Origin of the sequence: Stenotrophomonas sp. AG209 (assembly GCF_003550055.1) — a bacterium.
Classification (GTDB): domain Bacteria; phylum Pseudomonadota; class Gammaproteobacteria; order Xanthomonadales; family Xanthomonadaceae; genus Stenotrophomonas.
Window position 1 is genome coordinate 1 of sequence record NZ_QXDB01000003.1, and the last position, 110,183, is coordinate 110,183.

The window sequence follows — 110,183 nt, forward strand, 5'->3', positions numbered from 1 at the left end:
TAGTTGCTTGATCAAACGTCTGCAAGATGGACAATCATCCTTCCTGCAGGCGCCTTCACAAGATACCTGCGCATACTTTCAAAGATCCGGGGAAGCGGCCTCAGCGCCGTTCCCGTATGCTGCGAAGTTTCCTTCGTAGCGAGCCGCCCATTATGCCAGACTTTTTCAGTCCGTCAACACCTTCGTTCGATCATCTCGTTCGGCGGTGGTGGGCGCCCTGTTGTCGCTGAAGCCCCTTGGTGGCGACCCCTGCGACGGGGGAGGAGAAGTATGTCCCCATTTGCATCATTTGTGAAGGGGGTGTGGCGATTTTTTTCAACGGATGTTGCATCCGTTCATCCATCGCGCTGCGGTAGGAACCCGCGAAGCGCAGCCAAGCGTGGGCTTGGCTCTACAAGAGCATTAAGGAAGGGCCGGCTGCGCCGGCCCTTCCTTTGTCTCAGGCAGCGACCAGGCGCACGCGGGCGAAAGTTCGCTTGCCGACCTGCAGCAGGCCCTCGAAGCCCGGCTGCAGCACCTGTTGGCCATCTTCGACCACTTCACCGTCGACCTTGACCGCGCGCTCCTTGAGCTTGCGGTTGGCTTCGGAATTGCTCGGGGTCAGGCCGGCCGCCGTCAGCAACGCGGCGATACGCAGGCCCTCGGCCGGGATCGCCACGTCCTGCAACGGCAGCTGGGTGATGTCGCCCTGCCCGGTCACCGCCGCTTCCCAGCCGGCAATCGCCTGCTCGGCCGCCGCAGCGTCGTGGAAACGGGTCGCCAGTTCACGCGCCAGGCGCAGCTTGACCACGCGCGGGTTCAGGCCGCCATTGGCCACCTGCTCGCGCAGCTGCATGGCTTCGGCCTGGCTGATGTCGAAGGACAGCAGCTCGATCCAGCGCCACATCAGGGTGTCGTCCACCTTCATTGTCTTGGTGACGATGTCGATGGCCGGCTCGCTGATACCAATGTAGTTGCCCAGCGACTTGGACATCTTGTTGACGCCGTCCAGGCCCTCCAGCAGCGGCATGGTCAGCACCACCTGCGGCTTCTGGCCGTGGTGTTCCTGCAGGCCACGGCCCATCAGCAGGTTGAACTTCTGGTCGGTACCGCCCAGTTCGACGTCGGCCTCCAGGGCCACCGAGTCGTAGCCCTGCACCAGCGGGTACAGGAACTCATGGATGGCGATGGACTGCTGGGCGGCATAGCGCTTGGCGAAGTCGTCGCGCTCGAGCATGCGCGCCACGGTGTGCTGGCCAGCCAGGCGGATCATGTCGGCCGCGCCCATCTTGCCGAACCACTCCGAGTTGAAGCGGACTTCGGTACGGCTGCGGTCCAGCACCTTGAACACCTGTTCCTCATAGGTACGGGCGTTGGCCAGCACGTCGTCGCGGCTGAGTGGCTTGCGGGTCAGGCTCTTGCCGGACGGGTCGCCGATCATGCCGGTGAAGTCGCCGATCAGGAAAATGACCTGGTGGCCGAGGTCCTGGAACTGGCGCATCTTGTTCAGCAGCACCGTATGGCCCAGGTGCAGGTCGGGCGCGGTGGGGTCGAAGCCGGCCTTGATCCGCAACGGGCGGCCTTCCTGCAGGCGCGCACGCAGATCCTCGAGCTTGAGGATCTCGTCGGCACCACGGCCGATCAGGGCAAGGGCTTCTTCAATCGAGGACACGTGACTACTCCCGGCAACGCCGATTCTTGTGTGGGGTGTTAAAGCAAAGTTAACCCGATTGGCTTCACAAAAGCCAATGGGCACAAGGGTTTGACGCGGTTTTCTCAGGTGTCTATGGTAACCGGCGATCAGGCCCGCGCTCCCGGGCCGCCAGGAAAAAACCGCCGATGCACAATTCCGAACAAGGGCGCGCACGCAAGCAGCGCTTCCAGGAACGCCTCCACGTCCTGCACGACAACGCCCTGCATCGGAAGCTCAGGCAACACCTTCCCGCCGCCTTCAATGAGCGCTGGACGCGCCGCCATTGGATGCACGCCAGCCTGTTCGCGACCATCGGCGCCCTGGTGGCGACGATCGTCCCCGGTTTCTCGCACACCATCGATGCGCCTTACGCCGACAGCCACACCAGCCTGGCGCTGCCGTTGCCGCCGCTGACCATGGCCCGCCAGCAGCAGGTGCCTGGCGATAGCTGGCAGGTGCTGCGCGTGCAGCGTGGCCAGACCCTGAGCGACCTGTTCGACAAGGCCGGCATTCCGGCCACCACCCTGCACCGGGTACTGGACCATCCCGGCGCACGCGAGGCGCTGACCAAGCTGCGCCCCGGCGCCGAGATCGCCTTCGACATGCCGCTGTCCGGCGACCTGCGCAGCATCCGCTTCGACCGGGATGCCGACAACCGGGTGGAACTGAGCCTGGCCGGCGACGACATCAAGGAAAAGGTGACCAGGCGCGAGACCTCCACGCGCACCGTGGTCACCAGCGGCGAGATCACCAGTTCGCTGTATGCCGCCGCCCGACGGGCCGGGCTGTCGCCGTCGGCGATCGCGACGATGACCGACGACATCTTCAAGTACGACATCGACTTCTCCAAGGACCTGCAGCCGGGCGACCGCTTCAGCGTGGTGATGGATGAAACCTGGCGCGAAGGCGAGAAGGTGGACACCAGCAAGATCCTGGCGGCGACCTTCACCACCGGCGGCAAGACCTACTCCGGCTTCCGCTTCGATCGCAACGGCAAGTCCGAGTACTACGACATCAACGGCCGCTCGCTGAAGAAGAGCTTCATCCGCATGCCGATCCCGTTCGCGCGGCTGAGCTCGACCTTCGGCGCGCGCAAGCACCCGGTGCTTGGCAAGATGCGCATGCACAAGGGCGTGGACTACGCCGCGCGCACCGGTACCCCGATCATGGCCGCCGGCGACGCCCGCGTGCAGTTCGCCGGCGTGCAGAACGGCTACGGCAATGTGGTGATCCTCGACCATGGCCGCGGCCACACCACCCTGTACGGCCACATGTCGCGCTTTGCGAACATCAGGACCGGCCAGCGCGTGGCCCAGGGCACGGTGATCGGCTATGTCGGCTCGACCGGCCTGGCAACCGGCCCGCACCTGCACTACGAATTCCGCGTCAACGGCGAGCACCGCAACCCGCTGACCGTGACCATGCCGCCGCCGGAACCGCTGAAGGGTGCCGAGCTGGTCGCCTTCCGCGCGCAGACCGCACCGGCCATGGCGCGCATCCAGGGCATGGAGAAGCTGATCTACGCCGATGCCAGCCCGGCACCTACCAGCCGCGACGAGGCCGCCCCCGAAGTGGCCAGCGCCAAGGACAAGCAGGCGACCGGCCGCAAGCGCGGCTGAGCCCCTGCGTTGACGAGGAAGGACGCGGCAGCCCAAGCTTGCCGCGTCCTTTTTTTATGCCTGCCATGAACACGACTGCCGACGCTGACGCCCCCCTGTACCTTGGCCTGATGTCGGGCACCAGCGCCGACGGCATCGACGCCGCGCTGGTGCAGTTCCCCGCCGGCGGTGGCTGCCGCTTCGTGCACGGCCTGACCGCCCGCTGGGAGCCGGTGCTGCGCGCGCGGCTGGTGGCGCTGGGCGAAGGTGGCCCGCTGGATTCGCTGGAGGAGCTGGGCGAGCTGGACGCGCGGATCGCGATCAACTTTGCCGGGGCCGCCAACCAGCTGCTGGCCGAGGCCGGCGTGGATCGCAGCCAGGTGCGCGCGATCGGCTCGCACGGCCAGACCGTGCGCCACCGCCCGCTGGCCAATCCCGCCTTCACCGTGCAGCTGGGCGACGGCAACCGCATCGCCGAACTGACCGGGATCACCACGGTGTCCGACTTCCGCCGCCGCGACGTGGCAGCCGGTGGCCATGGCGCGCCGCTGATGCCAGCCTTCCACCTGGGCATGCTGGGCACCGCCGATGAAGACCGCGCGGTGCTCAATCTGGGCGGCATCGCCAACCTGACCCTGATCCCGCGCGAAGGCGCGGTGCGGGGCTTCGATACCGGCCCGGCCAATGCGCTGATGGATGCCTGGTGCCAGCGCCACACCGGCCGCACCTTCGATGCCGATGGCGCGTATGCCGCCAGTGGTGCGGTGGACGAGGGGCTGTTGGCGGGCTGGCGTTCGGACCCGTGGTTCGCGCTGCCGCCGCCGAAGAGCACCGGGCGCGAGCAGTTCCACCTGGCTTGGGCCGAGGCACACATGGGGGAAGGCGAGTACGCCGCTGCCGATGTGCAGGCCACCCTGCTGGAGCTGACCGTGGCGACCGTGGCCGATGCACTGCTGGCGCAGCAGCCGCAGACCCGGCGCCTGCTGGTCTGTGGCGGCGGGGTGCGCAACCGGCAGCTGATGAAGCGACTGGCGGCGCGGCTGCCGGAGGTGCAGGTGGAGTCCAGCGCGGTGCATGGGCTGGACCCGGAGTACGTGGAGGCGATGGGCTTCGCCTGGCTGGCGCAGCGGACGATGGACGGGCTGGCGGGCAACCTGCCGAGCGTGACCGGGGCGAAGGGGCCGCGGATACTGGGTGCGATCCACCTGGCGTGAGGTGGTCATCCACGCATGGCGTGGATCTACCGGGAACGGCAGTCGAGCATGGCTCGACGCTACAAAGGCGCTAATCGAAGCCCTGCCCTGCGGGCAGGGCCTGCAGGGCGGCGATGGCGTCGGAGAGCGCGTCCACTTCGGGATCACCGAAGCCGGAGCGAACCTCCAGTTCACTGCTGAACAGGCCCTGCTCCAGCAAGGCGGCGCAGGTCTGTTCGTGGGTCCAGCCGCGGGCGACCGCGACTCGTCGGATACGTTCCAGCAGCAGCGGGTCCAGGTCCCGCAGCACAACGTCGGCCATGCTCACTTCCCCGTTCGCAAGGCACCGCCCCCTCGGCGCGTCGGGGGCGATGATCCCGCAGTCCGGGCGGGCAGGCAATCAGGCGACCGGCGGCGGCCCGCGGTCGGCGATCCGCGGCCACAGCCAGGCCAGCAGCAGCAGGGTCGGCACCACGGTGACCGAGCTGAGGATGAAGAACGTGCTGTAGGACGTGGCTTCGACGATGTAGCCGGAGACACCGCCGACGAACTTGCCGGGCAGGTTGGCCAGCGACACCAGCAGCGCGTACTGGGTTGCGGTGAAGTTGCGGTCGGTCAGCGACGACATGAAGGCGACCAGCACGGTGCCCGCAAAACCCTGGAACAGGTTGTCGGCACTGAGTGCGGCATAGAACGCCCACAGCTTGCCCGGGTTGTGCGCCATCAGCAGGAAGGCCAGGTTGGACAGCGCCACGCCCAGTGCGGCCACCAGCAGCATGCGGCGGAAGCCGAATGCGGCCACCGCGATGCCGCCCAGGAACGCACCACCGATCCCCATCCACACGCCGAACAGCTTGGAGACAGTAGCGATGTCGGCCTTGTCGAACCCCGAATCGAGATAGAACGGCCCGGCCATCACACCGATCACCTGATCGGGAAACTTGAACAGGCCGACGAAGGCCAGCAGCACCAGTGCCAGCGCCACGCCATTGCGGCTGAAGAAGCTGGAAATGGGCTGGATGAAGGCTTCGGCGATATCGATGCGGCGCTGCACGGCGGTGGCCGGGCGCTCCGGTTCTGCGCACAGCAGGGTGGTGACGATCGGCAGCAGCATCAGCGCGGCCATCGCCAGGTAGGCGACGATCCAGCCTTCGAACTGGGCCAGGTAGAGCGCGCCTGCACCGGCCAGGATCAGGCCGATCCGGTAGCCCAGCGTATAGGTGGCCGCCAGCGCCGCCTGGGCGGCCTGCGGTGCGATCTCGATGCGATAGGCATCGACGGCGGAGTCCTGGGTGGCGCCGGCGAACGACGCCACCAGCACCCACATCACCAGCGGCCAGACACCCTGTTCGGGCCGCACGAAGGCCAGTGCGACCAGGCCGACCAGTACCAGCGCCTGCGACACCAGCAGCCACGAACGGCGGCGGCCGAGCCCGCCCAGCAGCGGGAAGGCATAGCGGTCCAGCAGCGGCGCCCACAGGAACTTGAGCAGGTAGAAGAAGCTGGCCAGGCTGATCAGACCGATGCTGCCCAGGTCCAGGCCGACGTCGCGCAGGCGCGTGGACAGCGTCTGCGAAGCGATCAGCAGGAACGGCAGGCCACTGCCGAAGCCAAGCATGGCCATGGTCAGCGCCGACGGGGTACCGAAAGCGCGCTTGATTCCGGCCCAGCCCTTGTAGCTGACCGGCGTGGCAGCCTCGGTCACAGGTCGTAGTCCACGATGAACGGGGCGTGGTCGGAGAAGCGCTCGTCGCGGTAGATCGAGCAGCTGCGCAGTCGGTCACGCAGGCCCGGGGTGATGAACTGGTAGTCGATGCGCCAACCGACATTGTTGGCGCGGGCTGCGCCGCGGTTGCTCCACCAGGTGTAGTCCTCGCCGGTGGGGTTGAGCAGGCGGTAGGCATCGGCCCAGCCACGGCCGGCGCCGACATCGGTGGCCTGGCCATGGTCGGCGCACAGGGCGTTGAGCCAGTCGCGCTCTTCCGGCAGGCAGCCGGAGTTCTTCTGGTTGGACTTCCAGTTCTTGATGTCCAGCGCCGAACGCACGATGTTCCAGTCGCCGCACAGTACGTAGTCGCGGCCGCTGCGCGCCCACTCCTCGAGGATCGGCCGCAGCCATTCCATCACTTCGAACTTGAAGCCCTGGCGCAGGTCGCCCGAGCTGCCCGACGGGATATAGAAGGAGACCACGCTGAGGTTGCCGTAGCGCGCCTCGATGTAGCGGCCTTCGTCGTCGAACGGAGCCCAGCCCAGCGAGGTGATGACCTGGTCCGGCTCGCGCTTGCTGTAGATCGCCACGCCGCTGTAGCCCTTCTTGGTGATGGCGTCGCGGTAGAAGCAGTGGTGGCCGTCCGGACGGAACATCGGGTCGGTCAGCTGGTCTTCCTGGGCCTTGGTTTCCTGGATGCACAGGACGTCGGCGTCCTGGGCACGGAACCAGTCGAGGAAGCCCTTGGTCGCGGCGGAACGGATGCCATTGGCGTTGAAACTGATGATGCGCATGCGGGGGACCTGCGGCGGGAAACCGGGCAAGCATACCGGTTGCCCGCAGGGCTGCGCAGTCCGCCGGGCCGGGCCCGGACGCCTTTCACATGGCGCTGGACGAGCGCGAAACGCCCAGCTGGATTAGGATTTGTGCTCCAAATGAAGATGAATCGAGTTTTGATGAGCGACCACCGCCACCGTTTCCTGCAGCTGGCCCTGACCGCCGATGCCCTGCGCTTCGGCCAGTTCACCCTCAAGTCCGGCCGGCTGAGCCCCTATTTCTTCAACGCCGGTCGTTTCGACTCCGGTTCGCTGCTGTCGCAGCTCGGCGCGTGCTACGCCGATGCCATCGATGCCACCGGGATCAAGTACGACGTGGTGTTCGGCCCGGCCTACAAGGGCATTCCGCTGGCGACCGCGATGGCCTGCGAGCTGGCCCAGCGTGGCCGCGACCTGCCGCTGTCGTTCAACCGCAAGGAAGCCAAGGACCATGGCGAGGGCGGCCAGCTGATCGGCGCCGACATGAACAGCAAGCGCGTGCTGATCGTCGATGACGTGATCACTGCCGGTACTGCGATCCGCGAAGCGCTGGGCATCATCCGCGCCGCCGGCGGCACTCCGGCCGGCATCGTGGTGGCCCTGGATCGCCAGGAGATCGCCTCGGAAACCGACCGCCGTTCGGCGGCGCAGTCGGTGGCCGAAGAGGCCGGCATTCCGGTGATCGCCGTGGCATCGCTGGCCGATCTGCTTGATTTCGCCTCCGGCAACCCGGAACTTGTCGGTTACCGGCAGCCGCTGGAAGCCTACCGGGCCCAGTACGGCGTCCGTTCGATCCGCTGACCGACCAGGGGAAAGGTCATGTCCCGAGTTCCTGCTGTTCTCTTTGCCGGCCTGCTGCTGGCCGTGCCGTTCACCGTGCCGGCGCAGTCGCGCGACGGCGGCAAGGTGGAAAAGAAGCTGTACTGCTGGAACGAGGGCAAGGAGCGGATCTGCAGTGATTCGCTGCCGGCCGATGCGGTCAATCATGCCCGCGAGGAATTCAACGCGAAGAGTGGCCTGCGCAATGCGCAGGTCCAGCGCGCGTTGACCGACGAGGAGCGCGCCGCGGCCAGCACCGTGGCGCAGCAGCAGCAGCTGGACCTGATGGCCGAGCAGACCCGCCAGCGTACCGAGCAGGCGATGCTGTCCACCTATGGCAGCGAGGACGACCTGCGCCGGGTGTTCGCCGAACGCCAGGAAGTGCTGGACAACAACCTGAAGACCGCCGAGTACAACGTCACCAGCCTGCGCGAATCGCTGGTGGCGCTGCTGTCGGCGGCCGGTGACCGTGAACTGGCCGGTGGCAAGGTGGCCGACAAGCAGGCCGAGGCGATCCGCCAGCGGCACGTGCAGCTGCAGGCGCAACAGCGACTGCAGGCCGGGTTCCTGCAGCAGCAGCAGGCGCTGAAGGCCGAGATCGACAGCACCCTGCAGCGCTATCGCGAGCTGAAGGGCGTGGCGCAGGCGGCGGTCCCGGCGGGCTGACCCCGCTTCCGTCGCCGGGCATGGCCCGGCGCTACCCGGGGCCTGGTTACGGGTTGGCCCACGGAATTTATGCACTCTTTACGCGTCGGCCCGGTCCGGCGCGTAGTGCGTTTATGGGCGGCAGGACGACGATGACGGCCTGAGGTGGAGGGGTTCCACCAGGACGCTATTGCAATGTCCCCCTGGCTGTCGTTGTTGTGTGGCGTGCTGGTGCTGGTCGCCGCCGCCTATCTTCTTTATGTCGTGCTGCGGCCCGAGTCGTTCTGAGCGGAGCCGGCCATGACTGAGATGCTTGTGATTATTGCCGCCAGCCTCCTGCTGGCGTGGCCGCTGGGCCTGTACCTGGCCCGCGTGATGCGTGGCACGCCGATGAAGGTCGACGTGCTGTTCCACTGGATCGAGAAGCCGCTGTACAGGGTGTTCGGCGTCGATCCGTCGCGCTCGATGTCCTGGCGCGGCTACGTGCTGGCCTTCGTGCTGAGCAACGTGGTGGTCGCTGTGTTGACCCAGGCGGTGTTCATGACCCAGGCCTGGTTGCCGCTGAATCCGGACCAGATCCCGAACATGCGCTGGGACACCGCGCTGCACACGATGATCTCGTTCCTGACCAATACCAACCAGCAGCACTATTCGGGCCAGGCGCAGCTGTCCTACCTCTCGCAGATGACCGGTATCACCGGCCTGCAGGTGGTGACGCCGATGATGGGCCTGGCGCTGGCGGTGGCGACGCTGCGCGCGTTGTTCTCGCGTGCGCCGCAGGCTACGGCGGCCACCGGTACCGGCGATGACCGCCAGGTGGCGGTGGGCAACTACTACGTGGACGTGGTGCGCCTGTGCGTGCGCTTCCTGCTGCCGCTGTGCCTGGTATGGACCCTGTTGCTGACCAGCCAGGGCGTGCCTTCGACGATGGCCGGTGGCCCTCAGGCCACGCCGATCGACGCCAGCGCCGGCATGGCCGAACAGAAGCTGCCGCTGGGCCCGGTGGCGGCGATGGTCGCGGCCAAGCAGCTGGGTGCCAACGGTGGCGGCTGGTACGGCCCGAACAGCAGCTTCCCGCTGGAGAACCCGACCCCGCTGTCGAACGCGCTGGAAATCGTTGGCATCCTGCTGGTGCCGATGGCGGTGATCTTCATGATCGGCGCGTTCACCGGCCGGCGTCGTTTCGGCGCCCTGGTGTTCTGCTGCATGCTGGGCATGTCGCTGCTGTCCACCGGCGCGATGATGTGGAGCGAAGGGCATAGCGCCAGCGCCGCCACCCCGCTGCTGATGGAAGGCAAGGAAGTGCGCTTCGGCGCCGACGGCACGGCGCTGTGGGCGGCGGTGACCACCCAGGTCTCCAACGGCTCGGTCAACGGCATGCATGACTCGCTGGCGCCGCTGAGTGGCGGCATCGCGATGGTCAACATGCTGGTCAGCGCGATCTGGGGCGGCATCGGCTGCGGCCTGCAGCAGTTCATCGTGTACCTGCTGCTGGGCGTGTTCCTGGCCGGGTTGATGACCGGGCGTACGCCGGAACTGTTCGGCCGCAAGCTGGAGACGCCACAGGTGCGCCTGCTGGCCCTGCTGGTGCTGCTGCAGCCGATCACCCTGCTGGTGTTCACTGCGATCACCCTGGCCGTGCCCGGCCTGGCCGGCACCTCCAACCCCGGCTTCCATGGCATCAGCCAGGTGTTCTACGAGTATGTTTCGGCCTACGCCAACAACGGTTCGGGCTTCGAAGGGCTGGGTGACGCCACGCTGTGGTGGAACCTGAGCTGCTCGCTGGTACTGCTGCTGGGCCGTTTCCCGCTGCTGATCATTCCGCTGGTGGTGGCCGCACAGCTGGCTGCCAAGCGCCAGGCCCCGGAGTCTGCCGGCAGCCTGCAGATCGAAACCCCGACCTTCGCCCTGACCCTGGTCTCGGTGATCGTCATCCTGACCGTGCTGCAGTTCATGCCGGCGCTGGTGCTCGGCCCGATCGCCGACCACCTGAGCCTGGGACTGCACTAAGGACACCCTGATGAGTACCCAAGCAAGTTCAACCCGTAGTACCCATGCAGCGCGCCCTGCCCTGCTCGATGGCGCCGGCCTGCGCCGTGCGCTGGTCGAAGCGGTGCGCAAGCTGTCGCCGATGCATCTGGTGCGCAGCCCGGTGATGGCGGTGGTGATGGCCGGCACGATCGTCGCCGCGATCGTCACCCTGACCGGCAATGCGCCGCTGGGCTTCGGCCTGGCAGTGACCGCGATCCTGCTGGTGACCGTGCTGTTCGGCAACTTCGCCGAGGCGGTGGCCGAAGCGCGTGGCCGTGGCCAGGCCGCTTCGCTGCGCCGTGCCCGCCAGGACCTGGTGGCACGCCGGCTGGCGGCGCCGCAGCCAGGCGCGGCAGAAGCCCAGGTGCCGGCCGCCGAGCTGCGCCCGGGCGACCATGTGATCGTCAGTGCCGGTGAGCTGGTGCCGGCCGATGGCGAGATCGTGCAGGGCCTGGCCACCATCAACGAAGCGGCGGTGACCGGCGAATCGGCACCGGTGCTGCGCGAGGCCGGTACCGACCGTTCCGGCGTGATCGGCGGCACCAAGGTGCTGTCCGACCAGATCATCGTGCGGGTGACCGCCGAGCCGGGCCACAGCTTCCTGGACCGGATGATCGCGCTGGTGGAGGGTGCCAACCGCCAGAAGACCCCCAACGAGATCGCGCTGACCCTGCTGCTGGCGGCGATGACGCTGACCTTCCTGGTGGTGGTGGCCACGTTGCCGGCCATTGGTGCCGCGGTCGGCGTCAAGGTCGATCCACTGCTGCTGATCGCGCTGCTGGTGTGCCTGATCCCGACCACCATCGGCGGCCTGCTGCCGGCGATTGGTATTGCCGGCATGAACCGTGCGCTGGCCGCCAACGTGCTGGCCAAGTCGGGCAAGGCGGTGGAAGTGGCCGGCGACGTCGACGTGCTGCTGCTGGACAAGACCGGCACCATCACCTACGGCGACCGCCAGGCCAGCCACTTCCATCCGCTGGCCGGCATCGACGCCAGCCAGCTGCGCGAGGCCGCACTGCTCTCTTCGCTGGCCGACCCGACCCCGGAAGGCAAGTCGATCGTGCGCCTGGCGCGCGAACAGGGCTGCGCCACCGCCGAGCCGGACCATGCCGACTACCTGGCCTTCAGTGCGCAGACCCGCATGTCTGGCGTCGATCTGGAACATGGCCGGCAGATCCGCAAGGGCGCCGCCGATGCGATCCGTGCCCACGTCCAGGCGCTGGGCGGCAACGTGCCGGCGGAACTGGCCGGTCGCGTCGAGCAGGTCGCGCGCAATGGTGCCACCCCGCTGGTGGTGGCCGAGGGCCGCCATGTGCTGGGCGTGATCGAGCTGTCGGACGTGGTCAAGCACGGCATGCGCGAGAAGTTCGCACAGCTGCGGGCGATGGGTATCCGCACGGTGATGATCACCGGCGACAACCCGCTGACCGCCGCCGCCATCGCGGCCGAAGCCGGCGTTGATGACTACATCGCCGAGGCTCGCCCCGAAGACAAGCTGGCACGCATCCGCCAGGAGCAGGCCGGCGGCCGCCTGGTGGCGATGGTCGGCGACGGCACCAACGACGCCCCTGCGCTGGCGCAGGCCGACATCGGCCTGGCGATGAACTCCGGCACGCAGGCGGCGAAGGAGGCCGGCAACATGGTCGACCTCGATTCGGACCCGGCCAAGCTGCTGGCGGTGGTGGAAGTGGGCAAGCAGCAGCTGATCACCCGCGGCGCGCTGACCACCTTCTCGCTGGCCAACGACGTCTCCAAGTACTTCGCGATCCTGCCGGCGCTGTTCGCCGCTGCCGTTCCGACCATGGCCGCACTGAACGTGATGCAGCTGTCGAGCCCGCGCAACGCGGTGCTTGCAGCGCTGATCTTCAACGCCCTGGTGATTCCCGCCCTGATCCCGCTCGCCCTGCGTGGCGTGCGCTTCCGCCCGGCCACCGCCACCGCGCTGCTGCGCCGGAACATGCTGGCGTACGGCCTCGGCGGCGTTCTGCTGCCGTTCGCGGCAATCAAGCTGATCGACCTCCTTCTTGTCCTGGTATTCGGCGCATGAACCGTTCTGTGTCCACCTCATCTTCCCTTCCGCGCGACGCCAAGGCCGAGGCCCGCGTGGCCAGCCTGCAGGATGGCGCCAGCTGGCGCCCGGCGATCGGCCTGGGCCTGGCTACCCTGCTGCTGGCCGGCGCGGTCTACGCCGGCATCGCCACCGGCTTTGCCGGCCTGGCCTACCCGACCCAGGCCGAAGGCAGCCTGCTGCGCGATGACAGTGGCCAGGTGCGCGGCTCGGCATGGCTGTCGCAGCCGTTCACCGGTGACGGCTACTTCCAGGCACGACCGTCGGCCGCCAACTACGACCCGATGGCCGCGGCCGGTTCCAACCTGGCGCGCAGCAACCCGGCGCTGGCCGAACGTGTTGCCGCCAGCACGGCTGCAGTGGCCGCGCGCGAAGGTGTCGCTCCGGCGCAGGTGCCTGCGGACCTGGTCACGCAGTCCGCCGGTGGACTGGATCCGCAGCTGTCGCCGGCGGCGGCGCAGCTGCAGGTGGCACGCGTGGCGCGTGCCCGCGGCCTGCCGGTGGAGCGCGTGCAGGCCTTGGTGCAGGCGAATACCGAAGGGCGCCAATGGGGCCTGTTCGGCCAGCCGCGGGTGAACGTGGTGACGCTGAACTTCGCGCTGGACCATGCGGCCAAGGCGCCGTGATGCCGGCCTGCATCGGCTGCGCGCACAATGGCGGCCATGACAGCGGCCCCCATGACTGATGCACGAACCCGCCAGGCCGACGCCCTGGTCGAAGGCCTGCAACGCGAAGCCGGCGGCAAGCTGACCGTGTTCCTTGGCGCGGCGCCGGGCGTTGGCAAGACCTACACCATGCTGACCCGCGCGCAGGAACAGCTGCGCCGCGGCGTTGACCTGGTGGTCGGGCTGGTGGAAACCCATGGCCGTGCCGATACCCAGGCGCTGCTGGAGGGCCTGCCGCAGCTGTCGTTGAAGGAAGTGGCCTACCACGGCCACACCCTGCAGGAGATGGACCTGGATGCCGTGCTGGCACGGCATCCGGCGCTGGTGCTGGTGGATGAACTGGCCCATCGCAATGCGCCCGGCAGCCGTCATGAGCGGCGCTGGCAGGATGTGATGGAGCTGCTGGACGCCGGCATCGACGTCTGGACCACGGTCAACATCCAGCATCTGGAAAGCCTCAACGACGTGGTGATGCGGATCACCGGCGTGCGCGTCAGCGAGACCGTGCCGGACGGTGTGCTCGACCGCCTGCACGACATCGTGCTGGTCGACCTGCCGCCGCGCGAACTGATCGCGCGCCTGCAGCAGGGCAAGGTCTATGTGCCGGAACAGGCCGCACAGGCCCTGCAGGCGTTCTTCTCGCCGGCCAACCTGACCGCGCTGCGCGAACTGGCGATGCAGGAAGCCGCCGACCGCGTCGACAGCAGCCTGCGCGAGACCCGCGCCGCGCGTGGCGAAGGCAATCTGCCGTTGCGTCGCGGCGTGCTGGTGGCGATCGATGGCGGCGGTCAGAGCGAATACCTGGTGCGCGTGGCGCGTCGCATCGCCGAGCGCCGCGACGCACCGTGGACGGTAGTGACCGTTCAGGGCCGCCGTCAGGATGACGCGACCCGGCGCGAGATCGATGCCGCGTTCGCACTGGCACGGCGGCTGGGCGGCGACGCCGAACTGCTGCACGGATCGAGCATCGCCGATGCTCTGCTCGACCACGCCGCACACAACGGCGTGTCGACCCTGGTACTGGGCCGGACCCGTGAACGGCCGCTGGCGCGGATGTTCAACCGCACCCTGACCCAGCAGCTGATCCAGCGCGGCGCGCATTACGAGATCACCATCATCAGCACGCCGCAGGCACGTGCGCGCTCGCGCCGCGAGGGCCTGCTGCCGCCGGTGCGCGGCATCAGCTACGAACCGGCGCAGGCACTGATCGCTACCGCGCTGGCCTGTGCGGTGGCCTGGCTGGCCGAACGCTGGGTGGGCATGGCCGACCTGTCGATGGTGTTCATCGTCGCGGTGGTGCTGGTGGCTGCGCGCACGCGCGCCAGCGTGGCGGTGATGGCGGCGATCCTGTGTTTCCTCGCCTACAACTTCCTGTTCATCGCACCCCGCTTCACCTTCGCCATCGGTGCACGCCAGGGCGTGATCACCGTGTTCCTGTTCCTGGCCGCTGCACTGGTGGCCGGGCGCCTGGCCTCGCGCCTGCGCATGCAGGTGATTGCGCTGCGTGCGGCCAACCGCCATGCACGTGCGCGCCAGCAGCTGGGCCGTCAGCTGGCCAGTGCCGCTGGCAATGGCGAGGTGGCACAGGCGGGTCGACATGCGCTGGAACAGGCGATGGACGTGCCGGCGTGGCTGCGGATCGGCGCGGATACCGCAACCGGTGGCCGCAGCCAGCCCGGTGACACCGACCTGGCCGCCGCCGATTGGGCGCTGCGCCACGGCCAGCCCAGTGGCCGCTTCACCGACACCCTGGCCGGTGCGCAGTGGTGGTTCCTGCCACTGCTGGATGGCGAAGACCGCGCGATCGGCGTGGCCGGCCTGTACCTGCCCGGCGCACAGGCGCGCCTGCTGCCCGAACAGCGGCAGCTGGCCGAAGCAATGGTCGACGACATCGCCCAGGCCGCGCTGCGCACGCGGCTGGTGGCCGAACTGGAGCAGGCGCACGTCAGCAACGAGACCGAGCGACTGCGCTCGGCGCTGCTCTCCTCGGTGTCGCACGACCTGCGCTCGCCACTGGCGGCGATGATCGGTTCGGCCGACAGCCTGGCCAGCTACGGTGCGGCGATGGACACGGCTGATCGCCGCGCCCTGCTGGACACCATACTGGTCGAGGGCGAACGGCTGGACCGCTACATCCAGAACCTGCTGGACATGACCCGCCTCGGCCATGAAGGGCTGAAGATCAACCGCGACTGGATCGGCGTGGACGAGCTGATCGGCTCGGCCGCGCGGCGTCTGCAGCGCTACCAGCCCAAGGTGCGGCTGGAACTGGACATTCCGTCCACGCTGGCGCCGATCTGGGTACACCCGGCACTGGTCGAACAGGCCGTGTTCAACGTGATGGAGAACGCGGCCAAGTTCTCACCGCCCGACGCCGCCGTGCAGGTACAGGCGCGCGAACTGGACGGCCAGCTGCGCATCGACGTGATCGATGCCGGCCCCGGCATTCCCGACGACGAGCGTGCGCGCATCTTCGACATGTTCTACAGCGTCGAGCGTGGCGACCGCGGCCGCCACGGCACGGGCCTGGGCCTGACCATCTGCCAGGGCATGATCGGCGCGCATGGCGGCAGCGTGCAGGCGCTGCCTGGACGCGACGGTCGCGGTACCCTGATCCGCATCACCCTGCCCCTGCTCAAGCCAGCCTCCCACGATGAGCCCGACCCCGATTGACGCCAGCGTGCCGGCCGCGCGCGTGCTGGTGATCGATGATGAAACCCAGATCCGCCGGTTCCTGGACATCAGCCTGCGCGCGCAGGGCTACCAGGTGCGGCAGGCGGCGACCGGCCAGGAAGGCCTGGAACTGGCCGCCAGCGAAGACATGGACCTGGTGATCCTGGATATCGGCCTGCCGGATATGGAAGGCCACGAGGTGCTGGAACAGCTGCGGCAGTGGAGCCAGGTACCGGTGATCATGCTGACCGTGCGTGCGGGCGAAGCCGAGAAGGTGCGCGCACTGGATACCGGCGCCAACGACTACGTGACCAAGCCGTTCGGCACGCAGGAGCTGATGGCGCGCGTGCGGGCGCTGCTGCGCACGCGCAGCGTGCCGACCGATGGCACACCGCCGGTGTTCGACGATGGCCACCTGCACGTGGACCTGGTGCGTCGCGAAGTCGCCCTCGAGGGTGAACCGGTGGCGTTGACCCGCAAGGAATACGCGTTGCTGTCGCTGCTGCTGCGCAATGCCGGGCGGGTGGTGACCCAGCCGCAGATCCTGCAGGAGATCTGGGGGCCGACCCATCAGCACGACACCCACTACCTGCGCATACTGGTCGGCAAGCTGCGGCACAAGCTGGGTGATTCAGCGCTGGATTCGCGCTACCTGTTCACCGAGCCGGGCGTGGGACTGCGGTTCAAGGGGTGAGGGTGTGCCGACCCACGGTCGGCACCCACCATGCGTGGATGAATATCCATCGAAGAGCATCCACGCATGGCGTGGATCTACTGTGTCGACCAAGGTCGACACCTACCAACAGCACCAGGAAACTGTCAGACGTGGGGCGGTGTCGGAGTGCGGGGTGTCAGCCGCATGGATGCGGCTGCCAAGCCTACAGGGACGTACTTGCGGCGTCCCCGCACTCCGACACCGCCCCACCATCCCGCGGATAGCCCGCTTTTGATGTTGATGTTGCTGTTGCCGTTGCTTCGGCGGGTGCCGGGCGCAGCCCGGCCCCACCTCAGAACCCCAGCGGGGTGTCGCCCAGCACCGGCTGCAGCTGGCTGCGGAACAAGGCCTTGATGCGCTCCAGTGCGGCCTCGTCGTTGCCTTCGAACCGCAGCACCAGCACCGGTGTGGTGTTGGAGGCGCGTACCAGGCCCCAGCCATCGGCGAAGTCCACGCGCAGGCCATCGATGGTCGACAGGCGGCCCCCCACATACGGGTTGTCCGGCGACTGCGCCGCCGCCACCAGCATCGCCACCAGCGCATGCGGCGTCCCGTCGGCCACCGGCACCTTCAGCTCTGGCGTGGCGACCATCTCCGGCAGTTCGCCCAGCACTTCGTCCGGGGTTTCCTCGCGCTGGGCCAGGATCTCCAGCAGGCGCGCAGCGGCGTACAGGCCGTCGTCGAAACCGAACCAGCGTTCCTTGAAGAAGAAGTGGCCGCTCATCTCACCGGCCAGCTCGGCATCGGTCTCGCGCATCTTCGCCTTCATCAGCGAATGCCCGGTCTTCCACATCAGCGGGCTGCCGCCATTGCGCAGCACGTGGTCGGACAGCTTGCCGGTGCACTTCACGTCGTAGATCACCATCGCGCCCGGATTGCGCATCAGCACATCGGCAGCGAACAGCATCAGCAGGCGATCGGCGTAGATGATCTTGCCTTCGCCGGTGACCACGCCCAGCCGGTCGCCGTCGCCATCGAAGGCCACGCCGAGGTCGGCGCCGAAGCGCTTGACCGTCTGCACGAGGTCTTCCAGGTTGGCCGGCTCGCTCGGGTCGGGATGATGATTCGGGAAGGTGCCGTCGACGTCGCAGTACAGCGGGATGACGTCGGCGCCGATCGCTTCCAGCAGCTGCGGTGCCAATGCGCCGGCCACGCCATTGCCGGCATCGGCCACGACCTTCAGCGGACGGTCCAGCTGCACGTCATCGGCGATGCGCTGGATGTAGTCGGCACTGACATCGCGCTGCTGGTAGTCCCCCGGCTCGGCGGCCTGCACCAGGCGCCCTTCGACGATGCGCTGGTAGAGATCGGTGATGGCATCGCCGGACAGCGTTTCGCCGCCGATCACCACCTTGAAGCCGTTGTACTCGGGCGGGTTGTGACTGCCGGTGACCGCCACGCAGGTACCGGTACGCAGGTGGAAGGCGGCGTAGTACACGAGCGGGGTCGGCGCCAGGCCGATGTCGATCACCGCGCAGCCGGCACGGCGCAGGCCCTCGGCCAGTCCGGCCGCCAGCTCGGGTCCGGACAGGCGGCCATCGCGACCAATCACCACCTCGCGCAGGCCCTGCTCCAACGCCACGGTGCCGATGGCCTGGCCGATCAGCGCCGCGGTCTTCGGTGTCAGTTCGCTGCCCACCACGCCGCGGATGTCGTAGGCGCGGAAGATACCGGCAGCCAGTTCTTCGGCCGGCACCGGGGGCGGTGGCGGCGGCGTGGCATCACCACTGCTGGCTACGGCGGCCACCGGTGGCGGCGCCTGCTGCAGGCTCTCGCTCAGGGTCGGGCCATGGTCGGCCTCGGACGCGGCGGCGCGGCGCGGCAACGGCAGCGACTTCGGCAAGCGGCCGCGACCGACCACCAGCAACACGGCAATGAACGCCAGCAGCAACGCCACAATGGCGCTGGCCAGTGCGCCCAGGCCGAGCGGACCGGCTTCGACATTCGGTACCGACGCGACCAGCCGCAGCGGCGTGCCTGCAACCGGGCGCGCCAGGGCTTCCGCACTTTCGGCCAGGCCCGCGTCGCCCTGGGTGACCAGATCGAACCCACCCTGGCGCAGGCCAAGGAAGCCGGCGGACGGCGCGCGCACCTGGTCCAGCGGCGAGGTCAGCCGCAGCAGCGGTTGGCGGACATAGACGACGGCCGGCCCCAGGCTGCCCAGCTGCACCGGCGCGGCCAGGCCCAGGCGGTTGCCGCCGCCGTCGCGGACCACGCGCAGGCTTGGCCGGGCCTCGGCCAGCGCGGCTTCCAGCAGCGCCAGGCGGGAATACCCGAAGGTGGCCGGATCGGCATAGGCGTTGGTCAGATCGGCCGCCAGCACCTCGACCTGCTCGACCCCGGTCCAGCTCTCGCGCACGGCCAGCGCCGCCGCAGCGGCATCGCCGGCCTGCAGCGCCTGCTGCACGCGATCATTCTTCAACTGCTGCTGCAGCTGCTGCAGCTGGCCCGCAGCGGCCTGCTGCAGGCCCTGCACGGCCTGGTCACGCGCCTCTTCCAGCGCCTGCCCGTTGGCCTCCTGCCGCCATTGCTGCACCGCGCTCCATCCGAACCAGCCGGCCAACAGGATCAACAACACCCCCAGTAGAGGTGCACTGCGACCCAACGACCGTCCCCGCTGTCCTTCCCCGATGCCGCTCATCGATGTCCCCTGTCAACGCACCCCGGTATGGCCGAATCCACCCGCGCCCCGCACGCTGTCGGTGAAAGTATCCACCACCTGCAGGCTCACGCGGGCGATCGGAACCACCACCAGCTGCGCGATGCGATCGCCCGGCTCGATGGTGAAGGCTTCGCGGCCACGGTTCCAGACGCTGATCAGCAGCGGCCCCTGGTAGTCGGCATCGATCAGGCCGGTGCCGTTGCCCAGCACGATGCCATGCCGATGGCCCAGCCCGGAGCGCGGCAGGATCACCGCGCACAGGTTCGGGTCGGCAATGTGGATGGCCAGGCCGCTGGGCACCAGCGCGGTGTCGCCCGGCTGCAGGGTCAGCGCGGTATCCAGCGCCGCGCGCAGGTCCATGCCAGCGCTGGCCTCGGTGGCGTACGCCGGCAGCGGCCAGCTGTCGCCGAAGCGCGGATCGAGCAGCTTGACCTGCAGCGGGTGGGAAGTGGATGCCTGGGTCATGCCTGGAGTCTCCGCGCGATCAGCGCCAGCAGTTGTTCGGCCAGCTCGCGCTTGGAGGTGGCCGGGAATACCTGTTCACCGTCCTGCCAGAAGGCAGTGGCGGCATTGTTGTCGCTCTCGAAACCACCGCCACTGATGCCGACCTGGTTGGCGATCACCAGGTCCAGGCGCTTGTCGACCAGCTTGCCGCGTGCGTACTTCTCCACGTCGTGGGTCTCGGCGGCGAAGCCGACCACCAGCTTCAGCGACTGCGTCTGTGCGGCGACTTCGGCAAGGATGTCCGGGGTACGCACCAGCTCGATCACCAGCGACTGGCTGTCGGCGGTCTTCTTCAGCTTCTGCGCGGCGACCTGGCGCGGCGTGTAGTCGGACACCGCTGCGGCACCGATATAGATGTCGGCAGGCAGCGATTTCAGCACGGCATCGCGCATCTGCGCGGCCGAGCGCACGTCGATGCGCTGCACGCCCGGCGGCGTCGGCAGCTGTACCGGGCCGCTGACCAGCACCACCTGCGCCCCCAGCGTGGCGGCGGCAGCGGCCAGGGCGAAGCCCATCTTGCCGCTGCTGCGGTTGCCGACGTAGCGCACCGGATCAATGTCTTCGTAGGTCGGTCCGGCACTGATCAGCAGGCGCAGCCCCTGCAGGGCACGGGTTTCCGGCGCGGCAACCGTCGCAGCGGCGCCGCCATTGGCCACCAGCGCGGCCACGATATCGCCGGGTTCGGCCAGTCGGCCGGGACCGGATTCACCCTCGGCCAGCGGGCCATCGACCGGGCCGATCACCTGCGCGCCACGCTGGCGCAGCAGGGCGATGTTGGCCTGGGTGGCCGGATGCAGCCACATGCGGTGGTTCATCGCCGGGCAGATCGTCAGCGGTGCGGTACTGGCCAGGCACAGCGTGCTGACCAGGTCATCGGCATGGCCCTGGGCCAGCCGGGCCAACAGATCGGCCGTTCCCGGCGCGACCACGATGCGGTCGGCCCAGCGGGCCAGCTCGATGTGGCCCATGGCCTGTTCGGCCGCGCTGTCCCACAGCGTGGTGCGGGTCGGCTGCCCGGACAGGGCCTGGAAGCTGAGGGGGGTGACGAACTGCTGGGCGCCGGCGGTCATCGCCACCTGCACCTGGGCGCCCGCGTCGCGCAGGCGTCGCACCAGTTCCAGGGCCTTGTAGGCCGCGATCCCGCCTCCGACGCACAACAGCAGTTTCTGGCCTTCCAGCGCGCGGCTGGGCGCGGGGGAAGCGTTGGGGGAGTCAGCCACCTGGAATTCCTGTGCAAACGAGGGCATTAGCTTACCCGATGGTCGGTAATGTCCCGGTGCACAACGCACATAGCGGGCGGCTATCAGCAGATGGGACTTGCACCACGGCGCTTCCGGGGTTCAAGTCACTGCGATTCGGAACTTTCCTATACCTGTAGGCCGATCACGTTTGCAGAATCGTCAGTGGCCACCGCAGGTGTGCCGCTTCGCTTTTCGAGGATTCCGCGTGCACCCGCGCATCATCATCGCCGACGACCATCCCGTCGTCCTGCACGGCATCCGCATCGTGCTGCAGACCCACCTGATGGAGGTCGTCGGCAGCGCGCGCGACGGCTCCCAGCTGCTGCAGCTGGTCGAGCACCACGGTTGCGACGCGGTACTGACCGACCTCTCCATGCCGGGCACCGGCCCGGATGGCCCGGAACTGATCGCTGAACTGCGCGCACGCCACCCGGGCATGCCCGTAGTGGTGCTTACCGGCGCCCGCCATCCCGGCCTGCTCGATGGCCTGCTGCGCGAGGGAGTCAGCGGTCTGGTCGACAAGTGCGCCGATTTCGGCGAGCTGCCGCAGGCCTTGAACGCGGCCATGGCCGGGCAGGTGTTCGTCTCGCAGCAGCTGCGCCACCACCTGCAGGCGCGCGACCTGATGTTCGCGCGTGAACCGGCGGCGCTGTCGGCCCGCGAGCAGGAAGTGCTGGACCTGTTGGCCGCCGGGCTGAAGGTGAACGCCATCGCCGTCCACTGCGGCCGCAGCCCGAAGACAATCAGCCGGCAGAAGGCCGAGGCCAAGCGCAAGCTGGGCCTGCAGAACAACCAGGAGCTGTTCGCTTATCTGCAGTCACGGCGCGACTGAGGCAACAGCCTACCCCGCCGCGCGCCCTGCCCTGATGGGACGCACTACCCGCGCTGGCGATGATGCAGGCATGCCCATCCATGACTGGCCCGAACAGGAACGTCCCCGCGAGAAGCTGATCGCACGCGGCCCCGCCACGCTGTCCGACGCAGAGCTGCTGGCGCTGTTCCTCGGCTCGGGTTTCGGTGGACGCGACGCGGTGCAGACCGCGCGCGACCTGCTGCAGGCGCATGGTCCCCTGCGCGTGCTGCTGGACCGCCCGGCCCGCGAGCTGGCCCGGTTGCCGGGGCTGGGCCCGGCGCGAAGCTGTGCACTGGCCGCCGGGCTGGAGCTGGCCCATCGCTACCTGGCCGCCGAACTGCAGCAGGGCGAGGCAGTCGGCAACAACCCGGCCGCGGTCGGCCGCTACCTGCAGCACCGCCTGCGCGGCCAGGCCCGCGAGATCTTCATGGCGCTGTTCCTGGACAACCGCCACCGCCTGATCGCCTGCGAGGAGCTGTTCCAGGGCACCATCAATGCCGCCCCGGTCTATCCCCGCGAGGTGGTGCGGCGGGCCCTGCTGCACAATGCGGCAGCGGTGATCCTCAGCCACAATCACCCTTCCGGCGACCCTGAGCCCTCCGGCGCCGACACCCGCATCACCGATGAACTGCAGCAGGCGCTGGCCCTGGTGGACGTGCGCCTGCTGGACCACTTCGTGGTCGGCGAGGGCCGTCCCGTTTCGTTTGCTGAACGGGGCCTGCTGTCCCCGCCCCAGCCGCGCCTGTTCGGCTGAACAGCCTTGGCCAAGGGCGGGCGGGCGCCCCCGCAGGCATGTTCTGGTCAGCGTGGGCGCGGGTATCTGCGCTAAAATGGGCGATTCCGCCGCTCATTCTCACAGCAGGCCTCGTGAAAAATCTCCTCCGCGCCCTGATCAGCCAAGGCATCGAAGCCTTGCGCGCCAATGGCACCCTGCCCGCCGACTCCCTGCCGCCGGACTTCGTGGTCGAGCGCCCGAAGACCCGTGACCACGGCGACTTCGCCACCAACGCCGCGATGCTGCTGGCCAAGGCCGCGCGCAGCAATCCGCGCGCACTGGCGCAGGCGCTGGTCGAGGCGCTGCCGCGCAGCGAGGACGTCAGCAAGGTCGAGATCGCCGGCCCCGGCTTCATCAACTTCCATCTGGCCCCGGCCGCGTACCAGCGCGAAACCGCCTCGGTCATCAAGGAAGCCCACGACTACGGCCGCAACCTGTCCGGCAATGGCCGCACGGTGGGCGTGGAATACGTGTCGGCCAACCCGACCGGCCCGCTGCATGTCGGCCATGGCCGCGCGGCGGCGATCGGCGACTGCGTGGCCCGCGTGCTCGATGCCAACGGCTGGAACGCCAAGCGCGAGTTCTACTACAACGACGCCGGCGTGCAGATCGAGAACCTGGCGCTGTCCACCCAGGCGCGGATCAAGGGCATCGCACCCGACCAGGACGGCTGGCCGGAAGGCGGCTACCGCGGTGAATACATCGCCGATGTCGCCCGCGCCTACATGGCCGGCGCCAGCGTCGATCTTGAAGGCAGCATCGTGGTCGGCGCCAAGGACCCGGACGACATGCAGGCGATCCGCCGTTTCGCGGTGGCTTACCTGCGCAACGAGCAGAACCTGGACCTGGCTGCGTTCGGTGTCGACTTCGACATCTACTTCCTGGAAAGCTCGCTGTACGCCGACGGCAAGGTCGCCGAAGCGGTGGCCAAGCTGCAGGCGTCCGGCCACACCTATGAGGAAGGCGGCGCGCTGTGGCTGCGCAGCACCGACTTCGGTGACGACAAGGACCGCGTGATGCGCAAGTCCGACGGCACCTTCACCTACTTCGTGCCGGACGTGGCCTACCACCTGTCCAAGTGGCAGCGCGGCTACGAGCGCGCGATCACCGAACTGGGCGCCGACCACCATGGCTCGCTGGCGCGCGTGCGCGCCGGCCTGCAGGCGATGGAAGTGGGCATCCCGCAGGGCTGGCCGGAATACGTGCTGCACCAGATGGTCACGGTCATGCGCGGCGGCGAGGAAGTGAAGCTGTCCAAGCGTGCTGGCAGTTACTTCACCCTGCGCGACCTGATCGAAGAAGCCGGCCGCGATGCGACCCGCTGGTTCCTGATCGCGCGCAAGCCCGATTCGCAGCTGACCTTCGACATCGACCTGGCCCGCCAGCAGAGCAACGACAATCCGGTGTTCTACGTGCAGTACGCGCACGCCCGTGTCTGCAGCCTGCTGCGCCAGGCGCAGGAAAAGGGCCTGTTGTACGAGCAGGGCAATGGCCTGGCCAATCTGGGCCGCCTGGCCGACGATGCCTCGCTGGTGTTGATGAACGAGATCTCGCGGTATCCGGAAGTGGTGGAAGCGGCCGGCGTGGCGCTGGAGCCGCACCTGGTGGCGCAGTACCTGCGTGAATTGGCGCATGCCTTCCACACGTGGTATCACGGGACGCCGGTGCTGGTGGACGACGCTACCGATCGCAACGCCAAGCTGACCCTGGCCTGCGCGGCGCGCCAGGTGCTGGCCAACGGCCTCGAACTCCTGGGCGTGAGCGCCCCGGAAAAAATGTAAGCATCAGGAGACGCAGTACACATGGCAGCACGACGCGGCAAAACCCAGGCACGACGCAACAGCAGCAACCAGGGCACACCCGGATGGGTGTGGCTGGTGGCCGGTGTGGCGATCGCCGCTGTGGTGTTCCTGGCGGCGCCGAACCTGTTCAAGGGCGAAGGCGATGGCTTCCTGCGCGCCGGTCCGCAGCCGAACCCGAACGCGCAGCCGGCCCCGGTCGCTGATGCCGACAGTGATGTCGGCAGCCAGCCGGCCGCGCAGCCGGCCACGCCGAAGCCGGCCGAACCGGAGAAGCCCGCCGCGACGCAGTACGACTTCTACACCCTGCTGCCGGGCAAGGAAGTGGAAATGTCCGACGCCGAACTGGCCGCCAGCGCGCGCGCCGAGGACCAGCGCCGGGCCAAGGCCGAAGCATCGCGCGCGCAGGCCGCGCTGGAGGGCAAGCCGGTACCGCCGGCGAGCACGGCCACGCCGGTACCGACCGCAACGGCCAGCGTTGCCAGCACCGCACCGGTGACCGCAACCAACCGTCCGCTGCCGGCACCGCTGAGCGAACGCCCGGCCACGGCAACCCCGCCGGCCAGCACCGCACCGGCGTCGACCAGCACGGCGGCCGCCACCCCGGCGGCGCGTGCGGAAACCGCGCCCACCGCGCCGGCGACCACGGCCGCACCGGTGGCCGCCGACAACGCGCGTTACATCCTGCAGGCAGGTGCCTTCGGTGCGTCCGGCGATGCCGAAGCCACCAAGGCCAAGCTGGCCATGATGGGCCTGGCGGCACGCGTGGAGTCGGCGCAGATCAACGGCAAGACCGTGTATCGCGTGCGCATGGGGCCGTACGGCAGCGCCGGCGAACTGTCTGAAGCGAAGCAGAAGCTGGATGGTACCGGCCTGCAGGCGATGGCGATCAAGGCGCAGTGAGTCTGTCGATGTGAATGAAAAAGCCGGGCATTGCCCGGCTTTTTTTTGTCTGTGTAGAGCCGAGCCTATGCTCGGCTTCTGTTGAAAGCAGTCGAGCATGGCTCGACGCTACAAACGGCCATCAGCCCTCTCGGGCGACCTGGAATCCGGCGAACGACTGGCTGACCGGCATCAGCTCCAGGCGATTGATGTTCAGGTGCGGCGGCAGCGTGGCCACCCAGAAGATCTGTTCGGCGATGTCTTCGGCGGTCATCGGATTGGCGCCGGTATAGAGCTTGTCCGACGCAGCCTGGTCGCCATGGGTACGCACCACGGTGAACTCGGTCTCGGCCATCCCCGGCTCGATCGTGGTCACGCGCACGCCGGTGCCGTGCAGGTCCGAGCGCAGGCCCAGCGAGAACTGGCTGACGAAGGCCTTGGTGCCACCATATGCGTTGCCGCCCGGGTACGGGTAGACGCCGGCCACCGACGAGACGTTGATGATCGCGCCCTTGCGCTCCACCAGCTGCGGCAGCAGGCGATGGGTCAGGGTCACCAGCGCGGTGATGTTGGTGTTGATCATCGTGGTCCAGTCCGACAGCTTGGCGCTCTGCGCCGGCGCGGTGCCCTGTGCGAGGCCAGCGTTGTTGACCAGCAGATCGATCTCGCCGAAGGCCGGCGGCAGCGCCAGCAGGGCCGCTTCCATCGCGATCGGATCGCGGATGTCGAAGGCGGCCGCATGCACCACGTCCTTGCCGTAGCGCTCGACCAGCGGCTGCAGGCGTTCGCCGCGGCGGCCGGTGGCGATCACCTTCCAGCCGGCCTGGGCGAAGCGGTGAACGGCGGCGGCGCCGAAGCCGGACGTGGCGCCGGTAATCAGGACAGTGCGGGTCATCAGGCAACTCCAGGGGAAAACCAGACCCCCATTCTGGCACCGTCGGTTGGCCTCTGTGTTGCCGGATCGGCCAGATCCGGGGTCAGATCCCCCTGCTCCGCAAAGGGACCTGACCCCAGCTGCGGGGTGACCGGTACAATTGCACCATGATCAACAATGATGTCCTGCGCAGCGTGCGCTACTCCCTGGACCTGGGTGACCAGCACGTGGTGACCCTGTGCCAGATGGCCGACCCGGCCTTCGCCGTGGATGCCGAACAGGTGAAGGCCTGGCTGCGCCGCGAGGACGAAGCCGGTTTCGAGGCGATGAACGACAGCGCGCTGGCCCACTTCCTCGACGGCCTGATCGTGCACCTGCGCGGTCGCGACGAGAGCCAGCCGCAGCGTGCGGTGGAAACCCGCATCGACAACAACCTGGTACTGAAGAAGCTGCGCGTGGCCTTCCAGCTGCGCGACGTGGACCTGATGGAGATCTTCGCCAGCGCCGGCTTCAACGTGTCCAAGTCGGAAGTCGGCGCGCTGTTCCGCCAGCCCGGCCACGCCAACTACCGGCGCTGCCTGGACCAGATGCTGCGCAACTTCCTCAAGGGCCTGAGCCTGCGCCTGCGCGGCTGAGCACGGCCTCGACGAAGGCGCGCGCGGCCGGCGTCGGCAGCCGCTGCCAGACCAGGTGCACGCGCCGGGTCGGGGTCGGCTGCAGTGGAATCTGCACCACGCCCCGGAAGCCTTCGGCGATCAACGCCGGCACGATGCCGACTGCCAGCCCATGGCGGACGAAGCGCTCGACCAGTTCCATCAGGTTGACCTCGAAACGCACCGTGTGCGGCAGCCCCGCGGCGGCGAAGGCATCATCGGTCTGCCGGCGCGCACCGGTGCCGCGCGGGAAGTCGACCAGCGCTTCATCCTGCAGCGCGGTCAAGGGCAACCGTTCGCACCCGGCCAGCGGATGCGATGGCGCCAGCACCGCCACCAGATCCTCCTCCTGCAGCATGCGGTGACAGACACCGTCCAGCGCTGCCGACGGCGCCAGACCGACCAGCGCCACGTCCAGCGCACGTGACTGCACCTGCGCGATCAGATCCTCGCTCTTGTCCACCCGCAACTGGAACTCCACCTGCGGGTGCGCCTGCTGGAAGGCCGCCAGCATCGCCACCACATCAATGTCGGTCAGCGAGGAGATCTGCCCGATCGCCAGCAACCCGCGCACCTCGCCACTGACGGCAGCCACGTCGGCACGCAGATGGCGCAGGCTGGCCAGCACCTGGCGTGCGTGCACCAGCAGCGCCTCGCCGGCGGCGGTGGCCCGCACCTGGCGTGGCAGGCGCTCGAACAGCGTTGTGCCCAGTTCCTGTTCAAGATGGGCGATCTGGTGGCTGAGCGCGGACTGCACCACGTGGCAGCGCTCGGCGGCACGGGTGAAATTGCCCTCTTCGGCCAGCGCCACGGCGAATTCGAGCTGCTTGAGATTCACGCAACCATCTCATTTTCAGATGACAGGGATGATGATGATTCATTTCCATCATGACCGCAGCAGGCGGACACTGTGCACCCCGCTTCCTGGAACACCGCGTGAGCCCGTCCCTCCCCCCTCTGCACCGCTGGCAGGTGCTGCTGATGTCGGTCGCCACCGGCGTGGCCGTGGCCAGCAACTATTATGCGCAACCGCTGCTGCACACCATCGCCGATGCCTTCGGCGTGCCGTTCGGCCAGGTCGGCATGGTGGTCACCGCCGCGCAGCTGAGCTACGCCGCCGGACTGATCCTGCTGGTGCCGCTGGGTGACCTGTTCGAACGCCGCCGCCTGATCGTGGTGATGAGCCTGCTGTCAGCTGGCGGCCTGGTGATCAGCGCCTGCGCACCGTCGCTGGCCTGGTTGCTGGTGGGCACCGCGATCACCGGCCTGTTTTCGGTGGTGGCACAGGTACTGGTGCCATTCGCCGCCACGCTGGCCGCGCCGGAACATCGTGGCCGCGTGGTCGGCACCTTGATGAGTGGCCTGCTGCTGGGCATCCTGCTGGCGCGTACCGTGGCCGGCCTGCTTTCCAGCCTGGGTGACTGGCGCCTGGTGTATGCGATCGCTGCCGGCACCCTGGTGCTGACCGCACTGGCATTGCAGCGCGGCCTGCCGCGATTCCACCACAGTGCCGGCCTCGGCTACTTCGCATTGCTGCGCTCGATCGGCGTGCTGTTCGTGCAGGAGCCGGTGCTGCGCCAGCGCACCCTGCTGGGCGCCTGCAGCTTCGCCATGTTCGCGATCTTCTGGACCCCGCTCGCGTTCCTGCTGGCGCAGCCACCCTACGCCTACAGCGATGCCACCATCGGCCTGTTCGGGCTGGTCGGTGCCGCCGGCACGCTGGCTGCGGGCCTGGCCGGGCGCATGTCCGACCGTGGCCAGACCGGTCGTGCCACCGCCATCGCGCTGGTGCTGTTGCTCCTGTCGTGGCTGCCACTGGGGCTGTCGGCCCACTCGCTGCTGGCGCTGCTGGTTGGCGTGGTGGTGCTGGACCTGGCCGCACAGCTGCTGCACGTCAGCAACCAGAACCTGATCTACGCACTGCAACCGGCGGCACGCAACCGGCTCAATGCCGGCTACATGACCGGCTACTTCATCGGCGGTTCGCTGGGTTCGCTGCTGTCGGCGCAGGTCTACCAGCGCTACGGTTGGACCGGCGTCTGCGTGGCGGGTGCCACAGTGGCCGTGCTGGCCCTGCTGCTGTGGCTGCCTGGCGCGCTGCGTGCGCGCCAGGCGGTGTCGTCGAACTAGAAGCTGCCCTGCAGTGCCAGCTCCCACCGTCCACCGGCATTGCCGGGGAACAGGCGCTTGGCCGCGTTGTCGGTGTCATGCACGGTGGCGCGCAGCTCCCATGCCGGCGCCAGCGTGGCAATGGCACTGAGCTGGCCATGCAGGTAGTCCGGGCCCTGCGCGGTGGCCAGCCAGTACTGGCCCACCGCTGCTTCCAGGCGGACGCGTTCGTGCAGCGGCACACGCACGCCCAGCTGGGCATAGGTTCCGCGATGGCCACCGGCCAGCGCATCGTTGGAATGCGCGACCTGCAGCCAGGCGCGCTGCTTCCAGGTCACGGTGGTGTTGAGTTCGGTCCAGTCCAGCGCACGGCCGGTACCCGGATACATGTAGCGGGTCAGGTTGGCGTCCAGTGTCCAGTCCGGTGCCAGCGCGCCGGACCAGCCCGCCACCAGGTCGAACTCGCTGCGCGCGCCATTGTCCGGTTTGAACGAAACGTTGGAACCCCAGACGCTGGCATACCAGCCCGACGGGATCGAGATCTTCGCGCCGGCCTGCACCGCCGGGTCACCATCGCTCTGCGAGCTGCCGCGCCACACGTAATCGCTGGTCAATGCAGCACTGCCACTGACCTGCACCTGTGCCTGCGCGCTGCCCATGCCAAGCAGCCCTGCCAGGGCGGCCACCACCGCCGCCATCATCCCCTTGCTGTTCACTGCACTGTGTTCCTCGTCGAAGGCGGTCGCACCGCCGGGACGGCAGTGTCCAGTGCGTGGCCGTAACGGATCGAGGGTGCCGCCCGGCCCGCGGCGCAAATTCGGCGTAAATCCCGTGGATCGGGGCCACGCGCCAACGGCGCGGTATCATGGCGCCTTGTTTCCAGGAACCAACCGCGTGGACGCCATCCTGACCCCGGTATCGATCGGCGAGCTGATCGACAAGATCACCATTCTCCAGATCAAGGCCGAGCGCATCGATGATGCCGCCAAGCTGGCCAACGTGCGCACCGAGCTGGACGGCCTGCTGCCCCTGTTGCAGCAGCAGCTGCAGGCACAGCCGGCGCTGGCCGCGCTGCAGCAGCAGCTGAAGGCGATCAACGAGCGCATGTGGGACATCCAGGACCAGCTGCGCGACAAGGAAGCGGCCCAGGTGTTCGACGAGGCGTTCATCCAGCTGGCACGCGGTGTCTATGGCACCAATGGCGAGCGCGTGCAGGTGAAGAACGAGATCAACCGCGTGGCTGGTTCGGCACTGGTGGAAGAGAAGCAGTACCAGGGCGAGTAACGCCGCTCATCCGCATTCCAGCAGGTGGCGGAAGCGGAACAGGTCACCGTCTCCGCGGATGCCAAGCTTGCGGTAGGCCGAGGTTTTCTGCGAGCTGATCGTGCTGGCCGAACGCCCCGATCGCAGGGCCATTTCGCTGGTGCTGACCCCTTTCAGCACCAGCCCGAGCACTTCACGTTCGCGCTGGCTCAACGGCGCCAGTGCCGGGGCCGGCATTCTGCGTGCACGCGTGCGCGGCAGGTTCAGTTCCGCGCGCAGCTCCGGTGGCACGAAGCGCCCTCCCCGGGCGACCACATCAATGGCGCGCAGCAACAGGTCCGGTGGCGTCGACTTGGACAGGAAGCCGCGCGCACCGGCACGCATCGCGGTGGCCACCGTGCTGGCATTGCAGTGCGCCGAGAGCACCAGCACCGGCAGCGCCGGCCAGCGCTGCGACAGCACGCGCAACAGGGCCAATCCATCACCCAGGTCACCCATCGGCAACGCATCGATCAGCAGCAGGTCGACACATGCCGGGCTGCGCGCCAGCAGCTGCAGCAGGTGCGCCTCGCTGGACAGGCTTACCCGCACCTGCACGCCACTGTGCTGGCGCAGCAGCACTTCCACCCCCAACCGCAGCACCGGGTGCGGGTCCAGCAACGCCAGGCGTCGTGGCCGATCAGCCAGCAGGGGCGTGAGGGTCGGTGGCATCGCGGCATGTCCAGGCAACATGGGACATCCACCGTAGGTCGGTGCCCGCAGCGGCGGAATCCAATTCCTTGCAATGCCGGGCCCGCGCAGCCCGCCAGTCAGATGGCATTCCGGTTTGCCACGGCGCAAACGCAACAGGCCCGGCAAATGCCGGGCCTGTTGGAGCGTCTCCAGCGCGGAATCGCGCCGGGGCAGCAGTTACCAGCTGAAGCGCGGGCCGACGGTGTATTCCTTGTCGCCGTGGCGGTTCATCTTCAGCTCGCCGTTCAGGCCCCAGTTCTGGTTCAGCTTGACCTGACCGCCCAGGCGGCCGTACCACTGGCCATCCGGATTGACGCCGTGCTTCTTGGCGTAGTCTTCGTAGCCGACCATGCCGTAGACCTCGGCGTGGGCGCCGAAGGCAGTGCGGATACCGGCTTCAGCGCTGTAGCCGTTGAAGTCCAGACCGTGCTTCGGGTCGAACTTCTGGTAGGCAACGCGGGCAACGAAGTCGGTGCTCGGAGCGATTTCAACGTTGTAGCCGGCACCGATCTTCCACTGGTCAACCTTCAGGTTGGTGTGGTCGATTTCCTGGCGGCTGTATTCGCCGAAGGCGTGGAAGTTCGGCAGGAAGCCGTAGGAACCCTTCACGCCCCAGCCATCCGCCTTGATGCCATCGACGTCGGTCTTGGCGTAGTCGGCTTCGGCGTAGTTGTAGGACAGGTTCTCAGCAGCCGAGGCGGTGAACGGCAGGGCAGCGGCCAGGGCCAGAGCAATCAGCGAATTCTTCATGGGGGTACACCTTTACTTTCTTATGGTGTGCAGCAGCGCCAGGGCGCCATCGCATCGGGAATGTAAATTCTCCGTTATTCGCCACAACGCTCCCTGAAAACAGCAGTCTTCGCATTGCTGAATTTTTTGCCTTGATTCAGGCTGCGTCTGGCATACGCGCGCGGCGCGCGTGCATATGAACCCCGCCGACGATTGCAACAGGAGGTTGCCTTGCACGTGCCTGCCCCGCTGCGGTTCCCGTTCTGCGCCGCCATCCTGGCCTTCACCGGCGTGTTTTCCATCGCATCGGCGCAGCCGCTGCAGCCCGCCGACTACCAGCGCGCCGAACGCGTGCACGACAGCCATCTGCGCGGTGCACTGCGCAATGCCTCGATCGTGCCGAACTGGTTGGCCGATGGCCGCTTCTGGTACGAACGCGAAGATACGCAGGGCCGACGCCAGGCGGTCCTGGTCGATCCAGCACAGGCCACCCGCCAGATCCTGTTCGAGCCGGCCGTACTGGACACTGTGGTTGCGCCCTTCGGAGCCAGCGGGCCACGCCTGCGCCTGGCCAGCGTGCAGGTGATGGGTGATGGCCTGCGCCTGCGTTTCAGCGGTGAGATGCCGATCGACTGCCAATGGCCACGCTGGCACTGCGTGCGGTCGCAGGATGCAATGCCGCCGGCAGATGCACTGCCTTCGCCCGCTGGCGATGCCTGGCTGCAGATGCGCGACCACAATCTGTGGCTGCAGTCGCCCGGAATGGCAGCACGAGGGCTGACCACCGGCGGTGAACCCGGCCATGGTTATGGCGTACTGCCGGACTTCACCCTGCGCGGTATTCCACGCCGCCAGGGCCGGATGCCGGCACGGCCGTTCGCGGTCGGCTGGTCACCGGACGGCCGCTACGTGGCCGGCATCCGCTACGACGAACGTGCACTGCAGTACTACCCCTATCTGGAAAGCACGCCGGCCAACAGCGCGCGCCCACGCGTGCATACGGTGAAGCTGGGGCTGCTGGGCGACGCACAACAGGTACGCGACAGCCTGTATGTGGTCGATACCCGCAGCGGCCGGCAGCACGACATCACGCTGCCCGAAGGCTGGAACATCCTGAGCGAGGCCGGCATCCTGGGCTGGGACGGTGGCCGCCTGTATGCCGTGATCGCGCACTTCGGCGCGCCACGGCGCTTGCGCCTGGTGGAGATCGAGGCCAGCAGCGGTGCACTGCGCACCGTGCTGGAGGAGGCCAGCGATACCCGCCTGCAGCTCAACGTGTATTCGTACAACCGGCCAGCGGTGGCGATCCTGCCCGGGCAGGACACGGCCGTGTGGTTCTCGCAGCGCGATGGCTGGGGCCATCTGTACCGGGTGCGCCTGTCCGACGGCAAGGTGCTGCGCCAGCTCACGCGTGGCCGTTGGGCGGTGCGTGACCTGCTGGGCGTGGACGTTGCACACGGCTGGGCGTATTTCAGCGCCGGCGGTGTCGAGGGCGGCGATCCCTACGTGCGCGGCCTGTACCGGGTTCCGCTGCGCGGCGGACCGGTGCAGCGCCTGGCTGCCGATGGCAGCGACCATCTGGCCGATGCCGGCACCGGTGCGCTGTTCGGGGGACGCGCGCCGCAGGCACTGTCGCCGCATGGGGGCTATCTGGTGGATACCGTCTCCAGCCTCGTGCAGCCGCCGCGCACCGTGCTGCGTGCCAGCGATGATGGCCGCGAAGTGATGGTGGTGGAAGAGGCGGACCACCACGCGGTGATTGCCGCTGGCTGGCGCCCACCGCGGCGCGAACGCCTGTTGGCCGCCGACGGGCACACGCCGATCTTCGCCACCGTCTACCTGCCCCGCGACTATCGCGATGACGGCAGCTTCCCGGTGATCGATGCGATGTACGGCGGTGCCTTCATCAGCAATGCGCCGGTGACCTATGCCGAAGCCGTATCGGCGTTGAATCCCGTCTCGCGCGCCAGCCTGGCCGAACTGGGCTTCGTGGTGGTCAGCATCGATGCGCGCGGCACCGGCGGCCGTGACAAGGCGTTCCATGACAGCAGCTTCCTGCACGCTGCCGATGTGCAGCTGGATGACCACGTGGCTGCACTGCGCCAGCTGGGTGAACGCTACCGGGGCATCGATCTGCAGCGGGTCGGCATCTACGGGCATTCATTCGGCGGCTACAGCGCCGCGCGCGCCCTGCTGCGCTACCCGGCGTTCTACAAGGTGGGCGTGGCTTCTGCCGGCAGCCACAACTTCCAGGGCATGTACGGCGGCGCGCTGCACGGCATGGATCGGCTGTTCGGGGGCGTGCTGCCGGCCACGGCCATGGCCGATGGCGTGCCGGTGCCCTTTGCCGGACTCGACAATGCAGCGCTGGCCGGCAACCTGCGCGGGCATCTGCTGCTGGTCTACGGTGAACTGGACGAGAACGCACCACCGGCATTGACCCTGCAGCTGGCTGCGGCCCTCAACACGGCCCAGCGCCGCTACGACCTGCTGTACCTGGCCCGGCAGGACCACGAGCTGTTCCGCAACGACGCCACCTACACGCACCGCATGTGGGACTACTTCGTGCGTCACCTGGCCGGCCGGGAGCCGCCGGAGACGGTGCTGGCGCCGCTGCCCGGTGGCCCGGGCTGAACAGGCGCGCGCGGGATGTCGATCCCTGACGCGCTGGTTCGTCGTGTACTTGAAGGCCGTGCATGCGGCGCGGTCCATCCGGAGGCAGGCAATGAGCTACATCGATGGTTTCGTCCTGGCGGTACCCACCGCCAACAAGGAGAAGTTCCTCGCCCACGCACGCACTGGGGATCCCGTTTTCATCGAGTACGGCGCGCTGCGCGTGGTCGAGTGCTGGGGCGATGACGTACCGCACGGCAAGACCACCGATTTCTTCGGCGCGGTGAAAGCCACGCCGGATGAGACGGTGGTGTTTTCCTGGATCGAATGGCCGGACAAGCCGACCCGCGACGCCGGCATGCAGAAGATGATGGAGGACCCGCGGTTTGATCCAGCGAAGAATCCGATGCCGTTCGACGGCGCGCGGATGATCTACGGCGGCTTCGTGCCGCTCTACGAGCTGACGCGCTGAACCCGGCGGACGCGCTCAGCGCGCGTCCGTGTCATCGCTGGCAGCGGCATGGCCGGCGCCCAGTGCGGCGCCGGCCCCCAGGCCCATGCCGCCCATGCCGGCCCCCATTCCGCCGCCACCGCCGCCTCCACCCGCACGGCCGCCCTTGGCATCGCCGTCGTTGCGGCCCTTGCCGCCGCCGCTGGCACCGGGCCGGGTCGGCCCCTGCGGAGGAATCTGCAGGTCGGCCGGAATCGGGGCGAGGTCCAGTGCTTCGCGCACGAAATCGCGCAGCGAGACCACCAGGTCATGGGTGTGCACCGGTCGCCCCTGCGCCAGTTCATTGGCCGCGCGCGCGGCCAGCCGTACCTGTTCGTCGGTGCCCAGCAGCAGGATGTCCGACAGCGCGGCCTCGACCGCATCGCGGATGCGCCGCGCACGGTCCGAGCGCGGCTCGGCGATGCCTTCGGCATCTTCGCGCTGGCGCAGGTCACGGCGATGGCTGGGATCCACGCCCAGTTCTCCAGTGAACGAACCGCCCAGCGTCTTGTAGGCGGCCATCAGCGTGCGCAGCCGTTCATTGATCTGCCGGTTCTCGCGCTCGCGGCGCTGCTGCAGGGTCTGCATCACCAGCAGGCGGATGCCCACGCCCAGCAGGGTGATCAGGACCAGGCCGGCCAACGTGGACAGCACGCCCTGCCAGGAACTGAAGTCGATACCACGCATGCCCGGGGCTCCTGCAGGAAGAACCTGCATCTTGCCCCAGAAACGCGAAAGGCCCCACCACCCGGTGGGGTGGCAGGGCCTTCGGTCGCGGCGCGATTACTTGCGCTTGGCGACCTTGCGCACGGCCTTCTTGGCCGGAGCCTTCTTGGCGGCGACCTTCTTCAGCGGCGCAGCCTTCTTGGCGACCGTCTTGCGGGTGGCGGCAACCTTCTTGCCCACCGCCTTCTTAGCGACGGCGGCCTTCTTGCCGACAACCTTCTTGGCAGCGGCGGTCTTCTTGCCGACGGCCTTCTTGGCGACAGCAGCCTTCTTGCCGACCACCTTCTTGGCGGCCGCAGTCTTCTTGGTGGCGACCTTCTTGGTGGCGGCAACCTTCTTGCCGACAACCTTCTTCGCAGCCACGGCCTTCTTGCCAGCGACCTTCTTGGCGGCGACGGTCTTCTTGGCCACGGCCTTCTTGGCGGTAGCGACCTTCTTGCCGACCACCTTCTTGGCGGCCGCGGTCTTCTTGGCAACGGTCTTCTTGGCAACGGTCTTCTTCGCGACGACGGCCTTCTTGGTGGCGGCCTTCTTCACGGTGGCGACCTTCTTGCCGGCAGCCTTGGTGGCGGCCTTGGTGGTCTTCTTGGCGGCAGCGGCCTTCTTGGTCACAGCCTTGCCGGCAGCGGCCTTCTTCTTGGCCACTTCCTTCTTCAGGGCAGCGGCTTCGGCCTTGGCGTTCTTCTTGGCCGCTTCCAGCTTCTTCTTGGCGTTGGCAACGGTCTTGCCGACCGACTTGGCGGCCTTCTCGGCCTTCTTGGCAACGGTCTTCTCGACCTTGGCCACAGCCTTCTTGGCCTTGGCAACGCGGGTACCGGCAGCCTTGGTGGCGCGCTTGACGGTCTTCTTGACCGACTTCACGGCGTCTTCGGCAGCGTGGGCGATGGTCTCGCCAACGTTGGTGGCGGCTTCTTTGACGTTCTCGACGGCGTCGGTCACGACCGACACACCATTACCGTTGCTCATGTTGCCCTCCTGGGGGCCTTAAGTATCAAAACGGGGCGATGCTATACCGACATTGACGATCGTGGAACGGGGCACGCGCCAGCAATCGCATCTGATGCGACGGCCATGGTGTAGCCCACCACTGCCGCAGGAGCGGCGGGTTCACAGGAAACCCCTTTTTTTAAGGACTACGCCACATCCACCGCGTGGTCGAAGATGGCCGTTGCGTGCCGTTGCATGGATGCGGCATCCGATGCGTGTTGTGGCGCATTGCGGCACCCGGTTGCGCGGAACTGCGCAAGTATCGGTCTGTGTCCGCGCGCCCAGCGATCGTCTTCGGTGATGCAGGCGTCGCCTGTGCGGGTGTCGCCACAGCCTTGCTGCCAGCCTCCGCACCCGCCTTCTTCGGCCTGCGGTTTTCATGGCGCATTTATCCAGATCGCGACACACTCATTCAGCTTGTTTTACCGTAGGGCCGAACCGCCCCCACCCACGCCAGCGAACCGACTCCCATGCGACCGCTTCCCACCCTGCTCACGCTCGCAATCGCCGCCGCCTTCGGTGGCTTCGTTGCCACCGGCATCAATGCCCACCTGGACAACCGTGCCGACGCAGCACCGCTGCCAGCGGTGCTGCCGACCACGGCCGCGTTGCCGGCCGCGGTGGCCGGGCAGGCGGTGCCGTCGCTGGCGCCGATGCTGGAAAAGGCGATGCCGGCAGTGGTCAGCGTCAACACCAAGCAGGTGGTGCGCGTACGCAACCCCTTCTTCAACGACCCGTTCTTCCGCCGCCTGTTCCCGGACATTCCGCAGGAACGCATCAACGAATCGCTCGGCTCGGGCGTGATCATCGACGCCAAGGAAGGCCTGGTGCTGACCAACCACCATGTCATCGAGAACGCCGATGACGTGCAGGTGACACTGGCCGATGGGCGCACGGTGAAGGCCGAGTTCCTCGGTTCGGACCGTGATACCGACATCGCGCTGATCCGCATCCCGGCGCAGAACCTGACCGACATCAAGCTCGGCAACAGCGACCAGCTGCGGGTGGGCGACTTCGTGGTGGCCATCGGCAACCCGTTCGGCTTCAGCCAGACGGTCACCTCGGGCATCGTCTCGGCGGTGGGCCGCAGCGGCATCCGTGGCCTGGGCTACCAGAACTTCATCCAGACCGATGCATCGATCAACCCGGGCAACTCCGGTGGTGCGCTGGTCGACCTGCAGGGCCAGCTGGTCGGCATCAATACCGCCAGCTTCAACCCGCAGGGCAGCATGGCCGGCAACATCGGCCTGGGCCTGGCGATTCCGTCCAACCTGGCGCGCAGCGTGGTCGACCAGCTGGTCAAGCACGGCGTGGTGGTGCGCGGCACGCTGGGCGTGGAGAGCCAGAACCTGACCGCGCAGATCGCGCAGGGGCTGGGCCTGGGCGAAACGCGGGGTGCGCTGATCACCCGCGTGCTGGCCGGTTCGGCCGCTGCTGCGGCCGGGCTGAAGCCGGGCGACGTGGTGGTCTCGGCCAACGGCCAGCGCGTGGACAGCGCCGAAGCCCTGCACAACGTGGAAGGCCTGGCCGCGGTCGGCAGCCCGCTGGCGCTGGACGTCCGCCGCGAAGGCAAGCCGCTGCATATCAAGGCCACGCTGAAGGAACAGGCGCGTGCGGTCACCGGCGAGAGCCTGGACCCGCGGCTGACCGGTGCCACCTTCGTCGACCTGCCCGAGTCGCTGCGGCAGTCGGGTGTCGGCGGCGTGCTGGTCAGCGAGGTCAAGCGCGGCAGCCGCGCGGCGACCAACGGCCTGCAGCAGGGCGACATCATCACCGACGCCACCGTGGGTGAATTCGCCGACCTGGCCAGCTGGCGAGCCAATTTCCAGCAACGCCCGCCGACCCTGGTGGTGCGCGTGCTGCGCAACAATGGCCAGCAGCAGGGCCAGCTCGTGATGCGCTGATCGCCCTGCCGTAACACCCCCTATACCCCGGCAATGCTATTGCTGTCAGTCCAGGTCGGCACCGCCGACACCCGTTCCCCCATCGCAACAGGAGTGATTCGATGAGCCCCACCAATACCGAGAACCTGAAGGAACACCTGGGTGAAGCCGGTTCCCACCTGAAGCAGGCCGCCACGGCCGCCGGCGGTGCGATCAAGGGCGCAACCGGTGCCGCGACCGACGAACTGCGCATCGGCAAGGCCAACGTCAAGGCCGAACTGTCCGACAGCGCGCTGTCTGGCCTGGCCGCCGCCGAATTCGGTGGTGCCGCTGCCAAGGAACAGGTCGACGCGTTGATGGACAAGGGCAAGGACCTGATCGACAGCGCTGCCGAGTTGATCCGTGAGCGTCCGCTGGCCTCGTTCGGCGTCGCCTTCGCTGCCGGCTGGATCATTGCCAAGCTGGCCCGCGGCAGCAGCGACAAGTAAGCCGCGGCGTGAGCGAAGACAACGCGCAAGCCCCTGATCCGGCGGCCACCCCGCCGCTGGATGAGAGCATCCGCCAGGTCGGCGCGGCCGGTCGTGCCGCTGCCGATTCGGCCAAGCATTCACTGCGGTCGCTGCGCCGCCTGGCCTCGGCCGACTTCGCGCTGGCACGCAGCGCGTTCGGTCGTGCGCTGGCCTGGGCCGGCGTGGCGATCGTGTTCGGTGCGTCGGCGTGGTTGCTGATGGCCGCCACCCTCATCGCCCTGCTGCAGAGCTGGGGCCTGAGCTGGCTGCAGGCGCTGCTGATCACCTCGTTGCTGAGCCTGGCCGTCACCGGCTATGCGATCTGGCGGGTGTCCTACTTCTTCCACCACACCGGCATGCACGCCACCCGGCGCCAGCTGTCACGCCTGGGCCTGTTCGACGAGCCCAGCGAAGATGACCCCGATGCCGATGTGCAGTTGCCGGAGGGCAAGCCATGAAGTTCGGTGCGCTGCAGCGGCGGGTGAAACGCTGCGAACAGGTGGTGACCGTGCGCCTGGTCGAGACCCAGGACCACTGGTCCACGCTCAGCCAGGTCTGGCGACAGGGCTGGTCGCCGCTGCGCATCGTGGTGGTCGGCCTGGCCGGTGGCTTTATTGCCGGCAAGCTGGAAGTGCCGGGCAAGGTCAACGGTGCCCGCTGGCTGCAGATGGTCGGTTCGGTCTCGAATCTGTTCGCCAGTGCACAGGCGGCGTTCGCCACGGCGATGGCGGCGCAGGCGGCAGCCAGCGCCGACGACGCGGCCGAAGAAGCCGACGATGCCAGCGAACAGGCACAGGCGGCGGCCTCCGCTTCCGACGCACGGCCCACACCGCGACCGGAACCCGAACCGGAACTGCGCGAACCGCGCCCGGCCGAAGCGGCCACCGAGCTGTCCGAACGTTGATCCACGGAATCCGCCGCGCCGATCGCGGCCGGCGGATAATGCGCTCCCCTTCCCGGTTGGTGCGTCGATGAGCGAGTCCCTCCTGTCCCCGTCACCGGCCGATCCGCAGGATGCGGAAGCGCCGCTGCCGCCCCCCTCGCGCCCGCGCGGGCCGATGTCGCTGGTGGTGCTGGCAACCCTGGCGGTGGGCTACACGCTGTGGGCCGCGCAGGACATCATCCTGCCGGTGCTGCTGGCGATGTTCTTCGCACTGGTCGGCAACCCGATCCTGCGCCTGCTGCAGAAGCTGTGGATTCCGCGCGCACTGGGCGCCCTGCTGATCCTCGGTGCGGGCCTGGGCGTGACCGGTTCGCTGGCGGTGCAGTTGATCGGCCCGGCGATGGAATGGGCGCAGGAAGCACCGCAGCAGCTGCGCAAAGTGGCCCGTCAGGTGCAGGACCTGACCAAGCCGGTGCAGCAGGCCAACCAGGCCGCGGAAAACTTCGCCCGCGTGGCCGGCGGTGACAGCAACCACAAGGTGCAGGTGATCCGCACCCAGCTGGACGATCCGTACCGCATGCTGACCCGTGCGCCGCGCCTGGCCGCGTCGGTGCTGGCGGTGGTGCTGCTGACCCTGTTCTTCATGATCTACGGGCAGAGCCTGCAGCGCGCAGCGATCGCGCTGTTCCCGAACCGCCAGCAGCAGCGTTTCACCACCGACATCCTGCGTTCGATCGAGCGGGAGGTCTCGCGCTATGTGCTGACCATCAGCGTCATCAACACCCTGGTCGGGCTGGTGTTCGCCGGCGTGCTGATGCTGTTCGGCATCGGCCTGCAGGAAGCCTTGCTGTGGGGCACCGTGGCTGCACTGCTGAATTTCGCCCCGTACGTGGGCCCACTGATCGGCGTGGCATTGATGCTGTTGATGGGCTTCGTGGAATTCCGCGACCCGCTGCAGGCCCTGCTGCCGGCCGCTGCCTACCTGGCCCTGCACACCCTGGAAGGGCAGATGGTGACCCCGATCGTGCTGGGCCGGCGGATGAAGCTGTCGCCGCTGGTGCTGATCCTGGCGCTGATGGTGTTCGGCTGGGCCTGGGGCATGATCGGCCTGCTGCTGGCGGTGCCGCTGCTGGTCTGCATCAAGCTGGTGCTGGCACGGCTGGACGGCATGCAGGGCTGGGCACGCCTGCTGGAATGAAAGCCCGCGCGGGCAGGCGTAGAATGGCGGGGTGAATTTTCCCGTCCAAGCCATCACTCTCGACCTTGACGACACGCTGTGGCCGTTCGCTCCGATCGGCGCCCGCATCGACCTGGTCCTGCACGCGTGGATGCGTGAACACAGCCCCGCCACCGCCGAGATGTATCCGGTGGCGGCCATGCGCGAACTGCGCGAGCGCCTGTACCACGCCCATCCGCACCTCCACCACGACCTGAGCGCGCTGCGCCGGCTGACCCTGCACGAAGCCCTGCACGGCAGCGGCGCCAGTCTCGATCTGCTGGAACCGGCGTATGAAGTGTTTTACGCCGCACGCAACCAGGTCGAGTGCTACCCCGATGCGATCGATGCGTTGGCGCGGATTGCCGCGCGGGTGCCGGTGGCAGCGCTGAGCAACGGCAATGCCGATCTGGAGCGGATCGGCCTGGCCCATCATTTCGCCTTCCAGCTGGGCGCGCGCGAGCACGGCGCAGCCAAGCCCGAGGCAAGCATCTTCCACGCCGCCTGCACCCGCCTGGGTGTGGCGCCGGCACAGGTACTGCATGTCGGCGACCATGCCGAGATGGACGTGGCCGGGGCGATCGCCGCCGGCCTGCGCGGGTGCTGGATCAACCGCGAAGCAGCCACCTGGACCCATCCGCACCTGCAGCCGGACCTGCAGTTCGACACCCTCATCGGCCTGGCCGACTGGTTGGATGCCAACCTCGACGCCGCCGCACCCCGGAGTACCTGACGCATGAGCGAGATCACTGGCTTCACCACCGACACCGCCGCAGCGCTGCCGCTGTACGTGCTGGACCGCGAGCAGTTCGCGGCCTGGAAGGACGGCCAGCCGGCCGCCACCCAGGCCTGGCTGGCGTCGCAGGGCTTCACCGCCGGCGCGCACAGCGTGGCCCTGCTGCCCGGCAGCGATGGCCTGGCCGGTGCGGTGATGGGTGTGGGTGATCGTGGTGATGCCTACAGCTATGCGCATGCCCCGCACGCCCTGCCGGAAGGCAGCGTGTGGCAGCTGGCCAGCGAACTGCCGGCCGCCGAACTGGCCCTGCTGCAGCTGGGCTGGGGCCTGGGCAGCTACCGCTTCGACCGTTACCGCAAGCGCAACCGTGCACCGGCGCAGCTGGTGGCGGCACCGTCCGGCGAGGTTGCAGACCTGATCGCCGCCAGCCTGCGCGTGCGTGACTGGGTCAACACGCCGACCGAAGACATGGGCCCGCAGCAGCTGGAAGACGCCGCACGCGCCCTGGCCGATGCGCATGGCGCGCAGGTCGAAGCGATCACCGGCGATGAGCTGCTGAAGCAGAACTTCCCGGCCATCCACGCCGTGGGTCGCGCATCGCACCGCGCACCGCGCCTGGTGGTGCTGCGCTGGGGCAAGGACACCGATCCGGCGCTGGTGCTGGTCGGCAAGGGCGTGTGCTTCGATACCGGCGGCCTGGACATCAAGCCCGCCGACGGCATGCGCAACATGAAGAAGGACATGGGCGGCGCCGCGCATGCACTGGCGCTGGCCGGCTTGGTGATGGCACGCGGGCTGCCGGTGCGCCTGACCCTGCTGGTGCCGGCGGTGGAAAACGCGATCGGTCCGGATGCCTTCCGCCCGGGCGAAGTGATCGCCACCCGGAAGGGCCTGAGCGTGGAGATCGACAACACCGATGCCGAAGGCCGCGTGATCCTGTGCGATGCGCTGACCTTCGCCGGTGAGCAGAAGCCGGACCTGGTGCTGGACTTCGCCACCCTCACCGGTGCCGCACGCATCGCACTGGGCCCGGATCTGCCGGCGCTCTTCAGCAATGACGACAGCGTGGCCCAGCAGTGGCTGCAGGCCGGCGACGCGACCCGCGACCCGGTCTGGCGCATGCCACTGTGGCGCCCCTACCTGCGTTACCTCAGCAGCGGCATCGCCGACCTGGCCAACGCCGGTTCGCGCATGGCCGGCTCGGTGACCGCCGCGCTGTACCTGGAGCGTTTCCTGGAAGAAGGCCAGCGCTGGGCGCACCTGGACGTGTACGCCTGGAACGACGGCGAACGCCCGGGCCGTCCGGCCGGTGGCGAAGCGCTGGCGCTGCGTTCGGCATGGGCGATGCTGAAGGCGCGTTACAGCTGATCGGGTGGGTGCCGACCTTGGTCGGCACGCCGTCCCCGGCAAACTTGACGAAAAATTGAATACCGGGCCTGGAAGGGTTCTGCGAGGATGTGTGGGTCGACCACCCACACGCTCCGTGAAGGCAGGACTCCGACCATGTCGCTCTTCCGCTACACCCGTGCCGGCCAGACGGCGGGCGCACCGCGCAGGCATTCGCCGCTGCTCTGGATCGCACTGATCGCGCTTATTCTGGGCGCCGTCGCGCTGGCCTTTGCCTGGCTGGCCGGCTGGATTGGCGACCGCCTCACCGCGCAGCGCTTCACCGACACCATCGAGGCCACCGGCCCGGCCCATCCCGGGTTCCGTCGTGCGCACAGCAAGGGCATCTGCGTAAGCGGTTGGTTCGAACCCAGTGCGCAGGCCCCTACCCTGTCCAGCGCCCGCGTGTTCTCGCAGTCACGCGTACCGGTGATGGGCCGCCTGTCGATCGGCGGCGGTGACCCCTACGGCGCCGACAACACCGCACGCGTGCGCAGCCTCGCGGTGCAGATGGTCAGCGATGACGGCCAGGAATGGCGCATGGCGATGAACAGCTTCCCGTTCTTCGCCGTGCCCAACGCCGAGGCGTTCTACGAGCAGACGCGCGCCTCCATCCCGGACCCGGCCACCGGCAAGCCCGACCCGCAGAAGATGGCCGCGGTGCTGGCCAAGTACCCCAGTGCACAGGCCTTCCAGCAGTGGGCCAAGACCGCGCCGTGGACCAGCAGCTGGGCCGACACCACCTTCAACAGCGTCAACAGCTTCTGGTTCACCAACGCGCAGGGCCAGAAGCGCGCGGTACGCTGGCGCTGGCAACCGCAGGCGCCGGTGGTCGAGATGGATGCGGAAACGCGCAAGCAGGCCAGCATCGATTTCCTCAGCCAGGAACTGCAGCAACGCCTGGCCAGCGGCCCGGTGCGCTGGAACCTGGTCGTGACCACCGCCGAGCCCGGCGATGCCATCGATGATCCGTCGGTACCGTGGCCCGAGTCGCGTGATCAGGTGGTGGCCGGCGTGCTCAGCCTGGACCGCATGCAGTCGCAGGAACAGGGCGCGTGCGGGCAGATCAATTTCGATCCGCTGATCCTGCCCAGTGGCGTGCGTGGCAGTGACGATCCGATCCTGGCGGCCCGCTCCGCCGTGTACTCGCAGTCCTTCAACCGCCGCGAACGTGAGCGCGCCACCGGCAACGTCGAGCAACCGAAGGAGGCCGCACGATGAGCACCGGCAACGGCCACTTCAACCTGCTCGCGCGCGTGCTGCACTGGTCCATGGCGCTGATGATCATCGCCATGCTGTTCATCGGCGTGACCATGGTCGCCTCGCTGCACCTGCGGCCGATGCTGATCGACCTGCACCGCCCATTGGGCATCGCCATCGGCGTACTGGTGCTGTTGCGCCTGTACAACCGGCTGCGCCATCGCCCGCCGCCACTGCCGGCGGATCTTCCGGTGTGGCAGGTGATGGCCGCCAAGGCCTCGCACTGGATGCTGTACGCGCTGATGCTGGCAATGCCGCTGATCGGCTGGGCGATGCTGTCGGCCGGCGGCTATCCGATCGTGCTGTGGGGCGGCCTGCACCTGCCGCCGATCGTGCCGCACACCCCGGCACTGTATGCCGCGTTGCGTAACGCGCACAGCCTGCTGGCCTATGTGTTGTTCGCCACGGTACTGATGCACGTGGGTGCGGCGCTGTTCCACCTGTGGGTGCGGCGTGATGGGGTGTTCCAGGCGATGGCGCGCGGGAAGGATTGAGCGGGTTCCACCTGCGCCCACGCATGGATAGCGCCGGGCCATGCCCGGCGGATCATTTCCGCGCCTGCGGAGAGGTGTCACTTTCTTTGCGCGCAAAGAAAGTAACCAAAGAAACGCTCCGCCGGCCGCGAGCCGGCGCGCTTCGCACGCCGGTGCCCTGCGCTCCTCGGTCCGTCGAGGGACGGTGCGGGAACTCGCTGCGCTCAGACACCCGCACCTCTTCGCCCTCGCCGGACCTGCGGTGCTCGGCTCGCTTGAAGGCGGACTGGAAAATCAAGATCAAGGGCAACAGCAACGGCAACGGCAACGGCAACGGCATCCACGCATGGCGTGGATCTACTGGGTGCAGCTGTGGCATTTGACCTTGGGTCCGCCTTGAGCGAGCCGAGCATCGCAGGGGAATCAGGGGCGAAGAGGCGCCGGTATTTGAGCGCAGCGAGTTCGGCGCCGTCCCCTGATTCACCGAGAAGCACAGGGCACCGGTGCGCAGCACCGGCTCGCGACCTGGCGGCGTGTTTCTTTGGTTACTTTCTTGATGGCGCACATCCATGTGCGCCACCCTACGGGCCGGCTGCGCCGTTCCACGCTGCTCCTGCAGCGCGGTGCACGAGCAAAGAAAGTGACACCTCTCCGCAGGCGCGGAAATGATCCGCTACAACCACCCCTTCTGCCGCGCCAACCGGTACGCCTCGATGCGATTGGCCACGCCCAGCTTGCCGATGCACTCGGACAGGTAATTGCGCACCGTGCCGTGCGACAGCCCCAGCTGCTCCGCGATCTCGCTGGCGGTGCGGCCCTCGCCCGCAAGCCGCAGCACGCGGCGCTCACGGTCGGTCAGCGGGTCGGCCTGCGACCACGCATCCAGTGCCAGTTGCGGGTCGATCGCGCGGATGCCCTGTTTCACCTTGCGCAGGGCGTCGGCCAGGTTCTCGGCCGGTGCATCCTTCAGCAGGTAGCCCAGCACGCCCGCCTCCAGCGCGCGGCGCAGGAAGCCGGCACGGGCGAAGGTGGTCACGATCACCACCTTGATCGGCAGTTCTTGGCGGGCGATGCGCTGCGCCAGTTCCAGACCGGACAAGCCGGGCATCTCGATGTCGGTGACCAGGATGTCCGGTTGCAGCTGCTGCAGCATCCGCCACGCGGTTTCGCCATCAGCGGCGCTGCCCAGCACCTCGATATCCGGCTCCAGGCCCAGCAGCGCCGACAGTGCGCCGCGCACCATGGCCTGGTCTTCGGCCAGCAGGATGCGGATCATGCGGCACCGTCCTGCGCCAACGACGTGGACGACAGCGGCGTGGTCGCGGCCATCAACGGCACGCGCACCGTCAGCACGGTGCCCGCCCCGCGCGGCGACTGCAGCGTCAGCTGGCCACCCAGTGCTGCGGCCCGCTCACGCATGCCGCACAGTCCATTGCCCTCGGCCTGCACGCCGCCACGGCCGTCATCGCGTATCTGCATCGCCAACTGTCGTTCCTCAAGCATGAAATCCACCTGTACCCGGGTCGCCTGCGCATGGCGCACGATGTTGGTTGCCGCCTCACGCAGCACCAGCGCCAGGCCACGTTCCACGTCCACCGGCATGGCAGGTGGCGTCGTGTACTGCAGATGTACCTGCTGGCATTCCAGCAGCAGGCGTGCCGATGCCAGCTCGCCCGCCAGGTCGCTGGCGCGGATGCCGGTCACCGCACTGCGCACCTGTGCCAGCGCTTCGCGGGCGATGTCCTCGGCCTCGCCGATCTCCTGCCGGGCGCGCGCATCACCGCGGTCGTGCAGCTTGCGCGCCAGTTCCAGCTTCAACGTGATCAGCGACAGGGTATGGCCCAGCAGGTCGTGCAGGTCGCGGCCGATACGCTCGCGCTCGGCGGTGGTCGCCAGCCGCCGTACCTCATCCTGGGACAGCTGCAGTGCGACGTCGCGCTGCTGGCTCAGGGCCTCCACGTTCACCACCAGCCCGACGATGAACGAGACCGCCGGCATCCACACCATGGCCTGCCACGGATAACCGAAGTACAGCGCGGTGCCGCAGAACAGAAGGTTCAGCCCGGTGAGCTGCAGCAGGTACTGCCACCAGCCGCCGCGGCTGCTCATGCGGATCATCACGCAGCCGAACACGAAATAGCTCAGTCCCGAGGGATACCACGGCAGCAGTACCAGGGCCATCACGATCATGCCCAGCGCATAGCGCCATGCATGGTGCCGTGGCGCCAGCATCACCTTGGCGTAGAACAGCAGGAACAGCGGATAGCTGACCAGGGTCAGCAACAGCCAGCGCAGGGTGAAGCCGTTCCCCAGCACCGGGGTGAGGAAGATCCATACCGACCACAGCAGGTGGATCGCACTGCTCCAGGGCGATTTGCCACGTCGCAGCAGCTCGGCCACCGCCGAATCCGGCGCGGGGCGCAGCAGGGAGGCAAGCCAGCTCGGCGGCATGGGAGGATCCAGGCGGGGACGATCGCTGCCGATCATGCCAGTTCAGCCGATCCGGCGCAGGCGGCGCCGTGCCAACAGCAGCGCCACCACCGTGACCGCCAGCAGCACCAGCAGGTGGCCGGCGAGACTGCCGATGGATGGCAGCCCGACCACCGGCAACGCCAGCTGTGCCAGATGCCAGGTCGGCCACAGCGGTGCCATCGTCGAGAACACCGTGGGCAACGCCGACAGCGGCAGCCACAGGCCCGACAGCAGGGCCAGCGGCAGGTAGACCAGGTTGACCATCGCTGGCGCCGCACTGGCACTGACATGGCTGCCGATCAGCAGGCCGATCGCCCCCAGCGGCAGCGCCGCCAGTCCGGCCACCGCCAGCAGCTGCAGCACCTGCAGCGCGTGCAGCTGGACGCCACCGAACACGCGCGCCACGCCGATCAACAACGACGCCACCAGTAGCGCGAACATCATCGCCATGGCCAGCCGCGCCAGCAGCGGTGCCGCCGTTGGCATCGGCAGCGCGCGCTTGAGGGTCAGCAGGCCGCCTTCGCGGTCCAGCGCCAGCTGCACGCCGAAGCCGAACAGGGCCGGGGCCATCGCACCGAACACGCAGTAGGTGGCCAGCAGGTACAGCGGTGCGTGACCGCGCCCCAGCAGCACGCCGAACAGCAGGTAGAACAACACCGGAAACAGCAGCGAGGGCACCGCGAACGCTGGCGTGCGCCAGGCGCGGCGCAGTTCGGACACCAGTTCGGCACGGTAGGGGCGCAGTACCTGCCGCCACACAGGCAGCGGTTGCCCGGCGAAGCGGATCAGGGTGTTCATGCGGCCTCCCGGGTCATGTCGAGGAAGGCGTCGGCCAGCGCCGCGCCCTGTACTTCCAGTTCGCGCAGCTGCGCATCGGCGGCCAGCAGGCGGGCCACCACCGGCTCGGCCGGGCTCGCCAGCAGCTGCAGGTGTTCGCCGTCGCGCTGCACCTCCTGCACGCCCGGCCACTGCTGCACGTCCTCAATGGGCAACCCGCTGCGGCAACGAATCCGACGCGGCCGGTCGGCCAGGCGCAGCTCGCTCAGCGGGGCATCGGCCAATACCCGGCCCTGCTCCAGCACCACCACCTGCTGTGCCAGCGCTTCAGCTTCTTCCAGATAGTGGGTGGTCAGCAGCACGCCGCAGCCTTCGGCCACCAGCTGCCGGATCGCCTGCCACATCGCCTGCCGCGCCTGGATGTCCAGGCCGGTGGTGGGCTCGTCCAGGAACAGCACGCGCGGGCGGCCGCACAGCGCGATGGCGAACTGCACCGCGCGCTGCTGCCCCCCGGACAGCTGGCCGTAGCGACGGCGCGCCAGTGCCTGCAGGCCAGCGCGCTGCAGCACCTCCTGCAGCGGCATCGGGTCGGGGTAGCAGGCGCTGGCCTGCGCCACCAGTTCGTCCACCTGCAGCATCGGTGGCAGGCTGGTGCTCTGCAGCATCACGCCCAGGCCGATACGGCTGGCGCGCTGCTGCGGGTCACCGCCGAGCAGCTCGACCTGGCCGGCATCGGCGCGACGCAGGCCCAACAGCACGCTGATCGCGGTACTCTTGCCGGCACCGTTGCGGCCCAGCAATGCCAGCACCTGGCCAGCGCGGACCTGCAGGTCGATGCCCTGCAGGGCGGTATGGTCGCGGTAGCGCACCTGGACCTGCTGCAGGCGGGCCAGCGACGGGGCGATCGGATCCATGGGCGGTACCGGTAGCGGGGACGTTGCCATCCTGTGCCGCCGTGGTCACGTTTCGCAGTTGCCGCCGTCAGTGTCATCGGGTGACAGCTGTCACTGCCGTCATCGCTGTGCCTGCCTTCATGCTGTGCCGCACGCTCCACCGCCGGAACCGCCGCCGTCCGCTCTTCCGGCCACACCCGCCCGAACGCCTGTGATGGAACGAATGAACGCTTCTGCCGAGCTGTTGAAGGAACTCCGTATCGACCGCAAGTCGCCCCCGCCGGCCTCCGGAGGCAATGGTGGTGGCCGCCGCTGGTTGTGGATCGCGATCATCGTGGTCGTGCTGCTGATCGCCGCGGCCGTGGCCTTCCTGTTCGGTCGCGCACCGGCCGTGGAGGTGGAAACCGCCCCCGCCGTGGCCATCCAGCAGGGCAGCGCCAGCAGCTCGGTGCTCGACGCCAGCGGCTATGTGGTGGCCCGTCGCATGGCCACGGTGTCGGCCAAGATCACCGGCAAGGTGCGTGAAGTGATGATCGAGGAAGGCATGCGGGTCGAGGCCGGCCAGGTGATGGCCACGCTGGACCCGATCGATGCGGACGCGCAGCGCAGCCTGTACGCCTCGCAGCTGCAGGCTGCACGCAGCCAGGTCGCCGGGCTGGAGGCCCAGCAGAAGCAGGCCGCCGCCGAAGCCAGCCGCCTGCAGGCGCTGGTCGGCCAGCAGCTGGTGTCGCGCTCGCAGTACGACCAGGCCGTGGCCCAGCGCGACAGCCTCCGTGCGCAGCTGGATACCGCACAGCGCAACGTCAAGGTTGCCCACGACCAGCTGGCCATCGCCGACCTCGGCGTGGACAACAACGTGGTGCGCGCGCCGTTCTCCGGCGTGGTCACCGCCAAGGCCGCGCAACCGGGTGAAATCGTCTCGCCGCTGTCGGCCGGCGGCGGCTTCACCCGTACCGGCATCGGCACCATCGTCGACATGGACTCGCTGGAGATCGAAGTCGAGGTCGGCGAGGCCTTCATCGGCCGCGTGCAGCCGAAGATGCCGGTGGAAGCCACGCTCAACGCCTATCCGGAATGGAAGATTCCCGGCGAGGTGATCGCCATCATCCCCACCGCCGACCGCGGCAAGGCCACGGTGAAGGTGCGCGTGGCGCTGAAGGTGAAAGACCCGCGCATCGTGCCGGAGATGGGCGTGCGGGTCAGCTTCCTGGAACAGGCGCAGCCGCAGGCGGCCGCCAAGCCGCAGGGCGTGCGCGTGCCGGCGGGCGCCGTTGTGCAGCGCGAGGGCGCCTCGGTGGCCTTCGTGCTGGGTGACGAGAGCCGCGTGCAGCAGCGCGCGGTCGAGGCCGGCCAGGCGATGGGCAAGGACCGCCAGATCCTCAAGGGCGTGAGCGCGGGTGAATCGGTGGTGGTGAACCCGCCGGACACGCTGCGTGATGGCACCAAGGTGCAACAGAAACAAGCGCAGTAACGGCCTGGCGCCCACGGGCGCCGCCGGCAGCACCGCTCGACGCACGCCTGCGGCCCCCGCCGTGGCGCTTCCCCGTTTCCCGCCTTCAGTGGAGAACCACCCATGTCGACCCTGGTTTCACTGCGCAACATCACCAAGACCTACCAGCGTGGCCCCGAGAAAGTGCAGGTGCTGCACGGCATCGACCTGGACATCGCCAGCGGCGACTTCGTCGCGCTGATGGGGCCGTCCGGCTCGGGCAAGACCACCCTGCTCAACCTGATCGGTGGCCTGGACAACCCCAGCGGCGGCGAGATCAGCATCGAAGGCGAGCGCATCGACCAGATGAGCGGCGGCCAGCTGTCGACCTGGCGCAGCCACCACGTTGGCTTCGTGTTCCAGTTCTACAACCTGATGCCGATGCTGACCGCACAGAAGAACGTGGAGCTGCCGCTGCTGCTGACCCACCTCAATGCCGCGCAGCGCCGCCGCAACGCGGAGATCGCGCTGACCCTGGTCGGCCTGGCCGACCGCCGCAGCCACCGCCCGAATGAACTGTCCGGCGGCCAGCAGCAGCGCGTGGCGATCGCGCGGGCGATCGTCTCCGACCCGACCTTCCTGATCTGCGACGAACCCACCGGCGACCTCGACCGCCAGTCCGCCGAAGAGATCCTCGGCCTGCTGCAGCAGCTCAACCGCGAGCACGGCAAGACCATCATCATGGTCACCCATGACCCGAAGGCCGCCGAGTACGCCACGCACACGGTGCACCTGGACAAGGGCGAGCTGGCCGACGCGCCGCTGGCCCACTGACGGAGGCCACGGCGATGAAATACTTCTCGTTGGTGTGGGCGCAGCTATTCCGCAGCCGAACCCGCACGTTGTTGACCCTGCTCTCCGTGGTCGCGGCGTTCCTGCTGTTCGGCATGCTCGATTCGGTGCGCGTGGCATTCACCTCCGGCGGCAGCGTGGAAGGTGCCAACCGGCTGGTCGTGGCTTCGCGGCTGTCGATCACCCAGTCGCTGCCGATCCGCCTGGAAGCCCAGGTGCGGCAGGTGGCCGGCGTGCGCGACGTGGCCTATGGCATGTGGTTCGGCGGCATCTACCAGGACCCGAAGAACTTCTTCCCGAACTTCTCGGTGTCACCCAACTACTTCGATGTCTACCGCGAGCTGCAGATCGACCCGGCACAGCTGGAAGACTGGAAGCAGACCCGCACCGGCGCCATCGTCGGCGAAACCCTGGCCAAGCAGTTCGGCTGGAAGATCGGCGACACCATCCCGCTGCAGGCAACGATCTTCCCGCGTGGCGGCAGCAACGACTGGCCGCTGGTGCTCAAGGGCATCTACCGCTCCAAGGACCGTGCATTGGCCGCCAACGAAGAACGCCAATTGATGATGAACTGGAAGTACTTCGATGAATCCAACGACTACATCAAGAACCAGGTGAGCTGGTACACGGTGACGCTGGACAACCCGGACCACTCCTCGCGGGTGGCGCAGGCGATCGACGCGATTTCGGCCAACTCGGACCACGAAACCAAGACCCAGACCGAGTCGGCGTTCCAGCAGGCCTTCGTCAAGCAGTTCGCGGATATCGGCATGATCGTCACCTCGATCATGGGCGCGGTGTTCTTCACCCTGCTGCTGTTGACCGGCAACACCATGGCGCAGGCCGTGCGCGAGCGCGTGCCGGAGCTGGCCACGTTGAAGACGCTGGGCTTCAAGGACAGCACCGTGCTGACCCTGGTGATGGTGGAGTCGGTGCTGCTGATCGGCCTGGGTGGCCTGATCGGCATGGGCCTGGCCGCCCTGATCCTGCCGGCCATCGGCCCGAAGAGCATGGGCATGCTGCCGCCGCACGTGCCGACGCCGACCTGGCTGATGGGGCTGGGCCTGATCGTGGTGATCGGCATCATCGTCGGCCTGTTGCCGGCGCTGCGTGCCAAGCGCCTGAAGATCGTCGACGCACTGGCCGGCCGCTGAGGAGAACACAGACATGTTCAAGAGCAAACTCAAGAAGTGGCTGGGCAACGGCGTGACGGTGCTGCTGCTGGTGATCGGCCTGGTGCTGTGGATCAGCCTGCCGTGGATCGGCGTGCTGGCCGTGGCCGTGCTGGTGGCACTGTGGCTGCTGCTGACCCGCGGTGGGCGACTGGCGCTGGCCGCCACCCGCATCGGCGTGGCCAGCCTCCCGCAGCGCTGGGGCGCCTCCTCGGTGATCGTGGTCGGCATCGCCGGCGTGGTCGGCGTGCTGGTGGCGATGCTGGCGATGGGCGAAGGCTTCCAGGCCACGCTCAACAACACCGGCGATGACACCACTGCCATCGTGCTGCGCGGTGGCTCGCAGGCCGAGACCAACTCGGTGATCACCCGCGAGCAGGTACCGATGCTGTCCACCCTGCCCGGCATCAGCCGCGATGCGCAGGGCCGGCCGCTGCTCTCGCCGGAGCTATCGCAGGTGGTCAACCTGGTGTCGAAGTCCGATGGCACCGACGTCAATGCGCAGTTTCGCGGCGTCGGCCCACAGGCGTGGGCGGTGCATGACAAGGTCAAGATCGTCGAGGGCCGCAAGTTCGCCACCGGCCTGCGCGAGATCGTGGTCGGCCAGGGCGCCAAGGGCCAGTTCCGCGATATGGACGTCGGCAAGACGCTGACTCTGGGCAACCAGACCTGGACCGTGGTGGGAGTGTTCGCCACCGGTGATGCGCATGATTCGGAACTGTGGACCGACGCCGATACGCTGGCCACCACCTACCAGCGCAGCGCCTGGCAGTCAATCAGCGTGCGCACCGATGGCAAGCCCGGCTTCGAGCAGTTCAAGACGGCCGTCGCCGCCGACCCGCGCCTGAAACTGGACGTGGAAACCACCCGCGTCTACTACAGCAAGCAGGGCGGCGGCCTCACCAAGCTGATCGACATCCTCGGCAAGGTGATCGGCACGATCATGGCGGTGGGTGCGGTGTTCGGCGCCCTCAACACCATGTATGCAGCGGTGGCCACGCGTGCGCGTGAGATCGCCACCATGCGTGCGATCGGCTTCCGCGGCCTGCCGGTAGTGACGGCGGTGATGCTGGAGACGATGCTTCTGGCCCTGCTCGGCGGCCTGCTGGGGTGTGCGGTGGCATGGCTGCTGTTCAATGGCTACAGCGTGTCCACCATCGGCAGCAATTTCAGCGCGGTGGTGTTCAAGTTCCACGTATCGCCGGAACTGCTGTGGACCGGCTTGAAATGGGCATTGGGCATCGGCCTGGTCGGCGGCCTGTTCCCGGCGCTGCGCGCGGCACGTTTGCCGATCACCACAGCGCTGCGCGAAACCTGAGCATCAAGCAGCGACAGACTGCGCATCACGCAGGGGGACGGAGCGAAAGCGCCGTCCCTTTTTCGTTGGCGGGGTCAGATCCCGGTGCAGTAGATCCACGCCATGCGTGGATGGATGCATGCGTACATGCGCTGCTACAGATTGCAGGAATTCCGCCGCTATCGATGCCTCTGCCCATCGCAAACGCAGCGCGCGTGACGCTGCGCACAGCGCATCTGTGGATTGTTGGTTGCGATTCATTTTCGCGCACTTCCAACGGCGTCGAGACAAACAGTTACGAATGGAAACATTCTAGAATCGCGCCCCCCACGTTGGTTTGCAGCACCCCACGCGCCCATAGAACGGGCGCTTGTTTTTACTGAAACACGAGATTTCACGGATGTCCCTGAAAACCAATCCGCTGCGCAACGCGATCGTCATCGCGCTGGCCGCCAGCTGCACCACCCCCGCCTTCGCACAGAGCGCCGGCGATACCCCGACCAACCTCGACCGCATCGAAATCACCGGCTCGCGCATCCGCCAGGCCAGTGTCGAAACCGCACAGCCGGTGGTCGCGCTCAACCGCGCCGAGATCGAGAAGAAGGGCTACGTCAACGTCGCCGACATCCTGCAGGACATTCCTGCCGCCGGTGCGCCGAGCATGAGCCGCGCGTCTTCGCTGACCTCTTCGCGCGATTTCGGCGGCATGTACGTCAGCCTGCGCAACCTGGGTCCGGAACGCAGCCTGGTGCTGATCGACGGCCGTCGCATGGGTGTCAGCGCCGGCGGTTACTCCGACCTGGCCTCGATCCCGTCGTCCATCGTCGAGCGCGTGGAAGTGCTGACCGACGGCGCCTCCGCGCTGTACGGCTCCGATGCCATCGCCGGCGTGGTCAACATCATCACCCGCAAGAATTTCGATGGTGGCGAAGCCAGCGTCTATGTCGGCCAGTACGGCCAGGGTGACGGCCAGAAGCGCGCCTACAGCGCGACCTTCGGCAAGACCTTCGAGCGCGGCTGGTTCAGCGTGGGCGCCGAGCGCACCAAGGAAGACGAGGTGCTGGGCAAGGACCGCGAGTTCAGCCGTTACACCAACGGCCCGCGCCACCCCAACGATGGCCTCAACGGCAACACCCCGTGGGGCTACGTCACCGTCGGTGGCAAGAACCTGACCGTGGGCCCGGGCGGCGACCCGAGCAAGGCCGGCAACTTCCATGCGCCGGATCCGGCCGACGGTGCCAACACCAAGTCGAACATGAGCCTGCTGACCGGCCTGGAACGCACCTCGGTGTTCGCCAACGGTGGCTTCTCGATCACCGACAACCTGCGCATCGTCGCCGACGCGCTGTACAGCAAGCGCGAGTCGACCAAGCACCTGGCCGGCTACCCGTACTCGGTCAGCGCCGCACAGGCCCGCAATGGCAGCCGTGCTGCCCTGTCCAAGGACAGCGCGTTCAACCTGTGGGGCCAGGATGCGCTGTTCGCGCACCGCACCGAGGAACTGCCGCGCGGCACCGAGAACAACCTGGAAACCAAGCGCGCCAGCATCGGCCTGGAAGGCAGCTTCGAAACCGGTTCGCGGTACTGGGACTGGAACGTCAACTACATGTACAACCGCAACGAAGGCGAGCGCATCGGTACCGGCAGCATGTACCAGCCGCACGTCAACCTGGCCGTCGGCCCGTCCTTCATGGACGGCAACGTGGCCCGCTGCGGTGCGCCGGGCGCAGTGATCGCCGGCTGCGTGCCGTGGAACCCGGCCGCCCCGATGGGTTACACCGGCCCGGGCTCGCTGAGCAACCAGGACGTGCAGGACTACCTGTTCACCCGCTTCGTCGACAAGATGCAGAGCACCACCAAGGTCGCCAGCGGCAACATCTCCGGTTCGCTGTTCACCCTGCCGGCCGGCGACATCCTGGCCGCGATGGGCTTCGAGCACCGCAGTGAAGAAGCCAGCTACACCCCGGACACGATGGTGCAGAAGGGCGAGATCGCCGGCACCAGCGGCCAGCCGACGCGTGGCAACTACTCGCTCAACGAGGTCTACCTGGAGCTGCAGGTGCCGCTGCTGGCCGACCTGCCGTTCGCCCGCGAACTGTCGCTGGACATGGCCGGTCGCTACTCGGACTACAACAACTTCGGTTCGACCACCAACAGCAAGTTCGGCCTGAAGTGGAAGCCGATCGACAGCCTGCTGGTGCGCGCCACCTACGGCACCGGCTTCCGTGCGCCGACCGTGGATGACCTGTACGGCGGCACCGTCAGCAGCCGCGACTCGTTCACCGACCCGTGCGATACCTCCTTCGGTACCGCCGCCAGCAGCCCGACCGTTGCTGCCCGTTGCCAGGCGCTGAAGGTGCCGGCCAACTTCCGCCAGCTCAACAGCGATGGCAGCGTGGCCACCAAGCCCGGCCAGCAGGCCACCACCGATTTCAGCTCGGGTTCCAACCCGAACCTGAAGCCGGAAACCGCCAAGACCTGGACCGTGGGCCTGGTCTACAGCCCGGACTTCGTGCAGGGCCTGGACGTCAGCCTGGACTGGTGGAAGATCCGCATCGACAACGCCATCGTCGGTGAGTCGGCCACCAACATCCTGGAACAGTGCTACGTGCAGGGTTCGGATGCCGCCTGCGGCCGCTTCACCCGTGGCAGCAACGGCCAGGTCAACGCGCTGGACCGCTCGCTGGTCAACGCGGGCTACCGCGAAACCGCCGGCTATGACATCAACGTGCGCTACCGCCTGCCGGACACCGCGTTCGGCAAGTTCGCCGTCAACTGGAACACCACCTACACCGACTACCTGGAGCAGCGCAACGACAGCGCCGCCACCACCCCGGTGGAACAGCGTACCGGTTGGGCGGGTGACTTCCGCGTGCGCTCCACCTTCAACCTGGATTGGCAGTACGGCGACCTCGGCATCGGCTGGACCGCGCGCTACTACTCCAGCATGAAGGAGAAGTGCTCGTACATGGACGAGTGCAACATGCCGGGCTTCAACTCGTCGTACACCAGCGCATCGCCGACCAACAAGGTGGGCTCCAACACCTTCCACGACCTGCAGGTGCGTTACAGCCTGCCGTGGGATGGCACCGTGTCGCTGGGCGTGAACAACGTGTTCAACCACCAGGGTCCGATCATGTACAGCCAGCCGAACAGCAGCTTCACCTACTACGGTGGCTTCGACATCGGCCGCTTCATGTACATGAAGTACCAGCAGCGCTTCTAAGCCTGCAACCGCGTTCCCGCCACGGCCATCCCTCTCTCCTGGCCGTGGATGGAAGCAGAACGGCGCCCCTCGGGGCGCCGTTCTTTTTTTCGGGAAGCGGGGTCGGATCCCTTCGCCCCGCGAAGGGCTCTGACCCCGTTCCATGCGACCCCGCCCCGGTCAGCGCCTCGCGGCGCGCATCGTGCGGATGTTGTCGCCGACAAACAGCACCAGGCCGGCCCAGATCGCGGCAAAGCCGATCGCCTTGGCGGTGTCGAACGCTTCGTGGAAGAAGAACACGCCCAGCAGCAGCTGCAGGCTCGGCGCGATGTACTGCAGGATGCCGACCAGCGACAGCGGAATGCGCTTCACGCCGTAGGCGAAGCCGATCAGCGGCACGGCGGTGACGGCGCCGCCGAAGATCAGCAGCAGGTCGTTGCGCCAGCCCCAACCATGGAAGAACGCACCGCCATGGCCGTTCTCGGCCCAGATCGCGAAGGCCAGCGCCGGCAGGAACAGGTACATGCTTTCCACGCCCAGGCCGGCCACCGGGTCGACCGAAACCAGCTTGCGCAGCAGGCCATACAGGCCGAACGAACAGGCCAGGCCCAGCGCGATCCACGGCGGTGTGCCGGCATCGATGGTCAGCCAGGCCACGCCCACCGCCGCCATCGCCACCGCCACCCACTGCAGCCGGCGCAGGCGTTCCTTCAGCACCAGCACGCCCAGCAGCACGTTCACCAGCGGGTTGATGAAGTAGCCCAGGCTGGTCTCGATGACATGGCCGGCGTTGACCGCCCAGATGTACAGGCCCCAGTTGAAGGCGATGGTCAGGCTCGACACCAGCAGGATCGGCAGCGCGCGCGGCTGCGCGGCGATCTTCTGCCACCAGCCCAGGCGCGAGCTGATCAGCAGCCAGCCCAGCACCAGCACGGTGCTCCAGATGATGCGGTGGGCGATGATCTGGAACGAAGGCACCTCGTTGAGCAGATGCCAGTACACCGGCACCAGGCCCCAGATCACGAAGGTGGACGCGGTGACCAGCAGGCCCCGGCGTTGTTCTTTCTCGTCCATGCTCATTTCTTTCTCGTCCTTGCCATCGTCAGCACCACCACACCCAGAAGAATCACCGCCATCGCCAGCAGGTCGCGCCAGCCGAAGCGTTCACCGTTGAGCAGTGCGCCCAGCAGCACCGCGATCACCGGATTGACGTACGCGTAGCTGCCCGCGAGCGCCGGGCGCACGTTCTGCAGCAGCCACACGTAGGCGGTGAACGCGACGATGGAGCCGAACACGCACAGGTAGGCCATCGCCAGCAGGCCGCCGGTGTCCGGCAGCGTGGTCGGGCGCTCGCCGACCGCCAGGCCGATCAGCACCAGAAGCACGCCGCCGCAGATCATCTGCCCGGCCGCGGTCATGAACGGGCCCGGCAGGTCCAGCCCGCGTGCCCACACCGAACCGAACGCCCAGCCGATCGGCGCGATCAGCAGCAGCACCAGCCCGGTCGGCGAGGCGGTCAGGCTGCTGCCGGCGTTGAGCCAGACCACGCCCAGGAAGCCGATGGCGATGCCCAGCCACTCACCGCGGCTGGCATGCTGCCCGCGCAGTGCCGAGAACAGCGCCATCCACAGCGGCACCGAGGCCACCGCCGTAGCGGCCAGGCCCGAAGACACCTCGCGCTCGGCCAGCACCACCATGCCGTTGCCCAGCACCAGCATGGTCACGCCCATCACCACCAGGTTGCGCCACTGCCGCAGGGTCGGATTTGGCATCTTCCAGAACAGCCGCAGCGCCGCGAACATCACCCCGCCGGCAATGATGAAGCGGCTGCCGGAGACCATCGTCAGCGGCAGTGCGCCGCCGTGCAGGGCCTTGGCGATGCCCAGGTAGGTCGAACCCCAGACCACGTAGACCAGCAGCAGTGCCAGCGCGACAAGGCCACCCCGGGGGGCAGCCGCAGACGAAGAAGGGGGAGCCGACATGACACACCAGGGAGCCGGGGGAAGGCGGATTCTAGGACGTTTTGAGTATGGTCCGTGACCCCAGACGGTGGCACGCTGTCATCCATCCATGCACCCTGCTCTGGTCTGCTACCCCGTGTTGACGGTCGATGCAGTACCAAGAGGGCTGCCCGGCCGCGCCGCCCCAAGGCCGGGCGCCGTTTTCCCTGCGCACGGACGCGCCGCATCGAGGATTCCCACCCAGATGAGCACCACGTCCCAACCTGCTGTCCCCGCGAACGACCGCGCCGCCCTGCGGCGGTCGATCTCCAATACCCTCAAAGGCTCCGCCGGCAACCTGGTGGAGTGGTACGACGTCTACGTGTACTCGGTGTTCGCCGTGTACTTCGAATCGCAGTTCTTCTCGCCCGACGACAAGAACTCCACGATGTACGTGTGGGCGATCTTCGCGGCGACCTTCCTGATGCGCCCGATCGGCGCCTGGTTCTTCGGCCGCTTCGCCGACCGCCATGGCCGCCGCCTGGCACTGACCGTGTCGGTCACGCTGATGGCGCTGTGTTCGTTCCTGATCGCCATCACCCCCACCGCCGCCAGCATCGGCATCTGGGCCGCGGTCATCCTGCTGTTCGCACGCCTGCTGCAGGGCTTCGCCACCGGTGGCGAATATGGTGCCAGCGCGACCTACATGTCCGAAGCCGCCATTCCCGGCCGCCGCGGCTTCCTGTCCTCCTTCCACTACGTCACCCTGGTTGGCGGCCACGTGCTGGCCCAGCTGACCCTGCTGCTGATGCTGACCTTCTGGGGCAAGCCGGAAATCTCCGAATGGGGCTGGCGCATCGCCTTCGGCATCGGCGGCATCGCCGCGGTGGTGGTGTTCTGGCTGCGCCGGGGCATGGACGAGTCGCTGTCGGAGTCGTCGATCGAGGCCGCGCGCGAGGGCAAGGCACAGAAGTCCGGTTCGATGTACGAACTGTTCGTGCACCAGTGGCGGCCGCTGCTGCTGTGCTTCCTGATCACCGCGGGCGGCACCGTGGCCTTCTACACCTACTCGGTGAACGGCCCGAAGATGATCCAGAGCGCCTTCGCCGGCAACGACCCGATGACCGGCACCCTGATCAACCTGGGCGTGCTGGCCTTCCTCATGGTGCTGCAGCCGGTCGGTGGCTGGCTGTCGGACATCATCGGCCGCAAGACCCTGCTGGTGTTCTTCGGCGTCGGCGGCGTGCTGTACAGCTGGTACCTGATCACCCAGCTGCCGCACCAGCATGACGCCACCCTGGCCTTCCTGACCCTGGCCATGGCGTTCGTCATCCTCACCGGTTACACCTCCATCAACGCGGTGGTGAAGGCCGAACTGTTCCCCACCCACGTGCGTGCACTGGGCGTGGGCCTGGGCTATGCGCTGGCCAACTCGCTGTTCGGCGGCACCGCCCCGCTGCTGTACCAGGGCGCGCTGAAGACCGGCCACGTCGACTGGTTCGCCATCTACGTGACCGCGACGATCGCGGTATCGTTGGTGGTCTATGTGTTCTTCCTCACCAACAAGGGCCCGAACTGGCTCGACGGCACCCGCAAGTAAGCGCGTCGTCATGATCGCGGTCACCGGTGCAATGCCGGTGGCCGCTGCGTCTCCCGCCTCGCCGCTGATGTGGATCGCGGCGACGCTGGCCGCAGCCACGGCACTGGCCTGGCTGCTGCGCCGCCCCAACGCGCAGGCCGCGTGGCCGCGCATCGGGTTCGGGGTTGCCCTGCTGGTGTTCTGCGTCGCGCTGGTGCTTCAACTGGCGGTGGACCTGGGCAGCGGCCACAGCTCGCTGCAACTGCGCCTGCATCGCGGCATCAATGCAGGGCCGCCGGTGGGACTGCGCACGATGGTGGCCTGCTATCTGGCCGCGCTCGCCGCCAGTGGCTGGGGCGCGTGGAAGCTGCTGCGCCAGCGACGGTAGTGCCGGCCGCTGGCCGGCAACTCCACCTTCTTTCGGTAGTGCCGGCCGCTGGCCGGCAACCTCATGAACCTTCGGAAAGAGCTGGGCGTTGCCGGCCAGCGGCCGGCACGACCTCAACGGCGGGCCGCTTCGCTCTTGTCGCGCGCACCGCGGAACTCCGATTCCTTTTCCCACGTCGGCCAACGGCGGCTGTTGGCCAGCTCGGCGCCCAGGTCGTAGACCAGCAGGGTGTCGGCGGCGTGGCCACTCGGGTCCCAGCTCGGCGTCCACGCATCGCAGGCCTGGTGGTAGCAATCGGCGAAGTACTTCTCGCGCAGCGCGCGGCCGGCTTCAACCCCACCGTCCAGCTTGTCCAGGCCCGGGCCGATGGTGATCGCCGGCACGCCCAGGCGGGCGAAGGCGAAATGGTCGGCGCGGTAGAAGAAGCCAGCTTCCAGGTTCGGGTCCGGGCTGTAGCTGCGGCCACGGGCCTTGGCCACGCGTTCCAGGTCGCCTTCCAGCGAGACCCGGCCCTTGCCCCACGACGCGATGTCGCGGGTCGGGCCATCCGGGCTGAACATCTCGATGTTCAGCACCGCGGCGGTCTTGTCCAACGGCGCCAGCGGGTGCGCGGCGTAGTAGCTGGCACCCAGCAGGCCCTTCTCTTCGGCGGTCAGCGCCACGAAGTACAGCGTGCGCTGCGGCTGCGGACCGGCGGCGAACACCCGGCCCAGTTCCAGCACCGTGGCCACGCCGGTGGCGTTGTCGATCGCGCCGCGGCGGATGCGGTCACCCTTGGCGTCGGGCTGGCCGATACCGAACGCATCCCAGTGCGCGGAGAAGATCACCGCCTCGTCGCCATGCTCGCCACCGGGCAGCTTGGCCACCACGTTGCGGGTCACCACCTGCTCGCGCTTCAGCGCGAAATCCACGCTCAGCGTGGCGTTGTCCAACGCCACCGGGCGGAAGTCGGCGCGCATCGCCTTGCGCTTCTCCGCATCGAAGTCGAGGCCGGCGTCGGCGAAGATCGCCTCGGCCAGCTCGCGCTGCATCCAGCCACGCAGCGGGGTGTGCTGGGCCATCGCCTCGGCCTGGCCGCGCTCGATGTCGAACAGCGGCGAAGTACCCGAGCTCTTCACCGTGGCCCAGCCATAGGCGGCCGGCGCGGTCTCGTGCACGATCAGCACGCCTTCGGCACCCCGGCGCGCGGCTTCCTCGAACTTGTAGGTCCAGCGGCCGTAATAGGTCACCGCCTTGCCGTCGAACGCGCCCGGTGCATCGGCTTCGAAATCGGCATCGTTGATCAGTACCACGGCGATCTTGCCGTGCAGGTCCACGTCCTTGTAGTCGTTCCAGTGGCGTTCCGGCGCGTCGATGCCGTAGCCGACGAACACCAGCGGCGCGTCCTTGATCTGCACGCGCTTGCGCGGCTGCAGGCTCTGCAGGGTCACGTCCACGCCATTGGCCAGCGCACGCTTGCCCTGCTTCAGCGACAGGCTGGCCTTGGCCGCGCCGTCCAGCTGCGCGCGCACCAGCGGCACCGGCTGCACCCAGCTGCCGTCCACGCCGCCCGGCTGCAGGCCATAGCTGCGGAACTGCTCGATCAGGTACTGCACCGTGCGCTCTTCGCCCTCGGTGGCCGGCGCGCGGCCCTCGAATTCATCCGACGCCAGCACGCGCACATGGCGCGACAGTGCCTGCGGATCGATGCCGCCGCCCGGCAGGTCGTTGGCCGCATGGGCCAGGCCACCGACGAACAGGCAGGACGACAGCAGCAACACGCGCATCGGATTCACGGCAGTACCACGGCTAGCTTGGAAGTCACCAGAGTGTAACGTGGTCGTGACATCACGGCGCGGCTTGGGCCTGCGTCATCCGCGCATGGCGTGGATCTACCTGCTGATGCGGTCCAGCCAGCAGGCCAGGCCCTGTGCGTTGAGCTCGATGTCCATCGCCAGCACGGCGGTCACTGCCGCCTCGTCCAGCGCACAGCCATGCAGCTGTGCACGTTCCAGGTACAGCGCCTGCAGCGCTGCCAGCAGGCAGCGGTGGCGGTCCGGACGGCCATCGCACTGGCGGCCGATGGCGGCCATCGCATCGATCTGCTCGAACAGGTCCCCTGCCAGTTTTTCCACCTGCTGCACGCGCCCATAGTGGGTCAGGTACATCGCCTGCGGCGCGTAGCCCAGCATGCGCCGGATCGAGGCCTTCATCGCCTCCGGGTCGAACTGCACCGGCGAGGAGGTCGGGAAGATGAAAGCGCCCTGCGCGCTGTCCAGCTCGCGGTAGGAGATGCCGAACGTATCGCCGGTGAACCAGGCGCGGCTGCGCGCATCCCACACGCAATAGTGGTGCAGCGCATGACCCGGCGTGTGCAGCAGCAACAGCTCGCGGCCGGCCAGGTCGATGCGGTGGCCGTCTTCGGCCACTACCACGCGGTGTTCGGCAATCGCCTCGATGCGGCCATAGCTGCGCGCGATCTCTTCGGCGCCGTATACCGCCGTCGCACCGGCAATCAGCCGGGTCGGGTCGATCATGTGCGGCGCACCGCGCGGATGCAGCACCGCCTTCGCGTTTGGCAGCTCCTGCATCAGCAGGCCCGCTCCACCGGCGTGGTCCAGGTGCACATGCGTGAGCAGCAACCAATCCACCGCTTCCACGCCCAGGCCGGCGTCTGCCAGCGCCTGCAGCATCGCCGGCACCGACAGCCCGGTGCCGCAGTCGACGAAGGCCGCGCGGCCGTTCTCAACGATCAGGTAGGCCGCGTCGAAATCGGGACGCTGGAAGCCGGTATCGATGGTGTGGATGCTGGGGTCGGCGGTCATCGGCACGCACCTGGCAGGATCGGGAACAGACCCCCATGGTAGGCGCGCAGGCGGCCCGGATTCGATGCGGCTTTGGTCGGGTAGTGCCGGCCGCTGGCCAGCAACCCCGGGATAGCCGGGAGAAAGCATGTGCCGGCCAGCGGCCGGCACTACCGATCAGCCGGAGCGCAATGCGAACCGCGGCCGCAGCAGCAACGCCAGCACCAGCACCGCCAGGAACGCGCCGTAGGCGTACAGCACCGCCAGCACCTGCGGCCAGATCGGGCCGGCGCCAGGCTGCACCACACCGATGCGGTAGCCCCACAGCATCGACACGATGCTCAGCGCGAACGCCAATACCAGGGTGGAGCCATCGAACAGGCGCCGCCGCGCGGTGCGCGGCTGGCGCGGGAACAGCCAGTACAGGCTGCCCAGCAGCAGGAACCAGGGCAGGAACAGCAGCAGCGACAACCAGGCCATCGCAGACTCCATGTCATCGCGCCGGAGGCGCGCAGACATCATGCCATGGGCGCTGTGCCGCGGTCGTGCCGGCCGCTGGCCGGCATTCCCTATGCAAATGCCGTGGTAGTGCCGGCCGCTGGCCGGCGTTTCCTATGCAAATGCCGGCCAGCGGCCGGCACTACCTTTACTCGGCGCGCAGCACGGCCAGGGCGGCCAGCACGGCGTCCACCTCGGCGTCCAGCTTGAACAGCTCGCTCTGCAGCTGGTCACCCTGCTCGGCCTGCTTGATCACCGCGATCAGCTGGCCCGCATCGCGCGGCGAATCGAAGCCTTCGCTCTGGATCAGCAGCGTGCCGTCACCGGCGGTCAGCTTGAAGTAGAAGCGGCCATCCTTTTCGCGGTACTGCTTGAACAGCGGCGGTGCCACGCGGGCCACGCCGGCGTCCTCGCTGGCGATGTCGCCCGCAGTGGACAGGTCACGCAGGCCCACCGCATGGCGCAGCTCGTCCAGCAGCGGTGCCGCCAGCTGCTCGCGCAGCTGCTGGCCACGGCGCTTGAGCAGCGCTTCGATCTTCTCCGGCTCGGCCATCAGCGCGTTGTAGCGCTCGCGCAACGGCGACAGCTCGCTGTCGATGCGCTCGAACAGCTGCTGCTTGGCATCGCCCCAGCTGATGCCGGCGGCGAACGCCTTGGCGAATTCCGCGGTCTGTTCCGGCGTGGCGAACGCCTGGTACATCTGGAACAGTGCCGAGCCCTCGGTGTCCTTCGGCTCGCCCGGTGCGCGCGAGTCGGTCAGGATCGAGAACACCAGCTTCTTCAGCTCCTCGCGCGGCACGAACAGCGGAATGGTGTTGTGGTAGCTCTTGCTCATCTTGCGGCCATCCAGGCCCGCCAGCGTCGCCACCTGCTCGTCGATCACCACGTCCGGCAGCGGGAAGTACTCCTTGCCGTACACGTGGTTGAAGCGCTGGGCGAAATCGCGCGCCATCTCGATGTGCTGGATCTGGTCACGGCCCACCGGTACCTGGTTGGCCTTGAAGATCAGGATGTCGGCGGCCATCAGCACCGGGTACATGAACAGGCCGGCGCTGACGCCTGCGTCCTCGTCCACGCCTTCCTCGCGGTTCTTGTCCACCGCCGCCTTGTAGGCGTGCGCGCGGTTGAGGATGCCCTTGCTGGCGATGGCGGTCAGGAACCACATCAGCTCGGTGGTTTCGCGGATGTCGCTCTGGCGGTAGAACCACACGTGTTCCGGGTCCAGGCCGCAGGCCAGCCAGCTGGCCGCGATCTCCAGGGTCGCGCGCTGGGTGCGCTGCGGGTCCTGGGACTTGATCAGGCTGTGCAGGTCGGCCAGGAAGAAGAAGCTCTCGATGCCCGGCGCGCGGCTGGCCGCAATGGCCGGACGGATGGCGCCAACGTAGTTGCCCAGGTGGGGCGTGCCGGAGGGGGTGATGCCGGTAAGGACTCGGGTCGTCATGACTGCGTGGGGTAACCTTCGATGAACGGGGCCAGTTTACCTTGCACGCCACCAACCCCGTCAGGGCCTGCGGCGCGTTCATTCACGCAACCCCGCTGGAGACGCCCGATGAAACGCCTGCTGCCCCTGCTGCTGATCCTGCCCCTGGCCGGCTTCCGCCCGGCCCCGATGCCGCCGCCGGTGTACGAGGGCGGCCCCGTGCGCATGGCCCTGGTCGACCGCGACCGCGGTACCGAACTGCGCAGCTACCCGGCCGAAGGCCAGCGCTGGGTGGCCGGCGAGCGCGGCCACCGCTATGCCGTGCGCCTGTACAACGACAGCCCGCGCCGGGTGCTGGTGGTGCTGTCGGTGGACGGCGTCAACGCCATCTCCGGCGAAGATGCCGATCCCTCGCAGACCGGCTATGTGCTCAATCCCGGCCAGCGCGCCGACATCACCGGCTGGCGCAAGAGCCAGGACGAAGTAGCGCAGTTCGTGTTCAGCAGCCCCAGCGGCAGCTATGCCAGCCGCACCGGCCGCCCGGACAACATCGGTGTGGTGGGCGTGGCCGTGTTCGAGGAAGCGCGCCGCTGGCGGCCCGAGCCGATCCTGCGCCGTGGCCCGCCGCTGCCGGCCCCGGCACCGGCGGCGGAAGCGGCGGCCGATGCCAGCGCCAGCCGCATCGAGGGCTACGCCAGCAAGTCGCAGGCGCCGGCGCTGGGTACCGGCCATGGCGCACGCGAGCAGTCCTCGGTGCGCGACACCGACTTCGAACGCGCCAGCCGCAGCCCCGCACAGGTCCTGCAGCTGCGTTACGACAGCGCCCGCAACCTGCGTGCGCGCGGCATCCTGGTGGATTCGCCCTCGCGCCTGCCGCGCGAGCCGCAGGCCTTCCCGAACCGCTACGTGCCGGACCCGCCGGCGCGCTGATCACCCCGCCCAGACAACACAACGCCCGCAACCTCTCGGTGCGGGCGTCGTGCTGTGGGGGAAACCGAAGCGCTTACTTGTAGTCCGGGTAGTCCTTGCTCACCGCGTCCTGGAACTCACGTACTTCCTTCTCCGCGCGGTCCTTGGCCCAGCCATAACGTTCCTGCAGGCGGCCGGCCAGGTATTCGGCATTGCCTTCGGCCACATCGAAGTCGTCGTTGGTCAGATCGCCCCACTTGGCCTGGGCCTTGCCCTTCAGCTGCGACCACTTGCCGGAAATGATGTCTTTGTTCATTGCTGGGAGTCCTTGGTTGCAACGGCGTTCTTACCGTGGCTCCAGCTTCGCGCAGCGGCTGTTGAGTGCCGGTCAACCGGCAATGAAATACATGCTCACGTGCTTGAATGGTTCACTCCGCTTCGACAGACGCAGCGAAACGCACGCACAAAAAAAGGCCGGGGATGTCCCCGGCCTTTTCTCTTTCAGTTGCGTGCGGGGCTCAACGGCCCTTGGCGGTGTCTTCAACCTTTTCGCCCGCCTTCTGCACGTCCTTGCCGGCGCCGGCAATGGTGTTGCAACCGGCCAGCAGGGCCACCGAGAACATCGACAACAGCATCAGGGCAACTACGCGCTTCATGGGCTTCTCCTTGGGTTCGCCGCTATACCGCTTCATTCGCGGATGGGATTCTTTCGCTCGGCGGGAGGGCACCAATGCCCACTGCCGCCGCGTGAAGTGCAATCTGGCGGCAGGGGCGTGGAGCGGGTGTGAACGGTTCGAGATTCCGTTCAGCAGGGGCGCTCAGTCGCGCATCAGCGTGGACTTGCCAAACAGGCTTTCCACCAGGTCCACGGCCAGTTCGGCGGTGGCATTCTGCTTGTCCAGCAAGGGGTTGAGCTCGACGATATCCAGCGAACCCATGCGCCCGGTGTCGGCAATCATCTCCATCACCAGCTGCGCCTCGCGGTAGTTCACCCCGCCCGGCACGGTGGTGCCCACGCCCGGCGCGATGCTCGGGTCGAGGAAGTCCACATCGAAGCTGACATGCAGGTGGGTGTTCTCGTCGATGCCGGCCAGCGCCGCTTCAACCGCGCGCTTCATGCCGTTCTCGTCGATGTAGCGCATGTCGTACACATCGACCTTGTGGGTCTTGATCAGGCGCTTCTCTTCCGGGTCCACCGAGCGGATGCCGATCTGGTGCATCTGCGCCGGGGTGATCGCCGGCGACGTGCCGCCCAGGCGGGTCAGCGCGTCCGGGCCGAGGCCACACAGGCACGCCACCGGCATGCCGTGGATGTTGCCCGACGGGGTCACATCGCTGGTGTTGAAGTCCGAATGCGCATCCAGCCACAGCACGCGCAGGGTCTTGCCCTGCTCGCGGCACCAGCGCGCGACAGCGGTGATCGAACCGATGCCCAGGCAGTGGTCGCCGCCGAGCATGATCGGCATGCGCCCGGCCTGCAGTTCGGCGTAGCTGGCTTCCATCAGTGCGTGGTTCCACGCCACCACCTCATCCAGATGGCGGTAGCCTTCCACCGGCGCGGTCCACGGGTTGCGCGGGCCATCCAGGTTGCCCAGGTCGCGCACGTCCACGCCGCGCGCCTCCAGCGCCTCCGGCAGGCCCGCCACGCGCAGTGCTTCCGGCCCCAGCCGTGCACCGCGATGGCCCGCACCGACATCGGTGGGAACGCCAATCAGGGATACGGAAATGGGATGGGCCATGGGTGCCTCCTGCGGTGGGGAAAAAGAAGCACAGTCTAGCCAGAGCTGTGTGACACCACTCGCGGCGGTGCAGCAGGCGGTGATCCAGAACACCGGGGTCACGCTGGCGTTCCTGGTCAGACATCCCAGCGCTGGTCCGTAAGGAAACCGACCTTTCTTGACCGACCTCACAGCCAGGTCGGTATCGCCTCTTATCCACGGCGGCCATTGTCTCCACACTGCGCCGGCACCCCAACGGTGCCTCTTCAATTCCCCAACAAAGGAGAACGACGCGCATGAAACATGCACTTACTGGATGTGCAGTATTGGCGATTGCCCTGGGCGGACTGGTTGCGCCAGATGCCCGTGCGTCTTCCCAGCGCATCACGCATACGGTGACCTCCGATGCGTTTGCAATGCACACGCAAGGCGCACGCCAGGTGCTCGACTGGGTGGCGCAGCGTGTAAAGCCGACGTTCGCCCCGCAGGGCTACGGCAACGTACACGTGGAACGGCGGGCGTTCTCCGTCGGGGGCGCGTCTGCACGCTCGGACGGATCGATTCCCGGCAAGCTACCGGAGCAGGGCATTCCCGGTGAGATCTACCGGGTGGAAAACCTGCTTCCCGATGGCTCCCTGCAGACATGGGAGTTCACCTGGGTGGAACCCTCCTCCGGCCATGGCGGCGGCTGGGACGTCACCGGGTACACCTACAAGAAGGGCAATGACCCGGTAAACCAGCAGTAACTGCTCGCTGCCCTGCCCCGCCTCAGACACGCTGCCGCGGAATCTCGGCAAACCGGCGTCAGGCGCCGTATGTGGACGTTGTTGCGCGCGGCAGGGCCTTGCTGGCTGTCCATGAAGACGCTCAAGAGCCGGACGGAAAGCGTTGGGATTCACATCTGGTAGGGTGTTCTTGCAACGCCGCCAGGGCAGTTAAGCCAGCTTTACTTCTTGGGCCATCGCTGCCGCGCGGCAGCGGTGGAACAGCAGGATTCATCGATGATGACGGCACTGCGCGATATGTCGCTTCTGGCATTGCACTGCTCGAAACAGGCCAAACGCGATAATTCATTCTTTCTCTCAGATCACCCGATGCCATCGAAACAAACGACTGGCAGGCGGTGATTTCGCGTGCGCATGATGAATCGCCACCTGCACAGGTGGCCGGGACTTCCAAGCCCGTGTAGTCAACGATGTATACGCTTGCCAGCCGGCGTCGTCCTTTCAGGGGCGGCGCCGGCTGGCAATCCGTTCGCCGATCGACGGCGGGCGGTGCGTGGGGGCCTCGTGCCCGCCGATTCGTTGACCCGGTCTTGGAAGCCACGCATCGCCCGCCACCCTACCGTGGCGGCACCTCTGTTCCTGACGAGGATGCCCGCATGTCCAGAACCCACCACCCGTACCTGACCGCCACCCTGGGCGAGGCCGCCCTGCGCCTGCCGCCCGAACTGGCGCAGCCGTTGGAAGCCGCTTTTGCCGCTGCGAACGAGGCACCCGCGCCGATCAATCTTCCCGGCTGCCTGCAGCGCATCCGCGCCGGTGATGCCGCCGACGGACAGCCGTGGCAAGGGCCGGCCAGCACACCCGGCCATGCCGTGGCAGCCGCACGCAGGGACCGCGCCGCGGTGGGTTTGGTGTCGCTGTTGGAGCTGTACCACGCCACCGAGCGCGTGCGCGTGGACGGGGAAGAGAAGGACGACATCGGCGACGGCACGCGCGAAGGGCTGATGCTGGCCTGCCGGGGGCTGGCGGAGTATGTGGCGTTGCAGGTGGGTACGAGGTAGTTGGCGAGAAGATCTGCACAAATGCCTGAATTCTACTTCGTTGTGGAGTGTTTCCTTGCACTCGCACACGCGCGACTCATTACCGAGGGTGATACTCGACGACGCCGAGGGATACTCAATACCAAGACCGAAGTCACATCTACCCCTGTCGATCTCATGTCAACTGCTCCGCGTGGCTTCGAAACCACGGTGCACCACGCATCCTTCTAGACCAAGGAGAGATCTAGCATGAGAATGAATTCCAAGAGCATATTGGCCGCCTCCACTATCGCATTGGGAAGCGCACTCCTTTTCACAGGTTGCAATCTGAAGAGTGTTCGGGCTTATGGCGAGTGCAGCGGAAAACAAGCGGGTGGCGGAGAGTGCAAGGCGGGCATGGAAGTTATCTGGGAAGGGGACGGCGGTGGGAAGAAGGGCATTTACAACTCCCTGCTGTCTTCGCTCAGCGCACTCCCAGATGCCGCGACGTTTGAGCTGGATACATCCGGATCAACCATACCGTATCCTGCCACGGGCAATGCGGTACTCCGGGTAAAGAACGTCGCTACCGGCGTAATCAGCGCGTCCCAGACGTTTTCATGGATCAGGACAGGCACTGTGATCCGAGTTGCGGACCCTAACGCGGTGAATGCCTGGGTATACGCAAATGTGGGTAATGGCGATGCCTTGAGCTACGACCTACTCCCCTTCCATTCGGCATACGGAAATGGTCCGCAGGTTATCGCTGGGCAAGCCAAACAGGAAGGCATTACCAAGGCGAGCTACTACTTGGAGTTCGAAGGACGGGATTGCGTCAACCACCCGTCGCCGCACTTGTGCATGGAGATGTAGTAAACAACAGGAGATGCGGGTGCACCTTGAGCACCCGCACCTTTGGGAGAAGCGATGAAAGGAGTCGTACTCGCCGCATTCGCCGCCTCCATCCTGGCAGGCTGCGCCACAACAATTGGATTGCCACAAGGCATCCCTCCGGATGGCTACACCGAGCTGGTGTCCACGCCTCTCGGGCCATTCCGCTACTTCCGGTCTCTCTCCATTGTTCCAGGGCGCAAGGACCTGCCCGCTCTGGAATCGTTTCACTGCACCAACACCCAGCACGAAATCCTGCTCTTGATGGCTGCAGGATCACAGGTTGACGTTGCCGATACCTGTACGCGCATTGATGCAGCAGCGAAGTTCTCCGAATCATGGATAGAAGCAAAGGCTAACAGATACCGGATTCTTCTCGCGCCAACGGATACCGCCGCGACGATACAGTCGCGTGCTTTGGGATCGTTCTCGGGTGGGAAGACATTGGCACTTGCGGCTTCGATACATGACGACCGCGGACGGACAGTTGCAAACCTTGTCGATCTGGTCGCACACGAGACATTCCATGCGCTAGGTCATGCTACAAGGCACCCTCAGGCGCTTGATGAACGCATCGCCTACTACGCCGGACTCTGCGCACAGCTTCAGGTAAATGGCGTTGTTCGAGAGGATTCGCTGCCTGGAGCCGCCATCGGTACGGACGAAGCTGCAGTGCAGCTGTCTTCGCAAGCAGCCTATCGTGTCCGTCTCGAGACCTATCCCCTTCTCGCCGATGGCCGCATTCAAATGAATGAGCAATCTGGCGAACGTATGCTCCAGCGTTGCAGCCAACTCAGAAGGAGTCTTACGAGGTCGCGTTGAACACGCCTGCAGACCCACATTCTTTCCAGAACGGCAACGCACAAAAAAACCCGCCATTGCAGCGGGTTGATTGTTCCCAGTGGACATGTGCGGATGCCAAGGGATCGAAGATGGTGCCGCTTATCCGAATCGAACGGATGACCTACTGTTTACAAGACAGTTGCTCTACCAACTGAGCTAAAGCGGCATGGGTGGTGCACCGGCGGCAGCGCCGCGGTCCGGGGATTCTAGCGCAACCGCGTGCATTCCAGCGACCGGCTCTGTGCCGCCCCGCTGCGCTGCTGGGCCTGGGCCGGCTGCGTGCCCGCCGCCAGCTGCCCTTCCAGCCACCATTGGCCGGCGTCGCCGCTGGCGACCAGGCGCGGCTGGAAGCCGGCGGCCTGCACCGCCGCCATGCGCCGCTCTGCGCCTTCGCGGTTGCGGTACTGGCCCAGCGCCACGGCGTTGGCCTCCTCGCCCTGGCTGATGATGTAGTAGTCGCTCAGGCCGGCGGCGACGATGCGCTTCACGGTGGCCTGCGCTTCGTCGCGGTTGGCGGCGGCCGGCAGCATCACCCGGTAACGGGCACTGCCGCTGGCAGCGGGCTGTTCGCGCAGGCGCACCTGGCTGAGCTGCGTGCCAGCCTTGCCCTGCGCGCTGCTCGCGGCGGCGCGGTCGGCGAACGGGCCCAGTGCGACGCAGCGCGGCGGCTCGGCGGCTGCGGGCGGGGTTACGGGTTTTTCCGGTGCCGGTACGGGTGCAGGCGGCGCTACCGGCTTGGCAGCGGCAGCAACCGCCGCAGCGTCAGCCGTCTGCGGCTTGGGAATGTCCGGCTTGGCCGGCACGGCCGGCACCGGCGCGGGCGTCGCAGCCACAGCCGTCTTCGCGGCCGGTTCGCGTTCCACCAGCGGCGCGGTCGGGGCAGCGGCCGTCGCTTCGGCTGCGGCATTGGCATCCACACCACTGGGCACCCAGCGCAGCTCGGCCACGCCGGCCGGTTGCGGCGGCGGCGCGGGCGGTTGCGGTGCATCGCGCAGCAGCCACCAGCAGGCGACGCCAAGATTGAGGATGGCCAGTACGACGATCAGGGCACGGGTCAGCATGCGCGGATACTAGCCTGCGGGCTGGTGCACCGCCCAGCGGGCGAGGCCATCCAGCACCAGCGAGGGGTGGTAGTCGGCGCCGGGCAGCAGCGGCATCAGCGCCGGTGCGCCGCCACCATGCACCAGCAGCGACGGTGCCACGCCCAGCAGCGTGTGCGCCTGCTGTGCACTGCGTTCGATCAGCGCCACGGCCGCGCCGTCGCAGCCAGAGGCCAGCGCGTCGGCGGTGTCGTTGGCGAATTCGCTGTAGTCGCCGCCGGTCGCCGGCAGCTGCACCGCACGCGCGTGCAGTGCTTCGCGCATGGTGGTGGGCGATGCGGAAATGCGGCCCCCGTGGTGCTGGCCATCGGCGTCGAGCAGGTCAATGGTCAGTGCGGTGCCCACGCCGACCACCAGCACCGGGCGCTGCGCCTTGGCCGCAGCCAACAGGGCCAGGAAGCGGTCAACGCCGAACTTTTCCGGCTTGGCATAGGCAATGCGCACGCCCGCGCATTCGGCGCTGGTGCGCACGACATGCACGTGCTCGAAGCGGCGCTGCAGCTGGTCCAGCATGGCGCTGGTCAGCGAGGGTGCGGCCACGCTGGCCACGAACGCGGTGCGGCCGCTGGGCAGGCTGTGCGGCGGTTGCCCGGCCATGCCTTCGGCGCCATGCGCCCAGGCCTGCACGTCACCGGCGCGGTCGCCCTGCAACGGCGCGAACTTGAAGCGCGAGTTGCCCAGGTCGAACAACCAATCGCTCATGCTGCCCTCACGCTGACTTCGCCGGCGTGCAGCAGGCGTTCCTGGCCATCGATGCGCACGCGCAATGCGCCGTCATCGGCCAGGCCTAGCGCGGTACCGTGCTGCCACTGCCCATCCAGTTCCACGCGTACTTCGCGGCCGGCCAGCATGTCGAAGGCGGCGTAGCGCGGCAGGAACGGAGCGAGGCCTTCGCGATCGAATTCTTCCAGCGCCGGCAGCAGGCGCGTCAGCACGGCCGCAACGACCACGTTGCGGTCCACCGGCGTGCCGGCCAGCGTGTCCAGGTCCACCCACGGCTGGGTGATCTGCTCGGCGAACGACGGCGGCATGTGCGTGTTGATGCCGATGCCGATCACCGCGCGCGCCGGGCCGGCGTATTCGCCACCACCTTCAGCGAGCAGGCCAACCAGCTTGCGCTTGCCATCGACGATCAGGTCGTTGGGCCACTTCAGCTGCGCCTGGGTGTAGCCCAGGTCGTGCAGCGCTTCGGCCACGGCGATGCCGGCCACCAGGCTCAGCCCGGCCAGGCGGCCGAGGCCACCGGAGTACAGGCGCAGCACCGACAGGTAGATATGCGCGGCCAGCGGCGAGGCCCAGGTGCGGCCACGACGGCCGCGGCCACCGGTCTGGCGTTCGGCCAGCAGGACGCTGACCCCGCGCTGGGGCGCGCTGCAACGCAGCAATTCGGCGTTGGTCGAATCCACCGTCCAGGCCACCTGCAGGTCGTGCAGCAGCGGCAGAACCCCTGCCGGCAGGCCGGCGCGGATCGCGTCCGGGTCCAGCAGATCGACCGCCCGGGTCAGGCCATAGCCTTCGCCGGCGCGGCCCTCTACGTCCACACCGGCGGCCCTAAGCCCTTGAATGCGCTTCCAAATTGCCGCCCGGGTCTGGCCCAGCTCACGGGCCAGGGCGTCGCCGGACAGGCGACCGGCAGCGAGTTTGGCCAGCAATTGGCGATCGTCCACGGCAGCTTCCACGAAGTCAGGAAGGAATTATGCGGGAAAGCCGCCAGCGACGCCCGCCACGCTGGGTTCCGCGGGGGCTTCCAAAGGGGCGGCGAGTTCGGGCTAGAATCGGGAACTCACCTTCCCTTAACGTGGATGTCGTCAATGCGCCGTTATGCCCATTGCCTGATCCTGCTGATGATGCCCTTCGCGGCGTCTGCGACAGCAGCGCTGGACGACAGCCGCGGCGCCTGTGTGTCGTCCAACGGTGATGCCGCCTCCCAGCGCGCACCGACCGCGACCGCCTCGGCCGCCACCACCAAGCCGGCGGCGGTACGCCCGGCCGCCAGCAGTGCCACCAGCACCGGCGGCGGTGGCAGCGACGATGACGTGCTGCAACGCATCCGTGCGCCGAAGTGGCACAGCTACCTGCCGGGAATGTTCCGCTGATCAAGTCGTTGCTGCAGTGGCTGCGGCCTGCGCCGCGGCCGATCGACGATGCACTGTGGGAAGACGCCTGCCGCCGCGCGGCCTGGTTGCACGGACTGGACGACGAACGCCGTGCGCGCCTGCGCGTACTGGCCACGCGCTTCCTGCACGAGAAGACCATTACCCCGATCGGCGAGCTGCAGCTGCAGGCCGGTGACGGCGTGCTGCTGGCGGCACTGTGCTGCCTGCCGCTGCTGGAGTTCGGCGAGGTGGGGCTGGAAGGCTGGTCGCAGCTGATCGTCTACCCCGATGCGTTCCGCGTGCACCGCAGCCACATGGATGCGGCCGGCGTGCTGCACGAGTGGGATGACGAGCTGATCGGCGAGTCGTGGGACAGCGGTCCGTTGATCCTGTCCTGGGCCGACGTGCAGGCCGACCTGGCCGCACCCCACGAGGGTTACTGCGTGGCGGTGCACGAGATGGTGCACAAGCTGGATGCGCTGGATGGCGCGATGGACGGCACCCCGCCGCTGCCGCGCGAATGGCAGCGCGAATGGGCCGCCACGTTCCAGCGCGCCTACGATGCCTTCTGCACGCAGGTGGATGCGGGCGAGGAAATGCTGATCGATCCGTATGCGGCCGAAGCGCCGGAAGAGTTCTTCGCGGTGGCCAGCGAGTACCACTTCTCTGCGCCGGATCTGCTGCAGCAGGCGTTGCCGGAGGTGGCCGCGCAGCTGCGGCGGTTCTATGGCGAGCCGCCGAAGATCGAATTGCGGTAGTGCCGGCTGCTGGCCGGCAACCTGGCGCTGCCACCGAAGATCATGAGGTTGCCGGCCAGCGGCCGGCACTACCGGAACACCACGCGTTGTTGCGCGAGGCGATGCCCGGTGGACGGGAATGCGCGGCTTACGGCCCCGGCGGCAGACGCACTTCGAAGCGGGCACCGCCCAGTTCGGCCGAACGGCCCACGGTCAGTTCGCCGCGGTAATCCTTGATCAGGTCCTGCACGATCGACAGGCCGATGCCGTGGCCCTGCACGCGCTCGTCGCCACGCACGCCACGCTGCAGCACCTTGCCGATGTCGTCCGGGGCAATGCCCGGGCCATCGTCATCCACCGCCAGCAGCAGGCCGGCACGGCGTGCGTTCGGGGCCGGCAGCGGCTGCGCGGTCAACAGCACGCGGCGGTTGGCCCATTTGAAGGCGTTCTCCAGCAGATTGCCGAGCAGTTCCTGCAGGTCGCCCGGTTCGCCGTGGAAGCGCGCCGCCGGGTCGATATCGAATTCGCACAGCACGCCCTTGGAGGCGTAGACCTTTTCCAGGCCACGCACGATTTCCTCGGCATTGGACTCGATCGGCAGCGGCGCGGAGAACAGCTTGTGGCCCGACGAGGCCGCGCGCGCCAGCTGGTACGAGACCAGGTTGTTCATGCGCTGCAGCTGCACGTCCAGTTCCTCGCGCAGTGCGTTGTCGCCGGCACCGCTGTCCATCTGCGTGCGCAGCACCGCGATCGGCGTCTTCAGGCTGTGCGCCAGGTCGGCCAGGGTGTTGCGCTGGCGCTCGAGGTTCTCGCGCTCGCTTTCGATGAAGGCGTTGATACTGTCGGTCAGCGGTTCCAGCTCGCGCGGGTGGCGCTCGCTCATGCGCTCGGTCTCGCCGCGCTGCACCTTGGTCAGCTCGGTGATCACGCGGCGCAGCGGGCGCAGGCTCCACTGCAGGATGACGGTCTGCAGCAGCAGCAGGATCAGGCCGATGCCGCCCAGGTAGAACCAGACGCGGCCACGGAACACGCGCAGCTGCGCACCCAGCGCGCGCGAGTCTTCCATCACGTAGATGGTGTACGGGAATTCGGTGGCGGGATCGGCGTCGGCGCCCCACACCAGGCCCAGGCCATAGCGGTAGACCGAGCCCTGGCTGCCATCGATCTGGATCATCGGCAGCGGGCCTTCGAATACTTCCTGGCGCGGCGCCAACAGGCCGCCGCCCACGGTGGGCAGCATCGGGCCTTCGGCGGACATCGAATTGCCCTTGCCGTGCGGCATCACCACCTGCAGGTAGAGGCCACTGCCCGGCACGTCGAAGCGCGAATCCGGCGGCTGCTCACGGATGTACAGCGAGCGGTCGCGGGTGAAGTCGATGCCGGCCGCGTAGGAGGTGGCGTAGTTCTTCAGGCGCTCACGCAGGTTCGCCTTCGCCGTGTCGGCGAAGGCGGCGTCGAGCGCGTAACCGGCCAGGGCCAGGAACGCGACCAGGCCCACGGACGCGGCGAGCATCTGGCGCGCCTGCAGTGAGCGCGGCCGCCAGCGTCGGAAGAACCACAGACGGCCGGACATCGTGTTATCGCCAGGGTGAGCCGGCTCAGCCCTCGTTGCGCGGGATCGCGAAACGGTAGCCGCGACCGCGCACGGTCTCGATCGGCTTCAGTTCGCCATCCGGGTCCAGCTTCTTGCGCAGGCGGCCGATGAAGACTTCCAGCACGTTCGAGTCGCGATCGAAGTCCTGCTGGTAGATGTGCTCGGTGAGGTCGGCCTTGGAGACCAGTTCACCGGCATGCATCATCAGGTACTCCAGCACCTTGTACTCGTAGCTGGTCAGGTCGACATTGCTGCCGGCCACGCTGACGGTCTGGGCGGCGAGGTCCAGGGCGACCGGGCCGCATTCCAGAGTCGGCTTGCTCCAGCCGGCGGCGCGGCGCAGCAGCGCGTTGACGCGGGCCAGCAGCTCTTCGACGTGGAACGGCTTGACCAGGTAATCGTCGGCACCCTGCTTCAGGCCCTCGACCTTGTCCTGCCAGCTCGAACGCGCGGTCAGGATCAGCACCGGGAACTTCTTGCCTTCGTCACGCAGGGCCTTGATCAGCTCCATGCCCGACATCTTGGGCAGGCCGAGGTCGATGATGCCGACATCGAACGGAACTTCGCGCCCCATGTAGAGGCCTTCCTCGCCGTCCTGCGCAGCATCGACGGCAAAGCCTTCGCGCTTGAGCCGGGCTGCCAGGGTCTCACGCAGCGGGGCTTCGTCTTCGACCAGAAGGATACGCATGAACTCTCCCTAGTGTCCTGGGTGTGGCCCGGAGGCCTGTGGGGTACGGGTTGATAGCGACAACTATCCCTGTTCAGGGGTTATCGCCGCGTAGTGATGACATATCCGACCGCGGCGTGCGCGGCTGTGAACGCGACGGGGCAGGGTCGTCCATATAGCGGACCCGGCCCCGGTCGTCCATGTACTTCACCCGGTTGATATCACGACCATCGAACGGCACGCGCTCGGCACCGAGGATGTGGCCGCCGGTGGTGCGCTGCACGCGGCGCACGGCATCGGACAGCGAACGCTCGTCGCCACGGTTGCCACGCTCGCCCCGCTCCATCATCTCCGCACGCCCCTGCTCACCGCGCGGCGGCTGCTGTGCCAGCGCCGACGACAGCGGCGCAGCCGCCAGCACAACGCAGGTGGCCAGGGCAATGCGGCAATGGAGGGAAGCGGAAGACATCGATGCGATCCTAGCCGAGCACGGCGATTCGTTCAAAAGTCGTAAATCCGGATGCCGGGTTTCGGGCCCGGCGCTTTACAAATCCTTTGCAAATTCTTGGTTTGGGGCAGTGAATCCGGTCTGAACTTTTCCGGCCGCGACCCCGCGATGTTCAGCTAGGTGAACATTCGGGACGAATTGCCGTGCCTTGTCAAGTCAGGAATGTGACGACGCTCACGCTGCGACATGATCAGCGTCGCGTTCGGTCACGGCGAGCGCCTGCTCGACCAGGCTCCAATCGGCGCCCGGGCGGTGTGCGCCCTCGCTCAGCACCTGGCGGAATGCGCGGCCACCGGGCTGGCCATGGAACAGGCCGAGCAGGTGGCGGGTGATGTGCTTCAGCGCCAGGCCTTCGCCCAGGCGCGCTTCCACATACGGGCGCAGCGCGCGCAGCAGGTCGCCGCGGGCCTGCAGCGGGGCGCCGGTCTGCAGCGCCTCCAGCTGATGCAGCAGGTAGGGGTCGTGGTAGGCCGCGCGGCCCAGCATCACGCCATCGACGTGCGCGGCCTGCGCCTGCACCGCCTCGATGCTGGCCAGGCCACCGTTGAGCACCACGGGCAGCGCCGGGCGCTCCTGCTTCAGGCGGTAAGCCCAGTCGTACTTCAGCGGCGGAACCTCGCGGTTCTCCTTCGGCGACAGGCCCTTCAGCCACGCGTTGCGCGCGTGCACCACCACCATCGCGGCACCGGCGGCCACCTGGCGGTCGACGAAGGCGGCGAACACGTCGTAGTCGTTGTCCTCGTCCACGCCCAGGCGGCACTTCACCGTCACCGGGATCTCGACGGCATCGACCATTGCCGCCACGCACTCGGCCACCAGCACCGGCTCGCGCATCAGGCAGGCGCCGAAGCGCCCGGCCTGCACGCGGTCGGACGGGCAGCCGCAGTTGAGGTTGACCTCGTCGTAGCCCCACTCGGCGGCGACGCGCGCAGCCTGCGCCAGCAGTGCGGGATCGCTGCCCCCCAGCTGCAGCGCCAGCGGCTGCTCGCTGCGGTCGAAGCCGAGCAGTCGCTCGCGATCACCGTGGATGACCGCGTTGGCATGCACCATTTCCGTGTACAGGCGCACACCCGGTGCCAGCACGCGATGGAACACGCGGCAATGGCGGTCGGTCCAGTCCATCATGGGGGCGACAGACAGGCGCAGGGAATCGGCGTAACGGGCGGTGGCGGACGTCATCGGGGTGTTGATCGTGGAGACTGGCATTGCCAGTGAGATCAATAGTTTACACCGGACGGCTGAATGGCGGCGGGTGGCTCCGGGGTCGGTCGACCGGCCCCGGGACGCCGCGTGGGCTTACAACCCGCGGTTGCGCACCTGTTCCTGCTGCTGTTCCTGCGCACGCTGGTTGAACTGGCTGTCCAGCGCCTCGCTCTGCCGGCTGCTGGCCTCGACCGAGTGCGATACCGCCTGCTGGCGGTCGACGAAGGTCCGCTGCGCCGCCGGATCGCCCAGCTCGCCCTGCACCGCGAACAAGCCGGTGCCGTCGGGGCGGGCCACCACGTGGTCGATCTGGCGCATGCCCGACACCTTGCTTTCGTAGGCCAGCTGGCCGGCTGCACGCTCGGCCTCCTGCGGGTTGTCGAACAGCGGCTTCAGCCCGGCCTGGGCACGCTGCTGCTCCAGCGCCTGCAGCTTGCCCAGCGCCTGATCGAAGCGCGCGTTGTCGGCATGCCCGGGGTCGCGCATGCTGGCCGGCGCTGCAGGCTCGGCCCGGGCCGGAGCCTCCGGCGCGGTACCGGCCTTCACCGCGTTGGGGGCATCGACCTGCGCCAGGGTCTTGCGGCCTGCCTTGCCATCGTCGTCCAGGCCGTTGTTGGCTTGGAACTGCTTGACCGCTGCGAGCGTGTCCTTGCCATACACGCCATCGGCGTGCAGCGGCTTGCCATCGGCACCGGCATAACCCAGCGCCGCCAGCTTGCCCTGCAAGGCCTTGACCTCATCGCCCCGCTCGCCCTGCTTCAACACGCCATCGGCCATCGGCGCCTGCTGCGCACTGCGTGCGGCCTGCGCGGCCTCGGGACCCTGCGCGTGGACCTTGCCGCCCAGGGTGATGCGGTCGTTGAGGATGTCGCCCAGATAGCGACGGTACTGGTCCGGCTCAACTTCGATGTGCGCGTGCACCGCACCCGGCGAGCCTACGTCCGACTGCCGCACCAGCGGCGCACCGTACTCGACGAAATCCCCGGTCTTGTACGGAATGGATCCGCGCGCGCCGTGCAGCACTTGGCCCACCAGCTCGCGGCGCGCATCGCCGACCGGATGGCTGTAGATGCTGATGGAGTTGGTGCCGTCGTTGTTGAGCTTGACGTAGCCGGCGACCGGACTGGGAACCATCAGATTGCGCCCGCCTGACCGGTCGGTCAGGATCAGGTCCTTCTGCACCAGCGGGATGTTGTTGACGTCGCCACGCCGGCGCACGGCCTCCAGCTCGCCCTCGACCATCTCCGCGCTACGGTCGACCCGGCTGGCATCGCCCGCGCGAACGGCAGCTGCGTTGGTGTTGGGGTGGTGGATCTTCAGTTCGCGGAACGCTTCTTCGCCACTGATGCCGTGGCGCAGGATGCGGTTGCTGCCGCCGTTGCCGAACGGCTCCACCACCGAGATGCGCTCGCCGCCGGGTGCAGCGGCTGCGGCTGGCCCGCTGTGGCGTTCGGGTGCAGGTGCTGCGGCCGGTGCAGCAGGCGCAACGGGTGCGGCCGGTGTCGGCGTTGCAGAGCGGTGCTGTGCCGCTTCGGCCTGGATCGCACTGCGCGTGCCTGCGTCGGCCATGCCGGTGGCCGGCAGATGGTGCTGCTGCTGGAAGGTATTGAGGGCTTGCTGGCTCCCTGCCCCCAGGTAACCATCGGCGGTAATCGCTTTGCCCCGTGCATCGGTGAGCCCCAACGCCGCCATGTCAGCCTGCAGCGCGCGTGCCTCGCGATCGATCGCGCCCAGCGTTGCCGGACCGGCCTTGCCATCCACCGGGGTCAGGCCATGATCGCGCTGGAAGGCTTCGACGGCCTGCCGGGTAGTGGCATCGAACTGTCGGTCGGGATGGATGGCCTGCGCGCCTGCGCCGCCATAGCCCAGTGTGTGCAGGTTGTGTTCCAGCTTTTCCACCGCGCGGCCGCTTGAGCCCTCCTTCAGCACCTGCGGACCACCGCCACCGTGGCCGTGCGCTCGCGCCTGTTGCAGCGCGACCTGGATATCCGGGTCGCTGCCTTCGGTGGCGGGCGCGAAATCGCGGCGCCCCACCTTCAGGTGCGCGCGATCCATTTCGGCGGAATGCTGCGCATAGGCATCTTCATACCCGGCAGCGACGTCGGCGGCAGTCAGCCCGGCATAGGAAGGGGTGCGATGGCGGATGGCAGCGGCTTGGTCGCGCAGTTCCTGGTAGTCACCTCCGCGCTTGAGCACCGCTTCCAGGCCATCCAGCCGACCCGGCAGCTGGTTGGCGGTCTTGGCGATCAACGCGATGGCCTCGAAGCGCTTGTCCTCGGCAATGCCGCTGCCATGCTTGTCCAGCATGGTCATGGCGATATTCGTGGCATTGCGCACCTGTGGGTAATCGATGTGCGTGTGGATCCACTGCTTGCCTTCCGCCGAGCCGGCCCAGGCATTGATGCTGTCACGCGTCGGTGCATCGATGAAGCGGATGGATGAGCGCTTTCCCTCGCCATTGCCGTGGCTGAGCAGATCCGCACGCAGGTCAGTGCGATCATGCGTGAAGGGCAGGTTGTGTGCCTTGGCGTAAGCGCTGGCCTGGTCGATGACCCCATCGACATACGTTGTCTCGCCCGGCTTCAGTTTGCGCTCCTGCGTCGCGCCCAGCGGCCACTCGCCACGTTGGCCGAAATCCACCTGGATGGTGCCCAGCGAATAGCCGCTGTTGTCCCTGACCGCGCTGACCGTGCCCCATTGCGGCTCATTAAGGTGCTTGGTGATGCCGGCGATGCTGAGGTGGTACGAAGATCCACCACCTTCAGTACCGCGTCCGACAGCAAAGAACACCGCGCCGGCAGTGGCGTCCAGGTTGCGGGTGTCAATATTGTTTGGCATGTCTCACTTCCTTGTCCGTGGAGGAATGACCGGGTGCAGTTGCCTGCTGGCGACCGTGGATCAGGGCGTCAGCACGCGCGTGTGCAGCTCGACGGCGCGGTTGGCATACCGGTTGATGCGGCACGACTGTGCATCCAGCATCGGCCCCACATGGTCGCTGGCAGGTGCACAGCGCTTTTCGGTATCTGCAGCCCAGTTGGCCTGCTCGTCCATCCAGCGGTCCTTGGCCGGGCCATCGGGGCCGTCCATCAGTCGCGCGACCTGTGCTTCCAGCAGCGCCTTGTGGTGGGCGAGCTCGGCCGTATCGCAGGCTTCCAGCTGGTCGTCCATGCCGCGGGCGTCCTGCACGCAGCGGGTGTATTCCGGACGCAGCGTTGCCTGGGTATACGAGGTATCCGGCGGCGCGCTCTGCGCCAGCAGCTGGTCGGCACGGTTGGCGACACGGTACAGGCGGCATTCCTGCGCGCCCTGCAGCTGCTGCACGCTGCCGTTGGGGACATCGCGGCAATAACGGTCTGTATCGCTGCGCCAGCTCGCCTGGGTGGCCTGGAATGCCGTCCGGGCAGCGGCGTCGAGCCCGGCCAGCGCCTTGCTGGCCGCCGCTTCGAGGCGCGCTTCCTGGTAGGCGAGTTCGTCCTTGCCGCAGGCCTGCAGCTTGCCGGCATCTTCCACCCCATCCACACACCAGCCATAGGCTGGGCGCAGGCGACCCTCGGTATAGGACGCATCCGGGTAGTGGGGGGAATCTGCCGATGCCGGGCCGGAAGGTGCTGTCGGCGATGCCGCAGCAATCGACGCGGGAGCCGCCGTTTCGGTCGATGCCTGGGAAGAAGGCGCCTGGCATGCGGTGAGCGCCAGGCACAGGGCCAGCACCTTCCAATACCCACGGCCGACGCCGACCCGTTCGTTGCGCCCAAGCGCGTCCATTGCCTGCATTACCTGTTTCTCCCTTGCGTGTCGCCAGCGGGTGCCGGCAGGGAGGGGCCGTCCGTCGACCCCCATCACGCGGGCAATGCTACGACAGCGCCGGTTTCAACTGCCTGACTGGATTCAGAATGCGTGCACGTCGTCTCAGACGCGGACGCTGGAACCTCAGTGCCCGCCCCCGCGCCCACCCACCTGTTCGATCAACGTCAGGCTGGCCGCATTCAGGCCCACCACCGTCACCTCCGTCCCATGCGCGGCCAGCTTTTCCTGCGCGCGTTCCAGCGCGGCCACCGCAGTGAGGTCCCACAGGTGGGCGTCACGCAGGTCGATCTGCACCTTCGACGCCACGTGCTGGTAGTCGAACGCGGCGCCCAGCTGGCCGGCCGAGGCAAAGAACACCTGCCCACGTACACGGTAGGCCTGCGTGTCTCCGGCATCCTCGCGCTGCACGTCCAGCATGCGGCCAACCTTGTGCGCGAAGAACAGCGCCGACAGCAGCACGCCACTGAGCACGCCCTTGGCCAGGTCGTGGGTGGCCACGGTGACCACCACGGTCAGCAGCATCACGGCCGAAGAGCTGCGCGGGTGCGTGCGCAGGTCGCGCAGCGAGCGCCAGCTGAAGGTGCCGATGCTGACCATGATCATCACCGCCACCAGCGCGGCCATCGGGATCTGCCGCACCAGGTCGCTGCCGTACACCACCAGCACCAGCAGCAGCACGCCGGCCACCAGGCAGGACAGCCGGCCACGTCCACCGGACGTCACGTTGATGACCGACTGGCCAATCATCGCGCAGCCGGCCATGCCGCCGAGAAAACCGGTGACCGTGTTGGCCACGCCCTGACCGACGCATTCTCGGTTGCGCTCGCTGGGCGTCTCGGTGATGTCTTCGACGATCTGCAGGGTCATCATCGATTCGAGCAGGCCAACCACGGCCAGCGTGGCCGACACCGGCAGCAGGATGCGCAGGGTCTCCCAGCTGAGCGGCACATCGGGGATGAGGAACTGCGGCAGGCTGTCGGGCAGCTGTCCCATGTCGCCAACACTGCGCACGTCCACATCGAAACCGATCACCACGGCTGTAAGCACCACGATCGCCACCAGCGGTGACGGCACGGCGCGGGTGAGGCGCGGCAGCAGGTAGATGATCGCCAGGGCGGCGGCACACAGCACGTAGACCGTGGGACCGCGGCCAATCAGCTCGGGCATCTGCGCCAGGAAGATCAGGATCGCCAGCGCGTTGACGAAGCCGGTGATGACCGAGCGCGAAACGAAGCGCATCAGCGAGCCAAGCTTGAACACGCCGGCCAGCACCTGCAGCAGGCCGGCCAGGATGCTGGCGGCGAACAGGTACTGCAGGCCGTGGTCCTTGACCAGGTCGACCATCACCAGCGCCATCGCGCCGGTGGCGGCGGAGATCATGCCGGGGCGGCCACCGGCAATGGCGGCGACCACCGCGATGGAGAACGCGGCGTACAGGCCGACCTTCGGGTCGACGCCGGCGATGAGCGAGAAGGCGATGGCCTCGGGAATCAAGGCCAAGGCGACGACCATGCCGGACAGCAGATCACCACGGATGTTGCCGAGCCATTGCTGGCGCAGCGGATAGGACGTTTGCATGGGAAAACTCCGCGCGCACGCGGGCGTGGCCGCATGGCGCTGCAGTGGAAAGACGCGGGTTCCTGAGCCGGGCGGGCCGGCTGCCGATGTGCGGCAAGGGTCAGGGTGGCGTGATCACTGCAGTGCGTCGTCGGGGAGCGTGGGAACGGCGCAGTCTACGGGAAGGGCCCGGGCGGCTCAAATGGCTGCCCGGGCCGGCAATCCCCGCTCAGTAGGTGTAAGCCGCAAGGACGAAACTTGGCAGGCGCGAAGCGAACGTCTGGTAGGACGCTCCACTGAGGGAACGCTGGCGATTGGCAGCCCGCCGGGTGAAGTTGACCCGCATCTGCGATGCATTCGGCGTACTGATGGCTGCCGAATAGCGCATGTTGGTACGGATGGTGGGGTTGCCGCTGGGCATGGCGTAGACGTCGTGGCAGAGGCCGATGTCTGACAGCAGGTAGGCAAGATTGTCGCCTGGGCCGTTGATCAGGTCACCGGTGAGGATGTTCTCGTTGGACGTCTCGCTGGGAAGTGGCGGCCGGGCGCCGGTCGTATTGACCAGGCCCGCCATGCGCAGCGGGCGGCTGCTCATGTCCCACTGCAGCGAGCCATCAGCGTTGTAGACCTGCATGCCGGTGTTGTTGCTGGGAACCGCATGTCCCCATGCCCACCATTCGAAGCTGGTGGTTCCCTGGGCCATGTTCCAGCCGAAACCCGCAGTGCCGGTGGAAATCCGCGTGGAGCCGCCATTGCAGCGGATGAACACCAGGTAGGGCACGCTCTGCGCCGGAAGGCTGACCGAGCCGTTCTGGCCCAACGGCGACGTGTTGCTGCCGATGGTTTCCACGCCCTTGCCTGCCGCGAAGAAGGCAAGGGCGTGTGCGTTGACCAGAACGGGGACACCGCTGTCGTTTGTGACTTCAAGGCCGACGGTCATCAGAAGCTCCCGTAGAAGACATAGGCATTGGGATTGGTGGTCGTCATGAACGTGAAGTTGAGTGTGAGGTAGTCGCCCTCGGCGGCGCCTGGTTTATTGAAGGACATGAATGCCATGTTCGGCGCGGAGAACTGGTTTCCATTCATGTCCTGCCAGCTGTCCCAGAAGGTGCTCGGCAGAATCGCGAATGGCTGCCCCATGCCCGCCATGCCCACATAGATGCTGTCTCTGGTGCTGACGTGCATCTCACCCATCACCTTGCCGGCACGATCATTGGTGTCGAACCACATCTGCCCATCCGGGCCGAATATCTGCATACCGGTTGCCATTACCAGATCCCCATGCGGACGCGGACGCGGCCGTTGTTGTCGTAAACGTGGATGACGCTGTCGTTGATGGTCAGGCGGCCGCCATTCTCGGGGCCGTTCATCGTCAATGTGCCGTTCTTGTCGAGCCTCCAGCGCGGTTGCCCACCGGCGCCGACCGCATTGGACTGGATCACGTCGCCGATCATGGCGTTCTGGATCCAGCCATTGCCGATCAGTGCCTGGCTGATGAAAGTCTGCCCGCCCTGCACCACGAAGGGCGCACTGACCTGGCCGCTGTTGGTGTTGAACAGCGCGAAGCGATCGGCCTGCATCAGGATCTGGCTCTGGTAGCTGCCATCCGGCTGCTGCTCGACGCCAAGCCCCATGCCGGCCATGTAGATCTGCCCGGCACTGCTGATCTGCGCCTTGACCGTATAGGTTGCGCTGACCTTGCCATCCAGGTTCACCACGGCCTGCGAGACCTGCTGGACCGCGGCACTGACACCTTCGATCCTGCCGGGCACACCCTCGATGGACGCTTCAACCGTATCTACACGCCTGGCCAGTGCCGCGTCCTTCTCGGCCATCACGCTGTAGACGGTGATGGCACCGGCGCTGACATCGTTCTCGCCGACGTTGTAGTCCTCCTCACCGGCGGTGTGGTCGCTGACCTGGGCGAACAGGCCATCGACCTTCTGCCCCTGCGCGGTCACCTTGCCATCGACATCGGTGACGTCCAGTTCCAGCTGGTCGACGCGGCCGACGATGGCGCCAGCCTCGGCGATGGCGTCGCCGATGTTCTTCCAATGGCTGCCCGGCGGCGTCTCGTTGCCTGCGGCAGTGCCCTGCCAGCTCCAGATCCGACCGTCGTGGATGACAGTCTGACCCGGGGTGTAGGTTGCCGCGGCATCCCAGACCAGCGGCAGCACTTCGGTGACGCGCTCGATCTTGCCCTTCAGCTGTTGGCCCAGCGCGCTTTCGTTGATGCGGCCGGCGAAATAGGCATCGTAGTCCGACGGGTTGCTGCTGGACTCGCCCAGAACACCCGCCTCCACCGGATGCCACGGACCCACGTTGCCGCTGCGATCGACCAGGCGCCCCCAGAACCAGAAGCGTGCACCCGCCGCGAGACCGTTCATCTGGTGCCGCGACTGTGGATAGGCGAAGTCGCCGAGCTTGATGGCGGCTGCACGATCCGGGCTGGTGCTGTACCAGAGTTCAGTGCGCTCGGTATCCGTGGCGCCTGCCGGGAACTGCCAGGCCAGCTCGATGCCGAACACCCGGCTGCGCGCGGTCAGCGAGGTCAATGCCGGTGGCGGCGTCGTCTTGCCTTCAATGGTGGTGAGCACACTGAGCGTCGGCTGCGATACCGCGCCCAGCGCATTGACCGCGCGTACCCGGGCCAGATACTCGCCCGCATAGACGCCCCGCACTTCCAGGCTCTGTGTGCCGACGCGGCCGGCGCGGACCCAGTTGAGATCACCACGGCGCCATTCCACGTCATAGCCGATCGCCTTGTCCGCCGCATCCCACTCGATGGTGAGCACGGACGTGGCAATACCCTGGTCCACCACCACATGCGAGGCCATCCGCACGTTGGCCGGTGCCGGCTGCACGCTGGGCGGAATGATGCTGATCGGCGGCTGCTCCAGGCGCGTGCCGTCGTCGATGGCGGCGTACTTGCCCGGCACGTGCTTGAGCGCGGTGATCTGATAGGTCAGGTCCTCGCCTTCGCTGATCGACAGCACGCGATAGTGCTGCAGGGCCAGCTCCGGCGATTCCAGTGCCCAGACCGACTGCGCCACCGGCACCGCCGACCACGGCGCGGTGACCGTTATCGTCTCGCCGTCCACCGACTGCACGGTGCGTGCTTCGGTCTGCCCGCTGGGCAGCGTGGCACGCAGGGTGTCACCGGCCGCGATCTGTTCCGGCACGCGATCCAGCACCAGGCTGCGCGTACCTGCACTGCGGATGCGACCCGCATTGCGGCGGCCAGCGCGGTTCGGGTCGGCCACCTGGATCACATCGCCAGGCATGCAGCCCAGCGCGTCCAGGCCCACCGAGAAGCTGATGGTTTCGGTTTCCAGCATCTCGGTGTGCAGGATGTGGTTGCCCACGCGCTGCGCCTGCGAACGCGAGTGGCAGCCCACCGCCGTCACTTCGGTCTGGTTGATGCCGTAGCGGGCCACACCGGGCAGGTGCTGTACCACTTCGACCTTCTGCCGGCCGAAGTCATCCGGATCGATCCACGACACCAGCGCCACCGTGTGCCGCGCCGTGCGGCTGCTGCCGGCATAGTGGAAGCGCCCTTCGATGACGTTGGCCTGGCTGTAGGTCAGCACCGGGTCCTTGGGCATGTCGGCCGAGGCCATCACCTGCCCCGCCGCATAGAAGCTGATGCCGCGGAACATGGTGGCGATGTCCTGCAGCACGCGATAGGCCTCGGCGCGGGTCTGCAGATACAGGCTGCAGGTGAAGCGCGGCTCTTTGCCGCCCTGGCCATCGCTGACCAGTTCATCGCAGTAGCGCGCGATCTGGTACAGCCGCCACTTGTCCACCCAGTCCAGCGGAACACGATGGCCCAGGCCAAAGCGATCGTTGGTGACGATGTCGAAGAACACCCAAGCCGGGTTGTTGGTCCACCCGCTCTTGAAGGTACCGTCCCACACGCCGCTGTAGAGACGGCTGAGCGGATCGTAGTTGGAGGGGATGCGCACGATGCGCCCCCACAGCTGGTAGGACCGGGTGGGGATGTTCTGGAACTGGCTGGCGTCGACCTGCACCGCCGCCAGCGCGCAGTTCGGATAGCGCAGCTTGGCATCGATGATCTCGGTCATCGACAGCACGTTGATGGTATCGGCGATGGTGCTGCTGTTGGCGTTGGCGGTCAGCCGGCGGATCCGCACCTGCCACTGGTTGCCGGCAGGCAGATCGATGCGGCGGCTGCGCTCGTACTGGCTGGTGGTCTTGCCACTGAAGGCATCGGTCAGCACCGTGCTGAACGGGCCGCCGTCGGTGGACAGATCCACCGCGTACATGATCCGGTAGCCTTCAGTGTCACCGTTCTCGGTGTTGGTCTTCTGCAACGCCGGTACCGCAAAGCGGATACGGACGGCCGACAGGTCAGCACCGGATACGGTGCGTACCACCGGCGCATCACTGCGCAGCTCGACATTGACGCCAACTTCGTTCTCGATGGAGGGGAAGCCGCTGATGTGCTCCTGGTCCTGGGTGCCGGAACGCGTCTGCACGTCCACGCCGGAGAAGTTCAGCGTGCCGTCGGGATTCTCGATCGGCACCTGGTCCAGGTAGATCGACTGCTTGCCGGCGACCAGTCCGCGGATCTCGCCTTCGCTGGCGAGGTCGATGATGCGGGCCACCGCCATCGAGTGCAGGCTGTCGGCGGTTTCGACCGGGGTTCGGGCGTTGCTCGCGCCCTTCTTGGCGCCCGCCAGTACGGGCGCGGCTGCACCGCGCGTGCGCAGCGTGGAATGAGTGATCTGGTTCAAAACTGGTCCTCCGCCAGGATGCCGCCGCTAATCACGGCCGAGCCGATGAACATGCCCTTGCTGTCATGGCCACCATAGGCGACCGGAACGGGGTTGCCCTGCGCCTGCGTGTTGACGGTGCCGTTCATGCTGTAGCTGGGCGCGTTTTCGGGTGTGTCTTTGGCGCCCAGGCCTTTTGGCTGGGGGGAGAGCATCTGGGTGATCCCGCCAACCACCATGCTGACGCCGGTTGATACCAGTGCAGCCCCACCAGCCCAAGATGTGTAGCTCCCCACAACGATCAGCACGATGCCAATGATGGTTTGCAGTACGCCTCCCCGCTTGCTACCCACCATCACCGGCGCGATGCGGATGTCATCCTGGCCTGGCGGATCGTGCAGCTGATCCCGCGACAGGTTCTGCCGGCCATTGAACACGGCAAATTCCATGCCCTTGGCTTTGGCACCCATCAGGTACTGCTGGAACCCCGGCAGCATCGTGCACAGCGCATGCACGGCCTCGGCCGGGCTGTTCACCGCCAGCCGGAACCTGCGTCCGAAGCGGGCACCCAGCTTGCCGTACAGGCGGATCGTACGAAGACGGTCAGTCATGGCGCACCTCGCGATGGCGGACGATGCAACGGGTGCGCTCGGCCCACATGCCGCCGTAGGGCACGGTCTCGGACAGGCGGCCATGCAGGTGATGCAGCATCTGCCCGTCACCGAGGTAGATGCCTGCGTGGTTGGTAACCGGCGAGCGGATCTGCATCAGGATCATGTCGCCCCGCTGCGGTTCGCCCTCGATCAGGTCGAAGCCCTCGGCGTGCAGCCGTTCAAGGCTGTACAGGTCCTGGCCATGGCTCCACCAGTCATCCTGGCGCTCGTACTCGGACAGCCGGATGCCCAGTTCGCGCGCGTGGAAATCGCGGACCAGGCTGTAGCAGTCCAGTACACCGTGGGCGAACTGGCGACCGACCAGCGGTGCCATGTAACCTGAGGGATGCAGGGTCTGCAGATCAGCGCACAGCGGTGGCTCGCCGGTTACCTGGCCGACGCTGACAATGTGCCAGGTCAGCCCGCTGCGCTCGCACATGACCCGATCGGCATCGGACGGCGTTGCAGCGGCATCGGGGTGGCTGTGCACCAGGGCCAGCACCTCGCCCTTGTCCTCGGCCACGGCATAGTCCTCAGCCGGCAGGCGGAAATGCTCGCTGGGCGTGGCGGCCACGTTGCGGCAGGGAAGATAGCGTTCGTGGCCTTCAATGGCCACGATCAGCCCGCAGCATTCGCGCGGGTACTCGGCCACGGCGTGCGCCTGGATGGCCTGCAGGGTTGTCGGTTGCATGTTTCACCCATGAAAAAGGCCCGCGCGGGCGGGCCTGGAAAGTGGAGTCGGGAAGGGGTCGATCAGGAGCGCAGCAGGCCTGCGGCGGGGAAGCCGCCATAGGGCAGCGGCTTGTCCTGGCCAAAGCGCAGCTTGCAGCTGCGCACCCGGCCGCCGCACTGGTCGCGTGCCGGATCGTCGGTGGCGACGTCGTCGCTGTCCGCTACCGCCGGACCGTTGTAGCCGCAGTACGCGCCGCGATAACCGCCACGCACCAGCCAGCCACACATGCCGGCGATGATCTGCCTGCCCGGCAACTGCTGGCCATTGAGATCAATCGCGGTGGTCAGCTCGAACTCGACCATCTGCTTGTCTTCGCCGATCTTGCGCTCGATGAACCAGACTTCGTCGGGGAAATGCTCGGCAGGATCCGCACTGGGATTGCCTTCCTCGAAGTTGGTGGCATCCAGGTACTTGGCCAGCGTCTGCCGGCGGATGATGCGGGCACCGACCAGGTCATCGAACAGCAGGCACATGGCGGTGATGCGGCCATCGATGTTGCTCACGCGCAGGCGTGGGTTCGGTGGCTGGTCACTGGTGCGTTCGAAGCCACTGGCCTCGATCGGCCAGGGGCCATACTCCTGGCCCTGCCACCAGATGACACCACTCTGCAGGTGTGCGTGGAAGAAGAGCTTGTCGGCGCCGAAACTGCTGGCGTCGAGCTCGTAGACGGTGATGCGGCCACCCGGCTCAAGCTGCTGGGCATCGGCGGTGATCATGGGGTGTGCTCCTGTGCGGCAATGGGAAGAGGGCGTGGTACGGGATACCGCTCCTGGCCGCGCGGTACGATGACGTGGTGGCCCGGGCGCAGCGACGTAGTGGTAGTGAAGCAGGCGTGCTTTGACGCCTGCGGAAGCGTGGTTGTCATGGCTCAGAGCTCCGCATCGGCCTGCACCAGCACCTGTGAGGTGGTCGACCACACCACCACCGCGCCCCACTGCTGCATGTTGTTGGACATCGTGGACAGCACGGCCGCGTCCACGGTGGACTGCCAGCCCGGATCGCCACCGTTGAAGTTGATGAGGCTACCTTCGGAGCCGAAGCCGACCAGGTTGAGCGCGGCAGAGGGCGAGGTGACCCTGGGCGCCACGCGCTTGCGTACCTTGAACGGAATGCACGCGCGCGTGTCGCCGTTGGCGGTGTAGGTGATGCCCAGGATCCGGTTCACATCCACCGTCTCGTAGTAGCGCTGGCACAGCAACAGCTCCAGTGCTTCGGGCCGGCGATCGAAGTCGGTCGCGGTATCGCCTTCTTCGATCTGCACTTCGGCCAGCTGGACGCTGCCGCTCTTCTGCCCGGCGGCGAACGCCCGCCCGCCGAAGTCGGCACCGGCATCCAGCCAGAAGCTCAGTTGCAGGTAGCTGTCCGGGCCCAGCGTCTTGCCGGCAAGGCCCGGAACTTCCACGGTGACCTGGTGCCATCGCCACAGCGTATCGAGCACGACCGAGGCGCCGATACTATCGCGCGCGGTGGACCCGCCCGTTCCGTAGGACTGCTGCAGTTCCACACCGATGCGGAAATCGTCCACCGAGGACCGCGCCTTGAAGCTGATGGTGACGGTGCGCCCGGCCAGTGTCCGGACATCCTCGATGCGCTGTTGGACCAGCGCCATGTTGCCGGCACCGGCAACGCTCTGCACCTCCAGCCGAAGCAGATGGCGCGACCCAGCCAGCAGGCGCCCTGCCTGGCCGCCGCCTGGAGGCACATCCTCGCGCGTGGCAGCCACCGTGGTGCCGGTGGCATTGGCCTGCCAGCGGTCGGCGATGTAGCGAGTGCCCACGGATGCAGGGAACACTGCACCACGCTGCCAAAGGCGGAAGTCGCCGTTGATCAGGCAGTTGCGGCCAGCCATTCGGCCATCCAACCCATCCACCGCAGTCTGCACGGCATCCAACCCGCCATACACTTCGGCGAAGTTCTCGTTGATCTTGGTGAATGCCGGGCGCTGTGTTTCACCCCGCTTACCGTTCGCCTGAACGGTATCGAGGTCGATTATCTTTCTGCTCATTTAGCTTCCCATTCCGAATCAGCAAAGCCCAGGGACAGGTCGTTGCCACGCCTGAAAAAGACGGCGGAACGCCATACCTGATACTCAGTAAATCTCTGCATCCGCCGTCCAGTGGAACCAGCCCCCCCAGCGCCCGGGGGAATTGCCCCAGGCCACTTCGAAGACGTTCGTCGCGATCGTGGGAACCGATGCGGGCGTTCGGCTGCTGTCGTCCTGATTGACATATCCGGGCTCGACCACATTGTTGTTGGGCCTGACGACAATCACCGGCGTCACTCGCTTGCACGTCTTGAATGGCACCGACAGGTAACTGGTTGCGCCGCTCGCAGCCGAGTTGCCCCAACTGTAGCGACCGCTGTTGGTCGGAGTTCCAGGAACGACGTCATTGTCATAGGACTTTTCGTAGTAGCGCTGGCACAGCTGCAGCTCTTGGGCCAGCGGGCGCAAGTCGAATGCCGTTGCCCGGCTACCGCGCTCCAACTGCATCATCGCGATACCGAACTCTCCGTTCTGGCCGGAGATGACACCGCCATAGGCATCCGCGCACAGATCCACCACCAGCCACAGGAAATCGCTGTCGGCATTGCTTCCCAGCGTCTTCCCCTTCACCGATGGCAGTCGCGCACTAAGCTGGAAATAGGTCCAGGACGCGGCGGTGACCGCTACGGTTCCCAGCTCCACGCTGATCGCGGCGGACGGCGAACCACCGGTGCCAAAGTGCTGGATGAGACGAACACCGATGCGTTTTCCTGGCGGGCCATAGGCGAAGCCGGAAACGGTCACCTCGCCGTCGGACAGGGTGACCGCCCCTTCGATTTTCTGTGCGACGTAGGCGCTGCTACCTGCACTGGTCTTGGAAACGACGCTGTTGAGGAAACGGCGCGATTCCGGCGCGGCGCCGCCGGCAGGCAGATTGGCCCCGCGATTTGCGGTATGCGTGCAGCCCAGCGCTGCCACCGTCCAACGATCGGCCACATAGATCTCGCCGCCCTGGGTGGTGCCGGTGGTGCCCCGCTGCCAGAAATCGAAGTTGCCGTTGATCAGGCGGTTCCTGCCTGGAACTGCGGTCTGAAGAGCACGCTCCAGTGAATCCACACGCTGTCCGATCGCGGTCACGCCATCCAGCGCGCCATACACTTCTGCGAAGTTCTCATTGATTTTTGTGAACGCTGGGCGCTGCGTTTCACCCCGCATCCCGTTCGGCTGAACGGAATCGAGGTCGATGATCTTTCTCGTCATTGCTGTCGTCCTGAAAGTCCTGGGGGCGCCCAATCACAGCTCGGCTTCGGCCCACCAATGCCACCACCCGCCCCAGCGACCTGGATTGTTGGTCCAGCTCACTTCGTAGCAGGAGGGTGATGCATAGTTGACGAGGCAGGGCACGCGGGACACGTCATCCTCGGCGATGTGTCCGTTCTGCTGGGTGGTATCGGCCGAGATGATCATCACGTAGGGATGGGCACGCTTTGCCGTCTGGAATCGCACACTCTGGTAATGCGCCATTCCCGGCGAGTTGACCGAGAACGCCTCTCGCCCTTCGTTGTTTGCCGTGTTGGGTAGGATGTCGAGGTTGTAGCTCTTCTCGTAGTACCGCTGGCACAACGCGAACTCCATGCCCAGCGGGCGCCAGTCGAAGCGCGTGGCCACACGTCCCGGCTCGACCTGGAATTGTGTGAAGCCAAACGAGCCGTTCTGCGCCACCAACTCACCCTTCTGGCCGGTGCCGCACAGGTCGAACACCACGTAGAGATGGTCGTTGCCATGGGTGCCCAGCACCTTGCCCTTGGTGCTCGGTAAAGTGACGGTGACGCTGTGGTGTGTGGCCGAGGTGCCCAGTGTGAGCACACCTGCTTCGATCACCACCTCCGGCGCGGGCGAGCCGCCCGTGCCGAAGTTCTGGATGACGCGCACGCCGACCTTGCGGTTCGGTGCATCGCTGTTTGCCCACACAGAGATGGTGATGTCGCCGCTCGCGCTGCGCACCCCCTCGATCTTCTGTCCCATCCAGGCGCCACTGCTGGCAGCGGCACCGGACACGGTACATACCAGGATCGACCGCGTGTCTTCCGGGTAGCCACTCTGCCCCTCGTAGGCCACGCGCTGGACGTCATGGTTGCAGATCAATGCCGAGTTGGTGAAGCGATCGGCAAAGAACGTCTCTGCCCCCAGGGTGCCAGACCCGCTACCGACACGGCCGGAGGTCCGGCGTTGCCAGAACTGAAGGCCACCATTGATAAGCAGATTCCTTCCCGGAACGCGCTCGGTGATGGCATTCCCCACGGTCTCCGGAATCTTCGCGACATCGGTCAAGGCGTCGTAGACCTCGGCGAAATTCTCGTTGATCTTGGTGAACGCCGGGCGCTGTGTTTCACCCCGCTTTCCGTTCGGTTGAACGGAATCGAGGTCGATGATCTTTCTTGCCATTAGTGGCTCCTTGAACGAGGTGAATCGGTGGCGGCCGATCGGAGTTCGAGTACTTTCATTCAGTCACGGCTTCCCGACTGGTCCCGCAGGTGTAGGAATGCACTCAGAGTTCGGCATCGGCGGTGTAGTGGCCTGCCAGCAGAACAGATCCGCTTACCAGGAAACCTGCGCCGCCCACGTCCGCCATGAACGCCTGGCTCGTTGCCATGACTACATTGGTCAGGGTTCCCGCGCGCCATGCTCCGCCAGCGGCGTCGTAGTACCTCCAGAAGCTCGGCGATCCGATGTCACCACCTTCTCCGCCTGCGTGGAAAAGCAGCTGTGGCGTGCCGCGCATCGTGCCCTTGAACTCTGCAACAACGCGGCAGGTGCCACTGTTGAAGGCCACTGCATTCCGGTGGACGGCGGAGCTGCTCCTGCTGTTGGGCACCTCTGCAACAGGGAAGGACTTCTGGTAGTAGCGCTGGCACAGCGCAAGCTCGTGGGCCGGTGATCTCCACTCGAAGCGGGTCGCCCGTGCGCCGGCTTCCCACTGCATTTCACCGAAGTACAACTGGCCTGCCTGCGCGCCGAGCCCTCCTGTGCGCGCGTTGAAGTCGCTGCCTGCCGAGAGCCATACCGCACAGATGACCGAATCATCGCCACCGCCAAGCGTCTTACCGTAGATGGAAGGAAGACTGACGGTCTTGCTGATCCGGTTCAGGCCCTGTGCGAGCGTAAACACTTCCGGCTGTATCCCCGTGACAGTGGGGCTTCCGCCTGTTCCGAAGCGCTGCAGGAATTCGACTGCGATCTTTCTCCCTGCAGTGCCTGCGTTGTAGACCAGGAAGGATAGCGTGCTCTCTGATGCGGCAAAGGTCCGCACACTTTCCACACGCTGCTCGAACAGGAAATGGTGTCCGGCAGCGTTGTGGTTCCCGTTGCAATTGGCGGCCAACGTGAACAGGCTTTTCGGGAAGTTCGCATCGCCCGGGGCAACGGGTGATTTGAATATGCCTGCTCCGTCCATCCCTCCCTGCTGTGCAAAGAATCTGTCCGCACAGTAGGCAGCAGCAGCGGTGAAGTTGTCCCCACGCTGCCAGAAGTCGAAATTCCCGTTGATCAAGCGGTTCTTTCCCGAGACAGAGTCTGCGATGGCACCGGGGATTCCCTCCAGCGCCAACGCAACATCCTGAAAGTTCTGGTTGATCTTGGTGAAGGCGGGCCGCTGGGTCTCTCCACGCTTTCCGTTGGGCTGGATGGTATCCAGGTCGATCCGTTGAAGATCCATGCTCATGCCTACGCCTGGAAGGTCTGCTCGAACGTCGCGGTGATGGTCGAGACCTGTCCACCGAGATGGCTGTCGGTGTAGGAATCACACATGTACAACCCCTGCCCCAGTGGCCCCTTCCACAGGAAGCTGCGGCCGGCATGACCATCCAGGAAGGCCACGATCTCGCTGATGGTCCTGCGGTTGCCTACGAACTGCAGCTGGTAACTGCGCGAGGTGGCGTTCAGGCCATCAGCGGCGGCCTGCGCATAGCCATCACCGAACTTCGCGCGCTTCACGGCGGCGGTGGTGGTCCCGGTGCTCTGGCTGGTTGCCGGCCAGGTGAAAGTGTCGGTCATTACATGGCACTCCTGCTGAGCACACCACCTGCCTTCAGGTCACGACTCTGCAGTTCGCGGTACTTGCGTTCCACGAACTGGCCGATCTCGTTGCCGAACTGCTGCAGCATGCTTTCGTTGGTGGTGACTTCCTTGCCACCGTTGTTGTCGATGCGGATGCTCACACCCACGCCACCGCCACTGCCTCCACCGCCATGTGCGGCCACGCCGAGACGGCCGTCCGGCCCGCGCTGCAGCGGCATGATCGCTTCCGGTCCCGCTTCGCCGAATACGCCGGCACCCTTGGCGAAGGCGAACAGCTGCGGGGTGTCATAGACACCGCCGGAGTAGACGGAGAGGCCGGGCGATCTGAAGGTGCCTCCCTTTGCAAAGCCGGAGATCGGAATTGATTCCTTCTGCACGGGCCCCACACTGCCACCGAAGAGCATCTTCACGCCCCAGACGATGGCCTGCTGGATCGCAATCTTCTTCAGATCCGCGATCAGTGCCTTGGTCAGTTCATGATGGTTGGATTTGCCGGTGGTTACGAAGTTGTAGAGCGCCGTTCCGGCGGCATCAAATGCCTTGGTGAAGACAGTCTGCGTGTTCGTCGCGGCATCCTGTGCCTTCGCGGTATAGGCCTCGAACGCATCCTGGAATCCGTTCTCGATACCCTTCATGCCCGTCTTGATCTTCCGCGAATCGTCTTCCTTCTCGTCCTTTTTCGCGCCCGTCTTCTCGGGCTTCGCGATGTTCAGGTACGTACCCCTGGCCGAACGCCGCGCATCAGCGAGGAAGCCGCTGCGACGTTCACCATCGGTGGACAGTCTGTCCAGGTTGCGCGCGGTAGCATCAGATGCGACTTCTCCGGGTGTCCTGCCATCACGCCGGGCGTCCTCTGCGGAACTCTGCGCCTGCTCCAGCGCAGCTTGTACGACTGCCAGCGTTCCAGCCAGCTTCTGAACCATGGTATCGGCGAGGGAGATGCTGCTTTGAAGTACACCGTTGAGTGCGGACTGAAGCACCGTGCTCTTCTGCGCATACTGCTGCTGAAGCTGCGTCAGTGCATTGAACTCGGCCATGCTGCGCGTCGCGGCCTGGACGGCGGAGTCCAGCCTGGCGTTGATCTCAACAGCAGCAGCCGTCGCTCCGAGCGTTGTGTCGGCCATGAAATTCTCCTGGCTTGAATGGGGCCTCACGTGCTGGCGAGGCCGTTGTCTGGCATCGGCGTTGGCCGCTGCCTGCTTATTCGTGCTGCATGTGCTTCAGGGCCGCATGCTCGATGACGCGGATGCCCGCCATCACTTCAGCGTGCCGCTCCGGCACAAGCGCTTCGCGCTGCAGCTCCTGATAGACCACGTTGTAGTCCAGCCCGATCGGGCCACCTGCGCCAACGCGCCACTGGGTGGAAACCCGTGAGAAAACCTCGATGGGAAGCACACACTCGGGCCACAGCTCGACCTGCGGCGGTGGAAAGTGCTTTGCCTTCAATCCAAGCTGCATCAGCTCGGACTCGGTGGGGGCCCGCCAGTACAGGGCCCCCACCGCCTCGATCAGTTTCCCTTGCGTGCGACCTGCAGCGCCTGGGTGTAGCCACCGATGATGGCGCCATCCAGGCCGGCCTGCTGCTGCAGCGCCAGCTCGACGCCGGCGGTATCCAGCGCCACATCGGCATCCCAATCCACCACGATGTCCAGGATGGCCTGGGCCACGCTCAACGTGTCATCGCCCAGACGCTCCAGCAGGCTGGCGTAGTCGGCCACCGACAGATGCCGGTAGGTCAGGTTGAGCTTCTGCTCGCGACCGTGACCGACGATGGTCAGGGTGCTCTTGAAGCTCTCCGGCGCCTTTACCTGGAACATCAGGCGCCCTCGACCAGGATGGAGTCGGCCAGCGCGGTGAAGGTCGCGGTGGTGCCCATCGGGGTGTTTGCAGCCATGGTCGGGTCGCCGTTGTAGCTCAGGTAGCCGTACCAGTACAGCACGTCGCCGCCGACCAGCTTGGCGCGCAGGATCACCGGCTCGCCCTTGGCATCAACGTTCTTCAGCGCCGGGTACCACGGCTTCTTCGGATCGTAGAACAGCGGCAGGGTAATGGTCTTGGCGTTCTTGAAGGTCGGCAGCTGGACCTGGCGACCGGTCGGGTCTTCCAGCAGCGTGCCGCTCCAGTACTGCTGCTCGCCACCGGCGGTGGTCGGGTCGCCCTGCTGGTCCAGGTCGACGAAGGCGCCTGCCTTGCGCAGCACGCCGGCACCGCTGGTGCCCGGGAACAGCACGGTGTCGGTGGTGTCGATGCCCAGCAGTTCAACGCTGCCGGTGGCTTCAGCACCCGCGCGGGTGGCGCGGTTGTTCAGGGCCGGCCAGCCCGGCAGTTCAATGACCACCACATCGCCGGTGTCGACGCTGTTGGCGGCAACGCTGGCCAGTGCCGGCGCAGCCTTGGAGATCGCGGTGGTGGCGATCGCGGTGGAGACGACCGGTGCGAAACCGAACTGGGTGCCCTTGGGAAGCTTGAGTGCCATGGTGTATTTCCTCGTTGGATAAAAAAAAGCCCGGCGGTTGCCGGGCTGGGGTGTTGCACGGGTGAAGGGGTTTACGGGTCGGCGTACCACAGGCCGAAGTCGAGCCGCGCGCCGTGTTTGTGCAGCACCGGCTCATGCACGGCGATTGCAGCGCCGAACGACTCGGCGGTCGGCAGTCCCGCGCAGACCTGGTCCTCAATGGTGCGGATCAGGGTGTTGGCCTGGGCACGACTGTCTGCCCAGACGGTCAGCTGCACGCGAGCGTGCTTCTGTTCGGGAGTGGAACCTTCGTTGAACCACACGGACTGTCCACCCATCTGCTGGTAGACGGCACACGGGTAGATGACCGGTTCCGGCGGAACGTCGGGATACAGCCGGCCCTGCAGCAGCGGGGCCAGCAGCGCGTGCAGCTGTGCTTCGTAACTCATCGCGGTGTCCTGGTTGGCGTCGCTCAGGCAATGCCTGAAGACTGTTCGGTGAACAGCACCGTGGTCTGGCGCCGGCTGAAGTCCGGAGCAACGCCGGTGATGTTGAAAGCGCGACCGTCATGCACGATGCGCATGCCGACATGGATGCCGGCCTGTCGCGCGGCCGCCAATCGGACATGGAAGCGCTGGCGGCGGATTGTTGCCGGGAGGCGGCTTTCCAGCGTCAGCCGCTGCACGCTGTCTGTAGGATCGGCAGTGACGGCGGCCCACAGTTCTGCCACCGGCTGCCAGGCGTCCAGCGGCTGCCCCCAGGCGTCGAGCTGGCCGTCCTGGCGCTCGATACGGATGCGGCGATTGAGGTGGCCGGCGTTCATGGCGTTGCGGCCGGTCGGTACGGATCAAGCAGCGCGGCCACGCCGAACGGCAGTTCCATTGCGATGGCAGTGGCGCCTGCCGGTGCATCGAGCGTCTGTGCAGAGACGACTACGGCTTCGCGATGGGCGTACAGGTGGCCCAGCAGCAGGCGTACCGCTGCACGGATGCTGTCATTGGCGGGCATGCCCAGCAGCAGGCGTGCACTGCGCGCGGTGGCCACGGCCAGGCGACGATCGGCCACATCCCGCATGGCCTTGGCCTTGGCCGCGTTGGTCTCGGCATTGGCGGCGGCAACCGCGGCTTCATGCCCGGTCACCGCCGCCGCCATGTCTTGCGGCAGCTGGTCCAGCGCCTGGTCCAGCGCGGCCTGGTCGGCGTACAGTTCGCGGCCCAGGTAGGCTGCGGCCGCGTCGCTGGCTGCTGCCAGCAGGTCACCCAGGATGGCGTCGTCAAAGTCGCCGTCGATACGGCAGTGCGCGCGGCACTGCTCAAGGGTCAGCAGGGGCATCGAATCCTCCTTCGTTGATGGATGTGGAGTGCCCCGACCCTGCGCGCACGGCGGCGCCCCACGCGGTCACCAGGACGGCGCGGGAAAAGCAGGATCGGGGCGGAAGACAGAACGGCCGCGACGGGAACGTCAGGGCCGGTGGCGATGGCGTCGCAGCGCGCGATGGCGCAAACGAAAGAAGCCCCCGGGGTCACCGGAGGCTTCTATGTCATCGTGGTACAAACGATACGCTTCGGGTGTGCACCCGTCAATCCGCAATCGGTTACCAGTCTGGTGACTTTTCCAGGCGCTGTGCGGCTGCGGTCACGGCGGCATGCTGCAGGCTGGATAGAATGGCGACGCGCTGCTTCCGCAGCCCATTTCCCGCTGGATTCCCGCATGCCTGCCACCACCGAACGCTTCTTCGATGCGCGTACCGAACAAGGCGTGCTGCGCCTGTCCATCGCAGGCTCACTGCTGCTGGCCGCGGCAGCGGTGGTGTTCGGCCTGCTGGCCAATTCCTCGCTGATCATCTTCGATGGCATCTACGGCCTGATCGATGTGGTGATGACCTGGCTGTCATTGCTGGTCGCACGGCTGATCGCTCTATCCACCAGCAGCGATGCGCTGCAGTCGCGTCTCAACCAACGCTTCACCATGGGCTTCTGGCACCTGGAGCCAATCGTGCTGGGCGTGAGCGGCACGCTGATGATCGGCGCGGCGCTGTATGCACTGGTCAATGCGGTGGATGCGCTGATGTCCGGCGGTCGCCACATCGCGCTTGGCCCGGCCATCGCCTTCGCCGGGTTGTCGATCGTCGGCGAAGGTGCGCTGGCCTGGTTCGTGCTGCGTGCCAACCGCCGCATCGGTTCGGAGTTCATCGCGCTGGACGCGAAGAACTGGGTGATCGCCGCCAGCATGTCGGCCTGCTATCTGCTGGCCTTCCTCGGCGGTGTGCTGGTGCGCGGTACCTCGCTGGCCTGGGTCGGGCCCTACATCGACCCGGCCATCCTCGCCTTCGTCTGCGTGCTGGTGATGATCGCCCCGCTGGGCACCGTGCGCCGCGCGCTGGCGGGCATCCTGCTGGTCACCCCACCAGAACTGCAGGCGCACGTGGACGCGGTGGCACGCGCGATCGTCGCCAAGCACGGCTTCGTCGAGCATCGCAGCTATGTCGCGCAGGTGGGGCGTGGCGAGCAGATCGAGCTGTTCTTCGTGGTACGCGAGGACGACCCGCCGCGGCCCCTGCTGGAATGGGACCAGCTGCGCGACGAGATCGGCGATGCGCTGGGCGAGGCCTCGCCGGACCGCTGGCTGACCATCATGTTCACCACCGACCGCGAGTGGACGATCTAGGCCGGCAGGACGATCAATCAAGTTTTTCGTACGAACTGCAACCCAACGTACGCAGAAACCGGGCAAAGTAGGCTCCAACGCAACACCCACCCACTGACCAGGAGCATCACGATGTCCATCGAAAAGGTTCTGTATACCGCCCAGGCCACCTCCACCGGCGGCCGTGAAGGCCGTTCCGTCTCGTCCGACAACGTGCTGGACATCCAGCTGTCGACCCCGCGCGAGCTGGGTGGCGCCGGCGGCCCGGGCACCAACCCGGAACAGCTGTTCGCCGCTGGCTACTCGGCCTGCTTCCTGGGCGCGCTGAAGTTCGCGGCCGGCCAGGCCAAGGTCGCGCTGCCGGCCGACACCACCGTCACCGGCAAGGTCGGCATCGGCCAGATCCCGACCGGTTTCGGCATCGAGGCCGAGCTGACCATCAGCGCTCCCGGCGTGCCGCGCGAGCAGCTGGAAGAGCTGGTGCAGAAGGCGCACATCGTGTGCCCGTACTCCAACGCCACCCGCGGCAACATCGACGTGACGCTGGTCGTTGCCTGATGCAGCGCCGGGGTCGGATCCCTTTGCCAATGGCAAAGGGCTCTGACCCCAACCGCGGCGTCTTCGGGGGTCAGAGCCCTTTCGCGATGCGAAAGGGATCCGACCCCCAAAAAAAATGGGCGGATGCCGGTCGAAACCGAACATCCGCCCATCCCACCTTCGTTGTCCCACATGGGGGCATGAGGTTGCCGGCCAGCGGCCGGCACTACCAGGTCAATTCTCGCTCGTGATGAGCTGCACGACGCTGGAGAAATCCAGCTTGCCGCGGCCGGCCTGGTGGTTCATCGAGTACAGGTTGCGGGCCACTTCGCCCAGCGGGATCGAGGCGCCGACACTCATCGCCGCTTCCACCGCCAGGCCCATGTCCTTGAGCATCAGATCGCTGCCGAAACCGCCGCTGTAGCCACGCGAGGCCGGCGCATTCTCCAGCACGCCCGGCCACGGGTTGCACACTTCGGTGGCCCAGCTGCGGCCGGTGCTGACCGCCATCATCTGCGACAGCACCTTCGGGTCCAGCCCGTGCGCCACGCCGAGGGCAATGGCTTCGCCGGTGACCGCCATGATCACGCCCAGCGCCATGTTGTTGCACAGCTTGGCCACCTGGCCGGCACCGCTGGCGCCGACGTGGAAGATGTTCTTGCCCATCGCCTGCAGCACCGGGCGCGCGCGTTCCAGCGCGTCCTCCTCGCCACCGACGATGAAGGTCAGGGTGCCGGCCTGGGCACCGGCGGTACCGCCGGATACCGGCGCGTCGATCATCTGCAGGCCACGTGCGGCGGCGGCTTCGGAGACCTTGCGGGCGCTGGCCGGGGCGATCGTGCTGCAGTCGATGACCAGCGCACCGGCCGGGATCGCGGCGAGGATGCCGTCGTCGCCCAGGTACACGCCTTCGACGTGGCGGCTGGCCGGCAGCATCGAGATCACCACTTCGGCACCGGCCAGGGTGTCGCGGGCCGACGATGCGGCGCTGGCACCGGCATCGACGGCGGCCTGCACCGCGGCCGGAACCAGATCGAACACGCGTACGCTGTGGCCGTTCTTGACCAGATTGGCGGCCATCGGGCCACCCATGTTGCCCAACCCGATGAATGCAATGTGGCTCATGCAAGGCTCCTTTCAACAAGGGGAGTGCCCAGGTCGGCCAGCGGATGCGCGGCAGCGGCCCAGGGGGAAGCGAAGAAGGTGTCGGCCCACGCGCCGGTGGCCTCGGCCAGGGTGGCCGGGTCCCACTGCGGATTGCGGTCCTTGTCGATCAGCAGCGCGCGGATGCCTTCGGCGAAATCACCGTGGGCGGCGCAATGCAGGGCGACGATGTACTCCAGGCGGTAGATCGCGGCCAGGTCCTGGCCGGCACTGCGGCGCTGCAGCTCGTACGACAGCCGTGCCGAACCGGGTGCACCGGCGGCGAGGGTCTTCTGTGCCGCCTGCAGCCAGGCATCGTCGGTCTGCAGACCGGCAATGCGCGCAATGATGGCCTGCAGGTCATCGCCTTCGCACAACGCATCAACCTGCGCCGCATTGGCCAGCAGCGGGCCGGTGGCGGCGTCACTGGCATGCGACTGCAGCAGATGGCTGAGGCGTTCGTGGTTGTGTGCGGCGCTGCTGGACCACGCGACCTGCAGCAGCGCATCGAAGACCGCGCTGCGGCGTTCTTCGGCCACATGCACGTCGGCCAGGCCGGCGTAGATGGCATCGCCCGAGTTCAACAGCGCGCCGGTCAGGGCCAGGAACAGGCCGCCCTTGCCCGGAACGCGCGGCAGCAGCCAGCTGCCACCCACATCGGGGAACAGGCCGACGGTGATTTCCGGGAAGGCCAGCTTGGAGCGCTCGCTGACCACGCGGTGGCTGGCGCCGGACATCAGGCCGATGCCGCCGCCCATCACGATGCCGTGGCCCCAGCACAGGATCGGCTTGGCGTAGGTGTGGATGAGGTAATCGACGCGGTATTCAACGTCGAAGAACTCAGCGGCGTAGTCGTTCTCGCGGATGTCGCTGCGGCCGGCCTCGCGGAAGGCGACCATGCTCTTGTACAGGCTATGCAGGTCGCCGCCGGCGCAGAACGCCTTTTCACCGGCGCCCTGCAGCACCACCATGGCGATACCGTCGTCGTCGGCCCAGGCATTCAACTGCTTCAGCAGCAGGTGCGCCATCGGCAGCGAGAAGCCGTTGAGCGTACGCGGCGCATTGAGCGTGGCGATGCCGATGCGCGTGCCGTTGCCGGCCACGCGCTCTTCGAACAGCACCGGTGCGTCGTCGGCAGCGGTGTCGGTGCTCATGCGTTCTTCCACTGCGCGGCGCGCTTTTCCAGGAAGGCGGTCACGCCCTCGACCTGGTCGGCGGTGTCGAACAGGTCGACGAAGGCTTCGCGCTCGGCCACCAGCGCCGAAGCGTGGGTGCCGGTGCGGGTGGACTGCACCAGAGTCTTGCAGGCGGCGATGCTGGTCGGGCTCTGCTTGCCGGCCTTCTTCGCCCATTCCAGCGCCAGCGCCTTGGCTTCGCCCTTGCCGACCTTTTCTTCGGCCAGGCCGATGCGCAGCGCGGTCTCGGCGTTGATGCGCTCGCCCAGCAGGATCATGCGCTTGGCCCAGCCCTCGCCGACCAGGCGCGGCAGGTTCTGGGTGCCACCGGCGCACGGCAGCAGGCCGACGGTAGCCTCCGGCAGCGCGACCTGGGCATGGTCTTCAATGATGCGCAGGTCGCAGGCCAGCGCGCATTCCAGGCCACCGCCCATGGCGTAGCCGTTGATCGCGGCGATCGACACGCCACGGAACCCGGACAGCGCTTCGAAGGCTTCGCCGAAGCGGCGCGCGGCTTCACGTGCAGCGGCCTTGTCGCCGGAGGCGAACTGGTTGAGGTCGGCACCGGCGGAGAAGAATTTCTCGCCGTCACCGGTGATCACCAGCGCATAGATGTCGCGGTCTGCGTTGAGCGCGCCCACCAGGTCGCGCAGCGCCGACAGGCTGTGCACGGTCCAGGTATGCGCCGGCGGGTTGTTCAGGGTGACCATGGCGGTGTGGCCATCCACCTCGACCTTCAGGCCCACGTGCTCCTGGGTACGCCAATCCTTCATCGCAGTTCCTCTTCGGTGTTGAGCAGGTGACGGGCAACGATCACCCGCATGATCTCGTTGGTGCCTTCCAGGATCTGGTGCACGCGGCAGTCACGCAGCAGGCGCTCGATCGGGTACTCGCGGATGTAGCCGTAGCCACCGTGGATCTGCAGTGCTTCGTTGCAGACGTTGAAACCGGCATCGGTGGCGAAGCGCTTGGCCATCGCGCACCACACGTTGGCGTCGCTGGCACCGGCATCGAGCTTGCGCGCGGCGGTGTGCACCATCTGCCGTGCAGCCACCAGCTGGGTGACCATGTCGGCCAGCTTGAACTGCAGCGCCTGGAACTCGGCCAGCGCCTTGCCGAACTGGCGGCGCTCGCCCATGTAGCGGCGCGCGGCATCCAGCGCGCCCTGCGCCGCACCCAGCGAGCAGGCGGCGATGTTGATGCGGCCGCCATCGAGTCCCTTCATCGCCAGCTTGAAGCCGCCGCCTTCCTCTCCCAGAAGGTGGCTGACCGGCACGCGGACGTTTTCGAAGGTGATGCCACGGGTGGGCTGGCTGTTCCAGCCCATCTTCTCTTCCTTGCGGCCGAAGCTGATGCCCGGCAGGTCCGCCGGCACCGCAATGGCGCTGACACCGCCGGCACCGGCACCACCGGTACGTGCCATCACCACCAGCAGCTCGGTGGCACCGGCGCCGGAAATGAAGGCCTTCGAGCCGTTCAGCACATAGAAGTCGCCATCGCGCACGGCGGTGGTCTTCAGCGAGGCCGCATCGGAACCAGCACCCGGTTCGGTCAGGCAGTACGAAGCCAGCTTGTTGCCCGAAGACAGATCGGTGCCCCACGCATCGCGCAGTGCCGGCTGGCCCCACTTGGACACCATCCACGAAGCCATGTTGTGGATGCTGATGTAGGCCGCCGTCGACGGATCGACGTTGGCGAGCTCCTCGATGACGACGGCGGCGTCCAGTCGGCTCAGGCCGCTGCCGCCCACTTCCGGGTCCATATACAGACCGCAGAAGCCCAGTTCACCGGCCTTGGCGATCGCCTCGCGCGGAAAGATGCCCTCCGCATCCCATCGCGCGGCGTGCGGCGCCAGTTCGGCCTGTGCGAAGTCGCGCGCCGCCTCGCGGTACGCCTGCTGCGCTTCTTCCAGTTCCGTCGTCATCGAGTGGCTCATGGCTGCTCCTGCCGTTACTTCAGGCTGATCGTGGTGTTGACGCCATGGCTCAGCGTCTCGTCATCGAACCAGCGCGCGGTGACCGTCTTGGTCTGGGTATAGAACAGCACCACCTGCTTGCCGTACGGGCCCAGGTCGCCCAGCTTGGACGCGCGCGAACCGGTGAACGAGAACAGCGGCACCGGCACCGGGATCGGCACGTTGATGCCGACCTGGCCGACGTCGATGTCTTCCTGGAACTTGCGCGCGGCAGCGCCGGACTGGGTGAACAGCGCGGTGCCATTGCCGTTCGGGTTGCTGTTGACCATCGCGATGGCCTCTTCCAGCGTTTCCGCTTCGAGGATGACCAGCACCGGCCCGAAGATTTCTTCCTGGTAGATGCGCATGTCGGTGGTGACACCGGCAAAGATGGTCGGGCCGACGAAGTTGCCCTTCTCGAAACCATCGACCTGCGGCTTGCGGCCATCGAGCACCAGCTTGGCGCCCTGCTCCACGCCCGAGGCGATCAGGCCTTCCACGCGCTCGCGGGCGCTGCAGGAAATGACCGGGCCGACATCGGTGCCGGCCACGGTGCCGCCGCTGACCTTCAGGGTCTTGGCCTTGGTGACCAGGTCCTGCACCCAGTTGCGTGCTTCACCGACCAGCACCAGGGTGGAGGCGGCCATGCAACGCTGGCCCGCGGCACCGAAAGCAGCGCCGACCATCGCGTTGAGGGTCTGTTCCTTGTTGGCGTCCGGCAGCACCACGGCGTGGTTCTTGGCGCCCATCATGCACTGCACGCGCTTGCCGGCCAGCGAGGCACGGTTGTAGACGTGGGTGCCGACGCGGGTGGAACCGACGAACGAAACGGCCTTGATGTCCGGGTGGTCGCAGATCGCGTTGACCACTTCCTCGCCACCGTGGACGACGTTCAGCACGCCCTTCGGAATGCCGGCTTCCAGGGCAAGCTCGACCAGGCGCATGGTGACCATCGGGTCCTGCTCGGACGGCTTGAGGATGAAGGTGTTGCCCGTTGCAATCGCCATCGGGAACATCCACAGCGGGATCATCGCCGGGAAGTTGAACGGGGTGATGCCGGCGCACACGCCCAGCGGCTGCATGATCGTGTAGGTGTCCACGCCATTGGCCACGTTGTTGGCCAGCTCGCCCAGCTGCAGGTTGCCGATGGCGGCGGCATGCTCGACCACTTCCAGGCCACGGAACACATCGCCTTCGGCGTCGGGCAGGGTCTTGCCCTGTTCGGCGGTGAGGATGTGGGCCAGCTCGCTCATGTTTTCGCGGATCAGCTGCTGGTACTTCAGGAAGATGCGCGCACGGGTGCCGATCGGGGTCTTGCGCCAGGTCTTGAAGGCTTCCTTGGCGGCGGCGACGGCGGCATCCACTTCGCCGGTGGTGGCGAACGGCACCTTGGCCAGCACGTCCTGGGTGGCCGGATTGATCACGTCCTGCCAGTGGGAGGTGGCCGATTCAACGAACTGGCCATCGATCAGCATGCGGATACGGGGCGCTGCAACAGTCATGACGACAATCCCACAGGGTGCGAAAGATGCTTGGCATTATTCACAGCACCCACCTCGATTTCCGGGCTGAATCCGCTTAATCTGGCCAACACGCCAGACGATTCATGTTAATTCTGTGAATTATTCAGCCCCCCAGCGACAACTTGGCCTGCGCCTGCTGCGGCTGCGCGAGCAGCGCGGCTACAGCCAGGCGGATCTGGCACGGGCGCTGGGGCTGTCGGCCAGCTACCTGAACCAGATCGAGCGTAACAAGCGCCCGCTCACGCCGGCGGTGCAGAAGAAGCTGGGCGAGGTGTTGGGCGATGTTTCCGCACTGTTCGACGAGGATGAGCCCGCCGCGCTGCAGGAAGCACTGGGTGAAACCCTGCGCGATCTGGGCCTGGCCGAGGTCAGCGCCACCGAACTGCGCGCGCTGGCCGGCAACCTGCCGCAGGTCAGCCGCGCCCTGCTGGACCTGCATCGCCGCCACCTGGCGCTGCGCGAGCATGCCGCCGCACTGGAATTCCAGCTGGGCGAGCCCGGCGCCGGCAGCACCCTGCCGGCCGGCGACCAGGTACGCGAATTCTTCAACCGCATGCACAACCACATTCCCGAGCTGGACGAGCTGGCCGAGCAGCTGTTCGCCGAGTGGGGGCTGTCGCCCGGGCATGTGGCGCCGCGGCTGCGCCAGCTGCTGGCCGACCGCCATGGCGTGCTGGTGGAAGTGGCCGCCCTTCAGGCCGGGCGCGAGAAGCGGCAATACGATGCCGGTGCGCGGCGGCTGTGGCTGCCCGATTACCTGGAGCCCGGCCAGCAGGCGTTCCAGATGGCGGCCGAGCTGGCCCTTCACGGCTACCTGCCGCAGATCGATGCAGTGGTGGCGCGCGCCGGGTTCACCGATGAGGCACGCATCGCGCAGGCGCGGATCGGTCTCTCCAACTATTTCGCCGGCGCGTTGGTGATGCCGTACATGCGCTTCCTGCGGGCGGCCGAAACCAGCAGCTACGACATCGAACTGCTGGCGCATCAGTTCGGCGTCGGCTTCGAAGCGGTCTGCCATCGGCTGAGCACGCTGGCACGGCGCAGTGCGCCTGGCCTGCCGTTCTTCTTCATCCGCGTTGACCGCGCCGGCAATGTGTCCAAGCGCCATTCGGCCACCGATTTCCATTTCTCGCAGGTGGGCGGTTCGTGCCCGCTGTGGATCGTCTACGAGGCGTTCAACCAGCCCGGCCGCATCCTTACGCAGACGGCGCGCATGCCCGATGGGCGCCGCCATTTCTGGCTGGCGCGGCAGGTCAGCAGTGGCCCGGTGGGCCATGGCCAGCCGCGCAAGACCTTCGCGGTGGCACTGGGCTGCGATCTGCAGCATGCCGAGCGGCTGGTGTATTCACTGGGACTGGATGTGCAGAGCCCGGGCAACTCGGTATCGATCGGCCCGGGGTGCCGGGTGTGCCCGCGCGAGGACTGCATGCAGCGTGCGTTCGCGCAGTTGCCGGGGCGGTAGGGGTGGTTCGGCAGGGCTGCGCCCTGCACCTGCTTCAATCCAAGGCAACAGCAAAAGCAACAGCGGGCTTTCCGTGGGATGGCGGGGTGGATCCGGTTGCGGGGGACGCTGCAAGTACGTCCATGTAAGCTCGGTCGCCGCATCCATGCGGCTCACGCCCCCGCAACCGGACCCACCCCGCCTTCG

At 67.1% G+C, this 110,183-nt stretch carries 105 protein-coding genes and 1 tRNA gene; 45 read left to right on the forward strand and 61 right to left on the reverse strand.

Features of this window, described 5'->3' with window-relative positions:
- Positions 1 to 439: 439 nt before the first annotated feature.
- The gene (gene tyrS, locus DFO63_RS15085) at positions 440 to 1,651 is read right to left on the reverse strand and encodes a tyrosine--tRNA ligase (RefSeq protein WP_049443457.1); all 1,212 of its coding nucleotides are present in this window, start codon (positions 1,649 to 1,651) and stop codon (positions 440 to 442) included.
- Between the two features lie 167 nt (positions 1,652 to 1,818).
- On the opposite strand from tyrS, the gene DFO63_RS15090 reads away from it, so the two are divergent.
- Both DFO63_RS15090 and DFO63_RS15095 read left to right on the forward strand, forming a co-directional pair.
- Positions 1,819 to 3,291, forward strand: a complete 1,473-nt coding sequence (locus DFO63_RS15090; RefSeq protein WP_014035710.1) for a peptidoglycan DD-metalloendopeptidase family protein — start codon at positions 1,819 to 1,821, stop codon at positions 3,289 to 3,291.
- A gap of 65 nt (positions 3,292 to 3,356) precedes the next feature.
- On the forward strand, positions 3,357 to 4,484 hold the full coding sequence (locus DFO63_RS15095) for an anhydro-N-acetylmuramic acid kinase (protein ID WP_101766369.1): 1,128 nt from the start codon (positions 3,357 to 3,359) through the stop codon (positions 4,482 to 4,484).
- Positions 4,485 to 4,554: 70 nt separating this feature from the next.
- On the opposite strand, the gene DFO63_RS15100 is transcribed toward DFO63_RS15095, so the two are convergent.
- From DFO63_RS15100 to DFO63_RS15110, 3 genes are all read right to left on the reverse strand, one after another.
- Complete coding sequence (locus DFO63_RS15100) at positions 4,555 to 4,785, reverse strand: hypothetical protein (protein WP_005420465.1); 231 nt, start codon at positions 4,783 to 4,785, stop codon at positions 4,555 to 4,557.
- 78 nt (positions 4,786 to 4,863) lie between these two features.
- Positions 4,864 to 6,168 carry an MFS transporter gene (locus DFO63_RS15105; RefSeq protein ID WP_014035708.1) on the reverse strand — a complete coding sequence of 435 codons (1,305 nt, stop codon included), beginning with the start codon at positions 6,166 to 6,168 and terminating at the stop codon, positions 4,864 to 4,866.
- On the reverse strand, positions 6,165 to 6,965 hold the full coding sequence (locus DFO63_RS15110; protein WP_004153871.1) for an exodeoxyribonuclease III: 801 nt from the start codon (positions 6,963 to 6,965) through the stop codon (positions 6,165 to 6,167). The genes DFO63_RS15105 and DFO63_RS15110 overlap by 4 nt, the downstream gene beginning before the upstream one ends.
- A gap of 162 nt (positions 6,966 to 7,127) precedes the next feature.
- Between DFO63_RS15110 and pyrE the strand changes: the two genes are divergently transcribed.
- The 8 genes from pyrE (at position 7,128) to DFO63_RS15150 (ending at position 16,581) form a co-directional block, all read left to right on the forward strand.
- On the forward strand, positions 7,128 to 7,787 hold the full coding sequence (pyrE, locus tag DFO63_RS15115; RefSeq protein ID WP_119007274.1) for an orotate phosphoribosyltransferase: 660 nt from the start codon (positions 7,128 to 7,130) through the stop codon (positions 7,785 to 7,787).
- 18 nt (positions 7,788 to 7,805) lie between these two features.
- Positions 7,806 to 8,471, forward strand: coding sequence for a hypothetical protein (locus DFO63_RS15120; RefSeq protein ID WP_014035706.1), 666 nt, complete (start codon positions 7,806 to 7,808; stop codon positions 8,469 to 8,471).
- 174 nt (positions 8,472 to 8,645) lie between these two features.
- Positions 8,646 to 8,738, forward strand: coding sequence for a potassium-transporting ATPase subunit F (locus DFO63_RS15125; protein ID WP_005407770.1), 93 nt, complete (start codon positions 8,646 to 8,648; stop codon positions 8,736 to 8,738).
- Between the two features lie 12 nt (positions 8,739 to 8,750).
- Positions 8,751 to 10,460, forward strand: coding sequence for a potassium-transporting ATPase subunit KdpA (kdpA, locus tag DFO63_RS15130; protein WP_119007275.1), 1,710 nt, complete (start codon positions 8,751 to 8,753; stop codon positions 10,458 to 10,460).
- A gap of 10 nt (positions 10,461 to 10,470) precedes the next feature.
- Positions 10,471 to 12,528 (forward strand): potassium-transporting ATPase subunit KdpB, encoded by a 2,058-nt coding sequence (kdpB, locus tag DFO63_RS15135; RefSeq protein ID WP_101764781.1) that lies wholly within the window; start codon positions 10,471 to 10,473, stop codon positions 12,526 to 12,528.
- Positions 12,525 to 13,175 carry a potassium-transporting ATPase subunit KdpC gene (gene kdpC / locus DFO63_RS15140; protein ID WP_101764780.1) on the forward strand — a complete coding sequence of 217 codons (651 nt, stop codon included), beginning with the start codon at positions 12,525 to 12,527 and terminating at the stop codon, positions 13,173 to 13,175. Before kdpB ends, kdpC begins: the two co-directional genes overlap by 4 nt.
- A 51-nt stretch (positions 13,176 to 13,226) precedes the next feature.
- On the forward strand, positions 13,227 to 15,887 hold the full coding sequence (locus tag DFO63_RS15145; RefSeq protein WP_049443450.1) for a sensor histidine kinase KdpD: 2,661 nt from the start codon (positions 13,227 to 13,229) through the stop codon (positions 15,885 to 15,887).
- The gene (locus DFO63_RS15150; protein ID WP_049443449.1) at positions 15,868 to 16,581 is read left to right on the forward strand and encodes a response regulator transcription factor; all 714 of its coding nucleotides are present in this window, start codon (positions 15,868 to 15,870) and stop codon (positions 16,579 to 16,581) included. Before DFO63_RS15145 ends, DFO63_RS15150 begins: the two co-directional genes overlap by 20 nt.
- A 313-nt stretch (positions 16,582 to 16,894) precedes the next feature.
- Here DFO63_RS15150 and DFO63_RS15160 read toward each other — a convergent pair whose 3' ends face one another.
- The 3 genes from DFO63_RS15160 to coaBC are packed head-to-tail and all read right to left on the reverse strand — an operon-like array spanning position 16,895 to position 21,015.
- Positions 16,895 to 19,243, reverse strand: coding sequence for a phosphomannomutase/phosphoglucomutase (locus DFO63_RS15160; protein ID WP_119007276.1), 2,349 nt, complete (start codon positions 19,241 to 19,243; stop codon positions 16,895 to 16,897).
- Positions 19,244 to 19,255: 12 nt separating this feature from the next.
- Positions 19,256 to 19,729 (reverse strand): dUTP diphosphatase, encoded by a 474-nt coding sequence (dut, locus tag DFO63_RS15165; RefSeq protein ID WP_014035700.1) that lies wholly within the window; start codon positions 19,727 to 19,729, stop codon positions 19,256 to 19,258.
- Entirely contained in the window at positions 19,726 to 21,015 is a 1,290-nt protein-coding gene (gene coaBC / locus DFO63_RS15170; RefSeq protein ID WP_049443447.1) for a bifunctional phosphopantothenoylcysteine decarboxylase/phosphopantothenate--cysteine ligase CoaBC, read from the reverse strand. Before coaBC ends, dut begins: the two co-directional genes overlap by 4 nt.
- A 199-nt stretch (positions 21,016 to 21,214) precedes the next feature.
- Between coaBC and DFO63_RS15175 the strand changes: the two genes are divergently transcribed.
- The 4 genes from DFO63_RS15175 to DFO63_RS15190 all read left to right on the forward strand — a co-directional run bounded on the left by DFO63_RS15175 (position 21,215) and on the right by DFO63_RS15190 (position 25,339).
- Entirely contained in the window at positions 21,215 to 21,841 is a 627-nt protein-coding gene (locus DFO63_RS15175) for a response regulator transcription factor (RefSeq protein ID WP_101764779.1), read from the forward strand.
- Positions 21,842 to 21,911: 70 nt separating this feature from the next.
- On the forward strand, positions 21,912 to 22,616 hold the full coding sequence (radC, locus tag DFO63_RS15180; RefSeq protein WP_014035697.1) for a DNA repair protein RadC: 705 nt from the start codon (positions 21,912 to 21,914) through the stop codon (positions 22,614 to 22,616).
- Positions 22,617 to 22,729: 113 nt separating this feature from the next.
- The gene (gene argS, locus DFO63_RS15185; RefSeq protein ID WP_119007277.1) at positions 22,730 to 24,418 is read left to right on the forward strand and encodes an arginine--tRNA ligase; all 1,689 of its coding nucleotides are present in this window, start codon (positions 22,730 to 22,732) and stop codon (positions 24,416 to 24,418) included.
- A 21-nt stretch (positions 24,419 to 24,439) separates the two neighbouring features.
- On the forward strand, positions 24,440 to 25,339 hold the full coding sequence (locus DFO63_RS15190) for an SPOR domain-containing protein (RefSeq protein ID WP_119007278.1): 900 nt from the start codon (positions 24,440 to 24,442) through the stop codon (positions 25,337 to 25,339).
- Between the two features lie 121 nt (positions 25,340 to 25,460).
- Here DFO63_RS15190 and DFO63_RS15195 read toward each other — a convergent pair whose 3' ends face one another.
- Positions 25,461 to 26,213, reverse strand: coding sequence for an SDR family NAD(P)-dependent oxidoreductase (locus tag DFO63_RS15195; protein WP_119007279.1), 753 nt, complete (start codon positions 26,211 to 26,213; stop codon positions 25,461 to 25,463).
- A gap of 146 nt (positions 26,214 to 26,359) precedes the next feature.
- Here DFO63_RS15195 and DFO63_RS15200 point away from each other — a divergent pair, with 146 nt between their 5' ends.
- Positions 26,360 to 26,827, forward strand: a complete 468-nt coding sequence (locus DFO63_RS15200; protein WP_107231535.1) for a DUF1456 family protein — start codon at positions 26,360 to 26,362, stop codon at positions 26,825 to 26,827.
- Here DFO63_RS15200 and DFO63_RS15205 read toward each other — a convergent pair.
- A complete protein-coding gene (locus DFO63_RS15205) occupies positions 26,796 to 27,683 on the reverse strand; it encodes a LysR family transcriptional regulator (RefSeq protein WP_049444591.1) in 888 nt (295 codons plus the stop codon). The genes DFO63_RS15200 and DFO63_RS15205 overlap by 32 nt on opposite strands.
- Positions 27,684 to 27,733: 50 nt before the next feature.
- Between DFO63_RS15205 and DFO63_RS15210 the strand changes: the two genes are divergently transcribed.
- Complete coding sequence (locus DFO63_RS15210) at positions 27,734 to 28,975, forward strand: MFS transporter (protein WP_119007280.1); 1,242 nt, start codon at positions 27,734 to 27,736, stop codon at positions 28,973 to 28,975.
- On the opposite strand, the gene DFO63_RS15215 is transcribed toward DFO63_RS15210, so the two are convergent.
- A complete protein-coding gene (locus tag DFO63_RS15215) occupies positions 28,972 to 29,670 on the reverse strand; it encodes a TorF family putative porin (RefSeq protein ID WP_119007281.1) in 699 nt (232 codons plus the stop codon). The genes DFO63_RS15210 and DFO63_RS15215 overlap by 4 nt on opposite strands.
- 178 nt (positions 29,671 to 29,848) lie before the next feature.
- Between DFO63_RS15215 and DFO63_RS15220 the strand changes: the two genes are divergently transcribed.
- Positions 29,849 to 30,238 carry a DUF6165 family protein gene (locus DFO63_RS15220; RefSeq protein ID WP_119007282.1) on the forward strand — a complete coding sequence of 130 codons (390 nt, stop codon included), beginning with the start codon at positions 29,849 to 29,851 and terminating at the stop codon, positions 30,236 to 30,238.
- Between the two features lie 6 nt (positions 30,239 to 30,244).
- Here the strand turns inward: DFO63_RS15220 and DFO63_RS15225 are convergent, their stop codons facing one another.
- Together DFO63_RS15225 and DFO63_RS15230 are read right to left on the reverse strand one after the other, a co-directional pair.
- Positions 30,245 to 30,949 carry a response regulator transcription factor gene (locus DFO63_RS15225; RefSeq protein WP_119007283.1) on the reverse strand — a complete coding sequence of 235 codons (705 nt, stop codon included), beginning with the start codon at positions 30,947 to 30,949 and terminating at the stop codon, positions 30,245 to 30,247.
- 177 nt (positions 30,950 to 31,126) lie between these two features.
- A complete protein-coding gene (locus tag DFO63_RS15230) occupies positions 31,127 to 31,699 on the reverse strand; it encodes an Ax21 family protein (protein ID WP_014035687.1) in 573 nt (190 codons plus the stop codon).
- A 210-nt stretch (positions 31,700 to 31,909) separates the two neighbouring features.
- On the opposite strand from DFO63_RS15230, the gene DFO63_RS15235 reads away from it, so the two are divergent.
- Complete coding sequence (locus DFO63_RS15235; RefSeq protein ID WP_119007284.1) at positions 31,910 to 34,312, forward strand: prolyl oligopeptidase family serine peptidase; 2,403 nt, start codon at positions 31,910 to 31,912, stop codon at positions 34,310 to 34,312.
- 91 nt (positions 34,313 to 34,403) lie between these two features.
- Positions 34,404 to 34,763: a DUF1428 domain-containing protein gene (locus DFO63_RS15240; RefSeq protein WP_014035685.1), complete on the forward strand. Its 360-nt coding sequence runs from the start codon at positions 34,404 to 34,406 to the stop codon at positions 34,761 to 34,763.
- 15 nt (positions 34,764 to 34,778) lie between these two features.
- On the opposite strand, the gene DFO63_RS15245 is transcribed toward DFO63_RS15240, so the two are convergent.
- Positions 34,779 to 35,468, reverse strand: coding sequence for a hypothetical protein (locus DFO63_RS15245; protein WP_119007285.1), 690 nt, complete (start codon positions 35,466 to 35,468; stop codon positions 34,779 to 34,781).
- A gap of 96 nt (positions 35,469 to 35,564) precedes the next feature.
- Positions 35,565 to 36,473 carry a histone gene (locus DFO63_RS15250; RefSeq protein WP_119007286.1) on the reverse strand — a complete coding sequence of 303 codons (909 nt, stop codon included), beginning with the start codon at positions 36,471 to 36,473 and terminating at the stop codon, positions 35,565 to 35,567.
- 491 nt (positions 36,474 to 36,964) lie between these two features.
- Here DFO63_RS15250 and DFO63_RS15255 point away from each other — a divergent pair, with 491 nt between their 5' ends.
- The 9 genes from DFO63_RS15255 (at position 36,965) to DFO63_RS15295 (ending at position 44,861) form a co-directional block, all read left to right on the forward strand.
- Positions 36,965 to 38,398 carry a Do family serine endopeptidase gene (locus tag DFO63_RS15255; protein WP_119007287.1) on the forward strand — a complete coding sequence of 478 codons (1,434 nt, stop codon included), beginning with the start codon at positions 36,965 to 36,967 and terminating at the stop codon, positions 38,396 to 38,398.
- A 101-nt stretch (positions 38,399 to 38,499) separates the two neighbouring features.
- A complete protein-coding gene (locus tag DFO63_RS15260) occupies positions 38,500 to 38,865 on the forward strand; it encodes a hypothetical protein (protein ID WP_004153835.1) in 366 nt (121 codons plus the stop codon).
- Between the two features lie 8 nt (positions 38,866 to 38,873).
- Positions 38,874 to 39,344: a phage holin family protein gene (locus tag DFO63_RS15265; RefSeq protein ID WP_004153834.1), complete on the forward strand. Its 471-nt coding sequence runs from the start codon at positions 38,874 to 38,876 to the stop codon at positions 39,342 to 39,344.
- Complete coding sequence (locus tag DFO63_RS15270; RefSeq protein ID WP_049444577.1) at positions 39,341 to 39,790, forward strand: hypothetical protein; 450 nt, start codon at positions 39,341 to 39,343, stop codon at positions 39,788 to 39,790. Before DFO63_RS15265 ends, DFO63_RS15270 begins: the two co-directional genes overlap by 4 nt.
- A 67-nt stretch (positions 39,791 to 39,857) precedes the next feature.
- Positions 39,858 to 40,967: an AI-2E family transporter gene (locus DFO63_RS15275; RefSeq protein ID WP_049444574.1), complete on the forward strand. Its 1,110-nt coding sequence runs from the start codon at positions 39,858 to 39,860 to the stop codon at positions 40,965 to 40,967.
- 31 nt (positions 40,968 to 40,998) lie between these two features.
- On the forward strand, positions 40,999 to 41,718 hold the full coding sequence (locus tag DFO63_RS15280; protein WP_119007288.1) for an HAD-IA family hydrolase: 720 nt from the start codon (positions 40,999 to 41,001) through the stop codon (positions 41,716 to 41,718).
- Between the two features lie 3 nt (positions 41,719 to 41,721).
- Complete coding sequence (locus DFO63_RS15285) at positions 41,722 to 43,089, forward strand: M17 family metallopeptidase (protein WP_119007289.1); 1,368 nt, start codon at positions 41,722 to 41,724, stop codon at positions 43,087 to 43,089.
- Positions 43,090 to 43,224: 135 nt separating this feature from the next.
- Positions 43,225 to 44,328 carry a catalase family peroxidase gene (locus DFO63_RS15290; RefSeq protein WP_119007290.1) on the forward strand — a complete coding sequence of 368 codons (1,104 nt, stop codon included), beginning with the start codon at positions 43,225 to 43,227 and terminating at the stop codon, positions 44,326 to 44,328.
- Positions 44,325 to 44,861: a cytochrome b gene (locus DFO63_RS15295; RefSeq protein WP_012509795.1), complete on the forward strand. Its 537-nt coding sequence runs from the start codon at positions 44,325 to 44,327 to the stop codon at positions 44,859 to 44,861. Before DFO63_RS15290 ends, DFO63_RS15295 begins: the two co-directional genes overlap by 4 nt.
- A gap of 652 nt (positions 44,862 to 45,513) precedes the next feature.
- Here DFO63_RS15295 and DFO63_RS15305 read toward each other — a convergent pair.
- Genes DFO63_RS15305 through DFO63_RS15320 form a run of 4 tightly spaced genes read right to left on the reverse strand, consistent with a single transcriptional unit; the run spans position 45,514 to position 49,003 of the window.
- Complete coding sequence (locus tag DFO63_RS15305; RefSeq protein WP_014035676.1) at positions 45,514 to 46,116, reverse strand: response regulator transcription factor; 603 nt, start codon at positions 46,114 to 46,116, stop codon at positions 45,514 to 45,516.
- Positions 46,113 to 47,327: a sensor histidine kinase gene (locus DFO63_RS15310; RefSeq protein ID WP_049444565.1), complete on the reverse strand. Its 1,215-nt coding sequence runs from the start codon at positions 47,325 to 47,327 to the stop codon at positions 46,113 to 46,115. The genes DFO63_RS15305 and DFO63_RS15310 overlap by 4 nt, the downstream gene beginning before the upstream one ends.
- Positions 47,328 to 47,333: 6 nt before the next feature.
- Positions 47,334 to 48,110, reverse strand: a complete 777-nt coding sequence (locus DFO63_RS15315; protein WP_119007292.1) for an ABC transporter permease — start codon at positions 48,108 to 48,110, stop codon at positions 47,334 to 47,336.
- Positions 48,107 to 49,003, reverse strand: a complete 897-nt coding sequence (locus DFO63_RS15320) for an ABC transporter ATP-binding protein (RefSeq protein WP_049444561.1) — start codon at positions 49,001 to 49,003, stop codon at positions 48,107 to 48,109. Before DFO63_RS15320 ends, DFO63_RS15315 begins: the two co-directional genes overlap by 4 nt.
- A 202-nt stretch (positions 49,004 to 49,205) precedes the next feature.
- Here DFO63_RS15320 and DFO63_RS15325 point away from each other — a divergent pair, with 202 nt between their 5' ends.
- The 5 genes from DFO63_RS15325 to DFO63_RS15345 all read left to right on the forward strand — a co-directional run bounded on the left by DFO63_RS15325 (position 49,206) and on the right by DFO63_RS15345 (position 56,958).
- Positions 49,206 to 50,453, forward strand: a complete 1,248-nt coding sequence (locus DFO63_RS15325; RefSeq protein ID WP_119007293.1) for an efflux RND transporter periplasmic adaptor subunit — start codon at positions 49,206 to 49,208, stop codon at positions 50,451 to 50,453.
- A gap of 102 nt (positions 50,454 to 50,555) precedes the next feature.
- Positions 50,556 to 51,245: an ABC transporter ATP-binding protein gene (locus DFO63_RS15330; RefSeq protein WP_004137569.1), complete on the forward strand. Its 690-nt coding sequence runs from the start codon at positions 50,556 to 50,558 to the stop codon at positions 51,243 to 51,245.
- A gap of 14 nt (positions 51,246 to 51,259) precedes the next feature.
- Positions 51,260 to 52,417, forward strand: coding sequence for an ABC transporter permease (locus DFO63_RS15335; protein ID WP_014035671.1), 1,158 nt, complete (start codon positions 51,260 to 51,262; stop codon positions 52,415 to 52,417).
- Positions 52,418 to 52,430: 13 nt separating this feature from the next.
- Positions 52,431 to 53,753: an ABC transporter permease gene (locus DFO63_RS15340; RefSeq protein ID WP_119007294.1), complete on the forward strand. Its 1,323-nt coding sequence runs from the start codon at positions 52,431 to 52,433 to the stop codon at positions 53,751 to 53,753.
- A gap of 379 nt (positions 53,754 to 54,132) precedes the next feature.
- Positions 54,133 to 56,958, forward strand: coding sequence for a TonB-dependent receptor (locus tag DFO63_RS15345; RefSeq protein ID WP_119007295.1), 2,826 nt, complete (start codon positions 54,133 to 54,135; stop codon positions 56,956 to 56,958).
- A gap of 159 nt (positions 56,959 to 57,117) precedes the next feature.
- On the opposite strand, the gene rarD is transcribed toward DFO63_RS15345, so the two are convergent.
- On the reverse strand, positions 57,118 to 58,017 hold the full coding sequence (rarD, locus tag DFO63_RS15350) for an EamA family transporter RarD (RefSeq protein ID WP_014035667.1): 900 nt from the start codon (positions 58,015 to 58,017) through the stop codon (positions 57,118 to 57,120).
- Complete coding sequence (yedA, locus tag DFO63_RS15355; protein WP_119007296.1) at positions 58,014 to 58,919, reverse strand: drug/metabolite exporter YedA; 906 nt, start codon at positions 58,917 to 58,919, stop codon at positions 58,014 to 58,016. Before yedA ends, rarD begins: the two co-directional genes overlap by 4 nt.
- A gap of 223 nt (positions 58,920 to 59,142) precedes the next feature.
- Between yedA and DFO63_RS15360 the strand changes: the two genes are divergently transcribed.
- Both DFO63_RS15360 and DFO63_RS15365 read left to right on the forward strand, forming a co-directional pair.
- A complete protein-coding gene (locus DFO63_RS15360) occupies positions 59,143 to 60,477 on the forward strand; it encodes an MFS transporter (protein WP_010486964.1) in 1,335 nt (444 codons plus the stop codon).
- Between the two features lie 10 nt (positions 60,478 to 60,487).
- The gene (locus tag DFO63_RS15365; protein WP_259337437.1) at positions 60,488 to 60,844 is read left to right on the forward strand and encodes a hypothetical protein; all 357 of its coding nucleotides are present in this window, start codon (positions 60,488 to 60,490) and stop codon (positions 60,842 to 60,844) included.
- Positions 60,845 to 60,957: 113 nt separating this feature from the next.
- Here DFO63_RS15365 and DFO63_RS15370 read toward each other — a convergent pair whose 3' ends face one another.
- The 4 genes from DFO63_RS15370 to DFO63_RS15385 all read right to left on the reverse strand — a co-directional run bounded on the left by DFO63_RS15370 (position 60,958) and on the right by DFO63_RS15385 (position 65,566).
- Positions 60,958 to 62,610, reverse strand: a complete 1,653-nt coding sequence (locus tag DFO63_RS15370; RefSeq protein WP_119007297.1) for a M28 family metallopeptidase — start codon at positions 62,608 to 62,610, stop codon at positions 60,958 to 60,960.
- Between the two features lie 105 nt (positions 62,611 to 62,715).
- Positions 62,716 to 63,648 carry an MBL fold metallo-hydrolase gene (locus tag DFO63_RS15375; RefSeq protein WP_119007298.1) on the reverse strand — a complete coding sequence of 311 codons (933 nt, stop codon included), beginning with the start codon at positions 63,646 to 63,648 and terminating at the stop codon, positions 62,716 to 62,718.
- Positions 63,649 to 63,804: 156 nt separating this feature from the next.
- The gene (locus DFO63_RS15380) at positions 63,805 to 64,107 is read right to left on the reverse strand and encodes a hypothetical protein (protein ID WP_119007299.1); all 303 of its coding nucleotides are present in this window, start codon (positions 64,105 to 64,107) and stop codon (positions 63,805 to 63,807) included.
- A 166-nt stretch (positions 64,108 to 64,273) separates the two neighbouring features.
- A complete protein-coding gene (locus DFO63_RS15385) occupies positions 64,274 to 65,566 on the reverse strand; it encodes a tryptophan--tRNA ligase (protein ID WP_119007300.1) in 1,293 nt (430 codons plus the stop codon).
- A 108-nt stretch (positions 65,567 to 65,674) separates the two neighbouring features.
- Here DFO63_RS15385 and DFO63_RS15390 point away from each other — a divergent pair, with 108 nt between their 5' ends.
- The gene (locus tag DFO63_RS15390) at positions 65,675 to 66,475 is read left to right on the forward strand and encodes a hypothetical protein (RefSeq protein ID WP_049447202.1); all 801 of its coding nucleotides are present in this window, start codon (positions 65,675 to 65,677) and stop codon (positions 66,473 to 66,475) included.
- 73 nt (positions 66,476 to 66,548) lie between these two features.
- Here the strand turns inward: DFO63_RS15390 and DFO63_RS15395 are convergent, their stop codons facing one another.
- From DFO63_RS15395 to rocF, 3 genes are all read right to left on the reverse strand, one after another.
- The gene (locus DFO63_RS15395) at positions 66,549 to 66,770 is read right to left on the reverse strand and encodes a CsbD family protein (protein ID WP_004153772.1); all 222 of its coding nucleotides are present in this window, start codon (positions 66,768 to 66,770) and stop codon (positions 66,549 to 66,551) included.
- A gap of 202 nt (positions 66,771 to 66,972) precedes the next feature.
- Positions 66,973 to 67,110 (reverse strand): entericidin A/B family lipoprotein, encoded by a 138-nt coding sequence (locus tag DFO63_RS15400; protein ID WP_008266021.1) that lies wholly within the window; start codon positions 67,108 to 67,110, stop codon positions 66,973 to 66,975.
- A gap of 162 nt (positions 67,111 to 67,272) precedes the next feature.
- Positions 67,273 to 68,193, reverse strand: coding sequence for an arginase (gene rocF / locus DFO63_RS15405; protein WP_004153767.1), 921 nt, complete (start codon positions 68,191 to 68,193; stop codon positions 67,273 to 67,275).
- A gap of 305 nt (positions 68,194 to 68,498) precedes the next feature.
- On the opposite strand from rocF, the gene DFO63_RS15410 reads away from it, so the two are divergent.
- The 4 genes from DFO63_RS15410 (at position 68,499) to DFO63_RS22025 (ending at position 71,629) form a co-directional block, all read left to right on the forward strand.
- Positions 68,499 to 68,918: a hypothetical protein gene (locus tag DFO63_RS15410; RefSeq protein WP_233490824.1), complete on the forward strand. Its 420-nt coding sequence runs from the start codon at positions 68,499 to 68,501 to the stop codon at positions 68,916 to 68,918.
- A 635-nt stretch (positions 68,919 to 69,553) separates the two neighbouring features.
- Entirely contained in the window at positions 69,554 to 69,958 is a 405-nt protein-coding gene (locus tag DFO63_RS15415) for a hypothetical protein (RefSeq protein WP_049447207.1), read from the forward strand.
- A 228-nt stretch (positions 69,959 to 70,186) separates the two neighbouring features.
- Complete coding sequence (locus tag DFO63_RS15420) at positions 70,187 to 70,789, forward strand: hypothetical protein (protein ID WP_147416459.1); 603 nt, start codon at positions 70,187 to 70,189, stop codon at positions 70,787 to 70,789.
- A gap of 54 nt (positions 70,790 to 70,843) precedes the next feature.
- Entirely contained in the window at positions 70,844 to 71,629 is a 786-nt protein-coding gene (locus DFO63_RS22025) for a hypothetical protein (RefSeq protein WP_147416461.1), read from the forward strand.
- A gap of 111 nt (positions 71,630 to 71,740) precedes the next feature.
- On the opposite strand, the gene DFO63_RS15430 is transcribed toward DFO63_RS22025, so the two are convergent.
- The 4 genes from DFO63_RS15430 to birA all read right to left on the reverse strand — a co-directional run bounded on the left by DFO63_RS15430 (position 71,741) and on the right by birA (position 74,417).
- A tRNA-Thr gene (locus tag DFO63_RS15430) sits at positions 71,741 to 71,816 on the reverse strand.
- A gap of 40 nt (positions 71,817 to 71,856) precedes the next feature.
- Positions 71,857 to 72,711: an SPOR domain-containing protein gene (locus DFO63_RS15435; protein ID WP_119007301.1), complete on the reverse strand. Its 855-nt coding sequence runs from the start codon at positions 72,709 to 72,711 to the stop codon at positions 71,857 to 71,859.
- 9 nt (positions 72,712 to 72,720) lie between these two features.
- A complete protein-coding gene (locus DFO63_RS15440; RefSeq protein WP_049435511.1) occupies positions 72,721 to 73,452 on the reverse strand; it encodes a type III pantothenate kinase in 732 nt (243 codons plus the stop codon).
- Positions 73,449 to 74,417, reverse strand: a complete 969-nt coding sequence (gene birA / locus DFO63_RS15445; protein ID WP_049447244.1) for a bifunctional biotin--[acetyl-CoA-carboxylase] ligase/biotin operon repressor BirA — start codon at positions 74,415 to 74,417, stop codon at positions 73,449 to 73,451. Before birA ends, DFO63_RS15440 begins: the two co-directional genes overlap by 4 nt.
- Positions 74,418 to 74,561: 144 nt before the next feature.
- Here birA and DFO63_RS15450 point away from each other — a divergent pair, with 144 nt between their 5' ends.
- Both DFO63_RS15450 and DFO63_RS15455 read left to right on the forward strand, forming a co-directional pair.
- The gene (locus tag DFO63_RS15450; RefSeq protein ID WP_014035646.1) at positions 74,562 to 74,846 is read left to right on the forward strand and encodes a hypothetical protein; all 285 of its coding nucleotides are present in this window, start codon (positions 74,562 to 74,564) and stop codon (positions 74,844 to 74,846) included.
- Positions 74,813 to 75,604, forward strand: coding sequence for a M90 family metallopeptidase (locus DFO63_RS15455; RefSeq protein ID WP_182474432.1), 792 nt, complete (start codon positions 74,813 to 74,815; stop codon positions 75,602 to 75,604). Before DFO63_RS15450 ends, DFO63_RS15455 begins: the two co-directional genes overlap by 34 nt.
- Positions 75,605 to 75,731: 127 nt before the next feature.
- Here the strand turns inward: DFO63_RS15455 and DFO63_RS15465 are convergent, their stop codons facing one another.
- From DFO63_RS15465 to DFO63_RS15585, 25 genes are all read right to left on the reverse strand, one after another.
- Positions 75,732 to 77,156, reverse strand: a complete 1,425-nt coding sequence (locus DFO63_RS15465; protein WP_014035644.1) for a sensor histidine kinase — start codon at positions 77,154 to 77,156, stop codon at positions 75,732 to 75,734.
- A 25-nt stretch (positions 77,157 to 77,181) separates the two neighbouring features.
- On the reverse strand, positions 77,182 to 77,865 hold the full coding sequence (locus DFO63_RS15470) for a response regulator transcription factor (RefSeq protein ID WP_004136763.1): 684 nt from the start codon (positions 77,863 to 77,865) through the stop codon (positions 77,182 to 77,184).
- A gap of 73 nt (positions 77,866 to 77,938) precedes the next feature.
- Entirely contained in the window at positions 77,939 to 78,313 is a 375-nt protein-coding gene (locus tag DFO63_RS15475; RefSeq protein ID WP_014035643.1) for a hypothetical protein, read from the reverse strand.
- Between the two features lie 213 nt (positions 78,314 to 78,526).
- Complete coding sequence (gene dusA / locus DFO63_RS15480; RefSeq protein ID WP_182474433.1) at positions 78,527 to 79,558, reverse strand: tRNA dihydrouridine(20/20a) synthase DusA; 1,032 nt, start codon at positions 79,556 to 79,558, stop codon at positions 78,527 to 78,529.
- A gap of 90 nt (positions 79,559 to 79,648) precedes the next feature.
- Positions 79,649 to 82,393: a peptidoglycan-binding protein gene (locus DFO63_RS15485; RefSeq protein ID WP_119007304.1), complete on the reverse strand. Its 2,745-nt coding sequence runs from the start codon at positions 82,391 to 82,393 to the stop codon at positions 79,649 to 79,651.
- Positions 82,394 to 82,453: 60 nt separating this feature from the next.
- Positions 82,454 to 83,320: a lysozyme inhibitor LprI family protein gene (locus DFO63_RS15490; RefSeq protein WP_101764758.1), complete on the reverse strand. Its 867-nt coding sequence runs from the start codon at positions 83,318 to 83,320 to the stop codon at positions 82,454 to 82,456.
- Between the two features lie 165 nt (positions 83,321 to 83,485).
- Entirely contained in the window at positions 83,486 to 84,940 is a 1,455-nt protein-coding gene (locus DFO63_RS15495) for a SulP family inorganic anion transporter (RefSeq protein ID WP_119007306.1), read from the reverse strand.
- Positions 84,941 to 85,148: 208 nt separating this feature from the next.
- Positions 85,149 to 85,859 (reverse strand): hypothetical protein, encoded by a 711-nt coding sequence (locus DFO63_RS15500; RefSeq protein ID WP_101764756.1) that lies wholly within the window; start codon positions 85,857 to 85,859, stop codon positions 85,149 to 85,151.
- On the reverse strand, positions 85,859 to 86,188 hold the full coding sequence (locus DFO63_RS15505) for a hypothetical protein (protein WP_101764755.1): 330 nt from the start codon (positions 86,186 to 86,188) through the stop codon (positions 85,859 to 85,861). The genes DFO63_RS15500 and DFO63_RS15505 overlap by 1 nt, the downstream gene beginning before the upstream one ends.
- Positions 86,188 to 89,676, reverse strand: a complete 3,489-nt coding sequence (locus DFO63_RS15510; RefSeq protein WP_119007307.1) for a phage tail protein — start codon at positions 89,674 to 89,676, stop codon at positions 86,188 to 86,190. Before DFO63_RS15510 ends, DFO63_RS15505 begins: the two co-directional genes overlap by 1 nt.
- A complete protein-coding gene (locus tag DFO63_RS15515) occupies positions 89,673 to 90,266 on the reverse strand; it encodes a tail assembly protein (RefSeq protein WP_119007308.1) in 594 nt (197 codons plus the stop codon). The genes DFO63_RS15510 and DFO63_RS15515 overlap by 4 nt, the downstream gene beginning before the upstream one ends.
- Positions 90,259 to 90,999 carry a C40 family peptidase gene (locus DFO63_RS15520; RefSeq protein WP_119007309.1) on the reverse strand — a complete coding sequence of 247 codons (741 nt, stop codon included), beginning with the start codon at positions 90,997 to 90,999 and terminating at the stop codon, positions 90,259 to 90,261. Before DFO63_RS15520 ends, DFO63_RS15515 begins: the two co-directional genes overlap by 8 nt.
- 62 nt (positions 91,000 to 91,061) lie before the next feature.
- On the reverse strand, positions 91,062 to 91,757 hold the full coding sequence (locus tag DFO63_RS15525; RefSeq protein WP_101764751.1) for a phage minor tail protein L: 696 nt from the start codon (positions 91,755 to 91,757) through the stop codon (positions 91,062 to 91,064).
- Positions 91,758 to 91,909: 152 nt separating this feature from the next.
- Entirely contained in the window at positions 91,910 to 93,046 is a 1,137-nt protein-coding gene (locus DFO63_RS15530) for a hypothetical protein (RefSeq protein WP_119007310.1), read from the reverse strand.
- A gap of 84 nt (positions 93,047 to 93,130) precedes the next feature.
- Complete coding sequence (locus tag DFO63_RS15535) at positions 93,131 to 94,285, reverse strand: hypothetical protein (RefSeq protein WP_119007311.1); 1,155 nt, start codon at positions 94,283 to 94,285, stop codon at positions 93,131 to 93,133.
- A gap of 33 nt (positions 94,286 to 94,318) precedes the next feature.
- Positions 94,319 to 95,470, reverse strand: a complete 1,152-nt coding sequence (locus DFO63_RS15540) for a hypothetical protein (RefSeq protein WP_119007312.1) — start codon at positions 95,468 to 95,470, stop codon at positions 94,319 to 94,321.
- A gap of 103 nt (positions 95,471 to 95,573) precedes the next feature.
- Positions 95,574 to 96,746, reverse strand: a complete 1,173-nt coding sequence (locus tag DFO63_RS15545; RefSeq protein WP_119007313.1) for a hypothetical protein — start codon at positions 96,744 to 96,746, stop codon at positions 95,574 to 95,576.
- A 2-nt stretch (positions 96,747 to 96,748) separates the two neighbouring features.
- On the reverse strand, positions 96,749 to 97,078 hold the full coding sequence (locus tag DFO63_RS15550; RefSeq protein WP_119007314.1) for a phage tail protein: 330 nt from the start codon (positions 97,076 to 97,078) through the stop codon (positions 96,749 to 96,751).
- On the reverse strand, positions 97,078 to 98,226 hold the full coding sequence (locus DFO63_RS15555) for a phage tail tape measure C-terminal domain-containing protein (RefSeq protein WP_119007315.1): 1,149 nt from the start codon (positions 98,224 to 98,226) through the stop codon (positions 97,078 to 97,080). Before DFO63_RS15555 ends, DFO63_RS15550 begins: the two co-directional genes overlap by 1 nt.
- 76 nt (positions 98,227 to 98,302) lie before the next feature.
- Complete coding sequence (locus DFO63_RS15560) at positions 98,303 to 98,602, reverse strand: DUF1799 domain-containing protein (RefSeq protein ID WP_259337438.1); 300 nt, start codon at positions 98,600 to 98,602, stop codon at positions 98,303 to 98,305.
- A gap of 8 nt (positions 98,603 to 98,610) precedes the next feature.
- Positions 98,611 to 98,919 (reverse strand): phage tail assembly chaperone, encoded by a 309-nt coding sequence (locus DFO63_RS15565; RefSeq protein WP_014645599.1) that lies wholly within the window; start codon positions 98,917 to 98,919, stop codon positions 98,611 to 98,613.
- Positions 98,919 to 99,578 (reverse strand): phage tail protein, encoded by a 660-nt coding sequence (locus tag DFO63_RS15570; RefSeq protein ID WP_119007316.1) that lies wholly within the window; start codon positions 99,576 to 99,578, stop codon positions 98,919 to 98,921. The genes DFO63_RS15565 and DFO63_RS15570 overlap by 1 nt, the downstream gene beginning before the upstream one ends.
- Before the next feature lie 71 nt (positions 99,579 to 99,649).
- Positions 99,650 to 100,006 carry a DUF3168 domain-containing protein gene (locus DFO63_RS15575; RefSeq protein WP_101764746.1) on the reverse strand — a complete coding sequence of 119 codons (357 nt, stop codon included), beginning with the start codon at positions 100,004 to 100,006 and terminating at the stop codon, positions 99,650 to 99,652.
- Positions 100,007 to 100,029: 23 nt separating this feature from the next.
- Positions 100,030 to 100,380 (reverse strand): head-tail adaptor protein, encoded by a 351-nt coding sequence (locus DFO63_RS15580; protein ID WP_119007317.1) that lies wholly within the window; start codon positions 100,378 to 100,380, stop codon positions 100,030 to 100,032.
- Positions 100,377 to 100,889 (reverse strand): head-tail connector protein, encoded by a 513-nt coding sequence (locus DFO63_RS15585; protein WP_069138078.1) that lies wholly within the window; start codon positions 100,887 to 100,889, stop codon positions 100,377 to 100,379. The genes DFO63_RS15580 and DFO63_RS15585 overlap by 4 nt, the downstream gene beginning before the upstream one ends.
- Before the next feature lie 378 nt (positions 100,890 to 101,267).
- Between DFO63_RS15585 and DFO63_RS15590 the strand changes: the two genes are divergently transcribed.
- Both DFO63_RS15590 and DFO63_RS15595 read left to right on the forward strand, forming a co-directional pair.
- Entirely contained in the window at positions 101,268 to 102,224 is a 957-nt protein-coding gene (locus tag DFO63_RS15590; protein ID WP_101764744.1) for a cation transporter, read from the forward strand.
- 111 nt (positions 102,225 to 102,335) lie between these two features.
- Positions 102,336 to 102,761 (forward strand): organic hydroperoxide resistance protein, encoded by a 426-nt coding sequence (locus DFO63_RS15595; protein WP_032128196.1) that lies wholly within the window; start codon positions 102,336 to 102,338, stop codon positions 102,759 to 102,761.
- Positions 102,762 to 102,974: 213 nt separating this feature from the next.
- On the opposite strand, the gene mmsB is transcribed toward DFO63_RS15595, so the two are convergent.
- From mmsB to DFO63_RS15620, 5 genes are read right to left on the reverse strand one after another with little or no spacing between them, the layout of a single operon-like run.
- The gene (gene mmsB / locus DFO63_RS15600; protein ID WP_119007318.1) at positions 102,975 to 103,865 is read right to left on the reverse strand and encodes a 3-hydroxyisobutyrate dehydrogenase; all 891 of its coding nucleotides are present in this window, start codon (positions 103,863 to 103,865) and stop codon (positions 102,975 to 102,977) included.
- Positions 103,862 to 105,037, reverse strand: coding sequence for an enoyl-CoA hydratase/isomerase family protein (locus tag DFO63_RS15605; RefSeq protein WP_119007319.1), 1,176 nt, complete (start codon positions 105,035 to 105,037; stop codon positions 103,862 to 103,864). Before DFO63_RS15605 ends, mmsB begins: the two co-directional genes overlap by 4 nt.
- The gene (locus tag DFO63_RS15610; RefSeq protein ID WP_101764742.1) at positions 105,034 to 105,831 is read right to left on the reverse strand and encodes an enoyl-CoA hydratase; all 798 of its coding nucleotides are present in this window, start codon (positions 105,829 to 105,831) and stop codon (positions 105,034 to 105,036) included. Before DFO63_RS15610 ends, DFO63_RS15605 begins: the two co-directional genes overlap by 4 nt.
- A complete protein-coding gene (locus tag DFO63_RS15615; protein ID WP_071229412.1) occupies positions 105,828 to 106,994 on the reverse strand; it encodes an acyl-CoA dehydrogenase family protein in 1,167 nt (388 codons plus the stop codon). Before DFO63_RS15615 ends, DFO63_RS15610 begins: the two co-directional genes overlap by 4 nt.
- Positions 106,995 to 107,008: 14 nt before the next feature.
- Entirely contained in the window at positions 107,009 to 108,514 is a 1,506-nt protein-coding gene (locus DFO63_RS15620) for a CoA-acylating methylmalonate-semialdehyde dehydrogenase (protein WP_049399840.1), read from the reverse strand.
- 115 nt (positions 108,515 to 108,629) lie between these two features.
- Here DFO63_RS15620 and DFO63_RS15625 point away from each other — a divergent pair, with 115 nt between their 5' ends.
- Entirely contained in the window at positions 108,630 to 109,997 is a 1,368-nt protein-coding gene (locus DFO63_RS15625) for a short-chain fatty acyl-CoA regulator family protein (protein WP_032128200.1), read from the forward strand.
- Positions 109,998 to 110,183 lie beyond the last annotated feature (186 nt).

Coding starts and splice junctions, on each gene's coding strand:
- rocF (WP_004153767.1), bottom strand. CDS start 68,193: ATGGCCCATCCCATTTCCGTATCCCTGATTGGCGTTCCCACCGATGTC.
- radC (WP_014035697.1), top strand. CDS start 21,912: ATGCCCATCCATGACTGGCCCGAACAGGAACGTCCCCGCGAGAAGCTG.
- DFO63_RS15555 (WP_119007315.1), bottom strand. CDS start 98,226: ATGGCCGACACAACGCTCGGAGCGACGGCTGCTGCTGTTGAGATCAAC.
- DFO63_RS15120 (WP_014035706.1), top strand. CDS start 7,806: ATGTCCCGAGTTCCTGCTGTTCTCTTTGCCGGCCTGCTGCTGGCCGTG.
- DFO63_RS15385 (WP_119007300.1), bottom strand. CDS start 65,566: ATGACGACCCGAGTCCTTACCGGCATCACCCCCTCCGGCACGCCCCAC.
- dut (WP_014035700.1), bottom strand. CDS start 19,729: ATGACCCAGGCATCCACTTCCCACCCGCTGCAGGTCAAGCTGCTCGAT.
- DFO63_RS15440 (WP_049435511.1), bottom strand. CDS start 73,452: ATGAGCGATTGGTTGTTCGACCTGGGCAACTCGCGCTTCAAGTTCGCG.
- mmsB (WP_119007318.1), bottom strand. CDS start 103,865: ATGAGCCACATTGCATTCATCGGGTTGGGCAACATGGGTGGCCCGATG.
- DFO63_RS15420 (WP_147416459.1), top strand. CDS start 70,187: ATGAGAATGAATTCCAAGAGCATATTGGCCGCCTCCACTATCGCATTG.
- DFO63_RS15590 (WP_101764744.1), top strand. CDS start 101,268: ATGCCTGCCACCACCGAACGCTTCTTCGATGCGCGTACCGAACAAGGC.
- DFO63_RS15110 (WP_004153871.1), bottom strand. CDS start 6,965: ATGCGCATCATCAGTTTCAACGCCAATGGCATCCGTTCCGCCGCGACC.
- DFO63_RS15415 (WP_049447207.1), top strand. CDS start 69,554: ATGTCCAGAACCCACCACCCGTACCTGACCGCCACCCTGGGCGAGGCC.
- DFO63_RS15580 (WP_119007317.1), bottom strand. CDS start 100,380: ATGAACGCCGGCCACCTCAATCGCCGCATCCGTATCGAGCGCCAGGAC.
- yedA (WP_119007296.1), bottom strand. CDS start 58,919: ATGTCGGCTCCCCCTTCTTCGTCTGCGGCTGCCCCCCGGGGTGGCCTT.
- DFO63_RS15615 (WP_071229412.1), bottom strand. CDS start 106,994: ATGAGCCACTCGATGACGACGGAACTGGAAGAAGCGCAGCAGGCGTAC.
- DFO63_RS15595 (WP_032128196.1), top strand. CDS start 102,336: ATGTCCATCGAAAAGGTTCTGTATACCGCCCAGGCCACCTCCACCGGC.
- DFO63_RS15490 (WP_101764758.1), bottom strand. CDS start 83,320: ATGGACGCGCTTGGGCGCAACGAACGGGTCGGCGTCGGCCGTGGGTAT.
- DFO63_RS15100 (WP_005420465.1), bottom strand. CDS start 4,785: ATGGCCGACGTTGTGCTGCGGGACCTGGACCCGCTGCTGCTGGAACGT.
- DFO63_RS15470 (WP_004136763.1), bottom strand. CDS start 77,865: ATGCGTATCCTTCTGGTCGAAGACGAAGCCCCGCTGCGTGAGACCCTG.
- DFO63_RS15360 (WP_010486964.1), top strand. CDS start 59,143: ATGAGCACCACGTCCCAACCTGCTGTCCCCGCGAACGACCGCGCCGCC.
- DFO63_RS15575 (WP_101764746.1), bottom strand. CDS start 100,006: ATGAGTTACGAAGCACAGCTGCACGCGCTGCTGGCCCCGCTGCTGCAG.
- DFO63_RS15585 (WP_069138078.1), bottom strand. CDS start 100,889: ATGCCCCTGCTGACCCTTGAGCAGTGCCGCGCGCACTGCCGTATCGAC.
- DFO63_RS15255 (WP_119007287.1), top strand. CDS start 36,965: ATGCGACCGCTTCCCACCCTGCTCACGCTCGCAATCGCCGCCGCCTTC.
- DFO63_RS15450 (WP_014035646.1), top strand. CDS start 74,562: ATGCGCCGTTATGCCCATTGCCTGATCCTGCTGATGATGCCCTTCGCG.
- DFO63_RS15550 (WP_119007314.1), bottom strand. CDS start 97,078: ATGACCGACACTTTCACCTGGCCGGCAACCAGCCAGAGCACCGGGACC.
- DFO63_RS15340 (WP_119007294.1), top strand. CDS start 52,431: ATGTTCAAGAGCAAACTCAAGAAGTGGCTGGGCAACGGCGTGACGGTG.
- DFO63_RS15475 (WP_014035643.1), bottom strand. CDS start 78,313: ATGTCTTCCGCTTCCCTCCATTGCCGCATTGCCCTGGCCACCTGCGTT.
- DFO63_RS15150 (WP_049443449.1), top strand. CDS start 15,868: ATGAGCCCGACCCCGATTGACGCCAGCGTGCCGGCCGCGCGCGTGCTG.
- DFO63_RS15145 (WP_049443450.1), top strand. CDS start 13,227: ATGACTGATGCACGAACCCGCCAGGCCGACGCCCTGGTCGAAGGCCTG.
- DFO63_RS15365 (WP_259337437.1), top strand. CDS start 60,488: ATGATCGCGGTCACCGGTGCAATGCCGGTGGCCGCTGCGTCTCCCGCC.
- DFO63_RS15225 (WP_119007283.1), bottom strand. CDS start 30,949: ATGTTGCCTGGACATGCCGCGATGCCACCGACCCTCACGCCCCTGCTG.
- DFO63_RS15195 (WP_119007279.1), bottom strand. CDS start 26,213: ATGACCCGCACTGTCCTGATTACCGGCGCCACGTCCGGCTTCGGCGCC.
- DFO63_RS15375 (WP_119007298.1), bottom strand. CDS start 63,648: ATGACCGCCGACCCCAGCATCCACACCATCGATACCGGCTTCCAGCGT.
- DFO63_RS15435 (WP_119007301.1), bottom strand. CDS start 72,711: ATGCTGACCCGTGCCCTGATCGTCGTACTGGCCATCCTCAATCTTGGC.
- DFO63_RS15210 (WP_119007280.1), top strand. CDS start 27,734: ATGACCGCAGCAGGCGGACACTGTGCACCCCGCTTCCTGGAACACCGC.
- DFO63_RS15230 (WP_014035687.1), bottom strand. CDS start 31,699: ATGAAGAATTCGCTGATTGCTCTGGCCCTGGCCGCTGCCCTGCCGTTC.
- DFO63_RS15530 (WP_119007310.1), bottom strand. CDS start 93,046: ATGAGCAGAAAGATAATCGACCTCGATACCGTTCAGGCGAACGGTAAG.
- DFO63_RS15570 (WP_119007316.1), bottom strand. CDS start 99,578: ATGGCACTCAAGCTTCCCAAGGGCACCCAGTTCGGTTTCGCACCGGTC.
- DFO63_RS15565 (WP_014645599.1), bottom strand. CDS start 98,919: ATGTTCCAGGTAAAGGCGCCGGAGAGCTTCAAGAGCACCCTGACCATC.
- DFO63_RS15295 (WP_012509795.1), top strand. CDS start 44,325: ATGAGCACCGGCAACGGCCACTTCAACCTGCTCGCGCGCGTGCTGCAC.
- DFO63_RS15545 (WP_119007313.1), bottom strand. CDS start 96,746: ATGAGCATGGATCTTCAACGGATCGACCTGGATACCATCCAGCCCAAC.
- DFO63_RS15285 (WP_119007289.1), top strand. CDS start 41,722: ATGAGCGAGATCACTGGCTTCACCACCGACACCGCCGCAGCGCTGCCG.
- DFO63_RS15310 (WP_049444565.1), bottom strand. CDS start 47,327: ATGATCGGCAGCGATCGTCCCCGCCTGGATCCTCCCATGCCGCCGAGC.
- DFO63_RS15200 (WP_107231535.1), top strand. CDS start 26,360: ATGATCAACAATGATGTCCTGCGCAGCGTGCGCTACTCCCTGGACCTG.
- DFO63_RS15305 (WP_014035676.1), bottom strand. CDS start 46,116: ATGATCCGCATCCTGCTGGCCGAAGACCAGGCCATGGTGCGCGGCGCA.
- DFO63_RS15090 (WP_014035710.1), top strand. CDS start 1,819: ATGCACAATTCCGAACAAGGGCGCGCACGCAAGCAGCGCTTCCAGGAA.
- DFO63_RS15395 (WP_004153772.1), bottom strand. CDS start 66,770: ATGAACAAAGACATCATTTCCGGCAAGTGGTCGCAGCTGAAGGGCAAG.
- DFO63_RS15620 (WP_049399840.1), bottom strand. CDS start 108,514: ATGACTGTTGCAGCGCCCCGTATCCGCATGCTGATCGATGGCCAGTTC.
- kdpB (WP_101764781.1), top strand. CDS start 10,471: ATGAGTACCCAAGCAAGTTCAACCCGTAGTACCCATGCAGCGCGCCCT.
- DFO63_RS15190 (WP_119007278.1), top strand. CDS start 24,440: ATGGCAGCACGACGCGGCAAAACCCAGGCACGACGCAACAGCAGCAAC.
- DFO63_RS15400 (WP_008266021.1), bottom strand. CDS start 67,110: ATGAAGCGCGTAGTTGCCCTGATGCTGTTGTCGATGTTCTCGGTGGCC.
- DFO63_RS15160 (WP_119007276.1), bottom strand. CDS start 19,243: ATGAGCGGCATCGGGGAAGGACAGCGGGGACGGTCGTTGGGTCGCAGT.
- DFO63_RS15390 (WP_049447202.1), top strand. CDS start 65,675: ATGAAACGCCTGCTGCCCCTGCTGCTGATCCTGCCCCTGGCCGGCTTC.
- DFO63_RS15095 (WP_101766369.1), top strand. CDS start 3,357: ATGAACACGACTGCCGACGCTGACGCCCCCCTGTACCTTGGCCTGATG.
- DFO63_RS15535 (WP_119007311.1), bottom strand. CDS start 94,285: ATGACGAGAAAGATCATCGACCTCGATTCCGTTCAGCCGAACGGGATG.
- DFO63_RS22025 (WP_147416461.1), top strand. CDS start 70,844: ATGAAAGGAGTCGTACTCGCCGCATTCGCCGCCTCCATCCTGGCAGGC.
- DFO63_RS15500 (WP_101764756.1), bottom strand. CDS start 85,859: ATGACCGTCGGCCTTGAAGTCACAAACGACAGCGGTGTCCCCGTTCTG.
- kdpC (WP_101764780.1), top strand. CDS start 12,525: ATGAACCGTTCTGTGTCCACCTCATCTTCCCTTCCGCGCGACGCCAAG.
- coaBC (WP_049443447.1), bottom strand. CDS start 21,015: ATGCCCTCGTTTGCACAGGAATTCCAGGTGGCTGACTCCCCCAACGCT.
- DFO63_RS15345 (WP_119007295.1), top strand. CDS start 54,133: ATGTCCCTGAAAACCAATCCGCTGCGCAACGCGATCGTCATCGCGCTG.
- rarD (WP_014035667.1), bottom strand. CDS start 58,017: ATGAGCATGGACGAGAAAGAACAACGCCGGGGCCTGCTGGTCACCGCG.
- DFO63_RS15320 (WP_049444561.1), bottom strand. CDS start 49,003: ATGGATCCGATCGCCCCGTCGCTGGCCCGCCTGCAGCAGGTCCAGGTG.
- DFO63_RS15325 (WP_119007293.1), top strand. CDS start 49,206: ATGAACGCTTCTGCCGAGCTGTTGAAGGAACTCCGTATCGACCGCAAG.
- DFO63_RS15540 (WP_119007312.1), bottom strand. CDS start 95,470: ATGGCAAGAAAGATCATCGACCTCGATTCCGTTCAACCGAACGGAAAG.
- DFO63_RS15275 (WP_049444574.1), top strand. CDS start 39,858: ATGAGCGAGTCCCTCCTGTCCCCGTCACCGGCCGATCCGCAGGATGCG.
- DFO63_RS15250 (WP_119007286.1), bottom strand. CDS start 36,473: ATGAGCAACGGTAATGGTGTGTCGGTCGTGACCGACGCCGTCGAGAAC.
- DFO63_RS15125 (WP_005407770.1), top strand. CDS start 8,646: ATGTCCCCCTGGCTGTCGTTGTTGTGTGGCGTGCTGGTGCTGGTCGCC.
- DFO63_RS15505 (WP_101764755.1), bottom strand. CDS start 86,188: ATGGCAACCGGTATGCAGATATTCGGCCCGGATGGGCAGATGTGGTTC.
- DFO63_RS15270 (WP_049444577.1), top strand. CDS start 39,341: ATGAAGTTCGGTGCGCTGCAGCGGCGGGTGAAACGCTGCGAACAGGTG.
- DFO63_RS15315 (WP_119007292.1), bottom strand. CDS start 48,110: ATGAACACCCTGATCCGCTTCGCCGGGCAACCGCTGCCTGTGTGGCGG.
- DFO63_RS15485 (WP_119007304.1), bottom strand. CDS start 82,393: ATGCCAAACAATATTGACACCCGCAACCTGGACGCCACTGCCGGCGCG.
- DFO63_RS15370 (WP_119007297.1), bottom strand. CDS start 62,610: ATGCGCGTGTTGCTGCTGTCGTCCTGCCTGTTCGTCGGTGGCCTGGCC.
- dusA (WP_182474433.1), bottom strand. CDS start 79,558: ATGCCAGTCTCCACGATCAACACCCCGATGACGTCCGCCACCGCCCGT.
- DFO63_RS15290 (WP_119007290.1), top strand. CDS start 43,225: ATGTCGCTCTTCCGCTACACCCGTGCCGGCCAGACGGCGGGCGCACCG.
- DFO63_RS15525 (WP_101764751.1), bottom strand. CDS start 91,757: ATGATCACCGCCGATGCCCAGCAGCTTGAGCCGGGTGGCCGCATCACC.
- DFO63_RS15260 (WP_004153835.1), top strand. CDS start 38,500: ATGAGCCCCACCAATACCGAGAACCTGAAGGAACACCTGGGTGAAGCC.
- DFO63_RS15495 (WP_119007306.1), bottom strand. CDS start 84,940: ATGCAAACGTCCTATCCGCTGCGCCAGCAATGGCTCGGCAACATCCGT.
- DFO63_RS15335 (WP_014035671.1), top strand. CDS start 51,260: ATGAAATACTTCTCGTTGGTGTGGGCGCAGCTATTCCGCAGCCGAACC.
- DFO63_RS15240 (WP_014035685.1), top strand. CDS start 34,404: ATGAGCTACATCGATGGTTTCGTCCTGGCGGTACCCACCGCCAACAAG.
- DFO63_RS15330 (WP_004137569.1), top strand. CDS start 50,556: ATGTCGACCCTGGTTTCACTGCGCAACATCACCAAGACCTACCAGCGT.
- pyrE (WP_119007274.1), top strand. CDS start 7,128: ATGAGCGACCACCGCCACCGTTTCCTGCAGCTGGCCCTGACCGCCGAT.
- DFO63_RS15465 (WP_014035644.1), bottom strand. CDS start 77,156: ATGTCCGGCCGTCTGTGGTTCTTCCGACGCTGGCGGCCGCGCTCACTG.
- DFO63_RS15605 (WP_119007319.1), bottom strand. CDS start 105,037: ATGAGCACCGACACCGCTGCCGACGACGCACCGGTGCTGTTCGAAGAG.
- DFO63_RS15245 (WP_119007285.1), bottom strand. CDS start 35,468: ATGCGTGGTATCGACTTCAGTTCCTGGCAGGGCGTGCTGTCCACGTTG.
- DFO63_RS15380 (WP_119007299.1), bottom strand. CDS start 64,107: ATGGCCTGGTTGTCGCTGCTGCTGTTCCTGCCCTGGTTCCTGCTGCTG.
- kdpA (WP_119007275.1), top strand. CDS start 8,751: ATGACTGAGATGCTTGTGATTATTGCCGCCAGCCTCCTGCTGGCGTGG.
- DFO63_RS15515 (WP_119007308.1), bottom strand. CDS start 90,266: ATGACTGACCGTCTTCGTACGATCCGCCTGTACGGCAAGCTGGGTGCC.
- DFO63_RS15610 (WP_101764742.1), bottom strand. CDS start 105,831: ATGAAGGATTGGCGTACCCAGGAGCACGTGGGCCTGAAGGTCGAGGTG.
- DFO63_RS15520 (WP_119007309.1), bottom strand. CDS start 90,999: ATGCAACCGACAACCCTGCAGGCCATCCAGGCGCACGCCGTGGCCGAG.